Origin of the sequence: Pseudomonas sp. IT-P218 (genome assembly GCF_949767605.1) — a bacterium.
In the GTDB taxonomy this organism is placed as follows: Bacteria; Pseudomonadota; Gammaproteobacteria; order Pseudomonadales; family Pseudomonadaceae; genus Aquipseudomonas; species Aquipseudomonas putida_AE.
The window spans coordinates 1-111,750 of the sequence record NZ_CATKQQ010000055.1; the positions used below are offsets into that span (position 1 = coordinate 1).

Here is a 111,750-nt window from a genome sequence, read left to right on the forward strand (position 1 = left end):
CCCGGCTCCTACAAATCCCTGGCCCGGTAAGCCCCCGGCGTCAGCCCGGTCCACTTCTTGAATGCCCGGTGAAACGCCGAGGGCTCGGAAAACCCCAATTGCTCGGCGATCTGTTGCAAGGGCAAGTCGTTGCGGCCCAGGTGATAAATGGCAATGTCGCGGCGTAGCTGGTCCTTGAGTTCCTGAAAACTGGTGTTTTCTTCACGCAGATGCCGACGTAGCGTTTGCGGGCTGATATGCAGGTGCTCAGCCACGGCCTCCAGGTCCGGCCAGGGGGAGCGGTCGCGACTGAGCAGGCGTCGCAACTGGCTGCTCAGGCTATGGCCGTCGTCCGGGCGCGATAACAGATCGGCAGGCGAGCGTTCAAGGAACTGCTTGAGCGTGCGTTCGTCCTGTAGCAGTGGCATGTTCAGGTAGCGGCCGTGGAACAGCAGGCTGCTTTGATGTGCCGAAAACTCGAGCGGGCACGAGAACAGCAGCTCGTATTCGGCGCCATGTTCCGGTCGCGGGTAGCTGAACGTGGCGTGCTCCAGTCGAATACGCTGGCCGATCAACCAACTGGCGAAGCGATGCCAGATCACCAATAGACATTCGCTGAGGAAATGTTCCGGGTCCCAGAGTTGCGAATCGTCCAGACTCAGTCGAATCATTTCGTCTTCGCGGGTCAGCGTCAGGCGCGGGGCGTCCGGGAAAAGGCTATAAAACAATAATCCGCGATGCAGTGCCTTATCCAGATTGCGGCAATGGATCACGGCATGACACATCATCGCGAAGCTGCCGGGTTTGCTGATGCCTCGGCCGAAACCCAGGTACTCGTCGTCCAGCGCGAGCCATAGTGCCTGTATCAGCCGGGTGAACTGTTCTGGAGGAATGCGCGCTCGAGGCTCGTCGAGCAGCTCGGGGCTGATCCCCACTTGCTGCAGCAGTATCGAATAATCGTAGCCACGCCGTTGCGCGCCACCGAGGGCGGCACGGGCGAAATGACTGGCAATGGTGCGTTCGCGCATAGAGGCAAGTCCGTCCATAGAACGACGGATGGTAGCCGCGCTGCATGGGCATGAACAAGGCGGATATCCGCCAGATTACAGGATGTGATTCGACGACTGGGCGGAAATCCGCCACTGCGCAGTTGTCGTGTGTTGACCCGCACCAACCTGCAACCCTTGATGCCAAAAGGCTTTCAGGCTTTTCCTACAAGGTGGCACGAGCCTTGCGATAGAACCCGTAGATGCCTGCCGTCGCGCAGCTCGAAAAAACAAATCCCTCCAGTGCAGGAGGGTTCGCAATTGAGTTGGGGTGGGCAACAGTCGGATGTTGTCGCCGCGCACTCTTGAGGAACTTTGCAATGACGACTCGTCAGCCACTGTACAAATCCCTGTATTTCCAGGTGATCGTTGCAATTGTCATCGGTATTTTGCTCGGTCACTTCTATCCACAGCTCGGTGTGGCCGTAAAACCGCTGGGTGACGGGTTCATCAAGCTGATCAAGATGATCATCGCGCCGATCATCTTCTGTACCGTCGTCAGCGGTATCGCTGGCATGCAGGACATGAAGTCGGTCGGCAAGACCGGCGGTTACGCATTGCTGTACTTCGAGATCGTTTCGACCATCGCGCTGCTGGTGGGCCTGGTGGTGGTCAACATCGTCCAGCCGGGTAACGGCATGCACATCGACGTGACCACCCTGGATGCCTCCAAGGTTGCCCAGTATGTCGCTGCTGGCGCTGACCAAAGCGTCATCGGCTTCCTGCTCAATGTGATTCCGTCCACCATCGTCGGCGCATTCGCCACGGGTGACATCCTGCAAGTGCTGATGTTCTCGGTGATCTTCGGTTTCGCCCTGCATCGCCTGGGTGCCTACGGCAAGCCGCTGCTGGACTTCATCGATCGTTTCGCCCACGTGATGTTCAACATCATCAACATGATCATGAAGCTCGCGCCGATCGGTGCCTTCGGTGCCATGGCCTTCACCATTGGTGCCTACGGTGTCGGCTCGCTGGTGCAACTGGGCCAGCTGATGGCCTGCTTCTACATCACTTGCCTGCTGTTCATCCTGATCGTGCTGGGTTCGATTGCCCGCCTGCACGGCTTCAGCGTGCTGAAGATGATCCGCTACATCCGTGAAGAACTGTTGATCGTGCTGGGTACTTCCTCTTCGGAGTCGGTGCTGCCGCGCATGCTGATCAAGATGGAGCGTCTGGGGGCGCAGAAGTCCGTGGTTGGCCTGGTGATCCCGACCGGCTACTCGTTCAACCTCGACGGTACGGCGATCTACCTGACCATGGCGGCTGTGTTCATTGCCCAGGCCACCGACACCCACATGGACATCACCCACCAGATCACCTTGCTGGTGGTGTTGCTGCTGTCTTCCAAGGGCGCTGCGGGCGTTACCGGTTCGGGCTTCATCGTACTGGCGGCGACCCTGTCCGCCGTCGGCCACCTGCCGGTTGCCGGCCTGGCGCTGATCCTGGGTATCGACCGCTTCATGTCCGAAGCCCGTGCACTGACCAACCTGGTCGGTAACGCCGTTGCCACCATCGTCGTGGCGAAGTGGGTCAAGGAGCTGGACACCGACGTTCTGCAATCCGAGCTGGCGTCTGGCGGTCGCGGCATTGCCGACGAGCCTAAAGACGATGTTCTGGGCCACGTCGAAGAGGTAGCCCCGACCAACGCCAGGTAAGTCTTGTTGAATGAAAAACCCGCTTCGGCGGGTTTTTTCATGCCCGGGATTTGAGCACAACGGTCATTGCATGTGGCGCATAAGGTGATTGCTGCAAAGCGCTTGGCTGCCTAGGCTGGGGCATCATCCAGGGAGAATTCTCATGCTCGGTCCACTGGCATCACTCAAGGTACTGGATTTCTCGACACTGCTGCCGGGTCCGTTCGCTTCGCTATTGCTGGCGGACATGGGCGCCGAGGTGCTGCGCATCGAATCACCCACCCGCATGGACCTGCTGCGCGTGCTGCCGCCCCACGATCAGGGCGTTTCGGCCAGCCATGCCTACCTCAATCGCAACAAACGCAGCCTGGCCCTGGATCTCAAGCAGCCCGAAGCGCTGGAAGTGATCACGCAATTGCTGCAGGACTACGACATCGTGCTGGAGCAGTTCCGCCCCGGCGTCATGGAGCGATTGGGGCTGGGCTATGAGGCCCTGAAAGCGATCAATCCCCGGCTGATCTATGTTTCGATCACCGGTTACGGTCAGACCGGCCCCTACAAGGACCGCGCCGGCCATGACATCAACTACCTTGCCCTGGCCGGGCTTGCGAGCTACAGCGGACGCGCCGACAGTGGCCCGCTGCCGCTGGGCATGCAGGTGGCAGACATCGCCGGTGGCTCGCTGCACGGGGTCATCGGCCTGCTGGCGGCCGTGATCGCACGCCAGTACAGCGGGCAGGGCCAGCATCTGGACGTGAGCATGACCGATTGCGCGTTCAGCCTGAACGCCATGGCGGGTGCCGGGTACCTGGCTTGTGGGATCGAACCGGGTCGGGAAGACCAGGTGCTCAATGGCGGCAGCTTCTATGACTATTACCGCTCCCAGGATGGGCGCTGGTTGTCGGTGGGCAGCCTGGAACCGGGGTTCATGAAACAGTTGTGTGTGGCGCTCGGGCTGGAGGAGTGGGCGAGCCTGGGGTTATCTGCGCAGCCTGCACAGCAACGCCAGCTCAAGGAGGCGTTGAAGACTGAGTTCGAAAAGCATGACTTCGCCGAGTTGTGCGCACTGTTCGCCGAGCTCGATGCGTGTGTCGAGCCGGTCTTGAGCCTGGGTGAGGCGGTGCGGCATCCGCAGTTGCAGGCGCGGGAACTGGTGGCTGAAGTGCCGCGGGGGGATGGTTCGAGTCAGGCGCAGATGGCTTGTCCATTGAAGTTTTCAAGCGGGTTGCCGGAGCCCAGGCATATTGGCGCGGCGCTGGGGCAGCATACCGATCAGGTGTTGGGGGAGTTGGGGTTTGGTGTAGAGCGGATTGAGGAACTTCGGCGTGCCAAGGTAATTCTCTAGCGCCTGTCAGGCCGCCATCGCCAGCAGGCTGGCTCCCACAATGGATCTTCCCCTGTGGGAGCCAGCCTGCTGGCGAAGAGGTCGACCCAGACACCACAAATCTCACTACTCGATGCGCATTTCCCCACTGAACACCAAGGTGTTGCGACACCGCCGACACAAATACCGCCGCCCCTGCCGCACCAAACCATGACGCTGCGCCGAGAACGGGAAATCGCTGTCGGCGCACGGGCACTTGTAGATGTAGCGGGTGACGCTGCGGCGTTTGACGTCGTAGGTGTGGCAACGGTTGGGGGGCAATTCGTACACGCCGCGCATGATCAGTTGCCACTCTTCGCCATGGGGCTGGATGCGGTCACCGAACAGTTGATGGGCGATCAGGTGCGCGACCTCGTGGGCGACGGTCTGCTTGAGAAAATCTTCGGTGTTTTCCCGGTACAGCTGCGGATTGAAACGCAGCAGGTTCTCGTGCAGGTGCGCGACACCGGCTTTTTGCCCGCGCAGCTTGAAGCTCACCACAGGACGTTTGAAAGGTCGTTTGAAAAAGGATTCGGCTTGTTGAAAACAGTCTTCGACGCGGGTATTGAGTTGCTCGGGCATGCTTGATGGATCTCCAGAGCAGTCCAGTATGCCGCAAGCCCGGTGCCTTGCGAATCTGCGAAGCGCCGAATGGTCTTCGGCGCTCTTGTGGCGCGGGCATTAAAAGGCCGCCTTGCGGCGGCCTGTGTCGGCAGATCTGATTTTTTTGTGGTGAGTGTTAATTGGTATAGACCGGCCCCACGCCGAGTCCCCAGACAATCACGGTGAACGCCATGATGGCGACCAGCACCACCAGGCCTACGGCGAGCACCGAACTTGAAAACAGAAAGCCCTCGTCAGATGGAATGTTCATGAAGGTTGGCAGCCCCACATACAGCAGGTAGACCGTGTAGCAGATGGCCGCAGTGCCAACGACCATCCCCAGCCACAGGTGGGGGTACAGGGCCGCCAGGCCGCCGATGAACAGCGGTGTAGCGGTATAGGTTGCGAACGCGATGCAGCGTGCCAGGCTCGGATTGGCGTCATAGGTGCGGGCCATCCAGTGGATGAACGCACCCATTACCGCTACGCCGCCAAGCATCGCCAGGTACGACATGACTGTCATCCATAGTGCGCTTTCCACGGTCAGCATCACCGGGGGGCGATTGCCGATGACCCAGCCCACCTGCGTAGTCCCGATAAAGGCCGATACCGCCGGTATCGCCGCCAGGATCAGCGTGTGGGTCAGGTACATGTGGCTGATACTTTCTTCCTGATCGCCACGAATCTCTTTCCATTCTTGGTCAGGGTGGGTGAAGAGCCCCACTACGTGATGGATCATGCCAGTCACTCCTCTTGTTTTTACCGTCGCCCCCCAGTGGAGCGCCCTACGGGCCAATGTGGCCAAGTAAGTAATAGGTCTGTATGTGATTGCGACCTTATGACGCAGTATAGGAAGGTCTTAACCCCACAGGGGGTAGGGCTTAGAGCAAATTGCGCTGTAAAGCACCCGGGTAATCGCTGTTGCATCTGTAGGGCACGCGATCCGTCGGGGTACTTCGTTCCTGATGGGTTTTTGCGTAAAATGCGCGCCTTTCGTCACACCTCACGGATTTCGCGTCATGGGCACTCTTACGGTCAACCAGAACAAACTGCAAAAGCGCCTTCGCCGACAGGCCGGTGAGGCGGTCGCCGATTTCAACATGATTGAAGACGGTGACAAGGTCATGGTCTGCCTGTCCGGCGGCAAGGACAGCTACACCATGCTTGATGTGCTGATGCACTTGCAGAAGGTCGCGCCGATCAAGTTCGAGATCGTGGCCGTGAACATGGACCAGAAACAGCCGGGTTTCCCCGAGCATGTGCTGCCGGCCTACCTCAAGGAACTGGGGATCGAGTACCACATCGTCGAGAAAGACACCTACTCGGTGGTCAAGGAGCTGATCCCGGAAGGCAAGACCACCTGCTCCCTGTGCTCGCGCCTGCGTCGCGGTACGCTCTACACCTTTGCCGACGAAATTGGCGCGACCAAGATGGCTCTCGGCCATCACCGCGACGACATCGTCGAGACGTTCTTCCTGAACATGTTCTTCAACGGTTCGCTCAAGGCCATGCCGCCGAAATTGCGCGCCGATGACGGGCGCAACGTGGTGATCCGCCCGTTGGCCTACTGCAACGAGAAGGACATCCAGGCCTACTCGGACCTCAAGCAGTTCCCGATCATCCCGTGCAACCTCTGTGGCTCCCAGGAAAACCTGCAGCGCCAGGTGGTCAAGGAAATGCTGCAGGATTGGGAGCGCAAGACCCCCGGCCGTACCGAAAGCATTTTCCGCAGCCTGCAGAACGTGATCCCGTCGCAACTGGCGGACCGCAACCTGTTCGACTTCACCAGCCTCAAGATCGACGAAAGCGCCGCTTCGCGTTTCGTCAATGTGGTCAACCTCTAAACCCGATTACTGTGGGAGCCAGCCTGCTGGCGATGGCGGAGTGTCAGGCGCTTCATTGTTGTCTGACACCGCTTCATCGCCAGCAGGCTGGCTCCCACAGGTTTTGTCACCAGTTGGCAGTTCATTTTTCAATCCTCAGGAGAGGGCATGCGCGATTACAAGTGGCTGAACGAATACTGTCTGAACCGCTTCGGTTCGGCCGCTGAACTGGAAGCCCATCTGCCCCTGCCCAAGACCCCGGCGCAATTGCGCAAGATCAGCGATGACCGCTACCTCTCGACCATGGCATTGCGGGTCTTCCGCGCCGGGCTCAAGCACAGCCTGGTGGACGCCAAGTGGCCAGCCTTCGAAGAAGTGTTTTTCAGATTCGACCCGGAAAAAGTCGTGCTGATGAGCGCCGAACACCTGGAACGGCTGATGCAGGACACGCGGATCATCCGCCATCTGGGCAAGCTCAAGAGCGTGCCGCGCAATGCGCAGTTCATTCTCGACGTGGCCCATGAAAAGGGCAGCTTCGGCGCGCTGATTGCCGATTGGCCAGTGACCGATATCGTCGGGCTCTGGACCTTCCTGAAAAAACGCGGCCATCAGTTGGGCGGCCTGTCAGCGCCGCGATTCTTGCGCATGGTCGGCAAGGACACCTTTGTGCCGAGCTATGACGTGGTGGCGGCGTTGAATGCGCAGAAGATCGTCGACAAGGTGCCGACCAGCTTGCGCGACCTGGCGTTGGTGCAGGAAGTGTTCAACCAGTGGCATGAGGAAAGTGGCGGGCGGCCGATGAGCCAGATCTCGATGATGCTGGCTTACACCGTCAATCATTGAGACCGCGTGGCTCCAATCGCCAGCAGGCTGGCTCCCACATTGGATCTGTGCAGGACACAAGTCCCCTGTGGGAGCCAGCCTGCTGGCGATTGCATTCTGTCAGGCGACGGAGATCTCGCCCTCGCCAGCCAACTTGCGGTTCAACTGATACCGCCACCGCACATACAACAGTGCCGAACAGAACACCGCCAGGCTTGCGGCCATCTCCAGCACACCGAAGAACTGCCGGTTCGGGTCATAGGCGGCCAATGCGCCCTTGATGAAATACAGGTTCACCACAAAGCACATCCATGAATGCCCCCGGGCATTGCCGACAATCATCCCCGGCGCGAGCAGCAACAACGGCACCAGCTCGATCAGCAGAATCACCCACGGCCGCGCACCGTGCAGGTCAGCGACCATCAGGTAGTAAACGCAGAGCAATCCCACCAGGCCAAGGAAACACAGCAGGCTGATGACGCGCATGACCCGAACCCGTGGCTCAAGCCATTCGATAGCGGGCAGGACCTTCGGCTTCTTGGCCACCCTCAACCCTCCAGTTTCTGAGCAGTCTTGGCCAAGCGCATACCGAGTGCACGACACAACGCCACTTCGTGGGTATCCAGGCCGCTTTTGCCATCGGCACCGGCATGATGGCTGGCGCCGTACGGCGTGCCGCCGCCCTGGGTTTCCAGGAGTGCCGACTCGCTGTAGGGCAGGCCGGTGATCAGCATGCCGTGGTGCAACAACGGCAGCATCATCGACAGCAGGGTGGTTTCCTGCCCGCCATGCAGGCTTGCGGTGGAGGTGAACACACCGGCAGGCTTGCCGACCAGGGCGCCGGTCAGCCACAGGTTGCTGGTGCCGTCGAGGAAGTACTTGAGCGGCGCCGCCATGTTGCCGAAGCGGGTCGGACTGCCCAGCGCCAGGCCTGCGCAGTTCTTCAGGTCATCGAGGCTGGCGTAGAGCGCGCCTTCGTCCGGGATATCCGGGGACACGGCTTCGCATTCGGTGGAAATCGCCGGTACCGTGCGCAGTCGGGCTTCAAGGCCGGCCTGTTCGACGCCACGGGCAATCTGCCGGGCCATTTCATTGGTCGAACCGCTGCGGCTGTAATACAGCACCAGAATGTACGGCGCACTCACGGCAACAGCTCCAGGACCTGCTCTGGCGGACGGCCGATGATGGCCTTGTCGCCGACTTCGAGGATCGGTCGCTCCATCAGTTTCGGGTGGGCGGCGATGGCGGCGATCAACTGCGCCTCGCTCAGGCTGCTGTCGGCCAGGTTCAGGGTCTTGTATTCGTCTTCGCCGGTGCGCAGCAGTTGCCGCGCACTGATCCCGAGTTTGCCCAGCAGGCTCTGGATTTGCGCGGCGTCCAGCGGCGTTTCCAGGTAGCGGAACACCGTCGGGGTCAGGCCGCGGGCTTGCAGCAGTTCGAGCGCACCGCGGGATTTCGAGCAGCGCGGGTTGTGATAAAGCGTCAGATCGGTCATGAGCGGGTCGCATCTTGCGTAAGGTGGCGGCTATTCTAACTGGGCAGCGCCTAATCCTGAACCTTGGCAGGCGACGGGTCGCAGGCGCTTTCAATTTTTGACAAGGAACACGACATGACAAGGCGACTGGCAGCGGCATTGACGATTATCGGGGCGTTGATGCTGGGGGGCTGCGGTAACGACTACGGGATCGATCAGAACGGACAGAAGGTCGCCGCCGAGCGTCTGGACGGCAAATGGCTGGTGATCAATTACTGGGCGGAATGGTGCGGCCCGTGCCGCACCGAGATTCCGGAGCTGAACACCCTGGCCGAGCAGCTCAAGGACAGGAAGATCGGCGTGTTCGGGGTCAACTTCGACAACGTGCAGGGCGAAGAGCTGAAAAGTGCCAGCGAGAAACTCGGGATCAAGTTCACCGTGCTGGCGCAGGACCCTTCCGAGTTGTTCGAATTGCCGCGCAGCGAGGCGTTGCCGGTGACCTACATCATCGATAACAAGGGCAAGGTGCGGGAGCAGTTGATGGGCGAGCAGACGGCGGCGGGGGTGGTGGCCAAGCTCGAAGCATTACAGGCGAAAAATTAGGCGGGTGGCAACGACAAACCGTGTAGGAGCTGGCTTGCCAGCGAAGAGGTCCGACAGTCCAGCGAAATGGTCAAAGACGCCTTCGCCGGCAAGCCGGCTCCTACAGGTTTAGAGGGGATCAACCCTCTTCCAGCCACCAGCGCAGCGGCTTGCCTTCGGCAGGCCAGAAACGCATCTGGTCGATGGACGAGACATCCCAGCGCTGCACGCCTTCCAGTGCCTGGAGGAAGCGTTTTTCCTGCTCCATCAGGGCCGGCGCACAGAGTTTGCGGGTGCTGCCGATCTTGCCGAAGCTCAGCTTGTGGCCTTCCAGGGTGTACGGCGCGAACCAGTGGTTGCAGCCGCCGTTACCGTAGGCGCGACCGTCCTCACCCAGGGTGATGGTCAGGTGGCTGTAATCCATCAACGGACGCTCGCCGATCCACTCCAGGATGTAACTGCGGTTTTGTTCAAGTTGCACTGGTTCGGCGGCGCAGCCCACCAGGCTGGCACCGACCATCGCGGTCAGGGCGAGGCGTTTCATCACGCAGGCTCCTGGCATTTGGGGCACAGGTGCTTTTCGCCAACGGTGGTCCAGCCCAACTCGGCAATCCGCGCGGTGGCGGCAGGCTTTTCAGCCTTGTTGCCAAGCTTGGCGTCCACGGCGAACTCGAAACTCAGTTCTTTGGCGCAGCTGTCGCAATTCACCTGCCAGGTATGGATCGCCAGTTCGCCGAACACCGGGCCACTGGCCACCGCGACCCATTGGCCAGGAGGGTTGATCAGGTGGCGAACCGTTTCGACGGTCAGGCGCATGGACAAGTCCTTGGCGCCCTTGAGGGTCACGACCAGCACGTCGTTATTACGAATCGAGCCGCCGTTGCCGGTGACTTGATAACGCCCCGGCACCAGGGCGCGGCATTCGGTGAGGGTGTGTTGCGGGTTCATCAGGGTGTAGCGGAAATCGTGTTCGACCATGGGTCCTCCAAATATGCGCGATATGCTAGCACGGGCTTACGCGAAGCATGCCGCAGGCATATGACCTTCGATCAGGTTCAATCACCATCGACCTGATTCTCTGGCGACCCGGCCGCCCACGCCGCGATGTTCTGCAAGGTGGTCGCGGCAATCGCCCCCAGGGCTTCGCGGGTCAGGAAGGCCTGGTGGGCCGTGACGATCACGTTGGGGAAGGTCAGCAACCGCGCCAGTACATCGTCCTGCAACGGCAGGTCGGAACGGTCCTCGAAGAACAGTTGGGCTTCCTCTTCATACACATCCAGTCCCAAATAACCCAGTTGGCCGCTCTTCAAGGCATCGATCAGCGCCGGGGTGTCCACCAGGCCGCCGCGGCCGGTGTTGATCAACATGGCGCCTGGCTGCATGTGCGCCAGGGTCTGGCGGTTGATCAAATGCTTGCTCTGGGCATTGAGCGGACAGTGCAGGCTGATGATCTGCGACTCGGCCAGCAACTGCGGCAAGTCCAGGTAGCGGGCGCCAAGGGCTTCGACCTGGGGATTGGGGAACGGGTCGTAGGCCAGCAACTGGCAGCCGAACCCGTGCATGATTTTCGCGAAAGTCGCGCCGATCTGCCCGGTGCCGACCACGCCGACGGTCTTGCCCACCAGGTCGAACCCCGTCAGCCCGTGCAGGCTGAAATCGCCTTCGCGGGTGCGGTTGTAGGCGCGGTGCAGGCGGCGGTTGAGTGCCAGGATCAGGGCGACGGCATGCTCGGCCACGGCGTGGGGCGAATAGGCCGGGACGCGCACGATCGCCAGCCCCAGGCGCTTCGCCGCCGCGAGGTCGACATGGTTGTAGCCGGCCGAGCGCAGGGCGATCAGGCGTGTGCCGCCTGCGGCCAGGCGTTCGAGCACCGGGGCGCCGAGGTCATCATTGATGAAGGCGCAGACCACCTCGTGATGCTCTGCCAGCGCCACGGTGTCGAGGCTCAGGCGTGCCGGCTGAAAGTGCAGCTCGATACCGGGCGGCAGGTGGGCGGCAAGAAAGCTGTCGCGGTCGTAGGTCTGGCTGCTGAAAAGTATCGTGCGCATGTGGTCCTCCTGGAATGTGCATCAGGCGTTGATGCGCGCCTGGGCCGCCAGGCGATTGATCGCCCGGTCGAGGTCTTCAAGTGCGCCAAAGGCCTTCGGGTCTTTCTGCTTGAGCAGGGTTTCACTGCGTTGGCAGGCGGCGCGCAGTTGCGGTACGCCGCAATAACGGGTCGCGCCGTGCAGGCGATGAACCCGCTCGATCAGGGCGTTGTGGTCGTTGCTTTGCTGGGCCTGGCGGATGGCTTCACGGTCGGCTTCCAGCGACGCCAGCAGCATTGCCAGCATGTCGGCGGCCAGATCGGCCTTGCCGGCAGCCAGGCGCAAGCCTTCTTCGTGATCGAGCACCTGCAACTCGTAGGTGCTGCCGTGGCTGTCGCCTGCGCGGTCCGGTGTGTGGTTGCGCAGTGCCAGCCCGCTCCATTTGAGGACCACCTGCGCCAATTGCCGCTCGCTGATCGGCTTGGTCAGGTAATCGTCCATGCCGCTTTGCAGCAAGGCGCGTTTTTCGTTGGCCATGGCATGCGCCGTGAGGGCTACGATCGGCAGCGGCGTGCAATGCCGCTCGCTTTCCCATTGGCGGATCGCCTCGGTACTTTGGCGCCCATCCATGCCGGGCATTTGCACGTCCATCAGCACCAGGTCGAACGTCTCGTTCTGCACCGCCTTGATCGCCGCATAACCGCTTTCCACGGCGAGCACCTTGGCGCCCATGTCTTCGAGCAGGGTTTGCACCAGCAGCAGATTGGCCGGGTTGTCGTCGACGCACAGCACCTTCGGCGCGCGGCTGGACACCGGCTCGCTGGCTTCGCTGCGCAACTGCCGCGGGTTGACCAGGTCGGACAGCGCACGCCGCAGCTTGCGGGTGCAAGCCGGTTTGGCCTGGAGCTGGCTGTGGGGGTTCGGCACCGACAGGTGGAACAGCGTCTGTTCGGTGGTGGGACACAACACCAGCACTTTGCAGCCCAGGTGCTCGAGGTCCCAGATGTGCTGGTTGAGGCGTTCCGGTGGCATGTCGTTGCTGGTGATTCCGAGCACCGCGAGTTCGATCGCCTGATCGGTCTGATGCGCGCCGGTGACGCCGTTCGCCAGGCTTTCCAGGGTAGTGAACGGGGTGACGTCCAGGCCGCAGTCTTCCAGTTGATGCTGCAACGCCTGGCGCGCCAGCTCATGGTTTTCCAGCACGGCGATCCGCCGACCGAGCAGCGGCGCGCTCGGCAGGTCTTCGGCATCGTCGCGGGCCTTGGGCAGGTTCAGGCTGATCCAGAACTCCGATCCCTCGCCCGGGGTGCTATCGACACCAATCTCGCCCCCCATTTGTTCGATCAGGCGCTTGGAGATCACCAGCCCCAGGCCGGTGCCGCCGGGTTGCCGCGACAGCGAGTTATCGGCCTGGCTGAAGGCCTGGAACAACGCGCGCACATCCTGGCTCGACAGGCCGATGCCGGTGTCCTGGATGCTGATGCGCAGTTGCACGCTGTCTTCGTGTTCTTCCTCGAGCATGGCCCGGGCGACGATGGTGCCCTCGCGGGTGAACTTGATCGCGTTGCTGACCAGGTTGGTCAGGATCTGCTTGAGCCGCAACGGATCGCCCACCAGCGACAGGGGCGTGTCGCGATACACCAGGCTGATCAGCTCCAGCTGTTTGGCGTGGGCTGCGGGGGCGAGAATGGTCAATGTGTCCTGCAGCAGGTCGCGCAGATTGAACGGAATATGGTCGAGCACTAGCTTGCCGGCCTCGATCTTCGAAAAGTCGAGGATCTCGTTGATGATGCCCAGCAGGCTGTCGGCAGACTTTTCGATGGTGCCCAGGTAATCGAGCTGGCGCGGGGTCAGTTCACTTTTCTGCAGCAGATGGGTGAAGCCAAGGATGCCGTTGAGCGGCGTGCGAATTTCATGGCTCATGTTGGCCAGGAACTCGGACTTGATCCGGCTCGCCTCCAGGGCTTCCATGCGCGCCAGGTCGAGTTCGATGTTCTGGATCTCGATGGTCTCGAGGTTCTGGCGCACGTCCTCGGTGGCCTGGTCGATGCTGTGTTGCAGTTCTTCCTGGGCATTCTGCAGGGTGCCGGCCATGCGATTGATGCCGGAGGCCAATTCATCCAGCTCCTGGCTGCCCAGGGGCGGCAGGCGGGTTTCCAGGTGACCGTCCTTGAGTTGGGCCACGGCCTGTTTGATCTGGGTCAGCGGCCGATTGATCGTGCGGCCCATGCGCAAGGCCAGTAGCGCCGCGCCCCCGAGGCCGGCGCCGATCATCAGCAGGCTGGCGAACAGGCTGCGGTAGCCACGCAACAGCATGCCATTGTGGGACAGCTCGAGTTCGACCCAGCCCAGCAGGCGGTCGGCTTCATCGGGAATCACGTCGCCGGCCAGGTTGCGGTGTTTGCCGAACACCGGCAGCAGGTAACGCGTGGCTTCACTGCCACTGCGGCGCAGCATTTGCGAACCTTCGCCCATGGGCGCCTGGGTCAGCATGATCGGCCCGGCGTGGGCCAGCGGCGTGCGGTCCGGGGCCAGGAAGGTCACGGCGCGCACGTCCGGCTGTTCCAGGGACTGGGTGGCGATACGTTCCAGCAGTTCGTTGTTGTTGTGGCCCATGGCGGGCGCCACCAGCGGCGCCAGTTGCTCGGCGATCATTTCGCCGCGCTGCAGGAGTTGGGTCTGCAGGTCCGATTGCTGCATCCAGGTGAAATAGCCGCCCAGGACCAATGCCATCAGGCTGGTCGGCAGCAGCGTCAGCAACAGCACGCGGCCTTTGATTCCCAGTTTCGTCAGCACGCCTCTCTCCTGCAACCGGCTATTTATAGGGCAGCGCATGCGTCCGGCACGCGCCACTTGCGCAGTGTAGCGATTTGCACGCGGGCGATCCTCGGTAATTGATGTCGTCACTCGTCGGTTGTTCGTGGGCTTTTGCGTCTTGCGCAAGCCCTCGGGTTGCCCCGGGCGAGGCAATCTTGAATAATTAACAACTGAGAATTATTTGCAGATAATAATGACGACCATCAGCGCTGGCCATCCCCGTATCCTCGCCATCGAAGACGATCTCGTACTCGGTGCCTATGTCCATGAACATCTGGGCCGTAGCGGCTTTCAGGTAACCTGGTGCCAGAATGGCCAGGAAGGCCTGGACATGGCCCGCGAGCAAGCCTTCGATGTGGTGTTGATGGACATCCTGTTGCCGGGGCTGGACGGGCTGGCGGCGCTGACGCAACTGCGCCGCAGCCATTCCACCCCGGTGTTGCTGATGTCGGCACTCGGCGCCGAGGCCGATCGCATCAGCGGCTTTCAACTGGGGGCCGATGATTACCTGCCCAAACCCTTCAGCATGGCCGAGTTGCGCGTACGTATCGAAGCCATCCTGCGCCGGGTAGCGCTCGATCGCCGGCCGACGCCGGTGGCGCTGGTGGCCGAGGTGGACAGCCTGCGTTTCGACGACGAGCGCTGCGACGTATTTTATCGGCAGCAGCCTGCCGGCCTGACCCGCAGTGAATATCGCCTGCTGGAAACCCTGAGCCGCAGCGCCGATGAAGTATTGAGCAAGGCCTTCCTTTATCAGCAGGTCCTGCAACGAGGTTATGCCGCCCACGATCGCAGCCTGGACATGCACATCAGCCAGATTCGCCGCAAACTCAAGGCCATCGGCTATACCGAGCGGGAAGTGCGCACGGTCTGGGGCAAGGGCTACATCCTGAGTGCCGGCGATGAAATGTAACTTGCCGGGCCGGCATTCGCTGTTCTGGAAACTGGCCTGCCTGTTGGTGGCGTTCTGCCTGCTGATGATCTGGTTGAGCTGGTCCTGGGGCCGCTACATGGAGCAGCGCAACCAGTTCCTCTCGGACGAGGCCCGAGGCACCTTGACGCGTTATGCCGCCGAGGCGGAACAGGCGTGGCAACAGCGCCGGACCGAGGGGGTCGATGACTGGCTGCAGACCATGCATCAAAGGGAAAAGAGCTGGGTTGGCGTCATCGGCGGTGACCTGCAGTCCTTGAGCAGCTTTGCGCTGACGGACGATGAAATTGAACACCTGACGTTTCTGCGCGGCCTGGATTGGCCTATTCACAAGAAAGGCCGGCCGTGGATGCGGGTGCCGTTTCCCGGCGACCCTTCCGTCGGCAGCCTGGTGATCGAACTGCCCCAACGCTTTGTGCCGGGACGCTATCGGGTGTTCTGGCGGGTGATCACCAACGGCGTCATTCCCGGGTTGTTCACCTTGCTGTTGTGCGTCGGCCTGTACCGCTTGCTGGTGGTGCCGCTCAATCACCTGCGCGAACAAGCCAACGCCTGGCGTGCCGATCAGCTCAACGTGCGACTGTCGCGCCGCACCACCAATCGCGCCGACGAACTGGGAGAACTGGGCAGGGCGTTCGATCACATGTCCGAACGTCTGCAAAGCACCGTGGCGCTGCAGCAACAACTATTACGCGACCTGTCCCATGAATTGCGCACGCCGTTGAGCCGCCTGCGGGTGGCCAGTGAAAGCGAGCAGGGCCTGGAGCAGTTGCGCGAGCGCATCGGCCGCGAGGTCGACGGCATGCAACGGCTGGTGGAAGACACGCTGCAATTGGCCTGGCTCGACACGGAACGCACGCGATTGCCCGACGAAGCGATTCAGGTCCAGGCCTTGTGGGAAATGCTCACGGAAAACGCCTGCTACGAAAGTTGCTGGCCGGATGGGCAATTGCAATGTTCGGTGGACGCCTCCTGCTGGGTGCGCGGCCACCTCAATACCCTGGCCCAGGCCCTGGAGAACATGCTGCGTAATGCGATTCGACATTCGCCCAAGGGTGGCATTGTCCATCTGGGCGGGCAACGCGATGGTGATTTCTGGCACCTATGGCTGGAGGATCAGGGCGGCGGCGTGGCGGAAAACGATCTTGAGCGAATCTTCTTGCCCTTCACCCGCCTCGACGGCTCGCGGCCGGGGGACGGTGGATTTGGCCTGGGCTTGAGTATTGCCCGGAATGCAGTGCGGCGTCAGGGCGGAAAGCTCTGGGCGCAGAACACCGGGAGCGGCTTGCGGATTAATATGCGGTTGGTGGCGGATGATGGAGCTGTCAGTGATGACTCCTACGCGAGCAGGCTCTCCCTTCCTACAACGCTCTGATTTTGCGGGAGCGTTCCCGAGTTTCTGTACGACATTTCCCAAAGGGTATCACCGGTCATTTCAAGCATCCCTGGCGGTTTAAGCTCACGCTTTTACTCGTGTACAAGGATCCAGGCATGACCGTACCCTTCGCTCCCGCAAGCAAAACCGACGATCGTTTCAACGAAGTGCTTGCGCTGATTCAAAGTGCCAGGCGCCAGGCTATGCAGGCGGTGAATACCCAGCTGATCGAGTTGTACTGGCAGGTGGGTGCCTATATCAGCCGCAAGCTGGAGAATGCCGAATGGGGTGATTCCGTGGTCGGTCAACTGGCTGTGCATCTGGCTCAGACTCAGCCCGGTTTGCGTGGCTTCACTCGCTCGAATTTGTTCCGCATGCGCCAGTTTTATGAGATTTACTGCGCAGAAGAAAAAGTCGCACCACTGGCGCGACAATTGTCCTGGTCCCACAACGTGATCATCTTCGGCCAGAGCAAACGCCCGGAAGAGCGCGAGTTTTACCTGCGAATGGCCGTTCAGGAAAAATGGTCAAAGCGCGAGCTGGAGCGTCAGTTCAAGACAGCGCTGTTTGAACGCAGCGTGACCCAGCCGGCCAAAGTTTCCGCGGTTCTGAAACAAACCCACCCCTGCGCGTTAGAGATATTCCGCGACGCCTACATGGTCGAATTTCTCGACTTGCCCGGCGCCCACGCCGAAACCGATCTGCATCGGGGCTTGCTGGGGCGCCTCAAGCAGTTCTTGAGTGAGCTTGGCCGCGATTTCTGCTTTGTCGGCTCCGAATACACCGCAAGGAGAGGACGGAGAAGCGGCTTCAAGTTTTGCGTTGTAAGCCACCCTTATTCCCACAAGCCATAAGCACCGCACTTTGCGTGATATGGCCTTGGATGGTTTGCCGGTATGATAGGCGCCCCCGCAGTCTGGATTGCGAATACGCCATGACCTTGCAGTACCCAACCATCGCCGATTGCGTCGGCAACACTCCGCTGGTCCGTTTGCAGCGCCTGCCCGGCGCCACCAGCAATACCCTTTTGCTCAAGCTCGAAGGGAATAACCCGGCGGGTTCGGTCAAGGACCGTCCGGCGCTGTCGATGATCACCCGCGCCGAGTTGCGCGGGCAGATCCATGCCGGCGATACGCTGATCGAAGCGACTTCCGGTAATACCGGGATTGCGCTGGCCATGGCCGCCGCGATCAAGGGTTACAAGATGATCCTGATCATGCCGGACAACTCCAGCGCCGAACGCAAGGCGGCGATGACTGCCTATGGCGCCGAGCTTATCCTGGTCAGCCAGGAGGAGGGCATGGAAGGTGCCCGCGACCTCGCCCAGCGCATGGAGGCCGAAGGCCGTGGCAAGGTGCTGGATCAGTTCGCCAACGGTGACAACCCCGAGGCGCACTACACCACCACCGGTCCGGAAATCTGGCGCCAGACCCAGGGCACCATCACCCATTTCGTCAGCTCCATGGGCACCACCGGCACGATCATGGGCGTCTCGCGCTACTTGAAAGAGCAGAGCGACAGCGTGCAGATCATCGGCCTGCAACCGATGGAAGGCTCAGCCATTCCCGGCATCCGCCGTTGGCCGCAGGAATACCTGCCGAAAATTTATCAAGCCGAGCGCGTCGACCGTATCGTCGACATGGCGCAAAGCGAAGCCGAAGACGTCACCCGGCGCCTGGCCCGCGAAGAAGGCATCTTCTGTGGCGTGTCCTCGGGCGGGGCGGTGGCAGCGATGCTGCGCCTGTCCAAAGAAGTTGAAAACGCGGTGATCGTCGCGATCATCTGCGACCGTGGCGACCGTTATCTGTCGACCGGCATTTTCGACGCGCCCAACTGATGGCCAAGCACGAGAGAGGCCTGCGCTTCCAGCCCACCGGCGGCAGCAAGGCCCCGCAAGTCCCGACCGGCAAAAAGCAGCGCCTGAGCATCGAGCGCCTGGCCAATGACGGTCGTGGTATCGCGTTTTTCGAAGGGCGTACCTGGTTCGTCATCGGCGCACTGGCCGGTGAAGAGATCGAGGCGCGGGTGCTCGGCGCCCACGGCAAAGTGGTCGAAGCGCGTACCGAGCGGGTGTTCAAGGCCAGCGAACTGCGTCGGCCCGCACCCTGTGCCCACGCCGGTCGCTGCGGCGGCTGCAGCGTGCAGCATCTGCCCCATAACGAACAACTCGCCCTGAAACAGCGCATGCTCGCCGAGCAATTGTCCAAGGTCGCAGGCGTCGAGCCCGAAGAGTGGGCCGCGCCATTGAGCGGTCCGGAATTCGCCTACCGCCGTCGCGCCCGGGTGGCGGTGCGTTGGGACATGAAGGCGAAAAAACTCGAAGTCGGTTTCCGTGCCGCTGGCAGCCAGGACATTGTCGGCATCGATGATTGCCCGGTGCTGGTACAGCCCTTGCAACCGATCATGGCCCGCTTGCCGGAAATGCTGCGGCGCTTGAGTAAACCTCAAGCACTGGGTCACGTGGAATTGTTCAGCGGTTCATCGTTGGCGGTATTGCTGCGCCACATGGCGCCGTTGTCCGAAAGCGACATGACCATCCTCAAGGATTTCTGCGCGTTCCATCACGCCCAGTTGTGGTTGCACGGTGACGGCGAGCCGCATCCGGTCGAGGCCGAGCAGTCCCTGGGCTATCGTCTTGAACAGTGGGACCTGAATCTGGCGTACCGACCGGGGGATTTCATCCAGGTCAATGCCGGGGTCAACGAAGCGATGGTCGCCCAGGCGCTGGAATGGCTGAAACCGCAAGCCGATGAACGCGTTCTCGATCTATTCTGTGGGTTGGGTAACTTTGCCTTGCCGTTGGCCAAAGCCGTTCGCGAAGTCGTGGCGGTGGAGGGGGTGCAGGTGATGGTCGATCGCGCCGCCGCGAATGCGATCAGCAACAATCTGCATAACGCGAAATTTTTTCAGGCCGATTTATCCCAGCCTTTGACCGATGCCGAATGGGCCGGCGAAGGCTTTTGTGCGGTACTCTTGGACCCACCGCGTGACGGCGCTTTCGAGGTCGTGCGCAAGCTCAAGTCCCTGGGGGCCGAGCGGTTGGTGTATGTGTCGTGCAACCCTGCGACCCTGGCGCGCGACACGGTCGAATTGATCAAGCAGGGCTACCGGTTAAAACGTGCCGGGATTCTCGATATGTTTCCTCAGACGGCACATGTCGAGGCCATGGCGTTATTTGAAGCGAGCTAGGACGCTCGTCTGGTCCGACTGGCCCGCCCGTGCAGCCGCGTACCAGCCCGATGTGGGCTCATGGGCAACGAAGGTCAGCGATTTGACGCATTGAATCTGCGTCGTAGGGAAGGTAAGCAAGATGGTACAGGTGAGAGCACACCAGCCGATCAACACCGACGGCAGTATCAATCTCGAGGCTTGGCTCGATCACGCGGTCAGTGTCGATCTGGCACTGGATCGCGAAGCCTTGAAAGAAGCCTGCGAGTTCGCTCGCGAGGCCGAACAACAAGCCAATGCGGCTAAGAATCTGTGGACCGAAGGCAACTCGAGTTTCCGCACGGGCCTGGAGATCGCCGAGATCCTCGCCGACCTCAAGCTCGATCAGGATTCGCTGGTGGCCGCGGTCTTGTACCGGGGCGTACGCGAAGGCCAGATCCCGTTGCCCACGGTCAGCCAGCGCTTCGGCCCGGTGGTCGCCAAACTGATCGACGGCGTGCAGCGCATGGCGGCGATCAGTGACAGCTTGAGCCCGCGCAAATCCATGGTGATGGGCACCCAGGGCCAGGTGGAAAACCTGCGCAAGATGCTCGTGGCCATGGTCGACGACGTGCGCGTGGCCCTGATCAAGCTGGCCGAGCGCACCTGCGCGATCCGTGCGGTGAAGACCGCCGACGACGAGAAGCGCAACCGCGTGGCTCGCGAGGTGTTCGACATCTACGCGCCACTGGCCCACCGCCTGGGTATCGGCCACATCAAGTGGGAGCTGGAGGACTTGTCCTTCCGTTACCTCGAGCCTGACCAATACAAGCAGATCGCCAAGTTGCTGCACGAGCGGCGTCTGGATCGCGAGCGCTTCATCAGCGACGTGATGAGTCAGCTGAAGAACGAATTGCAGGCCACCGGCGTCGATGCCGACATCAGCGGTCGGGCCAAGCACATCTATTCGATCTGGCGCAAAATGCAGCGCAAGGGCCTGGAGTTCAGCCAGATCTACGACGTGCGCGCCGTGCGGGTACTCGTGCCGGAAATGCGCGACTGCTACACCGCGCTCGGCATTGTCCACACCCTGTGGCGGCACATCCCGAAAGAGTTCGACGACTACATCGCCAACCCGAAAGAGAACGGCTATCGCTCATTGCATACCGCGGTGATCGGGCCCGAGGGCAAGGTGCTGGAGGTGCAGATCCGCACCCACGCCATGCATGAAGAGGCCGAGCTTGGCGTTTGCGCGCACTGGCGCTACAAGGGCACCGACGTCAAGTCCGGCTCCAATCACTACGAAGAGAAAATCTCCTGGCTGCGTCAGGTGCTCGAGTGGCACGAAGAGCTGGGCGACATTGGCGGGTTGGCCGAACAGCTGCGGGTCGATATCGAACCCGACCGGGTCTACATCTTTACCCCGGACGGTCACGCCATCGACTTGCCCAAGGGCGCGACGCCACTGGACTTCGCCTACCGCGTCCACACCGAGATCGGTCACAACTGCCGCGGCGCCAAGATCAACGGGCGCATCGTGCCGCTCAACTACAGCCTGCAAACCGGTGAACAGGTCGAGATCATCACCAGCAAGCACGGCACGCCGAGCCGCGACTGGCTGAACCCGAACCTGGGTTACATCACCACCTCGCGGGCGCGGGCGAAGATCGTTCACTGGTTCAAGCTGCAGGCGCGCGACCAGAACGTCGCCGCCGGTAAAACCCTGCTCGAGCGCGAACTCAATCGCCTCGGCCTGCCGCAGGTGGACTTCGACAAGCTGGCCGACAAGGCCAACATGAAGACCGCCGAGGACATGTTCGCTGCCCTCGGTGCCGGCGATTTGCGCCTGGCGCAACTGGTCAACCTGGCGCAGCAACTGGTCGAGCCGGAACGCGGCAACGAACAGCTGGAACTGATTCCACGCAAGGCTACCGGCTACAAGCCAGGCAAGCGTGGCGACATTCAGATCCAGGGCGTGGGCAACCTGATGACCCAGATGGCCGGTTGCTGCCAGCCGCTGCCGGGGGATGCAATCGTCGGCTACATCACCCAGGGCCGCGGCGTGAGCATCCACCGTCAGGATTGTGCCTCGGTGCTGCAGTTAGGCGGGCGCGAGCCGGAGCGGATCATTCAGGTCAGCTGGGGGCCGGTGCCGGTGCTCACCTATCCGGTGGACATCGTCATCCGTGCCTACGACCGTTCCGGATTGCTGCGTGACGTCTCGCAGGTGCTGCTCAACGAGCGGATCAACGTGCTGGCGGTCAATACCCGCTCGAACAAGGAGGACAACACCGCGCTGATGTCCCTGACCATCGAGATTCCGGGGCTGGACGCGCTTGGGCGGTTGCTTGGGCGGATTTCCCAGCTGCCGAACATCATCGAAACCCGGCGTAACCGAACCCCTTGAGATCAGCGCCAATCCAATGTGGGAGCGGGCTTGCTCGCGAAAGCGATTTGCCATACGCATCAATTTTGAATGTGCCGGCCTCTTCGCGAGCAAGCCCGCTCCCACAGGGGAGCTTTATCATGAGAGGGATTGATGTACAGCCTTGAAGATTTATTGCACCTGATGAACCGCCTGCGCGACCCGCAGTACGGTTGCCCGTGGGACATCAGGCAAACCTACGCCACCATCGTCCCGCACACCCTCGAGGAAGCCTATGAAGTCGCCGACGCCATCGAGCGCGGTGACTTCGATCACCTGCAGGGTGAGTTGGGCGACCTGCTGTTCCAGGTGGTTTATTACAGCCAGCTGGCCCGGGAGGAAGGACGCTTCGAGTTCGCTGGCGTGGTCGATGGCATCACGCGCAAGTTGATTCGCCGTCATCCACACGTATTCCCCACGGGTGATCTGTACGCGCCTATGGATGTCCCGCGCCTGAGTGAGGAACAGGTCAAGCAGCGCTGGGAAGAGATCAAGGCCGAGGAGCGCGCAGAGAGCTCCAGCGCACCGCAACAGCTGTCCTTGCTCGATGATGTCCCGGCAGCATTGCCGGCGTTGTCCCGCTCGGCAAAATTGCAGAAGCGAGCAGGGCAGGTCGGTTTCGACTGGCCCGATGCATTGCCGGTGCTTGATAAAGTCCGTGAAGAACTCGATGAAGTCCTCGAGGCCATGTCGGAAAACGATCCAGAGGCCGTGGCCGACGAGATCGGCGACCTGCTGTTTTCCGTGGTCAATCTGGCCAGGCATCTCAAGGTCGACCCGGAAACCGCGCTGCGTGGCGCCAACGGCAAGTTCGAACGACGCTTCCGTTTTATCGAACAGGCATTGCGCGACACCCACCGTCCCATGGAAGATTGCACCCTCGAAGAGTTGGACGCCCTGTGGGGTGAAGCCAAACGCCAGGAAAAGAATGTGCCCAGCTGCGGTTGAGCAGTTGCCTAAGTGAGTAATAAGCACCATGAGCATTTCCCTTCGCGACCAGTTGCTCAAAGCAGGGCTGGTCAACCAGAAGCAGGCCAAGCAGGTCAGCAAAGACAAACAGAAGCAGCAGCGCCTGGCCCACAAAGGCCAGATCGAACTGGACGACTCCCAGCAGCGTGCGGCTCAGGAAGCGATGGCCGAGAAGGTCAAGCGCGATCAGGAGCTCAACCGTCAGCAGCAGGAAAAGGCCGAGGCGAAAGCCCGCGTAGCACAGGTCAAGCAATTGATCGAAGCCACGCGCCTGCCGAAACTGACGACCGAGGACTACTACAACTTCGTCGACGACAAGAAGGTCAAGCGTCTCTCGGTCAACAGCCTGATGCGCAACAAGCTGAGCAACGGTTCGCTGGCCATCGTGCATCACGCCGGCGGTTATGAAGTGATCCCCCGGGAAGCGGCCCTGAAGATCCAGGAGCGCGATCCGCAACGTATCGTGCAGCTGAATGTGCAGACCGAAGAAGTCGCCGCCGAGGACGATCCGTACGCGGCCTATCAGATCCCTGACGATCTGATGTGGTAAGCGATGTAGGAGCGAGCTTGCTCGCGATGGTCGTTAACGATAACGCGTGTTTACTGGCTAAACGCGGCGCTCTTTAGTCCATCGCGAGCAAGCTCGCTCCTACAATTGCTCAGGCGGAGCGTAGTTCTCGTTGCTGCTCCAGGGTTTCCAGTTCGGCCTTGTAACTGTGGGCGTCAGTTTCGGAGTGGAACATCCCGACCAGCAGGTCTTGTTGGTACACATCCCAGATCCGCACACCGGCGGCTACGCCTTCGTGGGACATACGTGAATCGTCGCGTTCAGTTACTTTTACAGTCATCTGCTAGCTCCAATCTCTGTTATCTGCAGCAAGGCATGTGCAGGACTCTGTTATAGAGTTTGGTAGCTTGCTAAGTAAACGACTGAGTTTGGAAAGGGTTTCTTGCAAAAACGGCAACAGTCCTGCAGCCCACGGAAACCGCGACATTCAGTCGCAGGGCCTTAAGTTTCATGACAAAAGCTTCATCTCCATGCCCAAGCCTTGTGGGCAAAACGCTGACCCGCTCCCACATGGAGCGCAGAGTTGCTCCAATTACCTAAGGCAAAAAAAACGCCCCGAACCAGTCGGGGCGTTTTCATGTGCGGCTCAGCAGCGGGGAATTACTTGCCTTCCCAGCGCTTCAGTACCAGCGTGGCGTTGGTGCCGCCGAAACCGAAGCTGTTGCTCATCACGGTGTTGATGGTGGCGTTTTCGCGGGTCTTGGTCAGCACCGGCAGGTCAGCCACTTCAGGGTCCAGCTCGTCGATGTTGGCGGAGCCGGCAATGAAGTTGCCTTCCATCATCAGCATGCAGTAGATCGCTTCGTGAACGCCGGCGGCGCCCAGGGAGTGACCCGACAGGCTCTTGGTGGAGCTGATGGCCGGAGCCTTGTCGCCGAACACTTCACGCACACCTTTCATTTCCGCGACGTCGCCGACCGGAGTCGAAGTGCCGTGGGTGTTCAGGTAGTCGATCGGGGTGTCGACGGTGGACAGCGCCTGCTGCATGCAGCGGATCGCGCCTTCGCCGCTTGGGGCAACCATGTCGTAGCCGTCGGAGGTCGCGCCGTAGCCAACGATTTCCGCGTAGATTTTTGCGCCGCGGGCCAGGGCGTGTTCCAGCTCTTCAACCACGACCATGCCGCCACCGCCAGCGATGACAAAACCGTCACGGTCGGCGTCGTAGGCGCGGGAGGCTTGTTCCGGGGTGTCGTTGCGCTTGCTGGACAGGGCGCCCATGGCGTCGAACAGGAACGACTGGCTCCAGTGTTCTTCTTCACCGCCGCCGGCGAAAACGATGTCCTGCTTGCCCATCTGGATCTGTTCCATGGCGGTACCGATGCAGTGAGCACTGGTGGCGCAGGCAGACGCGATGGAGTAGTTCAGGCCCTTGATCTTGAACGGCGTGGCCAGGCAGGCGGATACGGTGCTGCTCATGGTCCGCGTTACGCGGTATGGGCCGACGCGCTTGACGCCTTTCTCGCGCAGGATGTCCAGCGCTTCCATCTGGTTCAGGGTCGATGCGCCACCGGAACCGGCGATCAGGCCGGTACGCGGGTTGGACACCTGCTCTTCGGTCAGGCCGGAGTCAGTGATGGCGTCTTTCATGGCCAGGTAGGCATAAGCTGCCGCGTGGCCGACGAAGCGATAGATCTTGCGATCGATCAGTTCTTCAAGGTTGAGGTCAATGGAGCCGGAAACCTGGCTACGCAGACCCATTTCGGCATATTCCGGGTTGAACCGGATGCCAGGGCGGCTTGCACGCAGGTTAGCGGAGACGGTCTCTTTGTCATTGCCCAGGCACGAAACAATGCCCAGACCAGTGATAACGACGCGGCGCATGCGGATAACCCTTAGAAGTTGTCAGTGGAGGTGAACACGCCGACCCGGAGGCCTTCGGCGGTATAGATTTCGCGACCGTCGACAGTCACCGAACCGTCGGCGATGGCCAGGTTCAGCTTGCCTTTGAGGACACGCTTGATATGAATGTTATAGGTGACTTTCTTGGCGGTCGGCAGGACCTGGCCGAAGAATTTCACTTCGCCCGATCCCAGGGCGCGACCACGGCCCGGCAGGCCTTGCCAGCCCAGGAAGAAGCCGACCAGTTGCCACATGGCGTCGAGGCCCAGGCAGCCCGGCATCACCGGATCGCCTTCGAAGTGGCAGGCGAAGAACCACAGGTCCGGAGTGATATCCAGCTCGGCGACCAATTCACCTTTGCCGTACTTGCCACCTTCTTCGCTGATCAGGGTGATGCGATCGACCATCAGCATGTTCGGGGCGGGCAGTTGCGCGTTACCTGGGCCGAACAGCTCACCGCGACTGCAGCGCAGCAGGTCTTCCCGGGTAAAGGCGTTTTGTTTGGTCATGCGAGCTCCTCAATAGTCCCATGCGGCAGGTGGGGCAAATCTTCCCGGCCGATCGAAGCATTCATGCCTCGAACCGGCAGCCTACTCATAGACTATTGCGTTGTAGTGAAAGTCACAGTACCAAGGACATGAATGTACACTTGTGCACTGAAATTTTTAATCAAGCCCAATTTCGGACTTGTACGGGTGCCTAAGACTGCCGCACTTTCGCCTTTCACGCCAGTCGCAGATGCTCGAAAGGCCTGTACTACTGCACCCATCGCTGCAGAATTTGCTGAAGATCAGTTCGTTTGAAGGGCTTGGCCAGGTAATCGTTCATTCCTGCCGACAAGCAGGCTTCACGATCTCCCTGCAAGGCGTTGGCGGTCAGGGCAATGATCGGCAAGTCGGTGCAGCCGGGCAGTTCACGGATCTGGCGGGTGGCCTCATAGCCGTCGATGATCGGCAATCGGCAGTCCATCAATATGGCTTCGAAAATCAGGCTCTCGGCACTGCGCACCGCCTGTGCGCCATCGGCGGCGACGCTGACAGTAAAGCCCAGGCTGCGCAACATGGCTTCGATCACCGTCTGGTTGACCGGATTGTCCTCGACCAGCAGCACATTGCGCCCTTCGCCGTCGCCCTTGTGGGTCGATACGCGCGGTACCCGCGCCGGCAAGGCCTGTTGAGACAACGCCAGCGGAATTTCCAGGGTGAACATCGAACCACGGCCTTGTTCGCTCTGGGCGCGCAAGGTGCCGCCCATGCGTTCGGCGAGTGTTCGCGCAATCGGCAGGCCAAGGCCAGTGCCACCGTAGCGTCTTGAAATGGAACTGTCGGCTTGCTGAAACGCGTCGAACATCAATTCCAGGCTCTCGGGGGGAATGCCAATGCCGCTGTCGCGTACCGTGCAGGTGAACCACAGCAGTTCGTGATCCAGGGACTGCCACTGCGGCTCGATGGAGACCCGGCCCTGCTCGGTAAACTTCAGTGCATTGCCGACCAGATTGACCAGTATTTGCCGGATGCGCGTCGGATCGCCCTGAACCTGCAGCGCGCGCATGTCCACCGGAATCTGCAACTGCAGGTCGAGCCCGCGTTGCACGGCGCTGTGCTGGAATGACTGGGCGCAACTGGCGATCAGGTCCGCGAGGTTGAAGGGAATATGTTCCAGTTCCAGTTCCGAACGTTCGATACGGGAAAAATCCAGGATGTCATTGATGACTTTAAGCAGGTGCTCGGTGGATTCCGAAGCCAGCGCGGCGTATTCGAACTGCTCTTCGGTCATCTCGGTGGTTTCCAGCAACTGCAGCATGCCCAGCACACCATTCATCGGCGTGCGCAGTTCGTGGCTCATCATGGCGAGGAAATCCGACTTGGCGTTGTTGGCTTTTTCCGCTTCCTCGCGGGTCTGGATCAGCTGCGCCATGGCCTGATGTTGTTCGTGACTGGCTTGCTCAAGGCCCCTGGCAAGGTTGTTGATGTGTTGCGACAGGGCGCCGAGTTCAGTGTCGTCGACGATAGGCAGCGGCGTTTTATAGTCGCCGGCCTGGATCGCCTTGACTGCATTGCCGATATCGCGCAGCGGTTGCGACAGGCTCGAGGCCAGGCGTCGGGCGACCAGGAAGGTAAACAGCAAGGCGAACAGCGCCAGGATGCCGGCCTTGAGCAGGATCTCCTGCTGGCGCTGGCTGAATGCATCATTGGACAGGCCGACGATCACCCGGCCCAGGTAATCCTCGGCGGGAGTCGTTGGGGCCGCTTTGCGGTCCTGGAAAAAATCATTGTGCAGGGCGATCCGTTGCAGCCGCACGGGGGCCTGGAACACTTCGACCTGATGCGGCTGCTGGTAGCTGGCCGAGGGTTGTTCGACGTACACCAGAATCCGGTTGGCGCTGTCCTGCACCTCCAGGAACCGCACGTTGGGCGTGGCCAGTGTGGCCTTGAGCAGGCTTTCGAGGACCTCGTTATTGCCCGAAATCACCCCGTATTCGGTGGCCGGTGCCAATTGGTTGGCAATCAACTGGCCGGTATGGTTGAGCTCCTGGCGCAGGTCCTGGATCCGCACGAAGGTGAAGAAGCTGATCAACAGCAACGTCAGCAGCAGGGCAGGGCCGAGGCTGATGATCTGGGTGCGGGTACTGATGTCCCAGCGGCGACGGAAGGTCATGGATGGCGTTCTCCTTCTGCCAGCAGCATTGCGACAGACGCATCGTTGACCTGTTCAAGATCCAGGGAACGAGACACCTGCGCATTGCTCGCGACTTTGAAGCGCTGTGGGTACTGCGAGCGGGGCCACGTGGCGGGCGGCTGGTCGAGCAGTTCATCGAGAGTCGCCAGCCAGTCGCCGTGATCGCTGTAGGTACTGGCCAGGCTCCCGGCCTTGACGAACCCTGCATTCGGGCCGATCAAGGCCCGTTGTCGAGCATAGCTGCTGAGCAACAGGTTCTTCGCGGTTTTCGAGTTGTACAGGCCAGGGTCGTCCAGACCCAGTAATGCATCGCTGTTGTCCAGCAACGCCTGCAAAGGGCGACTGTCCTCGGTGTTGTCCCAGCGCTCGGTGACTACCTCAAGCCCGAGGGGGTGGGCGGCCTGGCGCAGTTCCCGCAACAGGAACTCGCTATGGCCGTCGTACAGCACGCCAATCCGTTTGGCCTGGGGCAGCAGCACGCGGGTGAGGCGCAATTGCCGGTCCAGTGGCGGATCACTCCAAAGCAGGCTGAGGTGCGCGGGCAGGGCGTGCCCCAGATGTTGCCGTGCCTGCACGCGGCTGATGCACAGCACCAGTGTCGCCGGGCCTCGGCTGTCCTGCAGGCGCCAGTCGAGGCTGGGCAGGTCGAGCAGGATCAAGCGGGTGTCCGCTGGCAGCTTGCCCGGTGGCGGCAGGCTGGCCAGCGGCTGGAAGCGCACGCTGTCGGCCGGACGCAATTGCCTTAGGGCCTGGGCAAAAGAGTGCATGCCGGGGCTGTCGTCGACACCGATCAGGAGAATGTCCGCGGCGTGGGCCGACAGGCTGTTGAGCCAGCCACCGAATATCAGGCAGACCATGGCCAGCAGATGGCCAAGGGGTGGCGTCTTCCGTGACGGACGATGGGGCATGTTAAAACGCCAGCTCTGCGCTGAAATACATCATCTGACGCTCTTTATAGTTATTGTTGATAATTGCCGCATTCTTGTTAACGAATGATGGCGCGCATGTTAACCGAGCCCGATGAGTTTTCCAGTCGCGATGTAGGCATTTTCTTCGGTTTTGCCGGACTTCTTCCCCTGCACGTCGGTAATTGAAGCAGGGACTGGTCGACACGGGGGCGCGCCGTATAATGCCGGCATCGCCACTGGTATTGGATTAATGGATTGCATATGACTGAACAGCGCCCGATCGCGGTCTTGGGAGGCGGAAGTTTTGGTACCGCCGTGGCTAACCTGCTGGCAGAAAATGGTCATCAAGTCCTGCAATGGATGCGGGACCCCGAACAGGCCGAGGCCATCCGGGTCAATCGCGAGAACCCGCGTTACCTCAAAGGCATCAAGATTCTGCCCGGCGTGACACCGGTCAACGATCTGCTGGCCACCCTGGAGGCCTGCGAACTGAGTTTCGTTGCACTCCCTTCCAGCGCATTGCGCTCGGTGCTGGCCCCGCACGCCGATCGCTTGAGCGGCAAGATGCTGGTGAGCCTGACCAAGGGCATCGAAGCCCACACGTTCAAGCTGATGAGCCAGATTCTCGAAGAAATCGCGCCACTGGCACGCATTGGTGTGTTGTCCGGTCCGAACCTGGCCCGTGAAATCGCCGAGCACGCGTTGACCGCCACGGTGGTTGCCAGTGAAGACGAAGAGCTCTGCCAGGAGGTCCAGGAGGTGTTGCACGGCCGCACCTTTCGTGTGTATGCCAGCGCCGACCGTTTTGGCGTGGAACTGGGCGGGGCGTTGAAAAACGTCTACGCGATCATCGCCGGCATGGCGGTGGCGATGGGCATGGGCGAAAACACCAAGAGCATGCTGATTACCCGGGCGCTGGCGGAAATGACGCGCTTCGCGGTGAATCAGGGCGCCAACCCGATGACGTTCCTTGGCCTCGCGGGCGTGGGCGACCTGATCGTGACCTGCTCGTCGCCAAAAAGCCGCAACTATCAGGTCGGGTTCGCCCTCGGCCAGGGCTTGAGCCTCGACGAGGCGGTCAATCGCCTGGGCGAAGTCGCCGAAGGCGTGAATACGCTCAAGGTGCTCAAGGCCAAGTCCCAGGAGGTTGGCGTGTACATGCCGTTGGTCGCCGGGCTGCACGCCATTCTGTTCGAAGGGCGCACGCTGGAGCAGGTGATCGGGCTGCTGATGCGCGGCGAGCCAAAGACCGATGTCGACTTTATCTCTACCAGCGGCTTCAACTGAAAAACTACTTCACAGGAACGGAGCGAGACATGAGTGATCAAAAAGTAGAAGCCAGATACGAGTCCATTCTGCTTCGAGTGCTGTGGATGGTGGTGTTCCTGCTGGTGTGGCAGGTGGCGCAGTTCATGCTTGGCGCTGTGGTGCTGGTGCAGTTGATCTATCGTTTGATTTATGGCGCCCCGAGCGCCAGCCTGATGAACTTCGGCGACAGTCTGAGCCAGTTCCTGGCACAGATCGGTCGTTTCGGCAGTTTTCATAGCGACCAGAAACCCTGGCCGTTCGCCGATTGGCCGACGCCGCGTACGCCGGAAGGTGAAGCGCCCCACGCCGTGGCGCCTGCGCCACATCCGGCCCGGGATGAGGAACCCAAACTATGAAACTCTGGGTATTGCGTCATGGGGAAGCCGTGCCACACGGTTCCAAGCCCCACGATTCGGAGCGGGAATTGACGGAGCACGGACGTGAGGAAGTGCTGCGCACCGCTGCAAATTTGATCGGCCAGCCGCTGACCGCCATCTACGCCAGTCCGTACCTGCGAGCGCAGCAAACCGCGCAACTGGTGCGAGACGCGTTGGGTTTCGAACCGGAAATCCGCACTGTTGAATGGCTGACACCTGACACGGAACCGGACAAAGTGGCCGAACAGATGGTCGCGGTCAGCGACGTGCTGCTGGTCAGTCACAACCCCTTGGTGGGGAATCTGCTGAGTTACCTGCAACATGGTGCCGGGCACCCGCCGGAGAGAGTCGGCACTGCCGGCCTGGCGGAACTCAAGGGCGATGAACTGTTGGTCGGCTCCATGAAGCTCAACGGTATCAAGCACCCGTAAAAGCAATGGATCGCAGCCTTTTGCAGGAGCTGCCGCAGGCTGCGATCTTTTGCTCTTGATTCTCTAAAAAAGTTAACCAAGCACTTGCTTGGTTGACTACGCTTGCTCCAGACCAAAATAAAGGAGCGAGTCCCATGCCTGCTGCTTCTCGTTTGCCCCTGGACATCTTCTACGAGCGCGAGGCCCGTCATCCCCGCCAGCGCTTTCTTGTCCAGCCAGTGGGCGGTGGGCAGGTCGAGACCCTGACCTGGGAGGACGTCGGTCACCAGGCTCGTTGCGCGGCCCATTGGCTGCGGTCGCGGGAACTGCCTCAAGGCAGTCACATCGCCCTCATCTCTAAAAATTGCGCACACTGGATCATTGCCGATCTGGCGATCTGGATGGCCGGGCATGTCTCGGTGCCGTTGTACCCCAACCTCACCGCCGAATCGTTGGCCCAGGTGCTCGAACACTCTGAAGCGACGCTGGCCTTCATCGGCAAGCTCGACGACTGGCCTGGCATGTCGCGGGGCGTCAATCCCGATCTGCCGACCATCAGCCTGCCACTGCACCCGCCTGGCACCTTCGATTTCAGCTGGACCGACCTGCAACGCAGCTCGCCGATCCAGGACGATCCCAAGCCCGCCGCTAATCAACTGGCGACCATCATCTACACGTCCGGTACCACCGGCATGCCCAAGGGCGTGATGCACAGCTTCGGCAATCTGGGGTTCGCCACCACGCGCGGCACGCAACTGTTCGGCCTGAATGAGTCGGATCGATTGTTGTCGTATTTGCCGTTGTGCCACGTTGCCGAACGGATGTTCGTTGAATTGGCTTCGATCTATACGGGGCAAAGCGTTTTTTTTGCCGAAAGTCTCGATACCTTCCTGACTGATCTTCGGCGTGCCCGGCCAACGGCGCTGTTTGGCGTGCCGCGCATCTGGACCAAATTCCAGATGGGCGTGTACAGCAAGATTCCGGCAAAGCGCCTGGATTTCCTGCTCGGCCTGCCGATTATCGGCAAGCGGGTCGGGCACAAAGTCCTCGCCGGGTTGGGGCTCGATGCCTTGCGCGTAGCCCTGTCCGGTGCCGCCCCGGTGCCGCTGAGCTTGCTGCTGTGGTACCGCAAACTCGGACTGGACGTGCTGGAGGTCTACGGCATGACGGAAAGCTGCGGTTACTCGCATATTTGCCTGCCGGGACAGAACAAACCGGGCTGGATCGGCAAGCCTTGCCCGGGCGTCGAGGTGCGCATCGACGAATCGGGTGAGGTCATGGTGCGCAGCGGCGCGACCATGCTCGGCTATTTCAAGGAGCCGCAGAAAACCGCCGACACCCTCACCGAGGACGGCTTCCTGCGCACCGGCGACAAGGGCGAGGAAGACGCCGAAGGCAACCTGCGCCTGACCGGGCGCCTGAAGGAGATCTTCAAGACCAGCAAAGGCAAGTACGTGGCCCCGGCCCCCATCGAAAACCGCCTGGCGGTGCATTCGCGCATCGAGCAGGTGTGCGTGGTCGGTGATGGCTTGAGTGCGCCGCTGGGCCTGTGCGTGCTCTCGGCCGTCGGGCAACAGGAGGCGCGGGCCGGATTGCATTCAAGCCTGGAAAGACTGCTGGAAGAGGTCAACAACGCCCTCGACAAGCACGAACGCTTGCGCCGACTGGTAGTGGTCAAGGACAGCTGGGCGGTGGAAAACGGCTTTCTCACGCCGACCCTGAAGATCAAGCGCAACGTGATCGAAGCCGCTTACGGCGCCCGCTTCGAAGAATGGAGCGAGCACAGCGAAGCGGTGCTGTGGCAGGATTGAGTCACGAACAAAATCAACAAGGAAAATCTGCTATGAGTCTGTGGCGTACCGCTCCGAACATCGAACAGTTGAATGCCATCCAGAAAAACACTATCGGCGAAGTGCTGGACATTCGTTTCGAAGCCTTCGATGAAGAGTCCCTGACGGCGAGCATGGTCGTCGATCATCGCACCCACCAGCCTTATGGCTTGCTGCATGGCGGCGCTTCCGTCGTGCTGGCTGAATCCGTCGGTTCCATGGCCAGCTACCTGTGCATCGATACCAGCAAATTCTATTGTGTGGGCCTGGAAATCAACGCCAACCATTTGCGCGGTCTGCGCAGCGGGCGGGTGACGGCGGTGGCCAAGGCGATTCACATCGGGCGAACGACCCATGTCTGGGATATCCGTCTGACCAGTGATGAAGGCAAAGCCAGTTGCGTGTCGCGGCTGACCATGGCGGTGGTGCCTTTGGGCGAGAATCCGCCAGCGCGTTGATCGCCAGCCATGGCTTTGACCGGACTGTCATCATTCCTGTCAGTTACGGTCATTGCTGCGGGACGTGGTCTTGCGGACAATCGACCTCTGTTTTCGTTGATGGATCGACCCGTATGTCGCAACAGATATTTTTCGCCCACGCCAACGGGTTTCCTTCGGGTACCTATGGCAAATTGTTCGCGGCACTGGCGCCCGAATATCAGGTGACGCATCTGGAGCAGCACGCCCACGACCCGCGTTTCCCGGCGGACGACAACTGGTACAACCTGGTGGATGAACTGATCCACCACCTGCAGCAACAGCCGGAGCCGGTGTGGGGCGTCGGTCATTCCTTCGGCGGCGTACTGCATCTGCACGCGGCGTTGCGTTGCCCGGAGTTGTATCGCGGTGTGGTGATGCTCGATTCGCCGGTGCTGACCCGCACCGATCAATGGGTCATCCGCGCGGCCAAGCGTTTCGGTTTCATCGACCGCCTGACCCCTGCCGGTCGCACCCTGGGACGTCGTGAAGAATTCGCCGACCTCGACAGCGCCCGCCGTTATTTCGCCGGCAAGACCCTGTTTCGCAGCTTCGACCCGGAATGCTTCGACGCTTATCTGCAACACGGTTTGCACAAGGTTGGCGACAAGCTGCGCCTGCGTTTCGACCCGGCCACGGAAATCTGCATCTACCGTGGCGTGCCGCACACCAGTCCTGGCAGCACCCGGCAGCTGAAAGTGCCACTGGCGGTGGTGCGCGGGCGTAACAGTCGTGTGGTGATGCGCCATCATGCCAGTTCGGTCGGGCGCATGCCCCAGGGCGAATCACTGTGCATGCCTGGCGGTCACATGTTTCCCCTGGAACGCCCGCAGGACACGGCCACGCTGCTGAAAAACCTGTTCAGCCGCTGGGACGGTCGCCAACAGCAGGATTGCGCATGAGCCATGTCGTCGAAGAAGTCCGCCTGAGCCTGCCGCATATCGAGCTGGCGGCGCACTTGTTTGGTCCCGAAGACGGTTTGCCGGTGATTGCCCTGCATGGCTGGCTGGACAACGCCAACAGCTTCGCCCGCCTGGCACCGAAGCTCAAAGGCCTGCGCATCATCGCCCTGGACATGGCCGGTCACGGGCACTCGGGGCACCGCCCGCCGGGCGCCGGTTACGCCATGTGGGACTATGCCCACGATGTGTTGCAAGTGGCAGAGCAGCTTGGGCTGAAGCGGTTTGCGTTGCTTGGGCATTCGATGGGCGCCATCGCATCGTTGATCATTGCCGGCTCGTTTCCGGAGCGTGTCACCCACCTGGCGTTGATTGACGGCGTCATTCCTCCCACGGACAAAGGCGAAAACGCTGCCGAACGCATGGGCATGGCCCTGCAGGCGCAGCTGGACCTGCGGGAAAAGCGCAAGCCGGTCTACAGCACCCTCGACCGCGCCATCGAAGCACGCATGAAAGGCCTGGTGGCGGTCAGTCGCGAAGCCGCCGAGCTGCTGGCCCAGCGTGGCCTGATGCCGGTGCCGGGCGGCTACACCTGGCGCACCGACAATCGCCTCACGCTGCCGTCGCCACTGCGCCTGACCACCGAGCAGGCCATGGCCTTCGTCCAGCGGATCGCCTGCCCGGCGAAACTGGTGGTCGCCGCGGACGGCATGCTCGCCAAGCACCACGAGTTGCTGGAGCGTCTACCCTTTAGCCGTGAACAGCTGCCAGGCGGCCATCATTTGCACCTGAATGATGAAGCCGGCGCGGATCTTGTCGCAGACTGTTTCAATCGGTTCTTCGTCATTCCTTGACTTGCGCCGGGCAACTGTCGAGGCTGGGCGGGTTGAAAAGGGAGACAACCATGATAGACCTCTACACCGCTGCGCCCCCGATTGGCCACAAGGTCGTGCTGATCCGATGAGTCTATCCATGCGCTCATTCAGTTTGCTGATGCTCTGTTGTTTCAGTCCTCTATCGTTAGCCGCCGATCTGCCCGGCAGTCAGGACCTGCCGATCGTGCCGCGCATGACCGATGCGCAGATCGTCGACTATCGCCCTGCGGCAGAGCTGGAGCGGATCTACCCCCTCGGCTCGATTCGCAAGATCAGCGGCCAGTTGCGCTTTGACGGCCAGGTCAGTGCCCGTGGGAATGTCACGTCGGTGACCTACGAGTTGCCGGCGGAGCATTCGTCGACCGAGGCCTTCACCGCAGCGCGCGAAGCGCTGCAGCAGCAGGACGCGCAGTTGCTGTTCTGGTGCCAGGCTCGCGATTGCGGCGAAAGCAGCCTGTGGGCCAACGAAGTGTTCAGCAACGCCAAGCTCTATGGCGCCGATAATGAGCAGGCGTACCTGCTGTTACGCCTGGCCGCTCCTCGGGACAATACCCTGGTGGCGCTTTACAGCATCACCCGGGGTAATCGCAAAGCTTATCTGCACGTCGAACAATTCGACGCCGTCGCCCCGCTGGGGGATTTGCTGCCGACCTCCGCGACCTTGCTGCGCGAGCTCAAGAGCACCGGCGAACTCGACTTCCCCAAGCTCACTGAAACACCCGATGACACCTGGCTGCGTTTGATCTCCCGGGGACTGAACCTGGACACCACCTTGCGAGTCAGTGTCTCCGGCCCCAATGCCGAAGCCTGGCGTCAGTCGCTGATCGAGCAGGGCGTACGTGCGGCACGGATGGAAACCGGTGCTGTCGCCGGTTCCGGCCTGCATATCAAACTGCTGCGCTAGGCGTTATACGGCGAACACGCGGGGCGTGTTCGCCTACTCTTTTTGCTGACATGATTTTTTCGAGACTGTGATGATCAATAACGATCGGCTGTTGGTGCAGATCCTGCTCCTGGTGCTGTTTGGCGCGAGCTTCTGGGTGATGGCGCCGTTCTGGTCGGCCCTGTTCTGGGGCGCAGTACTGGCCTTTGCCAGTTGGCCACTGATGCGCCTGCTGACCCGCTGGCTCAATGGCCGCGAATCCCTGGCGGCAGCCTTGCTGACCGTGGGCTGGATGGTGCTGGTGGCGGCACCCCTGGTGTGGCTCGGGTTCAACCTGGCGGACCATGTGCGCGACGCCACGGCGTTCATCAAGGATGTGCAGGTCGACGGCCTGCCTGAAGCGCCGACCTGGCTGGGCAGCATTCCCCTGGTGGGCGAGCGGCTGGTGGTGATCTGGAACAGCATCGATCAGCAGGGCGCGGCGATGATGGTGTCGCTCAAGCCTTATCTGGGGCAGGTCGGCAACTGGTTGCTGGCGCGTAGCGCGCAGATTGGCAGCGGCATTCTCGAACTGACCCTGAGCATTGTCTTCGTGTTTTTTTTCTACCGCGACGGCCCGCGGTTGGCGGCCTTTGTCCATGGTTTGCTGGAGCGCCTGATCGGCCACCGTGCCGGGTATTACATCGAGCTGGTGGCGGGCACGGTGCAACGGGTGGTGAACGGTGTGATCGGCACCGCCGCGGCCCAGGCCGTGCTGGCGCTGATCGGCTTCCTGATTGCCGGCGTTCCCGGGGCGTTGGTGCTCGGTATCGTGACCTTCATGCTCAGCCTGATTCCCATGGGGCCGCCGCTGGTATGGATTCCGGCCACTGCCTGGCTGGTTTGGAAGGGCGACTACGGAATGGCGGTGTTCCTCGGCATCTGGGGCATGTTCATCATCAGTGGCGTGGACAACGTGCTCAAGCCTTACCTGATCAGCCGGGGCGGGAATCTACCGCTGGTGATCGTGTTGCTTGGGGTGTTTGGCGGCTTGATCGCGTTTGGATTCATTGGCCTGTTTATCGGCCCGACCTTGCTGGCCGTGGCTTATAGCCTGTTGACCGATTGGAGCAAGAGCCAGGCGCGGGTCGATGACCGTCGCTGAGCAGTGGACTGTATCGAACTCGACACAATTGCCGCAGAGACTAGTCTTGCCTGAGCGTTCTCGACGATTTACCGATCATCGGGTCCCGCAGGGCCGTTGCTTCCGCTACAATGCGCGCCGATTTCGACTTGCCTGAGAGCCCACTCATGTCCGCCTGCCAGACTCCCATCATCGTCGCCCTGGATTTCCCTACCCGTGACGCCGCACTGAAGCTGGCCGATCAGTTGGACCCGAAACTGTGCCGGGTCAAAGTCGGTAAGGAACTGTTTACCAGCTGTGCTTCGGAAATCGTCGGCACCCTGCGTGACAAGGGTTTCGAAGTGTTCCTCGACCTCAAGTTCCATGACATCCCCAACACCACCGCGATGGCCGTGAAAGCGGCAGCGGAGATGGGCGTGTGGATGGTCAACGTGCATTGCTCCGGTGGCCTGCGCATGATGGCGGCTTGCCGTGAAGTGCTGGACAAGCGCAGCGGCCCGCAGCCATTGCTGATCGGCGTGACCGTGCTGACCAGCATGGAGCGTGAGGACCTGGCAGGGATCGGTCTGGACATCGAGCCGCAAGAGCAGGTGTTGCGCCTGGCCGCACTGGCGGAAAAAGCCGGGATGGATGGGCTGGTGTGCTCGGCCCTGGAAGCCCAGGCGCTGAAAGCGGCGCACCCGTCGCTGCAACTGGTGACCCCGGGGATTCGTCCGGCGGGCAGCGCCCAGGACGATCAACGCCGCATCTTGACCCCACGCCAGGCGCTGGTTGCCGGTTCCGATTACCTGGTGATCGGCCGTCCGATCAGCCAGGCGGCGGATCCGGCCAAGGCGTTGGCTTCGGTAGTGTCCGAACTCGCCTAAATGCCAAACCTGTAGGAGCCGGCTTGCTGGCGATGCAGGCGCCGCGGTTTATCTGAATGACCGCGGCGCCCGCATCGCCAGCAAGCCGGCTCCTACAGAACAGCTTCAGATTTTCAGGACCAACTTCCCAAAATTCTCCCCGCTGAACAATTTCATCAGCGTCTCCGGGAACGTCTCCAGTCCCTCCACAATATCTTCCTTGCTCTTGAGCTGCCCCTTGGCCATCCAGCCGGCCATTTCCTGTCCGGCGGCGGCGAACTGCGCGGCGTAGTCCATCACCACAAAACCTTCCATGCGCGCACGGTTGACCAGCAACGACAGGTAGTTGGCCGGGCCCTTGACCGCTTCCTTGTTGTTGTACTGGCTGATGGCGCCACAGATCACCACCCGGGCTTTCATGTTCAGGCGGCTCAACACCGCGTCGAGGATATCGCCGCCCACGTTATCGAAATACACATCGACGCCTTTCGGGCATTCGCGCTTGAGGCCGGCAACGACATCCTCATTCTTGTAGTCGATGACGCCGTCAAACCCCAGTTCGTCGATGAGGAACCGGCACTTGTCCGCGCCGCCGGCGATGCCGACGACCCGACAGCCCTTGATCTTGGCAATCTGCCCGGCAATGCTGCCCACCGCCCCCGCAGCGCCCGACAGTACGACCGTATCGCCGGCCTTGGGCGCACCCACGTCGAGCAACGCGAAATACGCGGTCATGCCGGTCATGCCCAGCGCGGACAGGTAGCGCGGCAGCGGCGCCAGTTGCGGATCAACCTTGTAGAACCCGCGCGGCTCGCCGAGGAAATAATCCTGCACGCCGAGGGCGCCGTTGACGTAGTCACCGACTGCGAACCCGGGGTTGTTCGAGGCCACGACCCTGCCCACTCCCAACGCGCGCATCACTTCGCCAAGACCGACCGGCGGGATGTAGGACTTGCCTTCGTTCATCCAGCCGCGCATGGCCGGGTCCAGGGACAGGTATTCGTTCTTGACCAGGATCTGGCCTGCAGCCGGTTCGCCGACCGGTACTTCCTGATAGGTGAAGGTTTCCCGGGTCGCGGCCCCCACCGGGCGTTTGGCGAGGAGAAATTGGCGATTGGTCTGGGACGTCATGGCAGGCACTCAGGATGAATGAAACCTTGTTGATAGACCCTCAGGGTCGATGTCGCAAGTTCGGCTGATGCGGCGAATACGCTCTGATCCAGTGCAGTGATAGTTGGTACGGTAGTTCCATCACTGCGATGCATGGGGACTCAACCGGCCTTCTGATAGTGCTGCCTGGCGGCGGGGGCTCTGGCTATGCTGGAAAAACGCGACCCCCGCAAACTTCTCTTCGAGGACAGAACAATGAGCATGACGTTTTCCGGCCAGGTGGCCGTAGTGACAGGCGCGGCAGCCGGCATCGGCCGGGCCACGGCCCAGGCGTTTGCCGCCGAAGGCCTGAAGGTGGTGGTGGCCGACATGGACACCGCGGGCGGTGAGGGCACGGTAGCGCTGATCCGCACGGCAGGCGGCGAAGCGACGTTCGTGCGTTGCAACGTGACGCTGGAAAGCGATGTAAAAAATCTGATGGATGAAGTGGTCAATACCTACGGCCGTCTCGACTATGCCTTCAACAACGCCGGCATCGAGATCGAGAAGGGCAAACTGGCCGAGGGTACGGTCGACGAGTTCGACGCGATCATGGGCGTCAACGTCAAAGGCGTGTGGTTGTGCATGAAGTATCAACTGCCTTTGTTGCTGGCCCAGGGCGGCGGTGCAATCGTCAACACGGCTTCTGTGGCCGGTCTCGGGGCTGCACCGAAGATGAGCATCTACGCGGCGTCCAAGCACGCGGTCATCGGCCTGACCAAATCGGCCGCGATTGAATACGCCAAGAAAAAAATCCGCGTCAATGCCGTGTGCCCGGCGGTGATCGACACCGACATGTTCCGCCGCGCTTACGAAGCAGACCCGAAGAAAGGCGAGTTCGCCAATGCCATGCACCCGGTGGGTCGCATCGGCAAGGTCGAGGAAATCGCCAGCGCGGTGCTGTACCTGTGCAGCGATGGCGCGGCGTTCACCACGGGGCACTCATTGGCCGTGGATGGCGGGGTTACGGCGTTTTGATTGCGGATCGACCTCCAGTGTTCTGAAAACGACGGGGGCGTAGCTTTTTGCCATTATTGCGACGCCAGAGACTTGTGTTGCCAAAGGCCCGTTGCGACTCTGCCGCTATTGATAATGGCGGGGGACTGAGTGCAATGATTTCGGCCGTGCAAGGACGTTTTGCCAACCTCGGTATGGCAAAAAAACTGGGTGTCGGGTTTGTGCTGGTGCTGTTGCTGACGGCCCTGGTGGCGGCCATCGGTGTATGGTCGCTGCACACCATCAGCCAACGCTTCGACGGGCTCAAGCAGATGTCTTCGCTCAACAGCGGCTTGCTCAAGGTGCGGCTGCTGGAGCAGGAATATGCCTTGCACGGCAGCCCGAAAACCGTCGACGCCCTGCACGCAGGCGTTGACGGCCTGATCGACCTGGCAAAGCAGCTCAAGGCGGCGTCGGCGGCCAACGTACCGGTGATGAATGACGTCGAGCAGTCCCTGGGGGCCTACCGCAAGGCGTTTGACGAATTTGTCTCGCTCAGCCAGGCCAAGGACCTGGCGCTGGAAATGGCCAGTTGGTCGGTGTCCAGCGTGGCCAACAACCTCGACGTCCTGCAGGCCGGGCTCGCCGACGACGGCGCTTATACGCTGAAGGAATCCGAAGGCAAGGACGGCGCGCAATTCATCGAGCAAGCCAGCCAGGTCAGCCAGGTTTCGCGGTTGATGCTGCAAGCCATGAACGAAGCGCGCGTGCGCCTGGACCAGAGCCGCAAGGGCGACGACAGCGCCTCACAGGGCAAGATCGAGCAGGCCAGTCAGGCGCTGACCCAGGCCGAACAACTCAAGAACACGGTCAAGGATGAGGGCTACCAGACCGTCCTCAATGAAGTGACCGGCCATATCGCCAGTTTCAGCGACAAGCTCGCCGAGTACACCGGCCTGCTGGAACAGGAAAAAACCGTCTACCAGCAATTGTATCAACGCGCTGCCCAAGTGGTTGAGCGGGTGGATCAGGCCTATGTCGCCGAAGACCAGTCGATGCAGACGCAGCTGAAGAACAACTCGCTGCTGATCCTCGGTTCTTCCGTGCTGGCCTTGCTGGTCGGCCTGATTGCGGCGTGGGTGATCACCCGCTTGATCGTCGCGCCGCTGCGCACCGTGATTGGTGTGGCGCAGCAGATCGCTGCCGGGGACCTGAGTGCCAAGGTTGAAGTGACCCGCCGAGACGAGATTGGCCAGTTGATGCAAGCCATGCAGCAGATGGGCGAAGGGCTGAGCCAGATCGTCAGCGGTTTGCAGGCGGGCATCGAGCAGTTGGCCACGTCAGCGCAATCCTTGTCCGCCGTGACCGAACAGACCAACCTCGAAGTCAGCAGCCAGAAGGAAGAAACCGAGCAGGTGGCGACGGCCATGAACCAGATGACCGCCACCGTGCATGACGTGGCGCGTAATGCGGAGGAGGCCGCCCAGGCGGCGCAAACGGCGGACGGCAAGGTTGAAAGTGGGCAACGGGTGGTGCGCCAGAGCATGTCGCGAATCGAACAACTGGCGGATTCCGCCACTTCGGCCAGTTCAAGCATCGAAAGCCTGAGCGCGGAAATCCAGAATATCGGCACGGTGCTCGGCGTGATCAAGAGCGTGGCGGAACAGACCAACCTGTTAGCCCTCAACGCGGCCATCGAAGCGGCCCGGGCCGGCGAACAGGGCAGGGGGTTTGCGGTGGTGGCCGATGAAGTGCGGGCCCTGGCCAAGCGGACCCAGCAATCAACCGAAGAGATCGAGCGACTGGTCAGCGCCTTGCGCTCGGCGGCGCAGGCGTCGGTGCAGCAGATACAGAGCAGCGGCGAGTTGGTGAAACTGGCCGTCAGTGATGCACTGCAGACCGAGAGTGCGCTGGGGAGTATTGCGGCGGCCGTGTCCTTGATTCAGCAGATGAACCAGCAGATCGCGGCGGCTGCCGAAGAGCAGAGCTCGGTGGCCGAGGAAATCAATCGCAGCGTCACGAGTATTCGTGCGAGTGCGGACCAGTCTTCGCTGGCGATGCAGGGCAATGCGGCGTCGAGTATCGAGCTGGCGCAGTTGGGGGTTGAGTTGAAGGGGATGGTGGGGCATTTCAGGCTCTGATGCAGGCCTGACTGCCACTAAAAGATCGCAGCCTGCGGCAGCTCCTACAGGGATCGCATTCCACTGTAGGAGCTGCCGCAGGCTGCGATCTTTTGATCTTGTTTCTACGTTCGCTCGGTGATCAGTCGTAGATCACTTTCTTCTTCCAGTCCGCATCCGCCTCGACGTCCTTGAGGCCTTCGGTCAATTGGTTGACATCGCCCTCCACCGGAGCGATGCGGTCCATGACCTGGTCGTTGGCGCGGGCCAGGAGTTTTTCCAGGTATTGCAATTGTTCGGCGTAGACCTGGGGGTCCTGCTGCTTGCGCAGGTACTGCACGCCACGCTCGAACGCCAACCGCGCCTGGCCGGGCTGGTTCTGCTGCAGGGAGTGCTGGCCGAGGTTGTTGAAAAACTCGATGTGCAGCAGCACAAGGATATGGCGCACTTCACGGATCCAGCCCTTGGCTTCGTTGGGGGGAAGGAAACCATCCTGTGCCGCGCGGGTGATCTGGCCATGCAGGGCTTCGAGCAGGAAACGCACGTCCTTGGCCTTGGCTTCAGTCTGGATCGGTGCCGGCGGGTTGTTGACCGGAATCGATTGGCCCTGGGCAACCAGGGCCTCCAGTTCGGTTATCCGTGCCTTGAGGTTGGCGCTGGTCTTTTCCAGGTTCAACAGGCGTTGGCAAACATTCAGCTCCAGGCGGGTCAGCAGCAGCTTGAGCGCTGGCGTCATCAACTGGCCGGGAAACGTCTCGGTGATCTCACCACAGCGACGCAAACGGTCATTGAGTTCCACCTTGGTACGGGCCCTTTCCAGCTTATTGTTTTCCACCACATGGTTGATGTAGCCAATGGCGATCAAGAGTGCAATCCCGGCTACGACGAGCAGGGTGATCATGAGTGGTGTCACCGGTAAGACCTCTTCTATAGGGTTTGCATGCGAGTGTAGTGGCTTGGTCTCCAGCTGCCTGGAGCCGCTCGACTGCTTGACTCGGCGTGGCCAAGGTTTTATCGGCCGCAGCCCGCTTATATAAATGCTGGCACCTCAGGAGCATATTGCCATCACTCATGGCGTCGACTATAACGTCTTGGCGAGTGTCAGAATATAGGCGCCAGACCCCGGGCGACGGAAAACCGCAAGGGGCCTTAAAAGCAGTCCGAAGTCATTGATTTAAATAAATTTATAACAGGGGGTTGACGACCTCTCAATCCATCCATAGAATGCGCGCCACTTGCAGCGTAAAGCACACAGCGAAACGAAGCAGGCAGTGAATGTTGTAGTGTGTCCCCTTCGTCTAGTGGCCTAGGACACCGCCCTTTCACGGCGGTAACAGGGGTTCGAGTCCCCTAGGGGACGCCATTGCGGGAATAGCTCAGTTGGTAGAGCACGACCTTGCCAAGGTCGGGGTCGCGAGTTCGAGTCTCGTTTCCCGCTCCATTTTTAAACGGTCTTGCTTTCGGGCAGGGCTGAGTGAAACCAGAACCAAGTCTTCGGATGCGGATCTGGGCACCGAAACACACACCATGTGTTCCGGGCAGCGTGTCCCCTTCGTCTAGTGGCCTAGGACACCGCCCTTTCACGGCGGTAACAGGGGTTCGAGTCCCCTAGGGGACGCCATTTGCGGGAATAGCTCAGTTGGTAGAGCACGACCTTGCCAAGGTCGGGGTCGCGAGTTCGAGTCTCGTTTCCCGCTCCATATTTGACGAAAACGCCGCTCACCGAGTGGCGTTTTTGTTTGTAACAGATGTTTGAGTCCCCCCAGGGGATGCTTTTTGCGGGAATAGCTCAGTTGGTAGAGCACGACCTTGCCAAGGTCGGGGTCGCGAGTTCGAGTCTCGTTTCCCGCTCCATATTTAACAAAAACGCCGCTCATTGAGCGGCGTTTTTGTTTGTGCGCGATTTATGTCCATCGCAGAAAAAAGGCCCGCCAGTCAGACTGAGCGGGCCTTTATAGGCGCGTCGCAGGTTCAGTCCACGTGGTAGTGGACGGACAACGTGCCTTTCTTTTGCGAAAGGGACGAGATCGTGACCGTGCCCAGGTCTTTCAGGCTACGTACATGGGTGCCGCCACAGCCATAGGCCGGCAGTTCACCGAAACTGATTTCCCGGGCGCCTTCGCGCAGCGATGTCAGGCGCGGCAGATCATGGGCGATCCACTGTTCGAGGCCGTCCTGAACGGTCTGCGGGTCAACGTCCTGGGCCGAGTCTGCCGGTTTGAATTGCACACGTCCTTCGCCGGGCCAGTGATGCGCCTTGATCGGCATCCAGCCCATGGCCTGGACGAAGTGGCCAATCAGGTGGCCGGCCGAATGCATGCGGGTATTGAACTGGCGACGTTGCTCGTCGATGCGGATCTGGGTCATGCCGGGGTTGACCGGCTGATCGACGAAATGGACGATCCGGTCAGGATCCTGGACTACGCGCAGTACCCGGCTGTCGCCGATCCACCCCGTATCGCAAGGTTGTCCGCCGCCCTGAGGGTGAAACAAGGTTGCGCGCAGCACCACGGCGAATTCGTTCTCGTGAGGTGCGCAGTCCAGGACTTCCACATTGGCCTTGAGGTCATCACTGTGGAAAAAGAGGCGAAGCGTCATATTCCAAGCTCGTAATCAAATTTCTATTTTTTATTATATGAAGCGTGGATTAGCGTGATAATCCGTTCAAACATCAAAGGACTGTTGCGTTGTGAGCATAAATCTTCCACTGCCATTGCTGGGTGAAATGGCGATTTTCGTCAAGGTCGTCGAAACCGGCAGCTTCTCCGAAGCCGCTCGGCAATTGGGCTCTTCGCCCTCGGCGGTGAGTCGCAGCATCTCGCGACTGGAGAAGGCCCTGGCCACCCGTTTGCTGCAACGGACTACACGAAAGCTGCGTTTGAGCGATGGTGGCGAGGAGGTCTTCAAGCGGTGCCAGGAGATGGTCAACGCGGCCCGGTCCGTGATGGAAATCAGTGGTCAGTTCACTGATGAGCCCGAGGGAGTGGTGCGCATCAGCGTCCCTAAAGCGGTAGGCCGAATCGTGATTCACCCGCATATGCCGGAGTTTTTGCGCCGTTATCCCAAGGTGGATGTGGAGTTGTTGCTTGAGGATCGTCAGGTGGATCTGATCGACGATCACGTCGACCTGGCGATTCGCATCACCGACCGGCCACCAGCGGGATTGGTGGGGCGACAGCTGCTGAGCATCGACCATCTGCTCTGCGCCACACCCGAGTATCTGGCCGAGCACGGGACGCCGACTCACCCCCATGACCTGCTCAACCACAGTTGCCTTTACCTGGGCGAAACCCCGAGCGATGCGCGGTGGAAGTTCAAGAAAGGCAGCAAAACCGTAACCGTCGGAGTGCGCGGACGGTATGCCGCCAATCACACCGGTGTACGTTTTGGCGCGGTGTTGCAGCACATCGGCATTGGCAGCCTGCCGTATTTCACCGCGCGTCGTGCCTTGGAGAAGGGGTTGATGGTGCAGGTGCTGCCGGACTGGACGTTCCTGGCGTCCTACCACGGAGGCGCCTGGTTGCTGTATTCGCCAACCCGATACCTGCCGCCCAAGCTACGGGTATTGATTGATTACCTGGTTGAGTGTCTGGAGAAGGAGCCGACGTTGGGCAAGCCAGGCAAGTCGAGCACGCTGAGTACGCCGGTTTCGGAGTATGAGTTGCCCGAGAGTGAAGGGTTGTTCTGAGGCAAAAGCAAAGATCGCAGCCTGCGGCAGCTCCTACAGGTGGTACGCAATTCCCCTGTAGGAGCTGCCGCAGGCTGCGATCTTTTGTATCAGTGCTTGCTGTCCTGATTCGACAACGCCAGCAGCTGTTTCTCCTGGTTCCAGTCGAAAGGTTCGTCATTCTGTTCGGCTTCGAAACGACGCTCTTCCAGTGCCTGGTACAGGTCGATTTCTTCATCGGACAAGTAGTGCAGGCAGTCACCGGCGAAATACCACAGCAGATCCCGTGGGATCAGGTGGGCGATTTGCGGATAACGGGAAATGACTTGAGTCAGGATGTCCTGGCCCAGGTATTGGCTTTCGATCGGATCGATCGGCAGCGACGCCAGCAGTTCGTCGAAGCGCTCCAGGAACAAGGCATGGCTTTCTTCGGGAACCTGTTCGGCCTCACCTACGGCGACCAGGATGCTGCGCAAGTGGTCGAGCAAAACGAGATGATCGGCAACGATGTTGGACACGAGATAAGTCCTCAAGAGCAAAACGGGCGCGGGAGTATAAAGCTCCCGCGCGCATTTTCCCATGATCGAGAGCTGGATGGATCAGCGCACGCTACCCTCGGTCAGGGCTATTTCCTCTTTATCGAAAGCATCGACATCGATCACTTTGCGTCGCGATGCTTCGGCCTCACGCAGTGTCTGGGCTTCCACCGGTTGCAACACGCCGGCTTCCAGTGCGGCCTCGATGACATTTTCCCCGGCGACCGGTTTGACCTGACCGCTCTTGAGCGCCACGTGCAGTTTCTTGCGCAAGGGTTGCGCAGCGTCCAACAGATTGCAGGTGTGCTGCAGGACGCCAACAGGGTCTTCGACCGATTGCGGGCGGTAGCAACCCAACAGCACTTCTTCCAGGGCCGGATCGCCCTTGGCGCGGCCAATCACCGCCGCCACTTCGGCGCCGAGTTTGTCCGACGGCCCTTTGTGGCGACGGCCGAACGGGAACACGATCACTCGCAACAGACAGCCCAGCACCTTGTTCGGAAAGTTGTTGAGCAGTTCATCCATGGCCCGCTCGCCGTGCCCGAGACTTTCCTCCATGGCCCAGGTAAACAGCGGCTTCATATACTCAGGCGAGTCGAGGTCGTTGTAGCGCTTGAGCGCGGCGCTGGCCAGGTACATGTTGCTCAGCACATCGCCCAGCCGTGCCGACAGGCGTTCGCGCCGTTTCAGTTCGCCGCCGAGCAGCATCATGCTGAGGTCGGCGAGCAGGGCGAAGGCGGCAGCCTGACGGTTCAGCGCGCGGAAATAACCCTGGCTGAGCTTGTCGCCCGGCATGTGCTCCAGGTGCCCGAAACCCAGGTTCAACACCAGCGTGCTGGCGGCGTTGCCCACGGCAAAGCCGATGTGCTTGAGCAGCAGGCCATCGAACTCGGTGAGTGCCTGGTCCTTGTCCTCCCGTGTGGCCAGGGCCATTTCCTTGAGTACGAAGGGGTGGCAGCGAATCGCGCCCTGGCCGAAGATCATCAGGTTGCGCGAAAGAATGTTCGCGCCTTCCACGGTGATGAAGATCGGCGCGCCGTTCCATTTGCGCCCCAGGTAATTGTTCGGCCCCATGATGATCGCCTTGCCGCCATGCACATCCATCGCCTGGCTGATGCACTCGCGGCCGCGCTCGGTGAGGTGGTACTTGAGGATCGCCGACAGCACCGACGGTTTTTCGCCGAGGTCCACCGCGTTGGCGGTCAGCATCCGTGCGGCGTCCATCATCCAGGCATTGCCGCCGATGCGCGCCATGGCTTCCTGGATGCCTTCGAAAGCGGCAATCGGCACGTTGAACTGCTCGCGAATCTGCGCGTACTGGCCGGTCACCAGGCTGGTGAACTTGGCCATGCCGGTGCCCACCGCCGGCAGGGAGATCGAACGCCCGACGGACAGGCAATTCATCAGCATCATCCAGCCCTTGCCGAGCATTTCCTGGCCGCCGATCAGGAACTCCAGCGGCACGAACACATCCTTGCCGGAGTTCGGGCCGTTCATGAACGCCGCCCCCAGGGGCAGGTGACGACGGCCGATGTCCACGCCGGGCAGGTCGGTTGGAATCAGCGCCAGACTGATACCCAGGTCCTCCTCTTCGCCCAGCAGGTGGTCCGGGTCATAGGCCTTGAACGCCAGGCCGAGCAGGGTAGCGACCGGGCCCAGGGTGATGTAGCGTTTTTCCCAGTTCAGGCGCAGGCCGAGGGTTTCCTTGCCTTCCCATTCGCCTTTGCAGATCACCCCGGTGTCGGGCATGGCGCCGGCGTCCGAACCGGCGAGGGGACCGGTCAGGGCAAAGCAGGGGATTTCGTCGCCGCGCGCCAGGCGTGGCAGGTAATGGTTGCGCTGTTCGTCGGTGCCGTAATGCAGCAACAGCTCGGCCGGGCCGAGGGAGTTGGGGACCATCACGGTGGAGGCGAGATCGCCGCTGTGACTGGCCAGTTTCATCGCCACTTGCGAATGGGCGTAGGCCGAGAAACCCTTGCCGCCAAACTCCTTGGGGATGATCAGGGCAAAGAAACCCTGGTCCTTGATGTAAGCCCAGGCCTCGGCCGGCAAGTCCATGGTTTGACCGAGCTGCCAGTCACTGACCATGGCGCAGAGTTCTTCGGTCGGGCCGTCGATGAAGGCCTGTTCTTCTTCGTTCAGTTGCACCTTGGGATAGGACAACAGTTTGTTCCAGTCCGGACGACCGCTGAACAGTTCGCCGTCCCACCACACGGTGCCAGCTTCGATGGCATCGCGTTCGGTTTCCGACATCGGCGGCAGGGTTTTCTGGAACCAGTTGAACATCGGTGCGCTGAAGAACTTGCGGCGCAGGTCAGGCAAAAGCAGGGGCGCCGCCACGGCGGCGGTCAGCACCCAGAAAATCAACAGCAGCCAACCCGGCGCGCGACTGAACGCGCCCATTGCCAGCAGATAGACAGCCACGATGCCCAGGGCAGGCAGCGGCGCGATGCGACGGTGGGCTAAATAAGCTATCCCGACAACCAGAACCAGTATCCACAACAGCAGCATATTTAATCCTCCGTGAACCCAGGGCGTACCAACCCACAGAGCTTAGACGGCATCCGTAAAACCGGGTGGTCAGAGCGAGGGGATGGAAATCGTGGGAAACCCTGGATGATTGTGTAGGCCTTAGGCGCGACAGACCGTGAAAAATCGTTCATTGAGCGGGCGACAAAGCGCCCATGTTTGGCCGAAACGTCGTTATCTCTGTGCTGAACCTCTCGATAGACTCGAGACTTCTCAAGGAGATTGCCCGCATGCACGAGTACCTGAGCCCCGGCCGCTTCATCGATAGTGACCACCCCTGTGTGGTGGAGTTCGCCGAAAAACACCGCGGTGCCAGTCGCGACCCGCTCGAGCAGGCGGTCCATCTCTATTACGCGGTGCGAGAGGCAGTGCGCTACAACCCCTATACCTTCAGCCGTGATCCGCAGACCTTGTGCGGCAGTCATGCGCTGGCGGCCGGGGAAAGTTATTGCGTGCCGAAAGCCACACTGCTGGCCGGTGCAGCGCGGCATTGCGGCATACCCGCGCGGATCGGTTTGGCGGACGTGCGCAATCATCTGTCGACGCCGCGCTTGCTCGAATTGCTCAAGAGCGACGTGTTCGCCATGCACGGCTACACCGAGCTTTATCTGAATGGTCGTTGGGTCAAGGCCACCCCTGCGTTCAACCAGGCCTTGTGTGACCTGTTCAATGTGGCGCCACTGGAATTCGACGGGATCAACGACAGCGTTTTCCATCCCTTCAATCGCGACGGCGAGAAGTTGATGGAGTACATGATCGATCACGGCCAGTTCAGCGACGTGCCGGAAAAGTTCTTCTTCGAACACCTCGAAAAGTGTTATCCGCACCTGTTCGACGAGCAACTGCCGGCGCTGCTGGGGGACATGCAGAGCGATTTGAGTCGCGCCTGATCCGGCGTATGCTGCCTGCGCATTCATCCATAAAGAGGCGGTCATGCTGAAGATCTGGGGTCGGAAGAATTCATCGAATGTCAGGAAACCATTGTGGGCCGCCGAGGAACTGGGCCTGGCCTATGAGGCCATCGACGCCGGCGGTGCCTTTGGTGTGGTCGATACGCCCGAGTACCGCGCCATGAACCCCAATGGCCGCGTGCCGGTGATTGAAGACGATGGCTTCGTGCTGTGGGAATCAAACGCCATCGTGCGTTACCTGATGGCCAGGCATGCAGCGAATACGTCGTGGTATCCGGCGGACCTGCAAGCGCGGGCCAGCGCCGAGAAGTGGATGGACTGGACCACGTCCAGTATTGCCGGACCATTCCGCACGGTGTTCTGGGGCGTCGTGCGCACCCCAGCCGAGCAACAGGACTGGCCCGCAATCAAGGCGGCGATCAAGGAATGCGAGACGCTGCTGGCGATGGCCGACCAGGCGCTGGCGACCCAGCCCTACCTGTCCGGTGACGAGATCGGCATGGGCGACATTCCCCTGGGCAGTTTCATTTATGCCTGGTTCGAGATGCCGATCGAACGTTCGCCCAAGCCCCATCTGGAGGCCTGGTACGCACGATTGCAAGAGCGTCCGGCGTATCGCAAGGCGGTCATGACCGCGTTGACTTAATACTCACTATCGACACACTTGACTGTACTTGTGCGGCGGCGACAAGCACCATTGCGTCCATGCGCCGCGGTTGTTTTGCTTGCCGCCCGCCCATATCTGTCCCTTTCTTCCCCTTCTTGGTGCGTAATCCGATATGAGTTCCGCTCTGTCCATCCGGCAGCTAACCAAAACCTACGGCAACGGTTTCCAGGCCTTGAGTGGTATCGATCTGGATGTCGCCGAAGGTGACTTCTTCGCCTTGCTCGGCCCCAACGGCGCCGGCAAATCCACGACCATCGGCATTCTGTCGACCCTGGTGAACAAGACCAGCGGCACGGTGAATATCTTCGGTCACGACCTGGACAAGAACCCGGCGGCGCTCAAGCGCTCCATTGGCGTCGTGCCCCAGGAATTCAACTTCAACCAGTTCGAAAAGACCTTCGACATTGTCGTGACCCAGGCCGGTTACTACGGCATCCCGGCGAAAGTCGCCAAGGAACGCGCCGAGCAGTACCTGACCCAGCTTGGTCTGTGGGACAAGCGCGATGTGCCGTCGCGTTCGCTGTCCGGCGGCATGAAGCGTCGCCTGATGATTGCCCGTGCACTGGTCCACGAACCGCGCCTGTTGATCCTCGACGAACCGACTGCTGGCGTGGACATTGAACTGCGTCGCTCGATGTGGACCTTCCTCACCGAGCTGAACAAGAAAGGCATCACCATCATCCTCACCACGCACTACCTGGAGGAGGCTGAGCAGCTGTGCCGCAACATCGGCATCATCGACCACGGCGTTATCGTCGAAAACACCAGCATGAAGCAGTTGCTCGGCCAACTGCATGTCGAGACCTTCCTGCTGGATTTGAAGAGCAGCGTGAGCGCACCGCCGCAGCTGCTTGGTTATCCGTCACGCTTGCTCGATGCCCACACCCTGGAAGTCCAGGTGGACAAGTCCATGGGCATCACCGCGCTGTTCACTCAGCTGGCGCAGCAGAACATCGAAGTGCTGAGCCTGCGCAACAAAACCAATCGCCTCGAGGAGTTGTTCGTGTCCCTGGTGGAGAAAAATCTGTCGAAGGTGGCGGTATGAGTTCCGAGCTGCAACCCAACCTCGTTGCCCTCAACACCATCGTTTACCGTGAGGTCCGGCGCTTTACCCGGATCTGGCCGCAGACGCTGCTACCGCCAGCGATCACCATGGTTCTGTACTTCGTGATCTTCGGCAATCTGATCGGTCGGCAGATCGGCGACATGGGTGGCTTCACCTACATGGAGTACATCGTGCCGGGCCTGATCATGATGTCGGTGATCACCAACTCCTACGGCAACGTGGTGTCGAGTTTCTTCGGCAGCAAGTTCCAGCGTTCCATCGAAGAACTGATGGTGTCGCCGGTGTCACCGCACACCATCCTGATCGGCTACACCCTCGGTGGCGTGCTGCGCGGCCTGATGGTCGGGATCATCGTGACGCTGCTGTCGCTGTTCTTCACTGATTTGCAGGTGCATCACCTGGGCGTGACCGTTCTGGTGGTGGTGCTGACGGCGACGATCTTCTCGCTGCTGGGCTTCATCAACGCCGTATTCGCGCGCAACTTCGATGACATCTCGATCATCCCGACCTTTGTGCTGACGCCGTTGACCTACCTGGGCGGGGTGTTCTACTCGATTTCGTTGCTGCCGCCGTTCTGGCAGACCGTATCCTTGGCCAACCCGGTATTGCACATGGTCAATGCGTTCCGTTACGGCATTCTTGGCGTTTCGGATATTCGGATCAGTATCGCGATCACGTTCATGTTGGTGGCGACTGTGATTCTGTACCTGGGATGTGCGCGGTTGCTGGTGAGTGGGCGCGGAATGCGTACCTGATCATTGTCTCGCGGATGTACCCGATCTACTGTAGGAGCTGGCTTGCCAGCGATGGCGGCTTGACTGAGTACATATCCATTGCTGCGGTAACGGCCACTTATGGTTTCGCCCTTACGGCGAGTCACTTGGAAAAACGGAACGCCGCCCGGCCCCAAGTAACCAAGGGCTCTTGCCCCTGACGTTCGGTGCCTCGCTGTGGCTCGACATGTCCTCCTTCCGGTCCTGCTCCGTGGGCCCGCCGCCATCGGCCATCCATGGCCGAGACTGTGTAAAAACGTTTTTCAGCGCGACAGGTACTCAAAACCGGACTGGAAATCGCGCTTCTATGCGAAATCCACATCTGCTGACGGGCCAATAAATTTCAGATTGAACGTAGACGCGCACAGTTAAATTTTGGCGAAGCGTTTTTACACACTCTGGGCCGAGGGCGGCTAAACCGGCATCCATGCCGGTTTGCCCACTGCGCAGAACCTCCACTCGGCCTCTCGACGGGGCAAGAAAATCAAGATCAAAAGCCAAAGCAAAAGCGAGGCGAGCTAACGCTCGACCTTGTTGTTTGGTGGTACGCGTTGCATTCCAAATCAAAACGGCGCCTTATGGCGCCGTTTTGCATTGTCACAGCCGACTTTGCTTGCGCCGACGCCACTGTCGCGCCACCCACCAGCGCCAATACATCATCACCAGGCAATAGGCCAACGCCCCCAGCACCAACCCGGTCACCACCGACCCCAGCAAAAACGGTTGCCACAAGGTCGAGAGCTCGCCGCTGATCCATTCCCAGGTCAGCTCGTCCGGCAGATGGCGCGGCGGAACGTCCATCAGCCAGGCACCGGTCTGGTAGGTGCAGAAGAACACGGCCGGCATGGTGATCGGGTTGGTCAGCCAGACCAGGCTGACCGCAATCGGCATGTTGCCGCGCACGATGATCGCAAGAATCGCCGCCACCAGCATCTGCAATGGAATCGGCAGGAATGCCGCGAACAGGCCGACCGCCATGGCCCGGGCCACGGAATGGCGATTGAGGTGCCAGAGGTTCGGGTCATGCAGCAGGGTGCCGAGAAAGCGTAAGGACTTGTGTTCCCTGATGCTGGTCGGGTCTGGCATGTAACGTTTGAATAATCGCCGGGGCATAAGGCTTCTCGGTCGGTCAGGTCGGCAAGTATGTCTGGATTCCATGAGGCGCCCATTCAGACTTTGTGACAATTGTTAACGACGGACGTGCCCTGCGCGGGCTATGCCTAGGGACGGGACTCTCAAGGACGGGCTTATGCGCACAGGGATGATGGCGCTGGCGTTGGGTCTGTTGGCCTTGCGTTTTTTACCGGTGTTACCGCCGGTCTGGTTGTGGTTGTTGATGCCGGTGGCAGGTTTGATTTTGCTGCCGTTCAGGACGTATCCGGCGGCGTTTTTCCTGTTCGGCCTGAGTTGGGCTTGCGCCCATGCGCAATGGGCCCTGGACGATCGGCTGGCGCCGACCCTCGACGGGGAAACGCGCTGGCTTGAAGGGCGGGTGACCGGGTTGCCGCAGAACGCCGAAGGGGTGGTGCGTTTCGAACTGACCGACAGCCGGTCACGCCGCAGCGACCTGCCGCGACATTTGCGCCTGGCCTGGTACGACGGCCCGCCGGTCAACAGCGGCGAACAGTGGCGGCTGGCGGTCAAGCTGAAGCGACCTGGGGGTTTGCTCAATCCCCACGCGTTCGACTATGAGGCCTGGCTACTGGCGCAACGCATCGGTGCGACCGGGACCGTCAAGGCCGGGGAGCGACTTGCGCCGGCCCAGTGGGCCTTGCGCGACGGTGTGCGGCAGCGGCTGCAGGCTGTGGACGCCCAGGGGCGAACGGGCGTGCTGACAGCGTTGGTGCTGGGCGACGGCGCGGGCCTCAGTCGCGAAGACTGGCAGGTGTTGCAAGACACCGGCACCGTGCATCTGCTGGTGATTTCCGGGCAACACGTCGGCTTGTTGGCTGGGATGGTTTATCTGTTGATCGCCGGGCTTGCCCGTTTTGGCTTGTGGCCAGGCCGTCTGCCTTGGTTGCCCTGGGCCTGCGGCCTGGCTTTTGCGGCCGCCCTTGGCTATGGGCTGCTGGCCGGCTTCGAAGTGCCGGTTCGCCGAGCTTGTCTGATGATTGGCCTGGTACTGCTGTGGCGCCTGCGCTTTCGTCACCTGGGTGCGTGGTGGCCGCTGTTGCTGGCACTCAATGGCGTCTTGCTGATGGACCCGTTGGCGAGTCTGCAGCCGGGCTTCTGGCTGTCCTTCGCGGCGGTGGCGGTGTTGATCTTCACCTTCGGTGGTCGCTTGGGCCCTTGGCCATGGTGGCAAACCTGGACCCGTGCCCAGTGGCTGATCGCAATCGGCCTTGGCCCGTTCTTGCTGGTCCTGGGATTGCCGATCAGCCTCAGCGGCCCACTGGTCAATCTGCTGGCGGTGCCCTGGATCAGCCTGGTGGTGCTGCCTCCGGCATTGCTCGGGACTTTGTTATTGCCGGTGCCCCATGTCGGCGAGTGGTTACTGTGGCTGGCGGGCGGTTTGATCGATTGGCTGTTCACCGCGCTGGCACTGGTCGCCGGCAAGGTGCCCGCGTGGCTGCCCGCGGCCATCCCGTTGTGGGTCTGGGGCCTCGGCACTCTGGGTGCCTTTCTGTTGTTGCTGCCGCGAGGCGTGCCCCTGCGTCCGCTAGGGTGGCCTTTGCTGCTGCTCCTGGTTTTTCCACCGCGGCCGCTGCTGCCCGAAGGCATTGCCGAGGTTTGGCAACTGGATGTGGGCCAAGGGTTGGCGATCATGGTGCGTACTCGCCATCACACGCTGCTGTATGACGCTGGCCCGCGTTTTCGAGATCTCGACCAGGGCGCGCGGGTGGTACTGCCAGCGTTACGCAAACTGGGGGTGAAGGAGCTTGACCTGATGTTGATCAGCCATGCCCATGCCGATCACGCCGGTGGCGCCCGGGCCGTTGCCAATGGGTTGCCGGTGAAACGGGTGGTCAGTGGCGAACCTGCCGACCTGCCTGCCGGGTTGCAGGCCGAGGGCTGTGAGAGCGGCCGGCAATGGACGTGGGACGGGGTCGAGTTCCGGCTTTGGCATTGGCCACAGGCCAGGGACAGCAATCAGAATTCCTGCGTCTTGCAGATAACAGCCAATGGCGAGCGCTTGCTGCTCAGCGGCGACATCGACAGCAGCGCCGAGCGCGCGTTGCTCGACAGCCCATTGGCCGTGCCCACCGACTGGTTGCAGGCCCCGCACCACGGCAGCCGCAGTTCGTCGTCGATGGCGCTGCTCAATGTCTTGCAGCCCAAGGCGGTGCTGATCTCCCGTGGCCAGGGCAACTCGTTCGGTCATCCGCATGCGGTGGTGATTGCCCGCTATCGAAATCGCGGCACGGCGATCTACGACAGCGCGCAGCAAGGCGCCGTTCATCTGCAACTGGGGCGTTTCGAGCCGCCACGCGCGATGCGTCAAGAACGGCGCTTCTGGCGCGATCCACCACCCCCGGGCAAATAACCGGGCGTTAGCAAAGGCCGACCGGATGCGACATCACAGTCTTCGGTGCGCCCACCCCCTATGTTAGAGTGGCGCACTTTTTCGAGGGGACTGTCACTGTGTGGGAATTGGTCAAATCCGGCGGCTGGATGATGCTGCCGATCATCCTGAGTTCCATCGCGGCAATGGCGATCGTTGCCGAACGTCTGTGGACCCTGCGAGCCAGTCGCGTGACCCCGGAGCATTTGCTCGGGCAGGTCTGGGTCTGGATCAAGGACAAGCAACTGAACAAGGAAAAGCTCAAGGAACTGCGCGCCAATTCGCCCCTGGGTGAAATCCTGGCCGCGGGCCTGGCCAACTCCCGGCATGGTCGCGAGATCATGAAGGAATGTATCGAAGAGGCTGCCGCGCGGGTCATCCACGAGCTGGAACGCTACATCAATGCCCTCGGCACCATCGCCGCCATGGCCCCGTTGCTGGGGCTTTTGGGTACGGTGCTGGGCATGATCGACATTTTTAGTGCGTTCATGGGCACGGGCATGACCACCAACGCCGCAGTGCTCGCCGGGGGTATCTCCAAGGCGCTGATCACCACGGCTGCCGGCTTGATGGTCGGTATCCCGTCGGTATTCTTCCACCGTTTCCTGCAACGCCGGATCGATGAGCTGGTGGTGGGCATGGAGCAGGAAGCGATCAAGCTGGTCGAAGTGGTGCAGGGTGATCGTGACGTGGATCTGGCGGGGGTCAAAGCGTGAAATTCCGCCGCAAGCAACGGGAGAATGTGGACATCAACCTCGCGTCGCTGATCGACGTGGTGTTTATCCTGCTGCTGTTTTTTGTCGTGACCACGACCTTCACCCGTGAAACCCAGTTGCGCGTCGATCTGCCCGAAGCGGTCAGCGGCGCGCCTTCCGACGACCAGACCCGGCAGCTGGATATCGCGATCAGCGCCGACGGAGTGTTTTCGGTGAACAACCAGGTATTGCCGAAAAGCGACCTGGCGACGCTGATGGATGCCCTGCAGAAACAATCCAATGGCGACACCAGCCGGCCGCTGTCCATCAGCGCCGACGGAAAATCCCAGCATCAGTCGGTCATCACCGCCATGGACGCCGCCGGCAAGCTTGGCTTCAGCCATTTGCGCATGACCACAGTCGAGGCGGCGCCGCCCGCGCCCTGATGGCCATGTCCGATCGCCTGCTCGCCGCGTGGTACCGAGGCCATCCGGCCCTTAAACTGCTGCAGCCGCTGGAGTGGTTGTACCGGCGCGTGGTCAACAACAAGCGCCAGCGCTTTCTGGCGGGCGAGGGTGAGATCTATCAGCCACCGGTACCGCTGATCGTGGTGGGCAACATCACCGTCGGCGGCACCGGCAAGACCCCGCTGATCCTGTGGATGATCCAGCACTGTCAACGCAGCGGCTTGCGGGTCGGCGTGGTCAGCCGCGGTTACGGCGCTAAGCCTGCGCAATTGCCATGGCGGGTCGAGGCGGATCAAGGGGCCGAGATCGCTGGCGATGAGCCGCTGTTGATCGTGCAGCGTACCGGCGTGCCCTTGATGATCGATCCAGATCGCAGCGCGGCGGTCAAAGCCTTGCTGGCCAGTGAACCGCTGGACCTGATCCTGTCCGATGACGGCATGCAGCATTACCGCCTGGCCCGGGACCTGGAGCTGGTGCTGATCGATGCCGCCCGTGGCCTGGGCAACCGCCGTTGCCTGCCGGCCGGGCCATTGCGTGAACCGGTCGAGCGTCTGCAAAGTGTCGACGCGGTGCTCTACAACGGCGCCACGGCTGACAGCGGCGACGGCTTTGCCTTCCAGTTGCAACCGACCGCACTGGTCAACCTGCAAAGCGGCGAACGGCGCCCGCTCGATCACTTTCCCGCGGGCCAGGCGCTGCATGCCGTGGCCGGGATCGGTAACCCGCAGCGTTTCTTCAAGACCCTCGAGACGTTACACTGGCAGCCAATCCCGCACGCGTTCGCCGACCACGCCGAATACAGCGTGCAGGCCTTGAATTTCAATCCGCCATTGCCATTGGTGATGACCGAAAAGGACGCGGTGAAGTGCCGTGCCTTCGCCGCCGCCGACTGGTGGTACCTGGCGGTCGACGCTGTGCCGTCGCCAGCCTTCACGGCCTGGTTCGATACACAGTTGATGCGCCTGTTGCCGGCTCGTCTTTTGCCTTAACTCCGTTTCTATCCAGGGAATGTTCATGGACACCAAATTGCTCGACATCCTCGCTTGCCCGGTCTGCAAAGGTCCGCTCAAGCTCAGCGCCGACAAGACCGAGCTGATCAGCAAGGGCGCTGGCCTTGCATACCCGATTCGCGACGGCATCCCGGTCATGCTCGAAAGCGAAGCCCGCACCCTGACCACCGACGAGCGTCTGGATAAATGACTACAGCCTTTACCGTTGTTATTCCTGCGCGCTATGCCTCGACCCGTCTGCCGGGCAAACCGCTGCTGTTGATCGCCGGCAAGCCGATGATCCAGCACGTGTGGGAACAGGCGTGCAAAAGCAGCGCCGAGCGTGTGGTAGTGGCCACGGACGACGTACGCATCGCCCAGGCCTGCGAAGGGTTCGGTGCGCAAGTGGTGATGACTCGCGTGGATCACAACTCCGGCACCGATCGCCTGGCCGAAGTCGCAGCGAAGCTGGGCCTGGCGCCTGACGCGATCGTGGTCAACGTCCAGGGTGACGAGCCGCTGATCCCGCCAAGTGTCATCGATCAGGTGGCCGTCAACCTGGCGGCCCACCCAGAAGCGCGCATGGCCACCCTGGCCGAGCCGATCGAAGACGTCGAGAGTCTGTTCAATACCAACGTGGTCAAGGTCGTCAGCGACCTCAATGGCCTGGCACTGACCTTCAGTCGCGCGACCTTGCCATGGGCCCGGGACACCTTCGCCAAGAGCCTCGAGCAGTTGCCGGAAGGTGTGCCGTATCGCCGCCACATCGGCATCTATGCCTACCGCGCCGGTTTCCTGCATGACTTCGTTAGCTGGGGCCCGTGCTGGCTGGAAAACACCGAATGCCTGGAACAGCTGCGTGCCTTGTGGCACGGGGTGCGGATTCACGTCGCCGATGCGCTGGTCGCGCCGCCGGCCGGTGTCGATACCGTTGAAGACCTTGAGCGCGTTCGTCGCCTGCTGGAGGCCTGATGCGGGTTCTGTTTGTCTGCCTGGGCAATATCTGCCGTTCACCCACGGCCGAAGGTGTACTGCGGCATAAACTGCGCGAAGCGGGGCTGGCCGATCAAGTCGAAGTGGCCTCCGCCGGTACCGGCGACTGGCACGTGGGCAGTGCACCGGACAAACGCAGCCAGGCGGCGGCGAAAAAGCGCGGTTATGATTTGTCCGCCCAGCGCGCCCAGCAGGTCACCCGCGCCGATTTCGCCGAGTACGACCTGATCCTCGCGATGGACAACAGCAACCTGCGCAACCTCATGGACCTGCAACCGGCCAAGGGCAGGGCGGAGCTGGACCTGTTCCTGCGTCGCTACCCGTCGGAGATCGATGAAGTCCCGGACCCGTACAACGACAGTGAGCATGGGTTTGAAATTGTGTTGGACCTGATCGAGCGCGCCAGTGACCTGCTGGTGATCGAACTGAAGGAACGGTTATGAGTTTGCAGGTGCGATCAGGGGTTTCACTCAAGCCGTTCAACAGCTTTGGCGTGGATGTCCAGGCCCGTCTGTTTGCCGAGGCCCACAGCGACGCTGATGTGCGTGAGGCCCTGGCTTATGCACGGGAGCACCATGTGCCCTTGCTGGTGATCGGCGGTGGCAGCAACTTGCTGCTGACGGCCGATGTTGAATCACTGGTACTGCGCATGGCCAGCCGCGGAATCCGCGTGATCAGCGACGATGGCAGCAAAGTCGTGATCGAGGCCGAGGCGGGCGAGCCCTGGCATCCGTTCGTGCAACACACCCTGGTGCAGGGCTTGTCGGGCCTGGAAAACCTCAGCCTGATTCCCGGCACGGTTGGCGCCGCGCCCATGCAGAACATCGGCGCCTATGGCGTGGAGATCAAGGATGTGTTCGCCGGCCTGACCGCTCTTGATCGCCAGAGTGGCGAGTTGCGCGACTTCAGCCTGCAAGAATGCAACTTCGCTTACCGCGACAGTGTGTTCAAGCAGGAACCTGGGCGCTGGTTGATCCTGCGCGTGCGTTTCATCCTCGATCGCGCTGCACAGCTGCACCTGGAATATGGTCCGGTGCGTCAGCGCCTGACCGAGCAGGGCATCGATCATCCGACCGCCACGGACGTCAGCCAGGCCATCTGCAGCATTCGCAACGAGAAACTCCCGGACCCGGCGGTGCTCGGCAATGCCGGCAGCTTTTTCAAGAATCCCCTGGTGCCAGCGGCGCTGGTCGCCCGGCTCAAGGGCGAATACCCGGACCTGGTGGCCTACGCGCAACCCGACGGGCAGATGAAGCTGGCGGCGGGCTGGCTGATCGAGCGGGCAGGGTGGAAAGGTTTCCGCGAGGCCGATGCCGGCGTGCACAAGATGCAGGCACTGGTGCTGGTCAATTACGGCAGCGCGACGGGACTGCAACTGCTGGACCTGGCACAGCGTATCCAGAAAGACATCTCAGAGCGTTTTCATGTCGACCTGGAAATGGAGCCCAACCGTTATTGAAGCTAAGCTTTCATGACGGATTGCCAAAGCCCTGTACAACTCACGTTGTGCAGGGCTTTTTTGTTAATGCAGGCTTAACCTGGTCTGCTGACGATGCAAGCATTTGCTCCACCAAAGGCCCGGTGCAGACGTGTCCGTTCGCACAAGAGAGCCCATTAGCCTGAGTCGATCTGCGTTACCCACCCAAGATCCATCGGCAGATTGCTCGACCCCATAACCCAAGCACTATGCGGGCGTGCCCATGATTACCCTGAAACTCAACGGTCAAGACCATCCGCTCGACGTCACCGAGGATATGCCCTTGCTCTGGGCGATCCGCGACGTGGCCGGTTACAACGGCACTAAATTCGGCTGTGGCATGGGCCTTTGCGGCGCCTGCACGATTCATATCGAAGGTGCCCCGGCGCGCAGCTGCATCACGCCGATCGGCTCGGTCGTCGGCCAGAACGTCACCACCATCGACAACCTGCATGCCGACCCGGTGGGCAAAGTCGTGCAGCAAGCCTGGCTCGATTCGGCCGTGGCCCAATGCGGTTACTGCCAAGGCGGGCAGATCATGTCCGCCACCGCGCTGCTCAAGACCAACCCGAACCCGAGCGACGAACAGATCGAAGAGGCAATGGTCGGCAACATCTGCCGCTGCGGCACCTACAACCGCATCACGACCGCCATCCGCCAGGCATCCACTCACCTGAAGGAGGCCAAGGCATGAGCCGGTTACCCGATGATTTCGCCCTGAGCAACCTCAGTCGGCGTGGTTTTCTCAAGGGTGTGGGCGCCGCCAGTGCACTGGTGGTCGCCGCGAGCTGGGGCTGGCAGGACGCATTTGCCGAAGAAGCGCAGAAAAAGTTCGGTGCCGACGGCATGCCCCACGGCTGGGTCGACGATCCCAAGGTTTATGTGAGCATCGGCACTGATGGCACGGTGACGGTGGTGTGCAACCGTTCGGAAATGGGCCAGGGCGTACGGACCAGCCTGACCATGGTGGTGGCCGATGAACTGGAAGCCGATTGGGCGCGGGTCAAGGTGCAGCAGGCGCCGGGCGATGAAGTGCGCTTCGGCAACCAGGACACCGATGGTTCGCGCAGCATGCGTCACTGGTACGAGCCGATGCGCCGCTGCGGTGCCGCCGCGCGGACCATGCTCGAACAGGCCGCCGCCGACCAGTGGAAAGTGCCGGTGGGCGAATGCCATGCCCAGCTGCATAAAGTCATCCACAAGCCTTCCGGGCGTGAACTGGAGTATGGCGCCCTGGCCACAGCTGCCAGCGCCCTGGCCGTGCCGGCACGGGACAGCCTGCGACTCAAGCAGCCGTCGGAGTTTCGCTATATCGGCAAGGAAGGCACCAAGGCCATCGATGGCGACGACATCGTCAACGGTCGCGCGGTATACGGCGCCGATGTGCATTTCGATGGCATGCTGTTCGCCACCATTGCCCGGCCGGCGGTGTACGGCGGCAAGGTCAAAAGCTTCGATGGCAGTGCGGCGATGAAAGTGCCGGGGGTGGTCAAGGTCATCAAGATCGAGAGCCGTCCCTTGCCCTCGGAGTTTCAACCCCTGGGCGGCATCGCGGTGGTGGCCAGCAACACTTGGGCAGCGATCAAGGGGCGCGATGCGCTGAAGATCGAATGGGACGATGGCCCCAACGCCAGCTATGACTCGATTGCCTACCGCAAGGAGCTGGAGGCCGCCTCGCTCAAACCCGGAAAAGTGGTGCGCAACACCGGCAATATCGACGAGGCTATGAGCGGCGCCGACAGCACGCTGGAAGCCTCCTACTACTTGCCGCACCTGTCACAATCGCCAATGGAGCCGATGGTCGCCATCGCTCGCTACAAGGACGGAGTGTGCGAAGCCTGGGGGCCAAGCCAGGCGCCACAGGTCACCCGCGAGCGGATCGGTGAACGCCTGGGCGTGCCCTTCGATAACGTTACGTTCAACGTGACGCTGCTGGGCGGTGGCTTCGGGCGCAAATCCAAACCCGACTTCATCATCGAAGCGGCGATCCTGGCCAAGGAATTCCCCGGCAAAGCGGTGCGGGTGCAATGGACCCGCGAAGACGATATCCACAATTCGTACTTTCACACGGTATCGGCCGAATACCTCAAGGCCAGCCTGAACAAGGATGGGCTGCCTTCCGGCTGGCTGCACCGTACGGTGGCGCCGAGTATCACCGCGTTGTTCGCCCCGGGCATGAACCACGAGGCGGCCTTCGAATTGGGCATGGGCTTCACCAACATGGCCTACGCGATTCCCAACATTCGCCTGGAAAACCCCGAGGCCACCGTGCATACGCGGGTGGGCTGGTATCGCTCGGTGTCGAACATCCCCCACGGCTTTGCGATCCAGAGCTTCATCGATGAACTGGCGCACAAGGCCGGGGAGGACCCGCTCAAGTACCAGGTCAGGCTGCTCGGCCCGGACCGTCAGATCGATCCGCGTACCTTGAGTGAAGAGTGGAACTACGGTGAATCGCCCGAGCGTTATCCGATCGACACCGCGCGATTGCGCACGGTGCTGGAAACCGCCGCCAAGGCCGCCGGCTGGGGCCGCGAGTTGCCCAAAGGCCGGGGCCTGGGCCTGGCGGTGCATTACAGCTTTGTGACCTATGTGGCGGCGGTGATTGAAGTCGAGGTCAAGGACGATGGCACCTTGATCGTGCACAAGGCCGACATCGCCGTGGATTGCGGTCCGCAGATCAACCCCGAACGGATTCGCGCGCAGTTCGAGGGGGCCTGTGTCATGGGCCTGGGCAACGCGGTACTGGGCGAAATCAGCTTCAAGGACGGCAAGGTCCAGCAGGACAACTTCCACATGTACGAAGTGGCGCGCATGTCGTTGGCGCCCAGGGAAGTCGCGGTGCACCTGGTCACGCCGCCGGGCGAGGTGCCGTTGGGCGGTGTCGGCGAACCGGGTGTACCGCCGATTGCGCCGGCCCTGTGCAACGCGATCTTCGCCGCCACCGGCAAGCGTATCCGCGACCTGCCGATCCGTTATCAATTGCAGGGCTGGCAGAAGGTCCAGGCGTGATGGACAGTGCCGATCTGAATGTCCTGCGCAGCGTGCTGGCGTGGCGCCGCGCCGGCCAGAGGGTGATCCTGTACAGCGTCGTGCAGACCTGGGGCACCGCGCCCCGGGCGCCTGGCGCCATGCTGGCGCTGCGTGAGGACGGCGTGGTGATCGGCTCGGTGTCCGGTGGTTGTGTCGAGGACGACCTGATCGCACGGTTGCATGACGGTCGCATTACGGCCGACGGGCCGCCGGTGCAACTGATCACCTACGGGGTGAGCCGTGAGGAGGCGGCTCGGTTCGGTTTACCCTGCGGCGGCACCTTGCGCTTGACCGAGGAGCGCGTCGGCGATCCTGCGTGGGTCGCCGAGCTGCTGGCGCGCTGCCAAGCCCATGAAATCGTCGCACGTTCGCTGGATATCGCCACCGGAGAGGTGATTTTGCAGCCGGCCGACAAGACCGATGTGCTGGCTTTCGATGGCCAGACCCTGCGGGCCATCTATGGTCCGCGCTGGCGCTTGCTATTGATCGGCGCCGGGCAGTTGTCCCGCTATGTCGCCGAGATGGCGCGGCTGCTGGATTTCGACGTATTGATTTGCGATCCGCGCAGCGAGTTCGTCTACGGCTGGGAGGAACAGCACGGTCGATTCGTCTCGGGCATGCCCGATGAGGCGGTGGTGAACATCCAGACAGACGAGCGCACGGCCATCGTCGCCCTGACTCACGACCCCCGCCTGGATGATATGGCCCTGCTCACGGCCCTGGACTCCCGGGCCTTTTATGTCGGCGCGCTGGGCTCGCGCATCAACAGCCAGCGGCGCCGGGACAACCTGGCTCAGCTCGGCTTGTCGCAACAGGCCATCGAGCGGCTGCATGGTCCGGTCGGCTTGCACATCGGCAGCCACAGCCCGGCGGAAATCGCCTTGTCGCTGATGGCCGAGATTGTCGCAATCAAGAATGGCGTCGAGCTCAAGCAGAAAAAACCGCTGCGGGAGGGTGTATGAGTGAATCCATCGGGGTGATCGTGTTGGCGGCGGGGCAGGGCAGTCGCTTTCGACAGGTCGCCGGTGACGAAAAGGACAAGCTGCTGGCTGATTGCACGGGGCGTGATGGGACGGTTCGATCGGTGATCGAACAGGTTCTGGTCAATCTGCCTGCCACCTTGGAAAAACGCATGCTGGTGACCACGGCGGATCGCCCGCAAGTGAGCCGCATGGCCAAGGCCTATGGTTGTGAGATCGTCCTGATCGAATCGACCGGTATGGGCGACAGCATTGCGGCCGGGGTGACGGCGTGTGCGCAGCTTGAGGGTTGGCTGATGGTGCTGGGGGATATGCCGTTCATCCTGCCTTCAAGTATCGAACAGGTGGTGGCGAACATCGCCGATGACTGCATCAGCGTGCCGGTGCAGGAGGGTGAGTACGGGCATCCGGTGGGCTTCGGGCGCAGCTTTGGTCCGGGTTTGATGGCATTGGCGGGTGATCGTGGCGCCAAGGCGCTTTTTGCCCAGGGGCGGGTGGTTGAAGTGACGGTGGATGATCCCGGCGTGTTGTGGGATGTGGATGTACCCGAAAAGTTGGCGTTTGGGCCCTAAAAGATCGCAGCCTGCGGCAGCTCCTACATAGACGGTGCCTATCCTGTAGGAGCTGCCGAAGGCTGCGATCTTTTGATCTTCTGGAACATAAAAAAGCCCCGCCTGGCATCACCAGGCGGGGCTTTTCATTAGCCGAGGAAATCAGACGAGAGGTTTAGGCTCGTGCTCTTTTTCCTGGGCTTGCTCGTGTTGCACAACCGCTTCCTGAACGGAGCGAGGCGCTTCGGCGATTACCGATTCAGCCTGCTCGGCAGCGACTTCGGCAGCCGGGGCAGGAGCTGCCTCGACCACTTCGGCAGCAACCGGCGCTGGCTCGTCAGCGACAACCGGAGCAGCAGCGGCCGCCAATTCGGCTTCGCGCTGCAGACGCTCTTCTTCACGCTTGCGGCGTCGCACTTCACGTGGGTCGTTCGGCGCACGGCCACTTGGCGTCAGGGCGCTGACAGGGGGCGTTTCGACCACTGGAGCGGCAACTTCGGCAACTTCGGCAACAACCGGCGCTTCAACCACTGGAGCAGGCTCGGCAGCCGCGACAACCGGCTCGGAGACTACCGGTTCAGCCACTTCGGCTTCAGCAGCTGGTGCCGGAGCAGGCGTTTCGACTACAGCTGGCTCGGCAACCCAGTTGAACGCGGTTTGCTCTTCGCGAACTTCACGAACGGCTTCGGTCACGGTTTCAGTGACGGTCTCGACAACCGGTTCTGCAGCTACGGCTGGCTCAGCGGCAGCTTCAACCACTGGCTGTGCTTCTGGCGCTGCTGCCACTTCGATTTCCGGCGAGGCGGTGACTTCGACCGGCGTCGTCGCTTCCACGACTGGTGCTTCGACCTGAGCCGATTCCAGGGTGGCGGCAGTGGCGCGTTCGGCTTGCTCGTTGGCCTGTGCTTCGGCCGGAGCGCTGATCACGCTGCTGGCAACGGCGGCGGTAACCGCCAGGCCGGCGGCCAGGTCAGCAGTGCTTGGCGCTTCATTGCTTTCGCCGGCTTCGGACTCATCCGAACCCTCGATCACGTTGCCGTTGGCATCACGCTGACGCTCGCGACGGTTGCTGCGACGACGCTGGCCACGGGAGCGGCGGCGTGGACGGTCGCCTTCGGCGCCCTCCTGACCGTCTTCCTGCAGTTGCTCTTCGTTGCCGGTCAGCTCTTCTTCAACAACGGCTGGCGCTTGTTCGGCACGAGGTTGACGTTCTTCACGCGGTGGGCGTGGAGCGCGTTCTTCCCGTGGCGGGCGGGCCGGGCGTTCTTCAGTGGCAGCAGCCGGAGTAGCAGCGGCAGCGGCAGCGGCTGGAGCGACGGCGTCCAGAGGCTCACGCAGTTCACGCACACGCTCTTCACGCTCGCCACGTGGCTTGCGATCTTCGCGTGGGGCGCGGGGAGCACGTTCTTCACGTGGCGCACGCGGTGCGCGTTCTTCGCGGGCTACGGCCGGGGTATCTTCGCGGGTTTCGCGAGGCTCACGGACTTCGCGAGGCTGACGCTCTTCGCGCGGTTCGCGTGGTGCACGCTCTTCACGAGGTGCGCGCTCTTCACGTGGCTTGCGCTCTTCATCGCGGCGACCGTTACGGTTGCGGCTCTGCTGGCGGCCGTTGCGACGCTCTTCGTTGCTACGGGCCGGACGCTCGGTGGCAGCCGGTTTCTCGACCACGGCCGGAGCGACAGGCTCTTCCTTGGTGGCGAACAGGCTGACCAGCGACTTCACCAGGCCTTTGAACAGGCTTGGCTCGGGTACGGCGACAGGTGCGGCAACCGGAGCGGCGACGACTTCGGTCGGAACCGGAGCATTGGCGCGGGCTGGAGCTGTCTTGACCGCGGCTTCCTGGCGAACCAGGGTGCGGGTCGCGGCAGCGGGTTGCACTTCTTCCACTTCGGCAGCGGCAGCGGCGATTTCGTAGCTGGACTGGTTGATCGCGGCTTCCGGGCTGTCATCGCGCAGGCGCTGCACTTCGAAGTGCGGCGTTTCGAGGTGATCGTTCGGCAGGATGACGATGCGGGCACGGGTGCGCAGTTCGATCTTGGTGATCGAGTTGCGTTTTTCGTTGAGCAGGAACGCGGCCACCGGAATCGGCACTTGTGCACGAACTTCGGCGGTACGGTCTTTCAGGGCTTCTTCTTCGATCAGGCGCAGGATCGCCAGGGACAGCGATTCAACGTCACGGATGATGCCGGTGCCGTTGCAACGCGGGCAAACGATGCCGCTGCTTTCACCCAGGGATGGACGCAGGCGCTGACGGGACATTTCCAGCAGGCCGAAGCGCGAGATGCGACCGACTTGCACGCGAGCGCGGTCGGCTTCCAGGCATTCGCGGACTTTTTCTTCCACGGCGCGCTGGTTCTTGGCCGGGGTCATGTCGATGAAGTCGATGACGATCAGGCCGCCGATGTCGCGCAGGCGCAACTGACGGGCGATTTCTTCGGCGGCTTCAAGGTTGGTCTGCAGGGCGGTTTCTTCGATATCGCTGCCTTTGGTGGCGCGGGCCGAGTTGATGTCGATGGACACCAGGGCTTCGGTCGGGTCGATAACGATGGAACCACCGGAAGGCAGTTCGACCACGCGCTGGAAGGCGGTTTCGATCTGGCTTTCGATCTGGAAGCGGTTGAACAGCGGAACGCTGTCTTCGTACAGCTTGATCTTGCTGGCGTACTGCGGCATCACCTGGCGGATGAAGGTCAGGGCTTCGTCCTGGGCTTCAACGCTGTCGATCAGCACTTCGCCGATGTCCTGGCGCAGGTAATCGCGGATCGCGCGGATGATCACGTTGCTTTCCTGGTAGATCAGGAAAGGCGCGGAACGATCCAGCGAAGCTTCTTTGATGGCGGTCCAGAGTTGCAGCAGGTAGTCGAGGTCCCACTGCATTTCTTCGCTGCTGCGGCCCAGGCCGGCAGTGCGCACGATCAGGCCCATGTCGGCCGGTGCAACCAGGCCGTTCAGCGCTTCACGCAGTTCGTTGCGCTCTTCACCTTCAATGCGACGGGAGATACCGCCGGCACGCGGGTTGTTCGGCATCAGCACCAGGTAACGACCGGCCAGGCTGATGAAGGTGGTCAGGGCCGCGCCCTTGTTGCCACGTTCTTCTTTTTCGACCTGAACGATGACTTCCTGGCCTTCGCTCAGGACGTCCTTGATGTTGACGCGGCCTTCAGGGGCTTTCTTGAAGTATTCGCGGGAGATTTCTTTGAGGGGCAGGAAGCCGTGGCGCTCAGAGCCGAAATCGACAAAGGCAGCCTCAAGGCTTGGTTCGATGCGAGTAATCCGGCCTTTATAGATGTTGGCCTTCTTCTGCTCGCGTGCACCGGATTCGATGTCCAGGTCGTAGAGGCGTTGGCCATCTACCAGTGCAACACGCAACTCTTCGGGTTGAGTTGCGTTAATCAGCATTCTTTTCATGTAGTACCGTCGGTTTCCGGGCTGCCGGAAACGGCGTTCGGCACACACGACTTCTCATGGTCGGTGTCAGGTGCGTCGGGAGTGGTTGGCCATTCCCGTGTCCAGCGAAGTCCGGCCAATGTGGGCCTTCATCGCGACGTACGCGTCCTGCTTGCTGTGGCTACTTAAGCACTCAGTCAGGAGGAGGAATCAACCGGCGGCTGTGGACGAGATGAAGCGTCTTGATAAAGCCTATTGCTACACAGGCCAGCGGTTGTGCATCTCCACCCTACACGTATCCCTGATAATTCGGGTGCTGCCGCGCGCAGAATCCGCAGCGGGTTGGCATTTACCGTGAGCTCCGAAAGGGGAGGGTCACGCATCATGGCTAATTTAGGCGTTGTTTCCGTAGCATTCGCTCGGGGTCATTCGCAGCTGACTGCACTTTGTGAACTGGCCGTGAATATTCACTCGCAGGACGAGTCAAAACTCTGTTCTGCGGCTTGATTCAGGCCTCATGTCACCTGCGCTTGTTACACCTGCAAACTCCACCGTTACGTAGCGAAAGCCCCGTAGGACGGCCTCGCGTCCTGGTGAATTGCGTTGGTCAGGGCCGGTTTTTGACCGTTGGTCCGCTGTCCAGGCCGCTTTTGGCGGCGTTCGCGACTATAGCAGCAATGATTAAGTGCTTCAATTCCATAAAAAATTGTTATCATCCGCGGCATGACGACGACTACCCCCCCGACTCCAGGCGTACAACTGCTTGAGGTCTCGCCGGAATATGCCGGCCAACGTATTGACAACTTTCTTCTCGCTCGGCTCAAAGGCGTGCCCAAGACCTTGATTTACCGCATTTTGCGCAAAGGCGAAGTGCGAGTGAACAAGGGCCGGATCAAGCCCGAATACAAGCTGCAGGCGGGCGATATCGTGCGCGTGCCGCCGGTTCGCGTGCCTGAACGCGACGAGCCGGTGCCGCTGGCCCAGGGGCTGCTGCAGCGCCTGGAAGCCTCGATTGTCTTCGAAGACAAGGCCCTGATCGTGATCAACAAGCCCGCCGGCATTGCGGTTCACGGCGGCAGCGGCCTGACGTTCGGGGTGATCGAAGCCTTTCGTCAGTTGCGCCCCGATTGCAAGGAGCTCGAGCTGGTTCACCGTCTCGACCGTGATACCTCCGGCTTGCTGATGATCGCCAAGAAGCGCAGCATGTTGCGCCACTTGCACACCGCGTTGCGCGGTGATGGTGTCGACAAGCGCTACATGGCGCTGGTGCGCGGTAACTGGGCGAGCTCGATCAAGCAAATCCGTGCGCCGCTTGGCAAAAGCAACCTGCGCTCTGGCGAGCGCATGGTCGAGGTCGACGAGGAGGAGGGCAAGGAGTCCGTGACCGTGTTCAAGGTCCTGCGCCGCTTCGGCGACTTCGCCACCCTGATCGAAGCCAAGCCGATTACCGGCCGCACTCACCAGATCCGTGTTCACACCCTGCACGCCGGGCATTGCATCGCTGGCGACAGCAAATATGGTGAGGAAGGTTTCAGCAAGGAAATCCGCGATCTGGGCGGCAAGCGCCTGTTCCTGCATGCCTACATGCTGACCGTGCCGTTGCCCGATGGCGGCGAGTTGAAGTTGCAGGCCCCGGTCGACGAGATGTGGGCCAAGACTGTGGAGCGTTTGAGTGCGCCCATCTGATTACAAGCTGCTGATTTTCGATTGGGACGGCACCTTGGCCGATTCCATTGGTCGGATTGTCGAGGCAATGCATGTGGCATCGCAGCGGTCCGGGTTTGCGCAGTGCGATGACTTTGCCGTCAAGGGCATCATCGGCCTGGGGCTGCCGGAGGCTATCCGTACCCTGTATCCCGAGATCGGCGAGGCCGAGTTGATTGCCTTCCGTCAGCACTACGCCGACCACTACATCGCCTCGGAGGCGGAGCCTTCGCCCTTGTTCGAGGGCGTGGTCGAGTCGCTCGAGGCGTTCCGTGCCCAGGGTTATCACCTGGCCGTGGCCACGGGCAAGGCCCGTCGCGGGCTGGATCGGGTGCTGAAGTCCCATGGGTGGGAAGATTACTTCGACATCACCCGTGCCGCCGACGAGACGGCCAGCAAGCCCCATCCGTTGATGCTGGAGCAGATACTTGCCCATTGCGAGGTGCGTGCGGACCAGGCGCTGATGGTGGGTGATTCGTCCTTCGACTTGCAGATGGCACGCAATGCCGGCATGGATTCGGTGGCGGTCAGCTACGGCGCGCAATCGATCGAAGCGCTGAAGCTGTTCGAACCGCGACTGACCATCGATCGTTTTTCACAATTGCACGACTGGCTGGGCCAGCGGGCTTAATACGTTATTGCTGGGGTAGATGGCATGGCCGACGAATGGAAAGCGCCCGCCAAGGCGAGTGCAGAGAGCGGTGACGAAAAAAGCTGGAAGCTGCTGGAAAAGACCCTGCTGGCCGGTGTGCAGGAGCAGCGTCGCTCCCGGCGCTGGGGGATTTTCTTCAAGTTGCTGACCTTCGTGTACCTGTTTGTCGCGCTGGCGCTGTTTACGCCGCTGATGGACATGGAGAAGGCCGCTACCCGCAGTGGCAATTACACCGCGTTGATCGACATCACCGGCATGATCGCCGACAAGGAACCGGCCAGCGCCGATAATATTGTCGGCAGCCTGCGGGCCGCTTTCGAAGACGAAAAGGTCAAGGGCGTCATCCTGCGTATCAACAGCCCTGGCGGCAGTCCGGTGCAGTCGGGCTACGTCTATGACGAGATCCGCCGTCTGCGTGGCCTGCATCCGGATACGAAGCTCTACGCAGTGATTTCCGACCTGGGTGCTTCCGGTGCGTATTACATTGCCAGTGCGGCGGACCAGATCTATGCCGACAAGGCGAGCCTGGTGGGTTCCATTGGGGTTACGGCGGCTGGTTATGGCTTCGTCGGCACCATGGAGAAGCTGGGTGTGGAGCGTCGCACCTACACCTCGGGCGAGCACAAGTCATTCCTCGATCCGTTCCAGCCGCAGAAGCCTGAAGAAACGGCGTTCTGGCAGGGCGTGTTGGATACCACTCACAAACAGTTCATCAACAGCGTCAAGCAGGGTCGTGGCGACCGCCTGAAAGACAAAGAGCATCCGGAGCTGTATTCCGGGCTGGTCTGGTCGGGTGAGCAGGCGCTGCCGCTGGGATTGATCGATGGCCTGGGCAGTGCCAGTTCGGTGGCTCGCGATGTGGTCGGCGAAAAAGAACTGGTGGACTTCACCGTTCAGGAATCGCCATTCGACCGCTTCTCGAAAAAGCTCGGTGCCAGCGTGGCTGAGCATTTGGCGATGTGGATGGGGTTTAACGGTCCGTCGCTGCGCTAAGCCGATTTAAACATCAAAAGATCGCAGCCTGCGGCAGCTCCTACAAGGTTATGTGTACACCTGTAGGAGCTGCCGAAGGCTGCGATCTTTTGCTTTCAAGGGACTTTCACACCCTCTGCCAGCAGCATATCCACCAGGCGAATCAGCGGCAGGCCTACCAGGCTGGTAGCATCAGGCCCTTCAGTGCTTTGAAACAGGCTCACCCCCAAACCCTCGGCCTTGAAGCTGCCAGCGCAATCGTAGGGTTGTTCGGCGCGCAGATAGCGTTCGATGCGTTCGCTGTCGAGTGTTCGCATGTGTACCGTGAACGGCACGCAGTCGACCTGACAGTGGCCGGTCTGGCTGTTCAGCAGGGCGAGCCCGGTCAGAAACGTCACGCTGGCGCCGCTGGAGGCCAGGAGCTGCTCGCGGGCTTTTTCGAAGGTGTGGGGCTTGCCGATAATTTGCTCGCCCAGCACCGCGACCTGGTCGGAGCCGATAATCAGATGAGCGGTATGGCTGGCGGCCAGTGCCCGCGCTTTCTGTTCGGCGAGGCGTTTGACCAGCTCGATGGCGGATTCGCCAGGGCGGTGGCTTTCGTCGATATCCGGCGAGCTGCAGCTGAATGGCAGCTGCAGGCGGGCCAGCAAATCCCGGCGATAGACCGAGCTGGAAGCGAGTAATAAAGGCAGCATGGGCAACTCCAAATGACTGGCGCGAATTCTAGCGAGGCTTCCAAGTGACGGACAGGGCTGAATTTCCTTTGACATGGGCGGGTGCATCCCTATAATGCTGCGCCTATGTTGAATGACCCGATTCCACCTCACGTTGACCCGCGCAAATTGGCTGATCGTGGCACCACCCTCCAGGGTGAAATGCTGCTGGCCGATTTGAAGAGACTCTGCGACCCGCTTTCCGACAATGTCGGTACGGTGCAGGCTAAATTCGTTTTTGAACGAGATGAACGTAAATCTGTGGTCATCCACAGCTTTATCGACACCGAAGTCAAAATGGTTTGCCAGCGTTGTCTTGAGCTGGTCACCCTGCCGATCCATAGCGAATGCAGTTACGCTGTGGTGAAGGAGGGTGCGAATACCCAGTCGTTACCGAAAGGTTATGACGTGCTGGAACTGGGCGAAGATCCATTGGATCTGCAGTCACTGATCGAGGAGGAGCTTCTGCTCGCCTTGCCCATTGTGCCTGCTCATCATCCGGAAGAATGCCAGCAGCCGGCGGGAGCAGATGAGCCCGAACCGAGCGAGGACGAGGTAACGCGGTCCAACCCGTTCAGTGTATTGGCGCAGTTAAAGCGTGACCCAAACGTTTAGGAGTTAATCAATTATGGCTGTTCAGCAGAACAAAAAATCCCGCTCTGCCCGTGACATGCGCCGTTCGCACGACGCTCTCGAGGCTAGCACCCTGTCTGTAGAAAAAACCACTGGTGAAGTTCACCTGCGTCACCACGTATCGCCAGAAGGCGTATACCGTGGTCGTAAAGTGATCGACAAGGGCGCTGACGAGTAATCACTTGTCCGCTCAAGTCATCGCGATTGACGCAATGGGCGGGGACTTCGGTCCCCGCAGCATTGTCCAGGCCAGCCTTGCTTGCCTGTCTGCCACGCCCTCGCTGCACCTGACCCTCGTCGGTCAACCCTCCCTCCTTGAAGAGCTGATCGCTGACCAACCGGCTGTGGATCGCGCGCGCCTGTCGATTGCTGCAGCGTCCGAAGTCATCGCCATGGACGAAAAGCCGACCCAGGCCCTGCGTGGCAAGCCCGACTCGTCGATGCGCGTGGCCCTTGAATTGCTGCGCGACGGCAAGGTCCAGGCCTGTGTCAGTGCCGGCAATACCGGGGCGCTGATGGCGTTGTCGCGCTTTGTGCTCAAGACCTTGCCGGGCATCGATCGGCCGGCCATGGTGGCGGCGATCCCGACGCAGAAAGGTTACTGCCAATTGCTCGACCTGGGCGCCAATGTCGATTGCAGCGCCGAGCATCTGTTGCAGTTCGCGGTGATGGGTTCCGTCGCGGCGGAGACTCTGGGCATCGTGCGCCCGCGCGTGGCCCTGCTGAACATCGGCACCGAAGACATCAAGGGCAATCAGCAGGTCAAGTTGGCTGCAACCCTGTTGCAAAGTGCCCGTGGCATCAACTACATCGGTTTTGTCGAGGGTGACGGGTTGTACCGTGGTGAAGCGGACGTCGTGGTCTGTGATGGTTTTGTCGGCAACATCCTGCTCAAGTCCAGCGAGGGCCTGGCCACGATGATTGCCGGGCGCATCGAGGCGTTGTTCAAGAAAAGCCTGCCATCGCGCATGGTCGGAGCCTTGGCCTTGCCACTGATGAAGCGCCTGCAGGCCGACCTGGCACCCGCACGGCATAACGGCGCGAGCTTCCTCGGGTTGCAGGGTATCGTGGTTAAAAGCCACGGATCTGCGGGGGTGCAGGGCTTCCAGAGTGCGATTTCCCGCGCCTTGATCGAGATCCAGGAAAACCTGCCGGAACGCATCCACGGTCGTCTGGAGGATTTGTTGCTTTAGGCGTTTTCGTCGGACAATGCTTAAATGTGACCGCTTGGGCTATTTGGCCATCCAACTGTCAGTTTCTTGCGTCCCCCGAGTGGGGCGCCAATTCTCCGACGACCAGATCATTAGGGGCTTGTTACATGTCTGCTTCCCTCGCATTCGTCTTTCCGGGACAGGGTTCGCAGTCCCTCGGCATGCTGGCCGAGTTGGGCGCGCAACACCCGGTCGTCCTCGACACCTTCAAAGAAGCTTCCGATGCCCTCGGTTATGACCTGTGGGCCCTGACCCAACAAGGGCCGGAAGAGCAACTCAACCAGACCGATAAAACCCAACCGGCGATCCTCACCGCTTCGATCGCCCTGTGGCGTCTGTGGCTGGCTGAAGGCGGCGCGCGTCCGGCTTATGTCGCCGGTCACAGCCTGGGCGAATACAGCGCCCTGGTGGCGGCTGGCAGCCTGAGCCTGGCGGACGCGGTGAAGCTCGTCGAGCGCCGTGGCCAGCTGATGCAGGAAGCCGTTCCGGCCGGGCAGGGCGGCATGGCTGCGATCCTCGGCCTGGAAGACGCCGACGTACTGGCTGCCTGTGCCGAAGCGGCGCAGGGCGAAGTGGTCAGCGCGGTCAACTTCAACTCCCCGGGTCAAGTGGTCATTGCCGGTGCGAAGGCTGCGGTCGAGCGTGCCATCGAAGGTTGCAAGGCCCGTGGCGCCAAGCGTGCCATGCCGTTGCCGGTCAGCGTGCCGTCGCACTGCGAACTGATGCGTCCGGCGGCCGAGCGTTTCGCCGAGTCGATCGCGGCGATCGATTGGCAGGCCCCGCAGATCCCGGTGGTACAGAACGTCAGCGCCCAGGTGCCGGCGGATCTGGAAACCCTCAAGCGTGATCTGCTCGAGCAACTGTACAAGCCAGTACGCTGGGTAGAATCCGTGCAGACCCTGGCCGCCAAAGGCGCGACCAATCTTGTCGAATGCGGCCCGGGCAAAGTACTGGCCGGTCTGAACAAGCGCTGCGCCGAAGGCGTATCGACTTCCAATCTCAACACCCCAGACGCTTTCGCTGCCGCCCGTGCAGCGCTGGCCTGAATCAGGAGAAGCTTGCATGAGTCTGCAAGGTAAAGTTGCACTGGTCACCGGTGCGAGCCGCGGTATCGGCCAGGCCATCGCCCTGGAACTGGGTCGTCAGGGCGCCATCGTTGTCGGCACCGCGACCTCCGCCTCGGGTGCCGAGCGCATTGCCGCCACCCTGAAGGAAAACGGCATTCAGGGCACTGGCCTTGAGCTCAATGTCACCAGCGACGAGTCCGTGGCGGCTGTCCTGGCGAGCATCCAGGCGCAGTTCGGTGCGCCGGCGATCCTGGTCAACAATGCCGGCATCACCCGCGATAACCTGATGATGCGGATGAAAGACGACGAGTGGCATAGCGTGGTCGATACCAACCTGAACAGTCTGTTCCGCCTGTCCAAGGGCGTTTTGCGCGGTATGACCAAGGCCCGTTGGGGACGAATTATCAGTATTGGCTCGGTTGTGGGTGCCATGGGCAACGCAGGCCAAGTAAACTACGCTGCCGCCAAGGCCGGCCTGGAAGGTTTCAGCCGCTCTCTGGCGCGTGAAGTCGGTTCGCGTTCGATTACGGTAAACTCGGTGACCCCAGGGTTCATCGATACCGATATGACCCGCGAACTGCCCGAGGCACAGCGTGAAGCCTTGCAGACGCAGATTCCGCTGGGTCGTCTGGGGCAAGCTCAAGAGATCGCGTCTGTGGTCGCTTTTCTTGCGTCGGACGGTGCGGCTTACGTTACTGGGGCTACAATCCCGGTGAACGGCGGGATGTACATGAGTTAAATGTGACGGATCGTTTCAAAAAAATGTCATACGAGCTGTCTAAAATCCGTTATAAAGCTGCAATCTATTTATAGGCAGCGGGTCGCCGGGTTTGAGGAGTGAAGCTTTCAGTTGAAAAGCTGAAAAGTCTTTCTATACACTTACCCACTGGCCAGCTGCCTGAATTTGTCCATTAGGAGTGAAAACAAGGTATGAGCACCATCGAAGAGCGCGTCAAGAAAATCGTTGCCGAGCAACTGGGCGTTAAAGAAGAAGAAGTGGTCAACACTGCTTCCTTCGTTGAAGACCTGGGTGCTGACTCCCTTGACACCGTTGAGCTGGTGATGGCTCTGGAAGAGGAATTCGAGACCGAAATCCCTGACGAAGAAGCTGAGAAGATCACTACTGTACAAGCTGCAATCGACTACGTTACTGCCCACCAGGCGTAATAGTTTGTAATCGTTGCTCGCTGTCATGGAAAAACCGCACTGCCATCATGGCGTGCGGTTTTTTCTTTAGGCCTGATGCAAAGTCGTCATTTGAAAAAAGGAGAGTGCTGTGTCGCGTAGACGCGTCGTAGTCACCGGTATGGGTATGTTGTCGCCACTGGGCACTGATGTGCCGAGCAGCTGGCAGGGCATTCTGGCTGGCCGCAGTGGCATTGGTCTGATCGAACACACCGACCTTTCTGCCTATTCCACTCGTTTTGGCGGCTCGGTAAAGGGCTTCAATGTCGAGGAATACCTGTCGCTCAAGGAAGCGCGCAAGCTCGACCTGTTCATTCAGTACGGTCTGGCCGCAGGTTTCCAGGCAGTGCGCAATGCCGGCCTTGAAGTCACCGACGCCAACCGTGAGCGCATCGGCGTGGCCATGGGTTCGGGTATCGGTGGGCTGACCAACATCGAAGAAACCAGCCGCACCTTGCATGAGACCGGCCCGCGACGAATTTCTCCGTTCTTCGTGCCTGGCTCGATCATCAACATGATTTCCGGTTTCCTGTCCATCCACCTGGGGGCACAGGGGCCTAACTATGCCATCGCCACGGCGTGTACCACCGGTACGCACTGCATCGGCATGGCTGCGCGCAACATCATGTACGACGAAGCCGACGTGATGATCGCCGGTGGCGCCGAAATGGCCGCCTGCGGCCTGGGCATGGGCGGTTTTGGCGCCTCCCGCGCACTGTCGACCCGCAACGACGAGCCGACCCGCGCCAGCCGTCCATGGGACAAGGGCCGTGATGGCTTCGTACTGTCCAATGGCGCCGGTGCGCTGGTCCTGGAAGAGCTGGAACACGCCAAGGCCCGCGGCGCGACCATCTATGCCGAACTGATCGGTTTCGGCACCAGTGGCGACGCCTACCATATGACTTCGCCACCCGCCGATGGTGCCGGGGCTGCGCGCTGCATCACCAATGCGCTGCGTGACGCCAGGATCAATGGCGATCAGGTGCAGTACATCAATGCCCACGGCACCTCGACGCCGGCTGGCGACCTCGCGGAAGTCAATGCGATCAAGTCGGTGTTCGGCGAGCACGCCTACAAGATGGCCGTCAGTTCGACCAAGTCGATGACCGGGCATTTGCTGGGCGCGGCGGGCGCGGTGGAGGCGATCTTCAGCGTGCTGGCGATCAACAGCCAGGTGGCGCCACCGACCATCAACCTCGACGAGCCGGACGAAGGCTGCGACCTCGATTTCGTGCCGCACACCGCGCGCAACATGGATATCGATGTGGTCCTGTCCAACTCCTTCGGTTTTGGCGGTACCAACGGCTCGCTGGTGTTCCGCCGGTTCGCAGGTTGATGGACAGCTGGGTCGACGGTCAGCCGGCTGACGCATTGTCGCTGAAGGATCGCGGCCTGGCCTACGGCGACGGTCTGTTCGAGACCATCGCCGTGCATGATGGCTTTCCGGTCCTGCTGGATCGTCATCTGGTGCGGCTGGCCAGGGGCTGCCGGCGGTTGGCGATCAATCTTGATCAGGGTGTCGTGGTCGCGGAATTGTTGACCTATGCCGAGCAGCTGAACGAAGGCGTAATCAAGCTGATCGTTACCCGCGGCGACAGCCTGCGCGGTTACGCTTTCGATCCTTCGGCCCAGGCCCGTCGTATCCTGTCGGGTAATCCTCCTGCGGCTTACCCGCACGCCCATGCAGAGCAGGGCATACGCCTGTTCCCGTGCACCACACGCCTTTCCTTGCAACCTCTTCTCGCAGGGCTCAAGCACCTGAATCGTCTTGAGCAGGTGATGGCGCGCGCCGAATGGCAGGATACCGAACATGCCGAAGGCTTGATGCTCGATCAGGCCGGTCGCGTGATCGAGGGCGTTTTCAGCAACCTGTTCCTGGTGCGTGACGGCGTGTTGATCACCGCGGATTTGAGCTGCTGCGGCGTAGAAGGTGTGATGCGTGCCGAGTTGTTGTCTCAGGCCGAATCGTTGGGCATCCCCATACAAATCACCGATATCACGCTTGAGCAGCTGCAAGACGCTGACGAAGTCTTTGTCTGCAACAGCGTGTATGGCGTTTGGCCGGTGCGCGCCTATGCAGCACTGAGCTGGCCGGTTGGGCCGCTCACCCGTAAACTCCAAACCATTGCCCGCGCGCTACTGGATGCTTGATACGTGAGACGTAAACTCTTGCTGCTGCTGGAAACCGGACTGGTTCTGGCGGGGCTGACGTTAGGTGCTTCTGCCTGGAAAATTCATTCGGCGCTGGTGCAGCCGCTGAATATCACACAGGAAGAACTGCTTGAGGTGCCCAAGGGCACCACCCCGAACCGCACTTTCCTGCGCATGGAAGCCGATGGCGTCATCAAGGACTCCTTCTGGCTGCGCGTCTATTGGCGCTTCAACTTGCCGAAACAGCCGTTGCACAGCGGCGAGTACCGCATGACGCCGGGTATGACCGTCGAAGGCCTGATCGATCTGTGGAAGCGCGGGGAAATGGTGCAGTACAGCCTGACCCTGGTCGAAGGCTGGAATTTCCACCAGGTCCGTGCGGCCCTGGCCAAGGAAGAAAAACTCGAGCAAACCCTGAACGGCTTGAGCGACAGTCAGGTCATGGACAAACTCGGCCACAACGGGATTTTTCCTGAAGGGCGATTCTTTCCCGACACTTACCGCTTCGTGCGCGGTATGTCCGACACCGAGCTGCTGAAAACCGCTTACGACCGCCTCGACGAAGTGCTGGCCAAGGAGTGGAACCAGCGGGCGGCCGACCTGCCTTACTCCGGCCCGTATGAAGCCCTGATCATGGCCTCGCTGGTGGAGAAGGAAACCGGCGTGCCGCAGGAACGCGGGCAGATTGCCGGGGTGTTCGTGCGTCGCATGGCGATCGGCATGCTGTTGCAAACCGACCCGACGGTGATCTACGGCCTGGGTGACCGCTACAACGGCAAGCTGACCCGCGCCCATCTGAAGGAAGCGACCCCTTACAACACCTACATGATCGCCGGACTGCCGCCGACCCCGATTGCCATGGTCGGCCGCGAAGCCATCCATGCGGCGCTCAATCCGGTGGAGGGCAGCAGCCTTTACTTCGTGGCTCGCGGCGATGGCAGCCATGTGTTCTCCGATGACCTGGACGCGCACAACAACGCCGTGCGAGAGTTCCAGCTCAAACGTCGCGCCGATTACCGTTCCAGCCCGGCGCCGGCGACCGCGCCAGAAACGCCCGAAGCGCCGGATACCCAGGTGCCGCCAGCCGAGACGGCGCAACCTGAGGCTACTGAGGCTACTGAGGTTCCCGAGGCCCAGCCCCCTGTCCCGGCGGCTTCACCCGACCCGGCGCCCGAGGCTGCACCTCCCGTGCAAGAGCCTGCGCCTGAACCTGCAGTTGCTCCGCAGGCGCCCCCGGAGCCTGAACCACAACCGAATGCAACAACACCGCAAAGCCCGCAATGAATCTGACTAAGGACTGCCTGTGACTGGCTTGTTTATTACGCTGGAAGGCCCGGAAGGCGCCGGCAAGAGCACCAATCGCGAATACCTGGCCGAACGCCTGCGTGCGGCCGGTATCGAGGTGGTGCTGACCCGCGAACCGGGTGGCACGCCACTGGCCGAACGCATCCGCGAAGTATTGTTGGCGCCGATCGAAGAAGTCATGAACCCGGACACCGAGCTGTTGCTGGTGTTCGCCGCGCGCGCCCAGCACCTGGCCGAAGTCATTCGCCCGGCGCTGGCCCGTGGTGCCGTGGTGTTGTGTGATCGCTTCACCGATTCGACCTACGCCTACCAGGGCGGTGGTCGTGGCCTGTCCCTGGAGCGTATCGAGACCCTGGAAAGCTTTGTTCAGGGCGACCTGCGTCCCGACCTGACCTTGATTTTCGACTTGCCGGTGGAGGTGGGCCTGGCGCGCGCCAGTGCCCGCGGACGCCTGGATCGTTTCGAGCTGGAAGGCCGGACCTTTTTCGATGCCGTGCGCGGTGCTTTCCTCAAGCGCGCGGCGGCGCAGCCTGCGCGTTACGTGCTGATCGACGCCGCGCAGCCATTGGCGCAGGTTCAGCAATCCCTGGATGCCTTGCTGCCACGCCTGCTGGAGTTGAGCCGTGGCTGACGCCTATCCGTGGCAGGACAGTCTCTGGCAGCAACTGGCCGGTCGTGCGCAACACGCCCACGCTTATTTGCTGCATGGCCCGGCCGGGATCGGCAAGCGGGCGCTGGCCGAACGCTTGATGGCCAACCTGCTGTGCCAGCGCCCGACCGCCCAGGGCGCTTGTGGCGAATGCAAGTCGTGCCTGTTGCTCAAGGCCGGCAGTCATCCCGATAACTACATCCTGGAGCCGGAAGAGGCCGACAAGGCGATCAAGGTCGACCAGGTGCGCGACCTGGTGAGTTTCGTGGTGCAGACCGCACAGCTGGGTGGACGCAAGGTGGTGCTGATCGAGCCGGTCGAGTCGATGAACATCAACGCCGCCAACGCCTTGCTCAAAAGCCTCGAAGAGCCGTCCGGCGACACCGTGTTGCTGTTGGTCAGCCATCAACCCAGTCGTCTGTTGGCGACGATCAAGAGCCGCTGTGTGCAGCAGGCCTGTCCGCTGCCGGGCGAGGCCATGAGCCTGGACTGGCTGGCCAGGGCCTTGCCCGATTGTTCACAGGAAGAACGCGTCGAATTGCTGACCCTGGCCGCCGGTTCACCGCTGGCCGCCGTCAACCTGCAGGCCCAGGGCGTGCGCGAGCAGCGCGCGCAAGTGGTCGATGGGGTGAAGAAATTGCTCAAGCAGCAACAGTCGCCGACGCAGCTGGCCGAGGGCTGGAATGCGATTCCGTTGTTGCTGCTGTTCGACTGGTTCTGTGACTGGTCGAGCCTGATCCTGCGTTATCAGCTGACCCAGGATGAAGAAGGCCTGGGGCTGATGGACATGCGCAAGGTGATTCAGTACCTGGCGCAAAAAACCGCGCAGGACAAAGTCCTGAATATCCAGGACTGGATCCTCGCCCAACGGCAGAAAGTGTTGAGCAAAGCCAACCTCAACCGGGTGCTGTTGCTGGAGGCGTTGCTGGTGCAATGGGCGACTTTGCCTACCCAGAGGTAACCGTCTGCGCCTAGACTCCAGGTATCAGACAAACCGACTGTCCCACTCATACGATGTAAGTTGCAGCCCTTTATGCTCGTAGATTCCCATTGTCACCTTGATCGCCTTGACCTCGCCGCCCATGACGGCTCGCTGGATGCCGCCCTCGAGGCGGCCCGCCAGCGCGGGGTAGGGCACTTCCTGTGCATCGGTGTCAGCGCCGACAACGCGGCCGATGTCAAAGCCCTGGCCGAGCGTTACGACGACGTCGATTGTTCAGTCGGCGTGCATCCGCTGGACGTGCAGCCGGGTGCGGCGCCTGCGCTGGACTGGCTGTTGCACGAGCTCAATCATCCGCGCGTCGTGGCGATCGGTGAAACCGGCCTGGATTATCACTACGAACCGGAAGCGGCAGAGTTGCAGCAGCAATCCTTCAGGTTGCACCTGCAAGCGGCCCAGCAGACCGGCAAGCCGGTGATCATCCATACCCGCGGCGCGCGCGCCGATACCTTGGACCTGCTGCGTGAAGCGGCGTTGCCCCAGGCGGGCGTGCTGCACTGTTTCACCGAGGACTGGGACATGGCGAAAGCCGCGCTGGACATGGGTTACTATATTTCCCTGTCCGGGATTGTCACGTTCCGCAATGCCGACGCGCTGCGCGACGTGGCCAGCAAGGTGCCGGCCGACCGTTTGCTGGTGGAAACCGACTCACCGTACCTGGCGCCGATCCCGTACCGTGGCAAGCCGAACCTGCCGCAGTACGTTCGTGAAGTAGCGGAATTTCTGGCAATGTTGCGGGGTGAGGCTTACGAGCGATTTGCCGAGCAGACCACCGAAAACTTCAAGCGGTTGTTCCCGCTGGCGCATGTGAAAGGTTAAATCGCAGGCAAAAAAAACCCGGGTTCTGGGGGGTGAATCCGGGTTAAGACCATTAGGAGTAAAACAATGGCACGCGGTCCGTTGGTACCAATATCGGCGTGACACTTGGGGGAGATGCCCCGCCGACAGTTCAAGTATTGATCAGTATTTCGCACCGTCCAGTTTGTAGGCTGCGGTTTTTAAACAAATTTGGAATACGCACGCTTCAGAAGAGTTCTCATCAAGCGGCTGTCTTGCGCGAAATCATCAAGAAACACAGATATGGTCGGATGATCCGTGCATTTTGGCGCAATTTAGGCATAATACGCGGCTTCGAATTTTGACCCCTACAGACCTTTTCTTATGCATAAAGAACCTCGTAAGGTCCGTGAGTTTCGTCGCCGCGAGCAAGAAATTCTCGATACCGCGCTCAAGCTGTTCCTCGACCAGGGTGAAGACAGTGTCACCGTCGAGATGATCGCTGATGCTGTCGGTATCGGCAAAGGCACGATCTACAAGCACTTCAAGTCCAAGGCTGAGATCTATCTGCGCCTGATGCTCGACTATGAGCGCGATTTGAACGAGCTGTTGCATTCGGCCGATGTCGACAAGGACAAGGAAGCCCTGTCCCGCGCCTATTTCGAATTCCGCATGCGTGACCCCCAGCGTTACCGCTTGTTTGACCGCCTGGAAGAGAAGGTCGTCAAGGGCAACCAGGTACCGGAGATGGTCGAGGAACTGCACAAGATCCGCGCCTCTAACTTCGAACGCCTGACCTTGCTCATCAAGGGCCGGATCAGCGAAGGCAAGCTTGAAGACGTGCCGCCTTACTTCCATTACTGCGCGTCCTGGGCGCTGGTACACGGTGCCGTGGCGCTGTATCACTCGCCGTTCTGGAGCAACGTGCTGGAAGACCAGGAAGGCTTCTTCCAGTTCCTGATGGACATCGGCGTGCGCATGGGCAACAAGCGCAAGCGCGACAACGACACCCCGAGCAGCTGAGCCATTCAGCCGCCTTATTGCCCATGATTTCTCAACATGGCGCAGTACCGCAGGAATATACTCAGGCATAGGGCTTGCTAAAACTTGATTTGTGAGTCAAGTTTTACCAGCCCGTATATTCTTCGCCGGAGTCATCATGATCGTCGACCGTCAAGGCAGGCGCTTTCGCAATTTAAGAGTCAGCCTGACCTCAGCCTGCAATTACGCTTGTACCTACTGCGTGCCCAACGGCAAGCGGCTGGTGGCTGCGCAGGATGAATTGTCGGCCGAAGCCATGGCGCGTGGAGTGGCCTACCTGATCGAAGCGGCGGGCATCGAGCGCTTGCGCATTACCGGTGGCGAACCGCTGGTCAGCCCGAAACTCGAAGCCTTCATGGCCGCAGTCGGGCAGATGGGGCTGCAGGACATCAGCCTGACCACCAACGGGCAGCTGCTGGCGAAGAAGCTGCCGATCCTGATCGACGCCGGCATCCGACGCATCAACGTTTCCCTCGATACCCTGGACGCCTCTGCGTTTCGCAGCATTGCCCGTGGCGGCGACCTGGCGACGGTGCTCGGCGGCATGGACCAGGCCCGTGCAGCGGGCATGAAGGTCAAGGTCAACATGGTGCCGCTGCGCGGCCAGAACCTCGACCAGGTGATGCCACTGCTCGACTATTGCCTGGAGCGTGGCTATGAACTGCGCTTTATCGAGTTGATGCGCATGGGCCACCTGGCTAGCGACTCCAATGCCTTCCTGCAGCAGTTTGTCAGCCTGCAACAGCTGCTGAGCCTGATCGGCGAGCGTTATGAGTATCTCCAGGCCGATGCGCCTGTCGATGCTACCGCCGTGCGCTACGAGATTCCGGGGCAGGGCTATTTTGGCGTGATTGCCAACGAAAGCGTTCCGTTCTGCCGCACCTGCTCGCGGTTGCGCCTGTCCTCCACTGGCTGGCTGCATGGCTGCCTGTCGTCGAGCAATCGCCACTATGTCGGCGACCTGCTGGACAAGCCGCGCCATCAGGCTTTGCCGGCCTTGCAGCGACTGTTGGTCAAGGCGTTGGGCGACAAGCAGGAAGTGGCGTTTTCCGGTGGTGCCACGGTCATGAAGATTATTGGCGGCTGAGCTGGCGCAAAAGCTGCATCCCACGGCCATTCGCCGGTTTTCCGTCACCGGCCTCTGGAGGATAGGATGCGTAGCCTGGTTTTGCTGCTGGCCATTTTGGCGCTCGGTGGCTGCATGAATGTCAGCGACATGGCCGAAGGGACGCGCTACCACATGAGCGACGCCGGCCTGCTGGACCACAGCGACAGCCGCCGGGTGAACAACCTGCGCATTCAGCCGGACTCCTTCGTCTACATTGCCCAGGGCGCCTTTGTGCCGCCTGGCAGCGCCGTCTACCCACGCCCCAACGTGATCGCCGAAGTCGCCTTCGATGGTTTCGTCGAGTATTTCCCGATGGTCCGCCGCGCCCGCACACCGCAAGGTCTTGATCAGGCCATGGGCGAAGCCCGTGCCGTGGGCGCCCATTACCTGCTCTATACGCGTTTCGCCAACTCCGATGACCGCATCGGCAACTCGGATGAGTGGCTGGACCAGGAAGCGCTGGATCGCCTCGGTATCGACACCGGAGTGATTCAGATCATGTTGATCGAGACCAGCACCCAGTATTTGATTGATACTGCACGTATCCAGGGTCGTGGTGGTCTGCTGACCTTCCACGACGAAAAACCCGAAGACCTGATGGGCCCGCCGCTGCAACAGTACGCGCGCAGCCTGCTGGGGCTCAGCGACCAGTAATTTCAAGGAGAACGCCATGAGTGGCCCGCAAAAAGCCAACGACCTGCTGGGGCAAATCCCCAAGACCCAAGGCTTGCCACCGGTCCACCTGTGGAACCCCGACTTCTGCGGCGACATCGACATGCGCATCGCCCGCGACGGTACCTGGTATTACCTGGGCACGCCGATCGGGCGCAAGCCGATGGTCAAGCTGTTCTCCACCATCATTCGCCGCGACGGTGATGATTACTTCCTGATCACGCCGGTGGAGAAGGTTGGCATCAAGGTCGATGACGCGCCCTTTGTGGCGATTGCCGTGGAGGTGGAAGGTAAGGGCGAGAAGCAGGTCCTGCGCTTCACCACCAACGTCGATGAGACTGCCGAGGCCGGCACCGAGCATCCGATTCGCGTGGTCATCGATCCCGACACACAAGAACCTGCGCCTTATGTGCATGTGCGCACCAACCTCGAAGCGCTAATCCATCGCAATGTGTTTTACCAACTGGTGGAGCTGGCGGTGAGCCGTGAGATCGAGGGTCAGCGCTGGTTGGGGGTGTGGAGTGGCGGTGAATTCTTCCCCATCGGTCTAGAACCTTAATCGGTTAAAAATGTGGGAGCGGGCTTGCTCGCGAAGGCGGTGTGCCTGACACATGGATGTTAGATGTACAGACGCTTTCGCGAGCAAGCCCGCTCCCACATTTTGTTCTATGCACTCTCTGAAAAATCAGTTTGACAGCCAATCATATGATGATTAGCGTGGACACCCATCGCGAACGGCTTTGAGGTGTCCATGTCCAGCAGTTTTCATGCGTCGACCGTCGATTGGCTGGGCTGTTGGATCGCTGCCGGGCAGGTCAAGCCTGGTGAGGCGCTCAAGGTCGAAGCCGACCTCGGCGAACAACTGGGTGTCAGCCGCACCGTTATCCGCGAAGCCATCAAGACCCTGGTCGCCAAGGGCATGCTCGAGGTCGGGCCGAAGGTCGGTACGCGAGTGTTGCCGGTACGGCGCTGGAACCTCTTCGATCCGCAAGTCGTCGGCTGGCTGTCCCGCAGCGGTTTGCCGGAAAACTTCGTCGATGACTTGCTCGACCTGCGCCGCACCATCGAGCCGATGGCCGTGCGTTGGGCCTGCGAACGCGCAACCGCACAACAGCTCGACGCCATTTCATTGGCCTACAACGCGTTGGAGCGAGCAGTGGACAGCGGCGTCGACTACAACCGCGCCGACCAGCTCTTCCACGAGTGCATCCTCGCCGCCAGCCACAATCAATTCATCGAACAAATGGTCCCGGCCCTGGGAGCGCTGCTGGCCGTGTGTTTCGAAGTGTCCGCCGCCGACCCCGACGAACTGCGCCGCACCTTGCCGATTCATAAAGATATGGCCGACGCCATCGCCGCCCGGGATACCGCGCGGGGCGTCTGGGCCTGCATGACCCTGATCGATAACGCTGACCTGGCGATCAAACGCTTCTACCCACAAGTGATGGCCGACAGGGTAGGAGCGAGCGTGCTCGCGATGGAGTATCAGTCGACGTCGATGTAGCTGACACTCCATCGTTGGACGCTTCTACACAAATAAAAACAAGAACAATGCAGGAGGATTCATGGAGTGCACCGCAGTGACCGAACACCGCGCCCAGCTCGGCGAAGGCCCGTTCTGGGATGCGCCGACCCAGGCGCTGTACTGGGTGGACATCGCCGGCAAACAGGCGCTGCGCTTGATCGGCGCCAACGTGCAGATCTGGCAGATGCCGGAGCACGTGTCGGCGTTCATCCCCTGTGCGAGCGGCGATGCGCTGGTGACCTTGAGCAGCGGGGTGTATCGGCTGGATCTGGATTCACCTGGACTAGCGCCTCGACTGACCTTGTTCTGCGTCGCCGATCCGCACCCCGGCAACCGCCCCAACGAGGCCCGCTGCGATGCCCAGGGCCGGCTCTGGCTCGGCACCATGCAAAACAACATTGGCGAGCAGGGCGAAGACCTGCCTGTCGAACGGCGTTCCGGTGGCCTGTTCCGCATTGATCGCGACGCACGGGTGACGCCGCTGCTGCGTGGCTTGGGCATTCCCAACACGTTGCTGTGGAGCGATGACGCTACCACCGTTTATTTCGGCGACAGCCTCGACGGCACGTTGTACCGGCATTTCATTCGTACCGACGGCCACCTCGAACCGCCACAGGCCTGGTTCGGCCCCCACACCCGCGGCGGCCCGGACGGCTCGGCGATGGATGCCGAAGGTTTTATCTGGAATGCCCGATGGGATGGCAGTTGCCTGCTCAGGCTGACGCCGGACGGGCAGGTCGATCGGGTGATCGAACTGCCCGTCAGCCGTCCGACCAGTTGCGTATTTGGCGATCCCGACCTGAAAACTTTGTACATCACCAGTGCCGCGAGTCCGCTTGGGCATCCGCTGGATGGGGCGGTGCTGGCGATCCGCGTCGACGTTGCAGGAAAGCTCTGTAGCCGATTCGCCGGTTAAATCCCTAAATATGGGATGTAAATATATATATTGAGATTATCGGCGAGCCGGGTTTATAGTCGGCTCCATCAGTTACACGCACTCACACTTAAAAAAACAAAACAGGTGAAGTGATGCAGCGATATTCCCCCGCACTCCCGCGTGGAGTCCGCGTTTCAGAGTACCTCAGGGCTGAAACGTTTTCGCGCCTGCCTGTTTCTTCCACTCGCCTTTTGACCGGACATCTACCGATGCCCGGTTTTCGTCGTGCTTTCGAACAGGAGTCCTGATCCATGGCTGAACCTCTTTCGCTGCCACCAGTGCCCGAACCCCCAAAGGGCGAGCGCCTGAAAAATAAAGTCGTGCTGTTGACCGGCGCCGCCCAGGGCATCGGCGAGGCGATCGTGGCGACCTTCGCGTCCCAGCAAGCCAAGCTGGTCATCAGCGATATCCAGGGTGAAAAAGTCGAAAATGTCGCGGCGCAGTGGCGGGGCAAAGGGGCTGACGTGGTGGCGATCAAGGCCGACGTTTCGCAGCCGCAAGACCTGCAGGCGATGGCCAGGCTGGCGGTCGAGCTGCACGGGCGAATCGACGTGCTGGTCAATTGCGCCGGGGTCAACGTGTTCCGCGATCCGCTGGAAATGACCGAGGAAGACTGGCGTCGCTGCTTCGCCATCGACCTCGATGGCGCCTGGTACGGCTGCAAGGCAGTGTTGCCGCAGATGATCGAGCAGGGCATCGGCAGCATCATCAACATCGCTTCCACCCATTCCACCCACATCATTCCGGGCTGCTTCCCCTACCCGGTGGCCAAGCACGGCTTGCTCGGCCTGACTCGCGCCCTGGGGATCGAATACGCACCCAAGGGCATTCGCGTCAACGCCATCGCACCGGGCTACATCGAAACCCAATTGAACGTCGACTACTGGAACGGCTTTGCCGACCCCCATGCCGAACGTCAGCGCGCCTTCGACCTGCATCCGCCACGCCGCATCGGCCAGCCGATCGAGGTGGCCATGACCGCGGTGTTCCTGGCCAGTGATGAAGCGCCGTTCATCAACGCTTCGTGCATCACCATCGATGGCGGGCGCTCAGTGATGTACCACGACTGAGTCGTCCGGTTTTCCGGTGTAAAGCTACGCCTGAAATCCAATCATCATACGATATGACTATTGGCAGTACGCTCAACAAAAACAACAAGGAGTCAGCTTATGAATCGTCGTCATGCCATCCGTACCCTGTGCTGTGCCGCCCTGGCGGTCAGCGCGGTCAGTCTCAGCAGCACGCTGCTGGCGGCCGAAGAAGTGAAAATCGGTTTCCTCGTCAAGCAAGCGGAAGAGCCCTGGTTCCAGACCGAATGGGCATTCGCCGAAAAGGCCGGCAAGGATAAGGGCTTCACCTTGATCAAGATCGCCGTGCCGGATGGCGAGAAAACCCTGTCGGCCATCGACAGCCTGGCGGCCAACGGCGCCAAGGGTTTCGTGATCTGCCCGCCGGACGTGTCCCTGGGCCCGGCGATCATGGCCAAGGCCAAACTCAACGGCTTGAAAGTGATCGCCGTGGATGACCGCTTCGTCGATGCCAGCGGCAAGTTCATGGAAGACGTGCCGTACCTGGGCATGGCGGCGTTCGAAGTCGGCGAGAAGCAGGGCAGCGCCATGGCCACCGAAGCGAAAAAACGCGGCTGGGAATGGAAAGACACCTATGCCGTGATCAACACCTACAACGAACTCGACACCGGCAAAAAACGCACCGACGGTTCGGTCAAGGCCTTGCAGGATGCGGGCATGCCCAAGGACCACATCCTCTTCTCCGCCCTGAAAACCCTCGACGTACCGGGCAGCATGGACGCCACTAACTCGGCGCTGGTGAAACTGCCGGGCGCGGCGAAGAACCTGATCATCGGCGGCATGAACGACAACACTGTGCTCGGCGGCGTGCGTGCCACCGAAGCCGCCGGTTTTGCCGCGGCGAACGTGATCGGCATCGGCATCAACGGCACCGACGCCATTGGCGAACTGAAGAAACCCGACAGCGGCTTCTACGGTTCGATGCTGCCCAGCCCGCACATCGAGGGCTACAACACCGCCAGCATGATGTACGAGTGGGTTACCAGCGGCAAAGAACCGGCGAAGTACACCGCCATGGACGACGTGACGCTGATCACGCGCGACAACTTCAAGCAGGAACTGGAAAAGATCGGCCTGTGGAATTGAGGGCCGGTTGATTTCATTGGCGGCCCCGGCAACGGGGTTGCCTGATCTGTGTGATGAGGTGGTTATGCACGCGCAAACACAAGTACAGCAGCACGGCAGTTCTTTCAGTGGCAGTGGCAGCTTGCGCTTCAACGGGATCGGCAAGACCTTTCCCGGGGTGAAGGCGCTGGACAACATCAACTTCGTCGCCCATCCGGGGCAGGTTCATGCCTTGATGGGCGAGAACGGTGCCGGCAAGTCGACCTTGCTGAAAATCCTCGGCGGCGCCTACATCCCGAGTAGCGGCGAGCTGCAGATCGGCGGCCAGACCATGGCCTTCAAGTCCACCGCCGACAGCATTGCCAGCGGCGTCGCGGTGATTCACCAGGAGCTGCACCTGGTGCCGGAAATGACCGTGGCGGAAAACCTGTTTCTCGGTCATCTGCCCGCCAGTTTCGGCCTGATCAATCGCGGCACCCTGCGCCAGCAAGCCCTGGCCTGTCTCAAGGGGCTGGCCGACGAAATCGACCCGCAGGAGAAAGTCGGGCGCCTGTCCCTCGGCCAGCGGCAGTTGGTCGAGATCGCCAAGGCCTTGTCCCGTGGCGCCCATGTCATCGCCTTCGACGAACCCACCAGCAGCCTGTCGGCGCGGGAGATCGACCGCTTGATGGCGATCATCGCGCGCCTGCGCGACGAGGGCAAAGTGGTGCTCTACGTCTCCCATCGCATGGAGGAAGTGTTCCGCATCTGCAACGCGGTAACGGTGTTCAAGGATGGCCGCTACGTGCGCACCTTCGAAGACATGAGCCAACTGACCCACGATCAACTGGTCACCTGCATGGTCGGTCGCGACATCCAGGACATCTACGATTACCGCCCGCGCCCGCGCGGCGCGGTGGCGTTGAGGGTCGACGGCCTGCTCGGGCCGGGCCTGCGTGAACCGGTCAGTTTCGACGCGCACAAAGGCGAGATTCTCGGCTTGTTCGGCCTGGTCGGCGCGGGGCGCACGGAGTTGTTTCGCCTGCTCAGCGGCCTCGAACGCAACAGTGCCGGGCGCCTTGAACTGCGCGGCCATGAATTGAAACTGCGCTCACCCCGGGACGCGATTGCGGCCGGGATCCTGCTCTGTCCCGAGGACCGCAAGAAAGAGGGCATCCTGCCCCTGGCGAGCGTTGCCGAGAACATCAATATCAGCGCCCGCGGTGCGCATTCCACCTTCGGTTGCCTGTTGCGCGGCCTGTGGGAGAAGAACAACGCCGACAAGCAGATCAAGGCGCTCAAGGTCAAAACACCGCACGCCGGCCAGCAGATCAAGTTTCTCTCCGGCGGCAACCAGCAGAAGGCCATTCTCGGTCGCTGGCTGTCGATGCCGATGAAAGTCCTGCTGCTCGACGAGCCTACCCGCGGCATCGACATCGGCGCCAAGGCGGAGATCTACCAGATCATCCATGACCTGGCTGCCAGTGGCATTGCGGTGATCGTGGTGTCCAGCGACCTGATGGAAGTGATGGGCATTTCCGACCGCATCCTGGTGCTGTGCGAAGGCGCGCTGCGCGGCGAACTGAGCCGCGAACAGGCCAATGAATCCAACCTGCTGCAACTGGCTTTGCCGCGCCAACGCGCTGACGGCGTGGCGAACTGAGAGGTGACTATGATGACAAGCCAAAACGACGCACTGCCAACCCCGCGCAAGCCCCTGGACCTGCGGCGCTTTCTCGATGACTGGGTGATGCTGCTGGCGGCCGTGGGGATCTTCGTGCTCTGCACCTTGATGATCGACAACTTCCTCTCGCCCTTGAACATGCGCGGCCTGGGCCTGGCGATTTCCACCACCGGGATCGCGGCGTGCACCATGTTGTATTGCCTGGCGTCCGGGCACTTCGACCTGTCGGTGGGTTCGGTGATCGCCTGCGCCGGGGTGGTTGCCGCCGTGGTGATGCGTGACACCGACAGCCTCTTTCTCGGCGTCAGTGCAGCACTGGCGATGGGACTGATCGTCGGGCTGATCAATGGCATCGTGATCGCCAAGCTGCGGGTCAATGCGCTGATCACCACGCTGGCGACCATGCAGATCGTCCGCGGCCTGGCCTACATCTTCGCCAATGGCAAAGCGGTGGGCGTGTCCCAGGAGTCGTTCTTCGTGTTCGGTAACGGTCAGTTGTTTGGCGTGCCGGTGCCGATCCTGATCACCATCGTCTGCTTCCTGTTCTTCGGCTGGTTGCTCAACTACACCACCTACGGGCGCAACACCATGGCCATCGGCGGTAACCAGGAAGCGGCGCTGCTGGCGGGCGTGAATGTCGACCGGACCAAGATCATCATCTTCGCCGTGCACGGCCTGATCGGTGCGCTGGCCGGGGTGATCCTGGCGTCGCGCATGACCTCGGGCCAGCCGATGATCGGGCAGGGTTTCGAGTTGACGGTGATCTCGGCTTGCGTGCTGGGTGGCGTGTCCCTCAGTGGCGGGATCGGCATGATCCGGCATGTGATTGCCGGGGTGTTGATCCTGGCGATCATCGAGAACGCGATGAACCTGAAGAACATCGATACCTTCTACCAGTATGTGATTCGGGGTTCGATCCTGTTGCTGGCGGTAGTAATTGATCGCCTGAAACAGCGCTGACACCCCTTACAACCTGTTGGGACCGGCTTCGGACGGCGTTGCAGCCAGCACCAATGCTGAATGCGCCGGCCTCATCGCCAGCAGGCTGGCTCCCACATTGAACTGTGGGAGCCAGCCTGCTGGCGATTGACCGCGCAGCGGTCACGGCTTTTTTGCTATCCCTTCTGTCACCTCCCATAAATATTCCTTGCCCGTCATAACATGTATCGGTTACTAATTTGTACATGATTAGACAGGTACGATTCGATAAGAAACAACGGGTGGTCGACGAACTCATCCGGCGTATTGAAAGCGGTCTCATGGAAGACGGCTTTCATCTGCCGGGCGAGCATCAGTTGGCTCAGGAATTCAAAGTCAGCCGAGGAACCTTGCGTGAAGCGTTGGCCGAGTTGAAACGGCGCAACTACATTGCGACGCAAAGCGGGGTCGGTTCCATCGTCACTTTCGACGGTGTGGCACTGGATCAGCGCAGCGGCTGGGCCCAGGCCCTGGCCGACAGCGGCGCGCTGGTCAATACCGAAGTGTTGCGGTTCGAGGCGGTGACCCGTCCTGACCTGCTATTGCGTTTCGGCACCGACCAATTCATCACCCTCGACCGTCGCCGCCGCACCAATGACGGCACGCTGGTCTCCCTCGAACGCTCATTGATGCCCGCTAGCGGAGGCCTGGAAAGCCTGCCGCGGGTTGGCCTGATCGATAATTCGCTGACCATTACCTTGGCCGCCTATGGCTACATCGGCGAACGTGGTGATCAATGGATCGGCGCCGAACCGTTGAACGCCGAAGATGCGGAGCTGCTGGGGCGTCCGGTCGGCACGGTATTCCTCAAGGCCTTGCGCACCACCTATGACCGGCAACACCGCTTCATGGAGCAGGTGGAAAGCCTGCTCGACCCTGTGCATTTTCGTCTGCACCTGCAATTTGGACCTTCGAAATGACCGCGCTCGATCGTGCGCTTGGCGCGTTCTACGGCCTGGCCCTGGGCGACGCGCTGGGCATGCCGACCCAATCCCTGAGCCGCGCCCAGATCCAGGCGCGCTTCGGCGACATCACCAATCTTGAAGATGCCGGTCCTGATCAACCGATCGCCGCCAATATGCCCAAGGGCTCGATCACCGATGACACTGAACAGGCGATCCTGGTCGGTCAGTTGTTGGTCGAGGGCAAAGGCCACATTGAACCCTCGGTCCTTGCTCAACGCCTGATCGAATGGGAAGCGGTGATGCAGGCCAAGGGCTCGCAGGACTTGCTCGGCCCTTCGACCAAGCGGGCGATCGAGATGATCCTTGCCGGCCATTCGCCTGAAGAGGCCGGGCGCTACGGCACCACCAACGGCGCGGCCATGCGTATCACACCGGTGGGGATTGCTGCCGACGTGGCCAATCCCGAGCGTTTCATCGATGCCGTGGTGCAAGCCTGCCAGGTTACCCACAACACCACGCTGGGCATTTCCAGCGCGGCGGCGGTGGCGGCGGTGGTGTCCGCCGGGATCAACGGCATGGACCTGGGCGAGGCATTGAACCTCGGCCAGCAATTTGCCCAGCAAGCCGAAGGCCATGGCCACTGGGTGGCTGGCGGTCGCATCGCTTCGCGCATCAGTTGGGCACGCAGCATCAGCGTCGACAGTGACAAGGCGTTGCTCGCCGATCTGCTGTACGACGTGATCGGCACCTCGGTGGCTTCCCAGGAGTCGGTGGTGGTGTCGTTTGCCTTGGCCCAGCAAGTGGCCATCGGCGAAATGAGTGCCTTCGACGCACTGTGCATGGCCGCCAGCCTGGGCGGAGATACCGACACCATCGCGGCGATTCTGGGGGCGATGCTCGGGGCCTGCCTGGGTCTGGCGAGTTGGCCGGTCGAGATGATCGACACGGTCAAGGCCGTCAATGAGCTGGAGCTGGAGCCCCTTGTGAAAGGACTCCTCACCCTGCGCTGAGGAACACAAATCCCCTTGCCCACAACCACAAAAATGGCAACAGGAGCATTTTTCATGAGTTCATCGAACGCCGGGCAGAACGCCGGGCAGCTGGAAACCCGCGGTATCGAGCCGGTGCCGGAGGCCGAGTGCAATGGGCATCCGCTGCAGCTGTTCTGGGTCTGGTTCGCCGCCAACATTTCCATCCTCGGCCTGCCGCTGGGTGCGACCCTCGTGGCCTTTCGCGGCCTGGCGATCTGGCAGGCAGTCATCGTCGCGATCCTCGGTGCCGCCGGTTCCTTCGCGGTGGTCGGGATCATTTCCATTGCCGGTCGTCGTGGCCGCGCACCGAGCCTGACCCTCTCACGCGCCATCTTCGGCGTGCGCGGCAATATCGGCCCGACCCTGGTCTCGCTGATGTCGCGCCTGGGCTGGGAAACCGTCAACACCACCACCGCCGCGTTCGTCTTGCTGTCGCTGTGCTCGATCCTCTTTGGTTCGCCGGTGGAAGCGAAAAGCGCGCCGCTGCTGACCCTGGTGTTCATCGCGATTTTCGTACTGTTGACCTTGTCGGTCTCCGGCCTCGGTCACGCCACGCTGCTGGTGATTCAGAAGTGGGCAACCTACGTGTTCGGCGCCCTGAACATCCTGGTCGGCGGCTTCCTTTGCGCCACCATCGACTGGAGTGCGGTGTTCAACGCCACGCCAGCGCCGATGAGCGCAATGATCATCGGTATCGGCACCATGGCCGCCGGCACCGGGATCGGCTGGGCCAACGCCGGTGCCGACATGTCCCGTTATCAGCACCGCAGCGTCAAGGCCGTGCGCCTGGTGGCGTCGGCGGCGTTCGGCGCGGGCATCCCACTGGTGCTGTTGATCACCCTCGGCGGCCTGCTGTCGGTGGGCAACAACGACCTGGCCCAGGCCACCGACCCGATCATCGCCATCCGCGACATGCTGCCGACCTGGATGGCCGTGCCGTACCTGATCACCGCTTTCGGTGGCCTGCTGCTGTCGAACAACCTGTCGGTATACTCCGCCGGCCTCACCACGCTGACCCTCGGCCTCAAGGTCAAGCGCGTCTACGCCGTGGTGGTGGACATCGTGGCGATCTTCGCCGGTTCGATCTACTTCATGCTGATCGCCGACAGTTTCTACGGCCCGTTCATCACCTTCATTTCCCTGCTGGCAGTGCCGATCACGGCGTGGGTCGGGATCTTCGTGGTCGACCTGATTCATCGTCACTACTACAGCCCCAAGGACCTGCTGGACGTCAGCCCGAGCAGCGCCTACTGGTATCGCGGCGGCGTCGAGTGGCGCGCGTTCGGTGCCTGGGCGCTGGCGATCGTGCTCGGGTTCAGTTTCACCACCATCGGCACCACGGCAGAAAACGTCTGGTTCAAGGGATTCCTGTCCGACTCGTGGCTGGGGCATAACGGCCTCGGCTGGATCGTGACCTTTGTGGTCGCCGGTGGCATTTATCTGGTACTCGGCGGGGCGAAGGACCGTCGTGCCGCAATGGTCGAGAATGCTCATGCCTAAGATGCTGCACACGGGCCAGGTGATCATCGACCTGGTCATGGCCGTGGATCAATTGCCGCAAGCGGGAGGCGACGTGTTGGCGCAGTCCGCCAGTTTCGAAGTGGGCGGCGGTTTCAATGTGATGGCGGCCGCACAACGTAACGGCCTGCCGGTGGTCTACCTCGGTCGCCACGGCAGCGGACGTTTCGGTGACCTGGCGCGTGAGGCGATGAATGCCGAAGGCATCCGGATCGGCATCGCTGACCCTGCCGAGCGCGACACCGGGCTGTGCGTGGCCATCACCGACGCTTCGGCCGAACGCAGTTTCGTCTCCTACATCGGCGCCGAAGGCGAGTTGACGGCCGAGGACCTGGCCAGTGTACCGGCCGAGACGGGCGATTATGTCTACGTCAGCGGCTACAGCCTGCTGCAGGCGGGCAAGGCACAGGCGCTGGTGGATTGGGTTTTGGCGTTGCCGGGCGCGGTCAAGGTGGTGTTCGATCCGGGGCCGCTGGTGGATTCGCCGGACATGCCGGTGATGCAGGCGCTGCTGGCGCGCATCGACGTATGGACCAGCAACAGCGTCGAAGCGCTGAAGATTACCGGCGCGCCGGACATCGCCCAGGCATTGGATCGACTGGTCGAGCATTTGCCGCGCGACGTGCTCATGGTAGTGCGTGACGGGCCCCAGGGCTGCTGGATTCATCAGCATGGCGAGCGTCGGCATGTGCCGGGTTTCAAGGTGCAGGCGGTGGACAGCAATGGCGCCGGCGATGCCCATGCAGGAGTGTTCGTGGCGGGGCTGGCGCAGGGTTTGTCGGCGTTTGATGCGGCGCGAAGGGCGAATGCGGCAGCGGCGTTGGCGGTGACCCGGTGGGGGCCGGCGACTTCGCCGGGGGCTGCTGAGGTGGATGCATTAATCTGTGAGACTTTCGGCGCCTGATCGACCGTCATCGCCAGCAGGCTGGCTCCCACAAGTTGCGATGGTGAACACATGACTGATGAACAACATCGAACCCTGTGGGAGCCAGCCTGCTGGCGATGCCGCCATCAGGTCCAAAACAGGATTCGACTTTAACCAGCCTTGCGCAACGCCTCGATCAACTCCTGCTTTCGCATCGACGATCGCCCGGGAATGTCTTTCGCCCGGGCCTCTTTCCTCAAACTATCGACGGTCTGGGTATCGCGCGAAACCTTGCTGCTGCGCGGATGGCCGTCACGGCTGACGACGGCGCGACGTGCAGATTCCTTGCGATCCGCGGACTTGGCACTGGCCGGCTTCTTGCGCGCGGAACCCCCGGCACGCTCACCACCACCGGAGTGTTTGTTCACCGTCGCCCAGGCACGCGCTTCGGCTTCGTCCCTGGACACGCCCTTGTGCTCATAGCTCTCTTCGATGTGTTCGGCCTTGCGTTTCTGCTCGGCGGTGTATTTGTCTTTGCTTCCACGAGGCATGGGATTTCTCCTGGCTTGCTGATGGGTTCAAACATCCAGCTTGCGTGCCGCCTCAACGCCGGCAGCGCTGAGCTTGATCGGCAGATTCAGCGAGTGCTCGCCGTCCTCGTTGCACTGCACGTTGCCGTGCTGGATCAGTCCACGTTCCTGCAGTTCGGCGAGGGTACTGGCGACGATCTTCTCCCCCCGGTAATTGTCCAACACCTCCTTGCCCAGGCCACTCGGGTGGGCGTGCAGCAGGCGGGTCAAGACTTCTTTTTCCAGGTTTTTATCGACGTTCATGGTTACCTCTTCGTTGCGATGGGTAGGTGGTGCGGTGAACTATTGGCTCACGCCCCCTAAAGAGCCCGAGCCACCTTCGGTGGTGGTCGAGCCGATGCCGGGGGCGGCGTTATCGGGTGTCTTGGTATCGGGCTGGTTCAGGCCACCCTGGCGGCCGGTATCGTTGCCCTGGATGCGCGGATCGGTACCGGTTGACGGCGGCAGGCTGCTGTCGACGCCCGTGCCGTTGGTGTTGATGCCGGGGGCGCTCTGGATGGCGGGGGCTCTGGGCGATTCGACCGGGTTGGTCGGGCCGGTGCCGGACGCGGTGGTGGCAGCATTGGCAAGCGGGGAGAGCAGGACAGCGAGGGCGAGAGCGGTCAACCGGGGCGTGCGCATGGTGGTGTCTCCATTGATTTAGAGTCCCTACCTGATGTTGGTCCGCCCCCGTTTCGGATTGGTGCCTGATGAACGACGAACGGTTCAGGCTTGCAGCAATGACCTGGTCGAGCTCAGCCGACGCCAGATCAGGCGACCCACGGTGATCAGCCAGTTGAGGCCGGCGACCGCCAACAGGGTGTACAGCAGCGTCGCCATTCCTTGCTCGACGATGATTTTCCCGGCAAGCAGCGGGAAGCCGAACACGCCGATGAAATACGACAGACTGAACAGCAGCAAGGATTGCGCGGTGGTGCCGTTCGGCGCCTCATTCGCGGCCAGGCCGTTGATCACCGAATAGGTCAGGCCGTAACCGACCCCGAGCATCACCGCCGCCAACACATAGCTCAAGCCATCGTCGACCACGAAACCGAACATCAGGATCGAGCCCATCATCAGGCCCGACAGCAGGCACGAGGCGCGCAGCGGATCGCGCTTGACCACGAAGCCGGCGATCAGCAGGCGGCTGCTGATCGCCGCACCCATGAAGCCGAGGAAGAACAGCGAATAGTCCAGTGAGCGCGCGGCGGCGTAGCTGGTCTGGAAACTCGACAGGCCGCCGAAAACGCAACCGCCAAGGCCGACCATGACGATCGGCAGCACCGCCCGGGACGACAGCACTTGCGCGGCGGCACGCCAGGAAATCCGCGACACGGCAGTCGAGGGCACGGCCGCTTTTTTCAGCTGGCCATCCAGTCTCCAGAACAGCAACACGCCCATCAGGCTGGCCAGCGCGGCCAGGTAAAACGCGGCAGTCACCGGATAGCCCAAGGCACTGGCGGCACGACCGAGCAAAGGACCACTGCCGATTCCGCTCATCATGCTGCCCGACAGCAGGGCAAAATATTTGGCCCGTTGCGCAGGCGTCACCAGGCTCGCGACGATGATCGGCCCGAGGGTATAGAACACCCCCCAGCCCAAGCCCAGCAGCAGCCCGAAAAACAGCAGCCATTGGCCAAAGCCCGGTGTCAGGGCAAAGCCCAGGCTGGCGACCACCAGCAACAAGCCGAACAGTGCCACCGAGCGGGCCGCACCGAGCAGGTCGCACAGGTGGCCGGAAACGATCACCGCCGAGAAGGTACTGAGCATCGCCGCCGAAATCACGCTGCCGGCATCGTGCTCGTTACCCCCGCGAGAGCCGATCAGCAATGACAGCAAAAAAGTCGAGCCGTAGGACAGGGACAGCAAGTAGCTGGCCAGGCAAAACAGGCCGAACAACTTGCTGGAGACTTGAGGTGTTGCAGTAGACATGACGCGGTTCCTTGACCCGATAGATACCCAGGGCCTCTATCTACCACGCCGGGCGCCAAGGATAGGTCCGAGGTTCGCGATGCCAGGGTTAGCGGTGGGCGGAGTAATGCCCGGGATGACATTTTCATTTCCCATGTGACGAGCGCCACGCACCGCCTTAGTATGGCGTTTTCAACTTTTGACAAGGCACGTCCATGACGATCGAAATCCGCCCGGCGACCCCCAGTGACGCACCGCAAATCCTCGCGTTCATCACTGAACTGGCCGACTACGAACGTGCCCGCCATGAAGTCATCGCCAGCGTCGCCGACATCGAACGCAGCCTGTTCAGCGAAGGGGCCACGGCCCATGGCCTGATTTGCCTGCGCGCAGGCGTGCCCATCGGTTTTGCCGTGTTCTTTTTCAGCTACTCCACGTGGCTGGGCAGCAACTGCCTGTACCTCGAAGACCTGTACATCACGCCTGAGCAGCGTGGCGGCGGGGCGGGCAAGACCCTGTTGCGCCACCTGGCGAAAATCGCCTGTGCCAACGACTGCGGGCGCTTCGAATGGAGCGTGCTGGAGTGGAATACGCCGGCCATCGACTTCTACAAATCCCTGGGTGCGCAGCCGCAGGAGGAGTGGGTTCGCTACCGCATGGATGGCAAGGTGCTGAGAGAGTTCGCAGACGGTAATTAATCACGGCGTAAACCCATCTGTAGGAGCTGGCTTGCCAGCGAAGGCGACCTGAAGAGCAGCGCAGCACCTCAGGTTGGATCACCAGCAAGCCGGCTCCAGGGCTGTGTATGTTTCAAATATCGCAGAAATCAACGTCTGCGATTTTTTTTGTCTGAAATAAGCGTATCCCAATATATGGGAGTGATAATTATATATTGAGATTTATCGGCGCCAAGGTTTATAGTCCGCTCACTCACTGCCAAAAACAGAACAGGTGAAGCGATGCAGGCGCAATTGATCGCGCTCGACTGGGGGACAACCTCATTACGTGCCTACAAACTTGCCGCGGGCGGCCAGGTGCTCGAACAGCGTTCGCTGTCGTCGGGGATCATGCAGTTGCCCAAGGCTGGGCGAATCATCAACGGCCGCGAATGCGTCGACGGGTTTGAACTGGCGTTTGACGAAGCCTGCGGTGACTGGCTCGACCAACAGCCCGACTTGCCGGTGATCGCCTGCGGCATGGTCGGCAGCGCCCAGGGCTGGCGCGAAGCGGCCTATCGCGACACGCCGGCGAACGTCGCCAACCTAGGCACCGCCCTGCAAAGCGTACGCAGCCTTCGCGGCGTCGATGTACACATCGTGCCGGGCGTGATCCAGCGTTCGCGCCTGCCGAACGTGATGCGCGGCGAGGAAACCCAGGTGCTCGGCGTGCTGCACAACCTGGCGGGCGAGGCGGGCGCCGATCTGCTGATCGGCCTGCCGGGCAGCCATTCGAAATGGGTGGAAGTGGCCGATGGCTGCATCGTGCATTTCGACACCTTCATGACCGGCGAAATCTTCGCAGTGCTCTGCGAACACAGCATTCTTGGGCGCACCCAACAGCGTGGCGGGTCATTCGATGGCGACGCGTTCGATCGCGGCGTGCAGGTGGCGTTGTCGACGGACGGCGAGATCGGTCCCTTGTCTACCCTGTTCAGCGCCCGCAGTCTCGGCCTGACCGGCGAACTCAGCGCCACGGCGCAAGCGGATTATCTGTCCGGCCTGCTCATCGGCCATGAACTATCGGCCCTGGCGTGCGTGCAGCGGCGTCGACGCAACAGCGTGCACCTGCCTTCGATCATCCTGATCGGCAATGCCCAACTGTGCAGCCGCTACAGCAGGGCGCTCGATGCCTGCGGTTTTTCCCAAGTGACGCTGGCCGAGCAGGCCACCGAACGCGGCTTGTGGCAGCTGGCCCTGGCGGCCGGCCTGGTCGCGGCCAATCCCCATCGTTAACCCTGACTGGAGTCCTGACATGCTCAAACAAGCACTGGCGCAAAACGGTCTGATCGCGATCCTGCGTGGCCTGCGTCCGCAAGAAGCAGCTGCCATCGGCGAAGTCCTGTACGCCGCCGGATTTCGCGTCATCGAAGTGCCGCTCAATTCCCCCGAGCCGTACGAAAGCATTCGCATCCTGCGCAGCAGCCTGCCCGCCGATTGCCTGATCGGCGCGGGCACGGTGCTGACGCCGGAGCAGGTTGAGCAGGTAAAAGCGGCGGGCGGCCAGGTGATCGTCATGCCCCACAGCGATCCCAAGGTGTTGCGTGCGGCGAAAGCGGCCGGCCTGTACCTGTCGCCCGGTGTCGCCACCCCGACCGAGGCCTTCGCGGCACTGGCCGAGGGCGCTGATGTGCTGAAGCTGTTCCCCGCCGAGCAGATGGGCCCGGCGGTCGTCAAGGCCTGGCTCGCGGTGTTGCCCGCCGGGACCATTCTGGCGCCGGTTGGCGGCATCACCCCGGACAACATGCAGGTGTTCATCGACGCCGGCGTCAAGGGCTTCGGCCTCGGCTCCGGGCTGTTCAAACCGGGCATGACCCCGGCGCAAGTGGCGGCCAATGCCAAGGCCTACGTCGCTGCCTGGAAAGCCCTTCGCTAAGACTTTTTTGGCGCTGCGTGCGCTGCATCTAATAAGAGCTGCATTGATAAAAAGAGAGCACAGATGAAAATCACCAAACTGACCACCTTCATCGTTCCGCCACGCTGGTGCTTCCTCAAGGTCGAGACCGACGAAGGCGTGACCGGCTGGGGCGAGCCCGTGGTCGAAGGCCGCGCCCACACCGTCGCTGCCGCCGTTGAAGAATTGTCCGACTACCTGATCGGCAAAGACCCGCGCAACATCGAGGACATCTGGACCGTGCTCTATCGCGGCGGCTTCTACCGAGGCGGCGCGATCCACATGAGCGCCCTGGCCGGTATCGACCAGGCGTTGTGGGACATCAAGGGCAAGGCCCTGGGCGTGTCGGTCAGTGACCTGCTGGGTGGTCAGGTGCGGGACAAGATCCGCGTGTATTCGTGGATCGGCGGCGACCGTCCGGCAGACACCGCGCGGGCGGCGAAGGAAGCGGTCAGCCGGGGTTTCACCGCGGTGAAAATGAACGGCACCGAAGAGCTGCAGTTCCTCGATACCTTCGACAAGGTCGACCTGGCCCTGGCCAACGTCGCCGCCGTGCGTGACGCGGTGGGGCCGAACGTCGGCATCGGCGTCGATTTCCATGGCCGGGTGCACAAGCCCATGGCCAAGGTGCTGATGAAGGAACTCGACCCGTACAAACTGATGTTCATCGAAGAGCCGGTGCTCAGCGAAAACTACGAAGCGCTGAAAGAACTGGCGCCGCTGACCAGCACGCCGATCGCCCTGGGTGAGCGGCTGTTCTCGCGCTGGGATTTCAAGCGCGTGCTCAGCGAAGGCTACGTCGACATCATCCAGCCCGATGCTTCCCACGCCGGTGGTATCACCGAAACCCGCAAGATCGCCAACATGGCCGAAGCCTACGACGTGGCGCTGGCGCTGCATTGCCCACTGGGCCCGATTGCCCTGGCGGCGTGCCTGCAACTGGACGCGGTCTGCTACAACGCATTCATCCAGGAGCAGAGCCTGGGCATCCATTACAACGAGAGCAACGACCTGCTCGACTACGTCAAAGACCCGCGGGTATTCGACTACGACAAAGGTTTCGTCAAGATCCCCAACGGCCCGGGCCTGGGCATCGAGATCAACGAGGAATACGTGATCGAACGCGCCGCCGTCGGCCACCGCTGGCGCAACCCGATCTGGCGCCATGCCGATGGCAGTTTTGCCGAGTGGTGAGTGCTCCCTGATCCACCACCTATCCCCTGTGGGAGCCAGCCTGCTGGCGATTCGGTCGGTACATCCAGCGATGATGGTGACTGACACACCGCCATCGCCAGCAGGCTGGCTCCCACAGGTTGATCTCCATGCACAGGGAGATCTGCGTTACTGGTTCGACCTCAATAAACATAAAAAGAGGCACTCCCCATGCAACCGCAAACCCTCACCGGGCAGGCGTCGTTGGCGGCGCCCAGCCGCAAGCGTTTTTTCATCATGGTGCTGCTGTTCATCACCGTGGTGATCAACTACCTGGACCGCAGCAACCTGTCGATCGCCGCACCAGCGCTGACCAGCGACCTGGGCATCGATCCGATCCACGTCGGCCTGATCTTCTCGGCCTTCGGCTGGACCTACGCCGCCATGCAGATTCCCGGTGGCTGGCTGGTGGACCGGGTGCCGCCGCGTATTCTCTACACCGCCGCACTGATGCTGTGGTCGATTGCCACGGTCATGCTCGGCTTCGCCGGCAGTTTCATCGCCTTGTTCGTGTTGCGCATGGCGGTTGGTGCTCTCGAAGCACCGGCCTATCCGATCAACAGCCGCGTGGTCACCACCTGGTTCCCGGAGCGTGAGCGCGCCACGGCCATCGGTTTCTATACCTCCGGGCAGTTCGTCGGCCTGGCTTTCCTGACGCCGGTACTGGCTTGGCTGCAACATGAATTCGGCTGGCACATGGTGTTCGTCGCCACCGGCGCAGTGGGCATTCTCTGGGCGGTGATCTGGTACGCGGTGTATCGCGAGCCACGGGATTTCAAAGGCGCCAACGAGGCCGAAATCGACTTGATCCGCGAAGGCGGCGGGCTGGTGGATATCCAGGCCGAACAAGCCAAGGTCAAGGCCAAGTTCAGCTGGACCGACCTGGGCATTGTCCTGACCAAGCGCAAGCTCTGGGGCATCTACCTCGGCCAGTTCTGCCTCAACTCGACGCTGTGGTTTTTCCTGACGTGGTTCCCGACGTACCTGGTGAAATACCGCGGCATGGACTTCATCAAGTCCGGCCTGCTGGCGTCGCTGCCGTTTCTCGCAGCGTTCGTCGGCGTGCTGTGTTCCGGGTTCTTTTCCGACTTGCTGATCCGTCGCGGCTACAGCGTAGGGTTCGCGCGCAAGTTGCCGATCATCAGTGGCCTGCTGATTTCCACCTCGATCATCGGCGCCAACTTCGTCGAATCGACGCCGCTGGTGATTGCCTTCCTCGCGCTGGCATTTTTCGGCAACGGCCTGGCGTCGATCACCTGGTCGCTGGTGTCGACCCTGGCGCCGGCCCGTTTACTGGGGCTGACCGGTGGGGTGTTCAACTTCATCGGCAACCTGTCGGCCATCGCCACGCCCATCGTCATCGGCTTCCTGGCCAGCGGTGACTCCTTTGCCCCGGCCATCACCTATATCTCGGTGCTGGCGTTGATCGGTGCACTTTCCTACATCTTGCTGGTGGGCAAGGTCGAGCGTATCAAGTTGTAGTCGTGACCTGCGGGCGACCATAATGCCGCCCGTTCACTCGCTCAACGGTAAAGGCTGGATATGCAGGAAGACGCCCCAAAAATCGCCAAGGACGCCGCACCGACTGGCACCCAGACCCTGCTTCGCGGTCTGGGTGTGGTTCAGGCCGTGGCCAGTGGCGCCCGCGATCTCAAGGAAATCGCCCGGTTGATTGGCACCACGCGCAGCACCACCCATCGCCTGGCCAGTTGCCTGGTGGACGAGCGTTATCTGCGGGTGGTGCCGCAGGTCGGTTATCTGTTGGGGCCCAAGCTGATCGAGCTGGGATTCCAGGCGCGCGAAGAATTGCCGCTGGTGACCCTGGCCGGGCCGTATCTGGATGAATTGTCGGCAGCCACTGGCGACACCATCCACCTGGCGATCCGTGAAGGCGACGAGGTGCTGTACCTGCTCAAGAATCCGGGGCGCAACGGACCGGAAATGCGCTCGCGGGTCGGCCATCGCATGCCGTTGGCGCGCACCGGGATCGGCAAGGCGTTGATGCTCGATGACTTGCCGCAGGAATGGCAGCGCCTGTACGAAGTCAGCCTGCCGGTAGGTGGGAAAAATCTGTTCTGGCCGCAGCACCCGGAGCAGTCCTGGGAGCAGTTCCAGCAGCGCATGGTCGAGTACGTGGCCGGTGGCTACGCCTTCGACCTGGAGGACAACGAACCGTCGATCCGCTGCGTGGCGGCGCCGATCCGCGATGCCAGCAAACGCATCGTCGCCGGCATCAGCATCGCCAGCACCGTGCCGTACATGCCGCTGGAAAAAATGGCCGAGCTGATTCCCCTGATCAAAGGGGTCACGGCCCGGTTGTCGGCGGAGCTTGGCCTCAAGGTTTAGACCTTGAGGGTCGCCATGTCGATGACGAAGCGGTACTTCACGTCACCGGCGATCATGCGGGCGTAGGCCTCGTTGATCTGGCGGATGTCGAGCATTTCGATGTCGCAGGTGATGTCGTGCTCGGCGCAGAAATCCAGCACTTCCTGGGTTTCGGCGATGCCGCCGATCAAGGAACCGGCGAGCACACGACGGCTCATCACCAGCTTTCCGGCATGCATGGGTGGATCCACCGGTTCGATCAAGCCCACCAGGATGTGCACGCCGTCGAAGCGCAGGGTGTCGAGGTAGGGATTGAGGTCGTGCTGCACCGGAATGGTGTCGAGCAGGAAGTCGAAATGTCCCGCCGCGGCCTTCATCTGTTCGGCATCGGTGGACACGATGACGTGGTCCGCGCCTTGGCGGCGGGCCTCTTCAGCCTTGCTCGCCGAACGGGTGAACAACGTCACTTCGGCGCCCATGGCCTTGGCGAACTTGATGCCCATGTGGCCAAGGCCGCCCATGCCCAGAATCCCCACCTTGTCGCCGGCCTTCACGCCATAGTGCTTTAGCGGCGAGTAGGTGGTGATGCCGGCACACAGGATCGGCGCGGCACTGGCCAGGTCGAGCTTTTGCGGAATACGCACCACGAAGTGCTCGCTGACCACGATGCTGTCGGAGTAACCGCCCATGGTGTTGCTGCCGTCTACGCGGTCGGGGGTGGCGTAGGTCATGGTCGGGCCTTCGAGGCAGTATTGCTCGAGGTTGGCCTGGCAGGCGTCGCAACTGCGGCAGGAGTCGACCATGCAGCCGACGCCGACCAGATCGCCTACTTTGTGTTTGGTGACATTCGCACCGATGGCGGTAACTTTGCCTACAATTTCGTGGCCAGGCATCAAGGGGTATACGGCAATGCCCCACTCGTTGCGGGCCTGATGGATGTCGGAGTGGCACACGCCGCAGTAGAGAATCTCGATGGCGACGTCGTCGGGCCGTGGGCTGCGGCGTTCGAATTTTACCGGGGCGAGGGGAGTGGTGGCCGACTGGGCGGCGTATCCGATGGCGGTGTACATGGTGAACCTCGCAAAAGCGCTGACAAGTGAGGTGGCGCATTCTGGGCGCCGGACCCCATCGCGGCCATGGCGATTCCTCCGGGTGTCATGCCTATTCCTCCGGCATCGGCTCTTGATCGATCGCACTGGCGATCAGACCTGCGATGATGCTTTCATCCCTATTTCCGTGAAGCTTTTCCAATGTTGTTGACCCGTCACCTTGATGCCAATGCCGCGCTGGTTTCGCTGATTGAGCCGTTGTCGACCCGCGACGGATTCGTCCCGACCGCGTTGCCGGGCGTGCAGGTTCTGCGCGCCAGTTGCGATGTGGCCCGTGGCCCGCAGATCTACGAGCCGAGCCTGGTGATCATCGCCCAGGGCAGCAAACTGGCGTACCTGGGGCCGCGCACCCTGGAATATGGGGCAGGGCACTATCTGATCCAGGCGCTGCCGGTGCCGTTCGAGTGTGAAACCTTTGCCGCACCGAGCGGGCCCATGCTGGGTGTGTCTGTGGCGATCGACCGGGTGATGCTCGGCGAGTTGGTGTTGGCGATGGGCTTGGCGCCGGGGCGGCATATTGCGGCACAAACACCGGAGTCCATGACCTCGGCGGTGCTCGATGACGCCATGCGCGGTTGTGTCGAACGCTTGTTGCGCTGCCTGCACGATCCGCTGGAATGCCAGATCATGGGGCAAGCGCGTTTGCGGGAATTGCTGTTCGTCGCCTTGCGCGGTCCGCAGGCGGATGTGTTGCGCGCCCTGGTCGAGCAGCAGGGACAATTCGCGCGGATCGCGGCATCCCTCAGCCATCTGCATGCGCATTACACCGAGCCGCTGAACGTCGAGACCCTGGCCAGCTGCGCCAACATGAGTGCGTCGACCTTTCATGAGCATTTCAAGCGCAGCACCTTGCTGTCGCCGGTGCAATATCTGAAGCGATTGCGTTTGCTTCGGGCGCAGCAGTTGTTGCTGGGCGAGGGGCTGGGCGTGGCGCAGGTGGCGCATCGGGTGGGGTATCAGAGCACGTCGCAGTTCAGTCGCGAGTACAAGCGCTACTTCGAGCGTAATCCGGGCGAGGAACGCGCTGCCTGAACCCGTAGGGAAACCCTGTGCGAGCCTGCTCCCACATTGGATCTAGGTTGATTCATCAATCGCAGGCAACAAAAAGGCCCCCATTTCGGGAGCCTCGATGTCCAGGCGTTCGGCTTACATGTTCGGGTAAGTCGGGCCGCCAGCGCCTTCCGGCGTCACCCAGGTGATGTTCTGTGCAGGGTCCTTGATGTCGCAGGTCTTGCAGTGAACGCAGTTCTGGGCGTTGATCTGGAAGCGCTTCTCGCCGTCTTCCTTGGTGATCACTTCGTACACGCCAGCCGGGCAGTAACGCTGTGCCGGCTCATCGTACAGTGGCAGGTTCTTGCTGATCGGGATGCTCGGATCGGTCAGCTTCAGGTGGCAAGGCTGCTCTTCTTCGTGGTTGGTACCGGAGATGAACACCGAGCTGAGTTTGTCGAAGCTGATCTTGCCGTCCGGTTTCGGATAGTCGATCTTCTTGCAGTCGGCGGCCAGTTTCAGGCACGCGTAATCCGGCTTGGTGTCGTGCAGGGTGAACGGCAGTTTGCCGCCGAAGATGTTCTGGTCCAGCCAGTTGAAACCGCCACCGACGATGGCGCCGAACTTGTGGATCGCCGGGCCGAAGTTACGGCTGGCGAACAGTTCTTCGTGCAGCCAGCTGTTCTTGAACGCGTCGACGTAAGTGGTCAGTTCTTCAGTACCGTCCTTGTCGGCGAACAGTGCGTCAGCCACCGATTCAGCGGCGAGCATGCCGGACTTCATCGCGGTGTGGCTGCCCTTGATCTTGGCGAAGTTCAGGGTGCCCAGATCGCAACCGATCAGCGCGCCGCCCTTGAAGACCATTTTCGGCAGCGAGTTCAGGCCGCCCTTGCAGATGGCGCGGGCGCCGTAGCTGATGCGCTTGCCGCCTTCCAGGTACTGCTTGAGCACCGGGTGATGCTTGAGGCGCTGGAACTCGTCGAACGGCGACAGGTAAGTGTTGCTGTAGGACAGGTCAACGATCAGGCCGACTACTACCTGGTTGTTTTCCAGGTGATAGAGGAACGAGCCACCGGTGTTCTCGGTGCCCATGATGTCCATCGGCCAACCGGCGGTGTGCACCACCAGGCCTGGCTGATGCTTGGCCGGGTCGACTTCCCAGATTTCCTTCAGGCCGATGCCGTAGTGCTGGGCATCAGCGTCAGTGTCGAGGTTGAAGCGCTTGATCAGCTGCTTGCCGATGTGGCCACGGCAGCCTTCGGCGAACAGCGTGTACTTGCCGCGCAGTTCCATGCCCGGGGTGTACAGGCCTTCTTTCGGATTGCCTTCGCGGTCAACGCCCAGGTCGCCGGTGATGATCCCGCGTACCACGCCGTTTTCGTCGATCAGGGCTTCCTGGGCGGCGAAGCCCGGGTAGATCTCCACGCCCAGGTTCTCGGCCTGCTGGGCCAGCCAGCGGCACAGGTTGCCCAGGGAGATGATGTAGTTGCCTTCGTTGTGCATGGTCTTGGGCACAAAGAAGTCTGGAATTTTCTGCGCGCTTTCAGCGTTCTTCAGCACGAAGATGTCGTCGCGGGTGACCGGCGTGTTCAGCGGCGCGCCGAGTTCTTTCCAGTTCGGGAACAGTTCGTTCAGGGCCCGAGGCTCGAACACCGCACCGGACAGGATGTGAGCACCGACTTCGGAGCCTTTTTCGACCACGCAGACGCTGATTTCCTTACCGGCTTCGGCGGCCTTCTGCTTCAATCGGCAGGCAGCGGAAAGACCAGCGGGGCCGGCACCGACGATGACCACGTCGAATTCCATGTATTCGCGTTCCACAGGTTATCTCCTACTCAAGGCTCAACAGTTTTTTTTCTAATTAGGGAGGTTGGGTGTCGCATCCGTGAATCCCTGCGTGACGCCGGGAGAGGACAATCGATTAACCACCTTTCTCTTTGGTGGCGCATTATATCTACACCACTCTCAGCGTCCAATACAAACGTTTGTTTGAAATGGCTCCAAGCCAGAGAAATCAAAGTCACCCGGCTTATGAACGGCCATTTTGGCGTATTGACCGGAATAGGTGTTCCGGTCAAGATACGGGCGGTTTTGCGCTCGCCGTAGGCTGACTGTTGGTTTCAAGAGCACCTCTAAAGACAGGGCGATGGCAGGAGAGAATGACGCTGCGCTTGCTTGATGCGCAGTTTACACGCCGCGATGTTGAATGACTCCTCAGTCACCACTGACGAACGGTCATACAGATCATGAGCGATGGTCACTTGACACCTTTGCCGGCGTTTTTGGAGGTGCCCTTGCGCCCGATGAGCATCAACCGCCAGGTTCGCCTAGGCGACTTTCTTTTCACCGGAGAGTAACGAGGAATCCATGAAGGTTCTTGTAGCTGTCAAACGCGTTGTGGATTACAACGTGAAAGTTCGCGTCAAGGCGGACAATTCCGGCGTCGATCTTGCCAACGTCAAGATGTCGATGAACCCGTTCTGCGAGATCGCCGTGGAAGAAGCCGTACGCCTGAAAGAGAAGGGTGTTGCGACTGAAATCGTCGTCGTCTCCGTCGGCCCGTCCACCGCTCAAGAGCAACTGCGCACCGCGCTGGCTCTGGGTGCCGACCGCGCCATCCTCGTCGAGTCCGCCGAAGACCTGACCTCCCTGGCCGTTGCCAAACTGTTGAAAGCTGTAGTCGACAAGGAACAGCCTCAGCTGGTGATCCTTGGCAAACAAGCGATCGACAGCGACAACAACCAGACTGGCCAGATGCTGGCTGCACTGAGCGGCTACGGTCAGGGCACCTTCGCTTCGAAAGTCGAAATCAGCGGCGACAGCGTTGCCGTGACTCGCGAAATCGACGGCGGCGCGCAGACCGTTTCCCTGAAACTGCCGGCCATCGTCACCACCGACCTGCGTTTGAACGAGCCGCGTTATGCGTCCCTGCCAAACATCATGAAAGCCAAGAAGAAGCCTCTCGAAGTGCTGACTCCGGACGCTTTGGGCGTTTCCACCGCCTCCACCAACAAGACTCTGAAAGTCGAAGCGCCTGCTGCACGCAGCGCGGGTATCAAGGTCAAGTCGGTGGCTGAACTGGTCGAGAAACTGAAAAACGAAGCGAAGGTAATCTAAATGACTATCTTGGTTATTGCTGAACACGACAACAAAGTGCTGGCCCCGGCCACGCTGAACACCGTTGCTGCCGCCGCCAAGATTGGCGGTGACATCCACGTTCTGGTTGCAGGCCAGGGCGCTGGCGCCGTGGCTGAAGCCGCTGCGCAAGTGGCTGGCGTGAGCAAAGTATTGGTCGCTGATAACGCTGCCTACGCTCACCAACTGCCGGAAAACGTCGCTCCTCTGGTCGCAGAGTTGGGCAATGGCTACAGCCACATCCTGGCTGCCGCCACTTCCAACGGCAAAAACATCCTGCCGCGCGTTGCCGCTGCACTGGACGTTGACCAGATCTCCGAGATCATCTCGGTAGAAAGCGCTGACACCTTCAAGCGCCCGATCTACGCTGGTAACGCCATCGCTACCGTTCAATCGAACGCTGCAGTGAAAGTGATCACCGTGCGTGCCACCGGTTTCGATCCGGTTGCCGCTACCGGTGGTTCGGCGGCTGTTGAAGCCGTTGGCGCTGCCCACGACGCTGGTATCTCCAGCTTCGTCGGCGAAGAGCTGGCCAAGTCCGATCGTCCGGAACTGACCGCTGCCAAGATCGTCGTTTCCGGCGGGCGCGGCATGCAGAACGGCGACAACTTCAAACACCTGTACGCTCTGGCCGACAAGCTGGGCGCTGCCGTCGGTGCTTCCCGCGCCGCGGTCGACGCAGGTTTTGTTCCGAACGACATGCAGGTCGGTCAGACCGGCAAGATCGTTGCTCCACAGCTGTACATCGCCGTCGGTATCTCCGGCGCGATCCAGCACCTGGCCGGCATGAAAGACTCCAAGGTGATCGTTGCGATCAACAAGGACGAAGAAGCGCCGATCTTCCAGGTGGCCGATTACGGCCTGGTGGCGGACCTGTTCGAAGCCATCCCTGAGCTGGAGAAGCTGGTCTAATCCGGCTGCTTCACTTATAAAGAGCCCGACCCTTTGGTCGGGCTTTTTTTTTCCTGTAGGAGCGAGCTTGCTCGCGATGGACGTTAACGATGACGCGC

At 61.2% G+C, this 111,750-nt stretch carries 108 protein-coding genes, 5 tRNA genes and 2 pseudogenes; 86 read left to right on the forward strand and 29 right to left on the reverse strand.

Going from position 1 to position 111,750, the window contains the following annotated elements:
- Positions 1-8: 8 nt before the first annotated feature.
- A complete protein-coding gene (locus ACM6I6_RS22635) occupies positions 9-1,007 on the reverse strand; it encodes an AraC family transcriptional regulator ligand-binding domain-containing protein (protein ID WP_414920740.1) in 999 nt (332 codons plus the stop codon).
- 338 nt (positions 1,008-1,345) lie between these two features.
- Between ACM6I6_RS22635 and ACM6I6_RS22640 the strand changes: the two genes are divergently transcribed.
- Complete coding sequence (locus ACM6I6_RS22640) at positions 1,346-2,680, forward strand: dicarboxylate/amino acid:cation symporter (protein ID WP_274072904.1); 1,335 nt, start codon at positions 1,346-1,348, stop codon at positions 2,678-2,680.
- 142 nt (positions 2,681-2,822) lie between these two features.
- On the forward strand, positions 2,823-4,004 hold the full coding sequence (locus ACM6I6_RS22645; RefSeq protein WP_323608131.1) for a CaiB/BaiF CoA-transferase family protein: 1,182 nt from the start codon (positions 2,823-2,825) through the stop codon (positions 4,002-4,004).
- 105 nt (positions 4,005-4,109) lie between these two features.
- Here ACM6I6_RS22645 and ACM6I6_RS22650 read toward each other — a convergent pair whose 3' ends face one another.
- Together ACM6I6_RS22650 and ACM6I6_RS22655 are read right to left on the reverse strand one after the other, a co-directional pair.
- Positions 4,110-4,604, reverse strand: coding sequence for a SprT family zinc-dependent metalloprotease (locus ACM6I6_RS22650; RefSeq protein ID WP_274072906.1), 495 nt, complete (start codon positions 4,602-4,604; stop codon positions 4,110-4,112).
- Between the two features lie 157 nt (positions 4,605-4,761).
- Positions 4,762-5,364 carry a Yip1 family protein gene (locus tag ACM6I6_RS22655; RefSeq protein ID WP_008054814.1) on the reverse strand — a complete coding sequence of 201 codons (603 nt, stop codon included), beginning with the start codon at positions 5,362-5,364 and terminating at the stop codon, positions 4,762-4,764.
- A gap of 280 nt (positions 5,365-5,644) precedes the next feature.
- Between ACM6I6_RS22655 and ttcA the strand changes: the two genes are divergently transcribed.
- Both ttcA and ACM6I6_RS22665 read left to right on the forward strand, forming a co-directional pair.
- Positions 5,645-6,469, forward strand: a complete 825-nt coding sequence (gene ttcA, locus ACM6I6_RS22660; RefSeq protein ID WP_090324525.1) for a tRNA 2-thiocytidine(32) synthetase TtcA — start codon at positions 5,645-5,647, stop codon at positions 6,467-6,469.
- 147 nt (positions 6,470-6,616) lie between these two features.
- Positions 6,617-7,291 (forward strand): DNA-3-methyladenine glycosylase I, encoded by a 675-nt coding sequence (locus ACM6I6_RS22665; RefSeq protein ID WP_323608132.1) that lies wholly within the window; start codon positions 6,617-6,619, stop codon positions 7,289-7,291.
- Between the two features lie 99 nt (positions 7,292-7,390).
- Here ACM6I6_RS22665 and ACM6I6_RS22670 read toward each other — a convergent pair whose 3' ends face one another.
- The 3 genes from ACM6I6_RS22670 to arsC are packed head-to-tail and all read right to left on the reverse strand — an operon-like array spanning position 7,391 to position 8,765.
- Entirely contained in the window at positions 7,391-7,816 is a 426-nt protein-coding gene (locus tag ACM6I6_RS22670) for a DUF2069 domain-containing protein (protein ID WP_274072908.1), read from the reverse strand.
- A 2-nt stretch (positions 7,817-7,818) separates the two neighbouring features.
- On the reverse strand, positions 7,819-8,415 hold the full coding sequence (gene wrbA / locus ACM6I6_RS22675; protein WP_273919074.1) for an NAD(P)H:quinone oxidoreductase: 597 nt from the start codon (positions 8,413-8,415) through the stop codon (positions 7,819-7,821).
- Complete coding sequence (gene arsC / locus ACM6I6_RS22680) at positions 8,412-8,765, reverse strand: arsenate reductase (glutaredoxin) (RefSeq protein WP_414920741.1); 354 nt, start codon at positions 8,763-8,765, stop codon at positions 8,412-8,414. The genes wrbA and arsC overlap by 4 nt, the downstream gene beginning before the upstream one ends.
- Positions 8,766-8,879: 114 nt before the next feature.
- On the opposite strand from arsC, the gene ACM6I6_RS22685 reads away from it, so the two are divergent.
- Complete coding sequence (locus ACM6I6_RS22685) at positions 8,880-9,347, forward strand: TlpA family protein disulfide reductase (protein ID WP_274072910.1); 468 nt, start codon at positions 8,880-8,882, stop codon at positions 9,345-9,347.
- Positions 9,348-9,465: 118 nt separating this feature from the next.
- On the opposite strand, the gene ACM6I6_RS22690 is transcribed toward ACM6I6_RS22685, so the two are convergent.
- From ACM6I6_RS22690 to ACM6I6_RS22705, 4 genes are all read right to left on the reverse strand, one after another.
- Positions 9,466-9,870, reverse strand: coding sequence for an META domain-containing protein (locus tag ACM6I6_RS22690; RefSeq protein WP_274072911.1), 405 nt, complete (start codon positions 9,868-9,870; stop codon positions 9,466-9,468).
- The gene (locus ACM6I6_RS22695) at positions 9,870-10,304 is read right to left on the reverse strand and encodes a hypothetical protein (RefSeq protein ID WP_020799714.1); all 435 of its coding nucleotides are present in this window, start codon (positions 10,302-10,304) and stop codon (positions 9,870-9,872) included. The genes ACM6I6_RS22690 and ACM6I6_RS22695 overlap by 1 nt, the downstream gene beginning before the upstream one ends.
- 77 nt (positions 10,305-10,381) lie before the next feature.
- A complete protein-coding gene (locus ACM6I6_RS22700; protein WP_414920742.1) occupies positions 10,382-11,374 on the reverse strand; it encodes a 2-hydroxyacid dehydrogenase in 993 nt (330 codons plus the stop codon).
- Between the two features lie 21 nt (positions 11,375-11,395).
- Complete coding sequence (locus ACM6I6_RS22705; RefSeq protein WP_323608136.1) at positions 11,396-14,149, reverse strand: response regulator; 2,754 nt, start codon at positions 14,147-14,149, stop codon at positions 11,396-11,398.
- A 214-nt stretch (positions 14,150-14,363) separates the two neighbouring features.
- Here ACM6I6_RS22705 and ACM6I6_RS22710 point away from each other — a divergent pair, with 214 nt between their 5' ends.
- The 8 genes and pseudogenes from ACM6I6_RS22710 to ACM6I6_RS22745 all read left to right on the forward strand — a co-directional run bounded on the left by ACM6I6_RS22710 (position 14,364) and on the right by ACM6I6_RS22745 (position 23,567).
- Positions 14,364-15,083, forward strand: coding sequence for a response regulator transcription factor (locus ACM6I6_RS22710; RefSeq protein ID WP_406592545.1), 720 nt, complete (start codon positions 14,364-14,366; stop codon positions 15,081-15,083).
- On the forward strand, positions 15,073-16,476 hold the full coding sequence (locus ACM6I6_RS22715; protein WP_406592546.1) for a histidine kinase sensor domain-containing protein: 1,404 nt from the start codon (positions 15,073-15,075) through the stop codon (positions 16,474-16,476). The genes ACM6I6_RS22710 and ACM6I6_RS22715 overlap by 11 nt, the downstream gene beginning before the upstream one ends.
- 116 nt (positions 16,477-16,592) lie before the next feature.
- Positions 16,593-17,273, forward strand: a pseudogene (locus tag ACM6I6_RS22720) (PDDEXK nuclease domain-containing protein); the annotation flags it as partial.
- Between the two features lie 137 nt (positions 17,274-17,410).
- Positions 17,411-18,313, forward strand: a complete 903-nt coding sequence (cysM, locus tag ACM6I6_RS22725) for a cysteine synthase CysM (protein ID WP_274072917.1) — start codon at positions 17,411-17,413, stop codon at positions 18,311-18,313.
- On the forward strand, positions 18,313-19,665 hold the full coding sequence (gene rlmD, locus ACM6I6_RS22730) for a 23S rRNA (uracil(1939)-C(5))-methyltransferase RlmD (RefSeq protein WP_414920743.1): 1,353 nt from the start codon (positions 18,313-18,315) through the stop codon (positions 19,663-19,665). Before cysM ends, rlmD begins: the two co-directional genes overlap by 1 nt.
- Positions 19,666-19,786: 121 nt before the next feature.
- Entirely contained in the window at positions 19,787-22,030 is a 2,244-nt protein-coding gene (gene relA / locus ACM6I6_RS22735) for a GTP diphosphokinase (protein ID WP_274072919.1), read from the forward strand.
- A gap of 132 nt (positions 22,031-22,162) precedes the next feature.
- Positions 22,163-22,996, forward strand: coding sequence for a nucleoside triphosphate pyrophosphohydrolase (mazG, locus tag ACM6I6_RS22740; RefSeq protein ID WP_274072920.1), 834 nt, complete (start codon positions 22,163-22,165; stop codon positions 22,994-22,996).
- A 28-nt stretch (positions 22,997-23,024) separates the two neighbouring features.
- Entirely contained in the window at positions 23,025-23,567 is a 543-nt protein-coding gene (locus ACM6I6_RS22745) for a DUF2058 domain-containing protein (RefSeq protein ID WP_274072921.1), read from the forward strand.
- A 109-nt stretch (positions 23,568-23,676) separates the two neighbouring features.
- On the opposite strand, the gene ACM6I6_RS22750 is transcribed toward ACM6I6_RS22745, so the two are convergent.
- The 5 genes from ACM6I6_RS22750 to ACM6I6_RS22770 all read right to left on the reverse strand — a co-directional run bounded on the left by ACM6I6_RS22750 (position 23,677) and on the right by ACM6I6_RS22770 (position 29,011).
- Complete coding sequence (locus ACM6I6_RS22750; RefSeq protein WP_274072922.1) at positions 23,677-23,865, reverse strand: hypothetical protein; 189 nt, start codon at positions 23,863-23,865, stop codon at positions 23,677-23,679.
- A 320-nt stretch (positions 23,866-24,185) separates the two neighbouring features.
- A complete protein-coding gene (fabB, locus tag ACM6I6_RS22755; protein ID WP_015096439.1) occupies positions 24,186-25,406 on the reverse strand; it encodes a beta-ketoacyl-ACP synthase I in 1,221 nt (406 codons plus the stop codon).
- 11 nt (positions 25,407-25,417) lie between these two features.
- The gene (gene fabA / locus ACM6I6_RS22760; RefSeq protein WP_003179264.1) at positions 25,418-25,933 is read right to left on the reverse strand and encodes a 3-hydroxyacyl-[acyl-carrier-protein] dehydratase FabA; all 516 of its coding nucleotides are present in this window, start codon (positions 25,931-25,933) and stop codon (positions 25,418-25,420) included.
- Between the two features lie 247 nt (positions 25,934-26,180).
- The gene (locus tag ACM6I6_RS22765) at positions 26,181-28,082 is read right to left on the reverse strand and encodes an ATP-binding protein (RefSeq protein ID WP_274072923.1); all 1,902 of its coding nucleotides are present in this window, start codon (positions 28,080-28,082) and stop codon (positions 26,181-26,183) included.
- Positions 28,079-29,011 (reverse strand): ABC transporter substrate-binding protein, encoded by a 933-nt coding sequence (locus ACM6I6_RS22770; RefSeq protein WP_414920744.1) that lies wholly within the window; start codon positions 29,009-29,011, stop codon positions 28,079-28,081. The genes ACM6I6_RS22765 and ACM6I6_RS22770 overlap by 4 nt, the downstream gene beginning before the upstream one ends.
- A gap of 261 nt (positions 29,012-29,272) precedes the next feature.
- On the opposite strand from ACM6I6_RS22770, the gene ACM6I6_RS22775 reads away from it, so the two are divergent.
- The 10 genes from ACM6I6_RS22775 to pyrF all read left to right on the forward strand — a co-directional run bounded on the left by ACM6I6_RS22775 (position 29,273) and on the right by pyrF (position 38,057).
- Positions 29,273-30,298 carry an NAD(P)H-dependent glycerol-3-phosphate dehydrogenase gene (locus ACM6I6_RS22775; RefSeq protein ID WP_274072925.1) on the forward strand — a complete coding sequence of 342 codons (1,026 nt, stop codon included), beginning with the start codon at positions 29,273-29,275 and terminating at the stop codon, positions 30,296-30,298.
- Between the two features lie 29 nt (positions 30,299-30,327).
- Positions 30,328-30,675 carry a DUF4389 domain-containing protein gene (locus tag ACM6I6_RS22780; RefSeq protein WP_274072926.1) on the forward strand — a complete coding sequence of 116 codons (348 nt, stop codon included), beginning with the start codon at positions 30,328-30,330 and terminating at the stop codon, positions 30,673-30,675.
- The gene (gene sixA, locus ACM6I6_RS22785) at positions 30,672-31,127 is read left to right on the forward strand and encodes a phosphohistidine phosphatase SixA (RefSeq protein ID WP_274072927.1); all 456 of its coding nucleotides are present in this window, start codon (positions 30,672-30,674) and stop codon (positions 31,125-31,127) included. The genes ACM6I6_RS22780 and sixA overlap by 4 nt, the downstream gene beginning before the upstream one ends.
- A gap of 134 nt (positions 31,128-31,261) precedes the next feature.
- Positions 31,262-32,917, forward strand: coding sequence for an AMP-binding protein (locus ACM6I6_RS22790; RefSeq protein ID WP_414920745.1), 1,656 nt, complete (start codon positions 31,262-31,264; stop codon positions 32,915-32,917).
- A 32-nt stretch (positions 32,918-32,949) separates the two neighbouring features.
- A complete protein-coding gene (locus tag ACM6I6_RS22795) occupies positions 32,950-33,393 on the forward strand; it encodes a hotdog fold thioesterase (RefSeq protein WP_274072929.1) in 444 nt (147 codons plus the stop codon).
- Positions 33,394-33,506: 113 nt separating this feature from the next.
- Positions 33,507-34,313 carry an alpha/beta fold hydrolase gene (locus ACM6I6_RS22800; protein WP_414920746.1) on the forward strand — a complete coding sequence of 269 codons (807 nt, stop codon included), beginning with the start codon at positions 33,507-33,509 and terminating at the stop codon, positions 34,311-34,313.
- Positions 34,310-35,164, forward strand: coding sequence for an alpha/beta hydrolase (locus tag ACM6I6_RS22805; protein WP_274072931.1), 855 nt, complete (start codon positions 34,310-34,312; stop codon positions 35,162-35,164). Before ACM6I6_RS22800 ends, ACM6I6_RS22805 begins: the two co-directional genes overlap by 4 nt.
- Before the next feature lie 118 nt (positions 35,165-35,282).
- Positions 35,283-36,089 carry a DUF4892 domain-containing protein gene (locus ACM6I6_RS22810; RefSeq protein WP_414920747.1) on the forward strand — a complete coding sequence of 269 codons (807 nt, stop codon included), beginning with the start codon at positions 35,283-35,285 and terminating at the stop codon, positions 36,087-36,089.
- A 70-nt stretch (positions 36,090-36,159) separates the two neighbouring features.
- Positions 36,160-37,212, forward strand: a complete 1,053-nt coding sequence (locus tag ACM6I6_RS22815) for an AI-2E family transporter (protein ID WP_274072933.1) — start codon at positions 36,160-36,162, stop codon at positions 37,210-37,212.
- A gap of 146 nt (positions 37,213-37,358) precedes the next feature.
- Entirely contained in the window at positions 37,359-38,057 is a 699-nt protein-coding gene (gene pyrF, locus ACM6I6_RS22820) for an orotidine-5'-phosphate decarboxylase (RefSeq protein ID WP_414920748.1), read from the forward strand.
- 105 nt (positions 38,058-38,162) lie between these two features.
- Here the strand turns inward: pyrF and ACM6I6_RS22825 are convergent, their stop codons facing one another.
- On the reverse strand, positions 38,163-39,167 hold the full coding sequence (locus tag ACM6I6_RS22825) for an NADP-dependent oxidoreductase (protein ID WP_274072935.1): 1,005 nt from the start codon (positions 39,165-39,167) through the stop codon (positions 38,163-38,165).
- Positions 39,168-39,401: 234 nt separating this feature from the next.
- On the opposite strand from ACM6I6_RS22825, the gene ACM6I6_RS22830 reads away from it, so the two are divergent.
- From ACM6I6_RS22830 to ACM6I6_RS22840, 3 genes and pseudogenes are all read left to right on the forward strand, one after another.
- A complete protein-coding gene (locus ACM6I6_RS22830; RefSeq protein ID WP_008062892.1) occupies positions 39,402-40,163 on the forward strand; it encodes an SDR family oxidoreductase in 762 nt (253 codons plus the stop codon).
- Between the two features lie 1,013 nt (positions 40,164-41,176).
- Positions 41,177-41,404: pseudogene (locus ACM6I6_RS22835) on the forward strand (HAMP domain-containing protein); the annotation flags it as partial.
- Positions 41,399-42,262, forward strand: a complete 864-nt coding sequence (locus tag ACM6I6_RS22840) for a methyl-accepting chemotaxis protein (protein WP_414920824.1) — start codon at positions 41,399-41,401, stop codon at positions 42,260-42,262. The pseudogene ACM6I6_RS22835 and the gene ACM6I6_RS22840, both read left to right, overlap by 6 nt.
- 121 nt (positions 42,263-42,383) lie before the next feature.
- Here the strand turns inward: ACM6I6_RS22840 and ACM6I6_RS22845 are convergent, their stop codons facing one another.
- Positions 42,384-43,142 (reverse strand): hypothetical protein, encoded by a 759-nt coding sequence (locus ACM6I6_RS22845; protein WP_274072937.1) that lies wholly within the window; start codon positions 43,140-43,142, stop codon positions 42,384-42,386.
- A 386-nt stretch (positions 43,143-43,528) separates the two neighbouring features.
- On the opposite strand from ACM6I6_RS22845, the gene ACM6I6_RS22850 reads away from it, so the two are divergent.
- The 5 genes from ACM6I6_RS22850 to ACM6I6_RS22870 all read left to right on the forward strand — a co-directional run bounded on the left by ACM6I6_RS22850 (position 43,529) and on the right by ACM6I6_RS22870 (position 44,095).
- A tRNA-Glu gene (locus ACM6I6_RS22850) sits at positions 43,529-43,604 on the forward strand.
- 2 nt (positions 43,605-43,606) lie between these two features.
- Positions 43,607-43,682: transfer RNA gene (locus ACM6I6_RS22855), tRNA-Gly, on the forward strand.
- 104 nt (positions 43,683-43,786) lie between these two features.
- Positions 43,787-43,862, forward strand: a tRNA-Glu gene (locus ACM6I6_RS22860).
- 3 nt (positions 43,863-43,865) lie between these two features.
- Positions 43,866-43,941, forward strand: a tRNA-Gly gene (locus ACM6I6_RS22865).
- 78 nt (positions 43,942-44,019) lie between these two features.
- Positions 44,020-44,095: transfer RNA gene (locus ACM6I6_RS22870), tRNA-Gly, on the forward strand.
- A 117-nt stretch (positions 44,096-44,212) separates the two neighbouring features.
- On the opposite strand, the gene ACM6I6_RS22875 is transcribed toward ACM6I6_RS22870, so the two are convergent.
- Positions 44,213-44,839: an alanyl-tRNA editing protein gene (locus tag ACM6I6_RS22875; RefSeq protein ID WP_323628851.1), complete on the reverse strand. Its 627-nt coding sequence runs from the start codon at positions 44,837-44,839 to the stop codon at positions 44,213-44,215.
- A gap of 91 nt (positions 44,840-44,930) precedes the next feature.
- Here ACM6I6_RS22875 and ACM6I6_RS22880 point away from each other — a divergent pair, with 91 nt between their 5' ends.
- On the forward strand, positions 44,931-45,929 hold the full coding sequence (locus ACM6I6_RS22880; protein WP_274072939.1) for a LysR family transcriptional regulator: 999 nt from the start codon (positions 44,931-44,933) through the stop codon (positions 45,927-45,929).
- Positions 45,930-46,018: 89 nt separating this feature from the next.
- On the opposite strand, the gene ACM6I6_RS22885 is transcribed toward ACM6I6_RS22880, so the two are convergent.
- Together ACM6I6_RS22885 and ACM6I6_RS22890 are read right to left on the reverse strand one after the other, a co-directional pair.
- Positions 46,019-46,426, reverse strand: coding sequence for a PA2817 family protein (locus tag ACM6I6_RS22885; protein ID WP_007991629.1), 408 nt, complete (start codon positions 46,424-46,426; stop codon positions 46,019-46,021).
- A gap of 81 nt (positions 46,427-46,507) precedes the next feature.
- The gene (locus ACM6I6_RS22890) at positions 46,508-48,955 is read right to left on the reverse strand and encodes an acyl-CoA dehydrogenase (RefSeq protein ID WP_406591479.1); all 2,448 of its coding nucleotides are present in this window, start codon (positions 48,953-48,955) and stop codon (positions 46,508-46,510) included.
- 248 nt (positions 48,956-49,203) lie between these two features.
- On the opposite strand from ACM6I6_RS22890, the gene ACM6I6_RS22895 reads away from it, so the two are divergent.
- The 4 genes from ACM6I6_RS22895 to ACM6I6_RS22910 all read left to right on the forward strand — a co-directional run bounded on the left by ACM6I6_RS22895 (position 49,204) and on the right by ACM6I6_RS22910 (position 52,372).
- Complete coding sequence (locus tag ACM6I6_RS22895) at positions 49,204-49,863, forward strand: transglutaminase-like domain-containing protein (RefSeq protein ID WP_414920749.1); 660 nt, start codon at positions 49,204-49,206, stop codon at positions 49,861-49,863.
- Positions 49,864-49,906: 43 nt separating this feature from the next.
- On the forward strand, positions 49,907-50,530 hold the full coding sequence (locus tag ACM6I6_RS22900) for a glutathione S-transferase (RefSeq protein WP_323609462.1): 624 nt from the start codon (positions 49,907-49,909) through the stop codon (positions 50,528-50,530).
- Positions 50,531-50,663: 133 nt separating this feature from the next.
- A complete protein-coding gene (locus ACM6I6_RS22905; RefSeq protein ID WP_323628857.1) occupies positions 50,664-51,596 on the forward strand; it encodes an ABC transporter ATP-binding protein in 933 nt (310 codons plus the stop codon).
- A complete protein-coding gene (locus ACM6I6_RS22910) occupies positions 51,593-52,372 on the forward strand; it encodes an ABC transporter permease (protein ID WP_274072944.1) in 780 nt (259 codons plus the stop codon). Before ACM6I6_RS22905 ends, ACM6I6_RS22910 begins: the two co-directional genes overlap by 4 nt.
- A 615-nt stretch (positions 52,373-52,987) precedes the next feature.
- Here ACM6I6_RS22910 and ACM6I6_RS22915 read toward each other — a convergent pair.
- Entirely contained in the window at positions 52,988-53,503 is a 516-nt protein-coding gene (locus tag ACM6I6_RS22915; RefSeq protein WP_274072945.1) for a DUF2062 domain-containing protein, read from the reverse strand.
- A 136-nt stretch (positions 53,504-53,639) separates the two neighbouring features.
- On the opposite strand from ACM6I6_RS22915, the gene ACM6I6_RS22920 reads away from it, so the two are divergent.
- The 12 genes from ACM6I6_RS22920 (at position 53,640) to ACM6I6_RS22975 (ending at position 65,098) form a co-directional block, all read left to right on the forward strand.
- Positions 53,640-55,874 (forward strand): DNA internalization-related competence protein ComEC/Rec2, encoded by a 2,235-nt coding sequence (locus tag ACM6I6_RS22920; RefSeq protein WP_414920750.1) that lies wholly within the window; start codon positions 53,640-53,642, stop codon positions 55,872-55,874.
- Between the two features lie 98 nt (positions 55,875-55,972).
- Entirely contained in the window at positions 55,973-56,608 is a 636-nt protein-coding gene (locus tag ACM6I6_RS22925; RefSeq protein ID WP_008066570.1) for a MotA/TolQ/ExbB proton channel family protein, read from the forward strand.
- Positions 56,605-57,033: an ExbD/TolR family protein gene (locus ACM6I6_RS22930; protein WP_046817688.1), complete on the forward strand. Its 429-nt coding sequence runs from the start codon at positions 56,605-56,607 to the stop codon at positions 57,031-57,033. The genes ACM6I6_RS22925 and ACM6I6_RS22930 overlap by 4 nt, the downstream gene beginning before the upstream one ends.
- Positions 57,033-58,043, forward strand: a complete 1,011-nt coding sequence (lpxK, locus tag ACM6I6_RS22935) for a tetraacyldisaccharide 4'-kinase (protein ID WP_323608673.1) — start codon at positions 57,033-57,035, stop codon at positions 58,041-58,043. The genes ACM6I6_RS22930 and lpxK overlap by 1 nt, the downstream gene beginning before the upstream one ends.
- Before the next feature lie 25 nt (positions 58,044-58,068).
- Complete coding sequence (locus ACM6I6_RS22940) at positions 58,069-58,254, forward strand: Trm112 family protein (protein WP_003179363.1); 186 nt, start codon at positions 58,069-58,071, stop codon at positions 58,252-58,254.
- A complete protein-coding gene (gene kdsB, locus ACM6I6_RS22945) occupies positions 58,251-59,015 on the forward strand; it encodes a 3-deoxy-manno-octulosonate cytidylyltransferase (protein WP_274072948.1) in 765 nt (254 codons plus the stop codon). Before ACM6I6_RS22940 ends, kdsB begins: the two co-directional genes overlap by 4 nt.
- Positions 59,015-59,479 carry a low molecular weight protein-tyrosine-phosphatase gene (locus ACM6I6_RS22950; protein WP_274072949.1) on the forward strand — a complete coding sequence of 155 codons (465 nt, stop codon included), beginning with the start codon at positions 59,015-59,017 and terminating at the stop codon, positions 59,477-59,479. Before kdsB ends, ACM6I6_RS22950 begins: the two co-directional genes overlap by 1 nt.
- Positions 59,476-60,495 (forward strand): UDP-N-acetylmuramate dehydrogenase, encoded by a 1,020-nt coding sequence (gene murB / locus ACM6I6_RS22955; protein ID WP_414920751.1) that lies wholly within the window; start codon positions 59,476-59,478, stop codon positions 60,493-60,495. The genes ACM6I6_RS22950 and murB overlap by 4 nt, the downstream gene beginning before the upstream one ends.
- Positions 60,496-60,736: 241 nt before the next feature.
- Positions 60,737-61,207 carry a (2Fe-2S)-binding protein gene (locus ACM6I6_RS22960; RefSeq protein ID WP_414920752.1) on the forward strand — a complete coding sequence of 157 codons (471 nt, stop codon included), beginning with the start codon at positions 60,737-60,739 and terminating at the stop codon, positions 61,205-61,207.
- Positions 61,204-63,525 carry a molybdopterin cofactor-binding domain-containing protein gene (locus ACM6I6_RS22965; RefSeq protein ID WP_414920753.1) on the forward strand — a complete coding sequence of 774 codons (2,322 nt, stop codon included), beginning with the start codon at positions 61,204-61,206 and terminating at the stop codon, positions 63,523-63,525. The genes ACM6I6_RS22960 and ACM6I6_RS22965 overlap by 4 nt, the downstream gene beginning before the upstream one ends.
- Positions 63,525-64,508, forward strand: coding sequence for an XdhC family protein (locus ACM6I6_RS22970; RefSeq protein ID WP_414920754.1), 984 nt, complete (start codon positions 63,525-63,527; stop codon positions 64,506-64,508). The genes ACM6I6_RS22965 and ACM6I6_RS22970 overlap by 1 nt, the downstream gene beginning before the upstream one ends.
- Positions 64,505-65,098, forward strand: a complete 594-nt coding sequence (locus ACM6I6_RS22975) for a nucleotidyltransferase family protein (RefSeq protein WP_414920755.1) — start codon at positions 64,505-64,507, stop codon at positions 65,096-65,098. The genes ACM6I6_RS22970 and ACM6I6_RS22975 overlap by 4 nt, the downstream gene beginning before the upstream one ends.
- Before the next feature lie 141 nt (positions 65,099-65,239).
- Here the strand turns inward: ACM6I6_RS22975 and rne are convergent, their stop codons facing one another.
- Positions 65,240-68,485, reverse strand: coding sequence for a ribonuclease E (gene rne, locus ACM6I6_RS22980; RefSeq protein ID WP_414920756.1), 3,246 nt, complete (start codon positions 68,483-68,485; stop codon positions 65,240-65,242).
- 702 nt (positions 68,486-69,187) lie between these two features.
- Between rne and rluC the strand changes: the two genes are divergently transcribed.
- Genes rluC through ACM6I6_RS22995 form a run of 3 tightly spaced genes read left to right on the forward strand, consistent with a single transcriptional unit; the run spans position 69,188 to position 71,813 of the window.
- Positions 69,188-70,150 carry a 23S rRNA pseudouridine(955/2504/2580) synthase RluC gene (gene rluC / locus ACM6I6_RS22985; protein WP_274072956.1) on the forward strand — a complete coding sequence of 321 codons (963 nt, stop codon included), beginning with the start codon at positions 69,188-69,190 and terminating at the stop codon, positions 70,148-70,150.
- Entirely contained in the window at positions 70,137-70,799 is a 663-nt protein-coding gene (locus ACM6I6_RS22990; protein WP_323628412.1) for an HAD-IA family hydrolase, read from the forward strand. Before rluC ends, ACM6I6_RS22990 begins: the two co-directional genes overlap by 14 nt.
- 24 nt (positions 70,800-70,823) lie before the next feature.
- Positions 70,824-71,813, forward strand: coding sequence for a S49 family peptidase (locus tag ACM6I6_RS22995; RefSeq protein WP_274072958.1), 990 nt, complete (start codon positions 70,824-70,826; stop codon positions 71,811-71,813).
- Positions 71,814-71,908: 95 nt separating this feature from the next.
- On the opposite strand, the gene ACM6I6_RS23000 is transcribed toward ACM6I6_RS22995, so the two are convergent.
- Positions 71,909-72,487 carry a Maf family protein gene (locus tag ACM6I6_RS23000; protein WP_414920757.1) on the reverse strand — a complete coding sequence of 193 codons (579 nt, stop codon included), beginning with the start codon at positions 72,485-72,487 and terminating at the stop codon, positions 71,909-71,911.
- A gap of 105 nt (positions 72,488-72,592) precedes the next feature.
- On the opposite strand from ACM6I6_RS23000, the gene ACM6I6_RS23005 reads away from it, so the two are divergent.
- From ACM6I6_RS23005 to ACM6I6_RS23130, 26 genes are all read left to right on the forward strand, one after another.
- A complete protein-coding gene (locus ACM6I6_RS23005) occupies positions 72,593-73,120 on the forward strand; it encodes a YceD family protein (RefSeq protein ID WP_008066540.1) in 528 nt (175 codons plus the stop codon).
- A gap of 13 nt (positions 73,121-73,133) precedes the next feature.
- Positions 73,134-73,316, forward strand: coding sequence for a 50S ribosomal protein L32 (rpmF, locus tag ACM6I6_RS23010; protein WP_003179396.1), 183 nt, complete (start codon positions 73,134-73,136; stop codon positions 73,314-73,316).
- A gap of 4 nt (positions 73,317-73,320) precedes the next feature.
- Positions 73,321-74,331 (forward strand): phosphate acyltransferase PlsX, encoded by a 1,011-nt coding sequence (plsX, locus tag ACM6I6_RS23015; RefSeq protein WP_414920758.1) that lies wholly within the window; start codon positions 73,321-73,323, stop codon positions 74,329-74,331.
- Positions 74,332-74,456: 125 nt separating this feature from the next.
- A complete protein-coding gene (gene fabD, locus ACM6I6_RS23020; protein WP_033043587.1) occupies positions 74,457-75,395 on the forward strand; it encodes an ACP S-malonyltransferase in 939 nt (312 codons plus the stop codon).
- A 16-nt stretch (positions 75,396-75,411) separates the two neighbouring features.
- A complete protein-coding gene (fabG, locus tag ACM6I6_RS23025; RefSeq protein ID WP_274072961.1) occupies positions 75,412-76,155 on the forward strand; it encodes a 3-oxoacyl-ACP reductase FabG in 744 nt (247 codons plus the stop codon).
- Positions 76,156-76,346: 191 nt separating this feature from the next.
- Positions 76,347-76,583 (forward strand): acyl carrier protein, encoded by a 237-nt coding sequence (acpP, locus tag ACM6I6_RS23030; protein ID WP_007987170.1) that lies wholly within the window; start codon positions 76,347-76,349, stop codon positions 76,581-76,583.
- A 109-nt stretch (positions 76,584-76,692) separates the two neighbouring features.
- On the forward strand, positions 76,693-77,937 hold the full coding sequence (gene fabF / locus ACM6I6_RS23035; protein WP_077185643.1) for a beta-ketoacyl-ACP synthase II: 1,245 nt from the start codon (positions 76,693-76,695) through the stop codon (positions 77,935-77,937).
- Positions 77,937-78,752 (forward strand): aminodeoxychorismate lyase, encoded by an 816-nt coding sequence (gene pabC / locus ACM6I6_RS23040; protein WP_414920759.1) that lies wholly within the window; start codon positions 77,937-77,939, stop codon positions 78,750-78,752. The genes fabF and pabC overlap by 1 nt, the downstream gene beginning before the upstream one ends.
- A 3-nt stretch (positions 78,753-78,755) precedes the next feature.
- Positions 78,756-80,036 carry an endolytic transglycosylase MltG gene (gene mltG / locus ACM6I6_RS23045; protein WP_406591466.1) on the forward strand — a complete coding sequence of 427 codons (1,281 nt, stop codon included), beginning with the start codon at positions 78,756-78,758 and terminating at the stop codon, positions 80,034-80,036.
- 19 nt (positions 80,037-80,055) lie between these two features.
- Complete coding sequence (gene tmk / locus ACM6I6_RS23050) at positions 80,056-80,688, forward strand: dTMP kinase (protein WP_274072964.1); 633 nt, start codon at positions 80,056-80,058, stop codon at positions 80,686-80,688.
- A complete protein-coding gene (locus ACM6I6_RS23055; RefSeq protein ID WP_414920760.1) occupies positions 80,681-81,667 on the forward strand; it encodes a DNA polymerase III subunit delta' in 987 nt (328 codons plus the stop codon). The genes tmk and ACM6I6_RS23055 overlap by 8 nt, the downstream gene beginning before the upstream one ends.
- A gap of 72 nt (positions 81,668-81,739) precedes the next feature.
- A complete protein-coding gene (locus ACM6I6_RS23060) occupies positions 81,740-82,525 on the forward strand; it encodes a TatD family hydrolase (protein WP_274072966.1) in 786 nt (261 codons plus the stop codon).
- A gap of 342 nt (positions 82,526-82,867) precedes the next feature.
- Positions 82,868-83,506: a TetR/AcrR family transcriptional regulator gene (locus ACM6I6_RS23065; protein ID WP_274072967.1), complete on the forward strand. Its 639-nt coding sequence runs from the start codon at positions 82,868-82,870 to the stop codon at positions 83,504-83,506.
- A gap of 136 nt (positions 83,507-83,642) precedes the next feature.
- Positions 83,643-84,611, forward strand: coding sequence for a GTP 3',8-cyclase MoaA (locus ACM6I6_RS23070; protein WP_274072968.1), 969 nt, complete (start codon positions 83,643-83,645; stop codon positions 84,609-84,611).
- A 66-nt stretch (positions 84,612-84,677) separates the two neighbouring features.
- Positions 84,678-85,286 carry a DUF4823 domain-containing protein gene (locus ACM6I6_RS23075; protein WP_274072969.1) on the forward strand — a complete coding sequence of 203 codons (609 nt, stop codon included), beginning with the start codon at positions 84,678-84,680 and terminating at the stop codon, positions 85,284-85,286.
- Positions 85,287-85,302: 16 nt separating this feature from the next.
- Positions 85,303-85,863, forward strand: a complete 561-nt coding sequence (locus ACM6I6_RS23080) for a DUF1285 domain-containing protein (protein ID WP_274072970.1) — start codon at positions 85,303-85,305, stop codon at positions 85,861-85,863.
- Positions 85,864-86,055: 192 nt separating this feature from the next.
- Positions 86,056-86,808 carry a FadR/GntR family transcriptional regulator gene (locus ACM6I6_RS23085; protein WP_414920761.1) on the forward strand — a complete coding sequence of 251 codons (753 nt, stop codon included), beginning with the start codon at positions 86,056-86,058 and terminating at the stop codon, positions 86,806-86,808.
- Positions 86,809-86,869: 61 nt separating this feature from the next.
- Entirely contained in the window at positions 86,870-87,745 is an 876-nt protein-coding gene (locus tag ACM6I6_RS23090) for an SMP-30/gluconolactonase/LRE family protein (protein ID WP_414920762.1), read from the forward strand.
- 272 nt (positions 87,746-88,017) lie between these two features.
- Positions 88,018-88,836, forward strand: a complete 819-nt coding sequence (locus ACM6I6_RS23095) for an SDR family oxidoreductase (protein WP_274072973.1) — start codon at positions 88,018-88,020, stop codon at positions 88,834-88,836.
- A gap of 99 nt (positions 88,837-88,935) precedes the next feature.
- Positions 88,936-89,940 (forward strand): substrate-binding domain-containing protein, encoded by a 1,005-nt coding sequence (locus ACM6I6_RS23100; RefSeq protein ID WP_274072974.1) that lies wholly within the window; start codon positions 88,936-88,938, stop codon positions 89,938-89,940.
- A 64-nt stretch (positions 89,941-90,004) separates the two neighbouring features.
- Positions 90,005-91,561 carry an L-arabinose ABC transporter ATP-binding protein AraG gene (gene araG, locus ACM6I6_RS23105; protein WP_414920763.1) on the forward strand — a complete coding sequence of 519 codons (1,557 nt, stop codon included), beginning with the start codon at positions 90,005-90,007 and terminating at the stop codon, positions 91,559-91,561.
- A gap of 12 nt (positions 91,562-91,573) precedes the next feature.
- Positions 91,574-92,542 carry an L-arabinose ABC transporter permease AraH gene (araH, locus tag ACM6I6_RS23110; protein WP_274072976.1) on the forward strand — a complete coding sequence of 323 codons (969 nt, stop codon included), beginning with the start codon at positions 91,574-91,576 and terminating at the stop codon, positions 92,540-92,542.
- A gap of 224 nt (positions 92,543-92,766) precedes the next feature.
- Positions 92,767-93,480: a GntR family transcriptional regulator gene (locus ACM6I6_RS23115; RefSeq protein WP_274072977.1), complete on the forward strand. Its 714-nt coding sequence runs from the start codon at positions 92,767-92,769 to the stop codon at positions 93,478-93,480.
- Positions 93,477-94,475 (forward strand): ADP-ribosylglycohydrolase family protein, encoded by a 999-nt coding sequence (locus ACM6I6_RS23120; RefSeq protein ID WP_406591462.1) that lies wholly within the window; start codon positions 93,477-93,479, stop codon positions 94,473-94,475. Before ACM6I6_RS23115 ends, ACM6I6_RS23120 begins: the two co-directional genes overlap by 4 nt.
- A 54-nt stretch (positions 94,476-94,529) precedes the next feature.
- Positions 94,530-95,996 carry a purine-cytosine permease family protein gene (locus tag ACM6I6_RS23125; RefSeq protein WP_274072980.1) on the forward strand — a complete coding sequence of 489 codons (1,467 nt, stop codon included), beginning with the start codon at positions 94,530-94,532 and terminating at the stop codon, positions 95,994-95,996.
- The gene (locus tag ACM6I6_RS23130) at positions 95,989-96,918 is read left to right on the forward strand and encodes a PfkB family carbohydrate kinase (RefSeq protein WP_414920764.1); all 930 of its coding nucleotides are present in this window, start codon (positions 95,989-95,991) and stop codon (positions 96,916-96,918) included. The genes ACM6I6_RS23125 and ACM6I6_RS23130 overlap by 8 nt, the downstream gene beginning before the upstream one ends.
- A gap of 131 nt (positions 96,919-97,049) precedes the next feature.
- On the opposite strand, the gene ACM6I6_RS23135 is transcribed toward ACM6I6_RS23130, so the two are convergent.
- The 4 genes from ACM6I6_RS23135 to ACM6I6_RS23150 all read right to left on the reverse strand — a co-directional run bounded on the left by ACM6I6_RS23135 (position 97,050) and on the right by ACM6I6_RS23150 (position 99,380).
- Positions 97,050-97,430, reverse strand: a complete 381-nt coding sequence (locus tag ACM6I6_RS23135) for a Rho termination factor N-terminal domain-containing protein (RefSeq protein ID WP_414920765.1) — start codon at positions 97,428-97,430, stop codon at positions 97,050-97,052.
- Between the two features lie 27 nt (positions 97,431-97,457).
- Complete coding sequence (locus ACM6I6_RS23140) at positions 97,458-97,712, reverse strand: hypothetical protein (protein ID WP_274072983.1); 255 nt, start codon at positions 97,710-97,712, stop codon at positions 97,458-97,460.
- 39 nt (positions 97,713-97,751) lie between these two features.
- Complete coding sequence (locus ACM6I6_RS23145; protein ID WP_414920766.1) at positions 97,752-98,090, reverse strand: hypothetical protein; 339 nt, start codon at positions 98,088-98,090, stop codon at positions 97,752-97,754.
- A gap of 84 nt (positions 98,091-98,174) precedes the next feature.
- Positions 98,175-99,380, reverse strand: a complete 1,206-nt coding sequence (locus ACM6I6_RS23150; RefSeq protein ID WP_414920767.1) for an MFS transporter — start codon at positions 99,378-99,380, stop codon at positions 98,175-98,177.
- A 194-nt stretch (positions 99,381-99,574) separates the two neighbouring features.
- Here ACM6I6_RS23150 and ACM6I6_RS23155 point away from each other — a divergent pair, with 194 nt between their 5' ends.
- The 6 genes from ACM6I6_RS23155 (at position 99,575) to ACM6I6_RS23180 (ending at position 105,527) form a co-directional block, all read left to right on the forward strand.
- Positions 99,575-100,057 carry a GNAT family N-acetyltransferase gene (locus tag ACM6I6_RS23155; protein WP_274072986.1) on the forward strand — a complete coding sequence of 161 codons (483 nt, stop codon included), beginning with the start codon at positions 99,575-99,577 and terminating at the stop codon, positions 100,055-100,057.
- A 261-nt stretch (positions 100,058-100,318) separates the two neighbouring features.
- Positions 100,319-101,311: a 2-dehydro-3-deoxygalactonokinase gene (locus tag ACM6I6_RS23160; RefSeq protein ID WP_414920768.1), complete on the forward strand. Its 993-nt coding sequence runs from the start codon at positions 100,319-100,321 to the stop codon at positions 101,309-101,311.
- Positions 101,312-101,330: 19 nt separating this feature from the next.
- The gene (locus ACM6I6_RS23165) at positions 101,331-101,951 is read left to right on the forward strand and encodes a 2-dehydro-3-deoxy-6-phosphogalactonate aldolase (protein ID WP_274072988.1); all 621 of its coding nucleotides are present in this window, start codon (positions 101,331-101,333) and stop codon (positions 101,949-101,951) included.
- A gap of 63 nt (positions 101,952-102,014) precedes the next feature.
- On the forward strand, positions 102,015-103,163 hold the full coding sequence (gene dgoD, locus ACM6I6_RS23170; RefSeq protein WP_046815968.1) for a galactonate dehydratase: 1,149 nt from the start codon (positions 102,015-102,017) through the stop codon (positions 103,161-103,163).
- 189 nt (positions 103,164-103,352) lie between these two features.
- The gene (locus tag ACM6I6_RS23175) at positions 103,353-104,663 is read left to right on the forward strand and encodes an MFS transporter (protein WP_414920769.1); all 1,311 of its coding nucleotides are present in this window, start codon (positions 103,353-103,355) and stop codon (positions 104,661-104,663) included.
- 60 nt (positions 104,664-104,723) lie between these two features.
- Positions 104,724-105,527 carry an IclR family transcriptional regulator gene (locus tag ACM6I6_RS23180; RefSeq protein WP_414920770.1) on the forward strand — a complete coding sequence of 268 codons (804 nt, stop codon included), beginning with the start codon at positions 104,724-104,726 and terminating at the stop codon, positions 105,525-105,527.
- Here the strand turns inward: ACM6I6_RS23180 and ACM6I6_RS23185 are convergent.
- Complete coding sequence (locus ACM6I6_RS23185; RefSeq protein ID WP_414920771.1) at positions 105,524-106,576, reverse strand: NAD(P)-dependent alcohol dehydrogenase; 1,053 nt, start codon at positions 106,574-106,576, stop codon at positions 105,524-105,526. The genes ACM6I6_RS23180 and ACM6I6_RS23185 overlap by 4 nt on opposite strands.
- Positions 106,577-106,756: 180 nt before the next feature.
- Here ACM6I6_RS23185 and ACM6I6_RS23190 point away from each other — a divergent pair, with 180 nt between their 5' ends.
- Positions 106,757-107,647 (forward strand): AraC family transcriptional regulator N-terminal domain-containing protein, encoded by an 891-nt coding sequence (locus tag ACM6I6_RS23190; RefSeq protein ID WP_408598216.1) that lies wholly within the window; start codon positions 106,757-106,759, stop codon positions 107,645-107,647.
- Between the two features lie 114 nt (positions 107,648-107,761).
- Here the strand turns inward: ACM6I6_RS23190 and ACM6I6_RS23195 are convergent, their stop codons facing one another.
- The gene (locus ACM6I6_RS23195) at positions 107,762-109,426 is read right to left on the reverse strand and encodes an electron transfer flavoprotein-ubiquinone oxidoreductase (RefSeq protein WP_274072993.1); all 1,665 of its coding nucleotides are present in this window, start codon (positions 109,424-109,426) and stop codon (positions 107,762-107,764) included.
- Positions 109,427-109,972: 546 nt separating this feature from the next.
- On the opposite strand from ACM6I6_RS23195, the gene ACM6I6_RS23200 reads away from it, so the two are divergent.
- The gene (locus tag ACM6I6_RS23200; protein ID WP_015093946.1) at positions 109,973-110,722 is read left to right on the forward strand and encodes an electron transfer flavoprotein subunit beta/FixA family protein; all 750 of its coding nucleotides are present in this window, start codon (positions 109,973-109,975) and stop codon (positions 110,720-110,722) included.
- Complete coding sequence (locus ACM6I6_RS23205; RefSeq protein ID WP_274072994.1) at positions 110,723-111,652, forward strand: electron transfer flavoprotein subunit alpha/FixB family protein; 930 nt, start codon at positions 110,723-110,725, stop codon at positions 111,650-111,652. It abuts the gene before it with no gap.
- Positions 111,653-111,750: the final 98 nt, after the last annotated feature.

Coding starts and splice junctions, on each gene's coding strand:
- ACM6I6_RS22635 (WP_414920740.1), bottom strand. CDS start 1,007: ATGCGCGAACGCACCATTGCCAGTCATTTCGCCCGTGCCGCCCTCGGT.
- ACM6I6_RS22640 (WP_274072904.1), top strand. CDS start 1,346: ATGACGACTCGTCAGCCACTGTACAAATCCCTGTATTTCCAGGTGATC.
- ACM6I6_RS22645 (WP_323608131.1), top strand. CDS start 2,823: ATGCTCGGTCCACTGGCATCACTCAAGGTACTGGATTTCTCGACACTG.
- ACM6I6_RS22650 (WP_274072906.1), bottom strand. CDS start 4,604: ATGCCCGAGCAACTCAATACCCGCGTCGAAGACTGTTTTCAACAAGCC.
- ACM6I6_RS22655 (WP_008054814.1), bottom strand. CDS start 5,364: ATGATCCATCACGTAGTGGGGCTCTTCACCCACCCTGACCAAGAATGG.
- ttcA (WP_090324525.1), top strand. CDS start 5,645: ATGGGCACTCTTACGGTCAACCAGAACAAACTGCAAAAGCGCCTTCGC.
- ACM6I6_RS22665 (WP_323608132.1), top strand. CDS start 6,617: ATGCGCGATTACAAGTGGCTGAACGAATACTGTCTGAACCGCTTCGGT.
- arsC (WP_414920741.1), bottom strand. CDS start 8,765: ATGACCGATCTGACGCTTTATCACAACCCGCGCTGCTCGAAATCCCGC.
- ACM6I6_RS22685 (WP_274072910.1), top strand. CDS start 8,880: ATGACAAGGCGACTGGCAGCGGCATTGACGATTATCGGGGCGTTGATG.
- ACM6I6_RS22690 (WP_274072911.1), bottom strand. CDS start 9,870: ATGAAACGCCTCGCCCTGACCGCGATGGTCGGTGCCAGCCTGGTGGGC.
- ACM6I6_RS22695 (WP_020799714.1), bottom strand. CDS start 10,304: ATGGTCGAACACGATTTCCGCTACACCCTGATGAACCCGCAACACACC.
- ACM6I6_RS22700 (WP_414920742.1), bottom strand. CDS start 11,374: ATGCGCACGATACTTTTCAGCAGCCAGACCTACGACCGCGACAGCTTT.
- ACM6I6_RS22710 (WP_406592545.1), top strand. CDS start 14,364: ATGACGACCATCAGCGCTGGCCATCCCCGTATCCTCGCCATCGAAGAC.
- ACM6I6_RS22715 (WP_406592546.1), top strand. CDS start 15,073: ATGAAATGTAACTTGCCGGGCCGGCATTCGCTGTTCTGGAAACTGGCC.
- cysM (WP_274072917.1), top strand. CDS start 17,411: ATGACCTTGCAGTACCCAACCATCGCCGATTGCGTCGGCAACACTCCG.
- rlmD (WP_414920743.1), top strand. CDS start 18,313: ATGGCCAAGCACGAGAGAGGCCTGCGCTTCCAGCCCACCGGCGGCAGC.
- relA (WP_274072919.1), top strand. CDS start 19,787: ATGGTACAGGTGAGAGCACACCAGCCGATCAACACCGACGGCAGTATC.
- mazG (WP_274072920.1), top strand. CDS start 22,163: ATGTACAGCCTTGAAGATTTATTGCACCTGATGAACCGCCTGCGCGAC.
- ACM6I6_RS22745 (WP_274072921.1), top strand. CDS start 23,025: ATGAGCATTTCCCTTCGCGACCAGTTGCTCAAAGCAGGGCTGGTCAAC.
- ACM6I6_RS22750 (WP_274072922.1), bottom strand. CDS start 23,865: ATGACTGTAAAAGTAACTGAACGCGACGATTCACGTATGTCCCACGAA.
- fabB (WP_015096439.1), bottom strand. CDS start 25,406: ATGCGCCGCGTCGTTATCACTGGTCTGGGCATTGTTTCGTGCCTGGGC.
- fabA (WP_003179264.1), bottom strand. CDS start 25,933: ATGACCAAACAAAACGCCTTTACCCGGGAAGACCTGCTGCGCTGCAGT.
- ACM6I6_RS22765 (WP_274072923.1), bottom strand. CDS start 28,082: ATGACCTTCCGTCGCCGCTGGGACATCAGTACCCGCACCCAGATCATC.
- ACM6I6_RS22770 (WP_414920744.1), bottom strand. CDS start 29,011: ATGCCCCATCGTCCGTCACGGAAGACGCCACCCCTTGGCCATCTGCTG.
- ACM6I6_RS22775 (WP_274072925.1), top strand. CDS start 29,273: ATGACTGAACAGCGCCCGATCGCGGTCTTGGGAGGCGGAAGTTTTGGT.
- ACM6I6_RS22780 (WP_274072926.1), top strand. CDS start 30,328: ATGAGTGATCAAAAAGTAGAAGCCAGATACGAGTCCATTCTGCTTCGA.
- sixA (WP_274072927.1), top strand. CDS start 30,672: ATGAAACTCTGGGTATTGCGTCATGGGGAAGCCGTGCCACACGGTTCC.
- ACM6I6_RS22790 (WP_414920745.1), top strand. CDS start 31,262: ATGCCTGCTGCTTCTCGTTTGCCCCTGGACATCTTCTACGAGCGCGAG.
- ACM6I6_RS22795 (WP_274072929.1), top strand. CDS start 32,950: ATGAGTCTGTGGCGTACCGCTCCGAACATCGAACAGTTGAATGCCATC.
- ACM6I6_RS22800 (WP_414920746.1), top strand. CDS start 33,507: ATGTCGCAACAGATATTTTTCGCCCACGCCAACGGGTTTCCTTCGGGT.
- ACM6I6_RS22805 (WP_274072931.1), top strand. CDS start 34,310: ATGAGCCATGTCGTCGAAGAAGTCCGCCTGAGCCTGCCGCATATCGAG.
- ACM6I6_RS22810 (WP_414920747.1), top strand. CDS start 35,283: ATGCGCTCATTCAGTTTGCTGATGCTCTGTTGTTTCAGTCCTCTATCG.
- ACM6I6_RS22815 (WP_274072933.1), top strand. CDS start 36,160: ATGATCAATAACGATCGGCTGTTGGTGCAGATCCTGCTCCTGGTGCTG.
- pyrF (WP_414920748.1), top strand. CDS start 37,359: ATGTCCGCCTGCCAGACTCCCATCATCGTCGCCCTGGATTTCCCTACC.
- ACM6I6_RS22825 (WP_274072935.1), bottom strand. CDS start 39,167: ATGACGTCCCAGACCAATCGCCAATTTCTCCTCGCCAAACGCCCGGTG.
- ACM6I6_RS22830 (WP_008062892.1), top strand. CDS start 39,402: ATGAGCATGACGTTTTCCGGCCAGGTGGCCGTAGTGACAGGCGCGGCA.
- ACM6I6_RS22840 (WP_414920824.1), top strand. CDS start 41,399: ATGGGCGAAGGGCTGAGCCAGATCGTCAGCGGTTTGCAGGCGGGCATC.
- ACM6I6_RS22845 (WP_274072937.1), bottom strand. CDS start 43,142: ATGATCACCCTGCTCGTCGTAGCCGGGATTGCACTCTTGATCGCCATT.
- ACM6I6_RS22875 (WP_323628851.1), bottom strand. CDS start 44,839: ATGACGCTTCGCCTCTTTTTCCACAGTGATGACCTCAAGGCCAATGTG.
- ACM6I6_RS22890 (WP_406591479.1), bottom strand. CDS start 48,955: ATGCTGCTGTTGTGGATACTGGTTCTGGTTGTCGGGATAGCTTATTTA.
- ACM6I6_RS22895 (WP_414920749.1), top strand. CDS start 49,204: ATGCACGAGTACCTGAGCCCCGGCCGCTTCATCGATAGTGACCACCCC.
- ACM6I6_RS22900 (WP_323609462.1), top strand. CDS start 49,907: ATGCTGAAGATCTGGGGTCGGAAGAATTCATCGAATGTCAGGAAACCA.
- ACM6I6_RS22905 (WP_323628857.1), top strand. CDS start 50,664: ATGAGTTCCGCTCTGTCCATCCGGCAGCTAACCAAAACCTACGGCAAC.
- ACM6I6_RS22910 (WP_274072944.1), top strand. CDS start 51,593: ATGAGTTCCGAGCTGCAACCCAACCTCGTTGCCCTCAACACCATCGTT.
- ACM6I6_RS22915 (WP_274072945.1), bottom strand. CDS start 53,503: ATGCCCCGGCGATTATTCAAACGTTACATGCCAGACCCGACCAGCATC.
- ACM6I6_RS22920 (WP_414920750.1), top strand. CDS start 53,640: ATGCGCACAGGGATGATGGCGCTGGCGTTGGGTCTGTTGGCCTTGCGT.
- lpxK (WP_323608673.1), top strand. CDS start 57,033: ATGGCCATGTCCGATCGCCTGCTCGCCGCGTGGTACCGAGGCCATCCG.
- ACM6I6_RS22940 (WP_003179363.1), top strand. CDS start 58,069: ATGGACACCAAATTGCTCGACATCCTCGCTTGCCCGGTCTGCAAAGGT.
- kdsB (WP_274072948.1), top strand. CDS start 58,251: ATGACTACAGCCTTTACCGTTGTTATTCCTGCGCGCTATGCCTCGACC.
- ACM6I6_RS22950 (WP_274072949.1), top strand. CDS start 59,015: ATGCGGGTTCTGTTTGTCTGCCTGGGCAATATCTGCCGTTCACCCACG.
- murB (WP_414920751.1), top strand. CDS start 59,476: ATGAGTTTGCAGGTGCGATCAGGGGTTTCACTCAAGCCGTTCAACAGC.
- ACM6I6_RS22960 (WP_414920752.1), top strand. CDS start 60,737: ATGATTACCCTGAAACTCAACGGTCAAGACCATCCGCTCGACGTCACC.
- ACM6I6_RS22965 (WP_414920753.1), top strand. CDS start 61,204: ATGAGCCGGTTACCCGATGATTTCGCCCTGAGCAACCTCAGTCGGCGT.
- ACM6I6_RS22970 (WP_414920754.1), top strand. CDS start 63,525: ATGGACAGTGCCGATCTGAATGTCCTGCGCAGCGTGCTGGCGTGGCGC.
- ACM6I6_RS22975 (WP_414920755.1), top strand. CDS start 64,505: ATGAGTGAATCCATCGGGGTGATCGTGTTGGCGGCGGGGCAGGGCAGT.
- rne (WP_414920756.1), bottom strand. CDS start 68,485: ATGAAAAGAATGCTGATTAACGCAACTCAACCCGAAGAGTTGCGTGTT.
- rluC (WP_274072956.1), top strand. CDS start 69,188: ATGACGACGACTACCCCCCCGACTCCAGGCGTACAACTGCTTGAGGTC.
- ACM6I6_RS22995 (WP_274072958.1), top strand. CDS start 70,824: ATGGCCGACGAATGGAAAGCGCCCGCCAAGGCGAGTGCAGAGAGCGGT.
- ACM6I6_RS23000 (WP_414920757.1), bottom strand. CDS start 72,487: ATGCTGCCTTTATTACTCGCTTCCAGCTCGGTCTATCGCCGGGATTTG.
- ACM6I6_RS23005 (WP_008066540.1), top strand. CDS start 72,593: ATGTTGAATGACCCGATTCCACCTCACGTTGACCCGCGCAAATTGGCT.
- rpmF (WP_003179396.1), top strand. CDS start 73,134: ATGGCTGTTCAGCAGAACAAAAAATCCCGCTCTGCCCGTGACATGCGC.
- fabD (WP_033043587.1), top strand. CDS start 74,457: ATGTCTGCTTCCCTCGCATTCGTCTTTCCGGGACAGGGTTCGCAGTCC.
- fabG (WP_274072961.1), top strand. CDS start 75,412: ATGAGTCTGCAAGGTAAAGTTGCACTGGTCACCGGTGCGAGCCGCGGT.
- acpP (WP_007987170.1), top strand. CDS start 76,347: ATGAGCACCATCGAAGAGCGCGTCAAGAAAATCGTTGCCGAGCAACTG.
- pabC (WP_414920759.1), top strand. CDS start 77,937: ATGGACAGCTGGGTCGACGGTCAGCCGGCTGACGCATTGTCGCTGAAG.
- ACM6I6_RS23060 (WP_274072966.1), top strand. CDS start 81,740: ATGCTCGTAGATTCCCATTGTCACCTTGATCGCCTTGACCTCGCCGCC.
- ACM6I6_RS23065 (WP_274072967.1), top strand. CDS start 82,868: ATGCATAAAGAACCTCGTAAGGTCCGTGAGTTTCGTCGCCGCGAGCAA.
- ACM6I6_RS23070 (WP_274072968.1), top strand. CDS start 83,643: ATGATCGTCGACCGTCAAGGCAGGCGCTTTCGCAATTTAAGAGTCAGC.
- ACM6I6_RS23075 (WP_274072969.1), top strand. CDS start 84,678: ATGCGTAGCCTGGTTTTGCTGCTGGCCATTTTGGCGCTCGGTGGCTGC.
- ACM6I6_RS23080 (WP_274072970.1), top strand. CDS start 85,303: ATGAGTGGCCCGCAAAAAGCCAACGACCTGCTGGGGCAAATCCCCAAG.
- ACM6I6_RS23085 (WP_414920761.1), top strand. CDS start 86,056: ATGTCCAGCAGTTTTCATGCGTCGACCGTCGATTGGCTGGGCTGTTGG.
- ACM6I6_RS23090 (WP_414920762.1), top strand. CDS start 86,870: ATGGAGTGCACCGCAGTGACCGAACACCGCGCCCAGCTCGGCGAAGGC.
- ACM6I6_RS23095 (WP_274072973.1), top strand. CDS start 88,018: ATGGCTGAACCTCTTTCGCTGCCACCAGTGCCCGAACCCCCAAAGGGC.
- ACM6I6_RS23100 (WP_274072974.1), top strand. CDS start 88,936: ATGAATCGTCGTCATGCCATCCGTACCCTGTGCTGTGCCGCCCTGGCG.
- araG (WP_414920763.1), top strand. CDS start 90,005: ATGCACGCGCAAACACAAGTACAGCAGCACGGCAGTTCTTTCAGTGGC.
- araH (WP_274072976.1), top strand. CDS start 91,574: ATGACAAGCCAAAACGACGCACTGCCAACCCCGCGCAAGCCCCTGGAC.
- ACM6I6_RS23115 (WP_274072977.1), top strand. CDS start 92,767: ATGATTAGACAGGTACGATTCGATAAGAAACAACGGGTGGTCGACGAA.
- ACM6I6_RS23120 (WP_406591462.1), top strand. CDS start 93,477: ATGACCGCGCTCGATCGTGCGCTTGGCGCGTTCTACGGCCTGGCCCTG.
- ACM6I6_RS23125 (WP_274072980.1), top strand. CDS start 94,530: ATGAGTTCATCGAACGCCGGGCAGAACGCCGGGCAGCTGGAAACCCGC.
- ACM6I6_RS23130 (WP_414920764.1), top strand. CDS start 95,989: ATGCCTAAGATGCTGCACACGGGCCAGGTGATCATCGACCTGGTCATG.
- ACM6I6_RS23135 (WP_414920765.1), bottom strand. CDS start 97,430: ATGCCTCGTGGAAGCAAAGACAAATACACCGCCGAGCAGAAACGCAAG.
- ACM6I6_RS23140 (WP_274072983.1), bottom strand. CDS start 97,712: ATGAACGTCGATAAAAACCTGGAAAAAGAAGTCTTGACCCGCCTGCTG.
- ACM6I6_RS23145 (WP_414920766.1), bottom strand. CDS start 98,090: ATGCGCACGCCCCGGTTGACCGCTCTCGCCCTCGCTGTCCTGCTCTCC.
- ACM6I6_RS23150 (WP_414920767.1), bottom strand. CDS start 99,380: ATGTCTACTGCAACACCTCAAGTCTCCAGCAAGTTGTTCGGCCTGTTT.
- ACM6I6_RS23155 (WP_274072986.1), top strand. CDS start 99,575: ATGACGATCGAAATCCGCCCGGCGACCCCCAGTGACGCACCGCAAATC.
- ACM6I6_RS23160 (WP_414920768.1), top strand. CDS start 100,319: ATGCAGGCGCAATTGATCGCGCTCGACTGGGGGACAACCTCATTACGT.
- ACM6I6_RS23165 (WP_274072988.1), top strand. CDS start 101,331: ATGCTCAAACAAGCACTGGCGCAAAACGGTCTGATCGCGATCCTGCGT.
- dgoD (WP_046815968.1), top strand. CDS start 102,015: ATGAAAATCACCAAACTGACCACCTTCATCGTTCCGCCACGCTGGTGC.
- ACM6I6_RS23175 (WP_414920769.1), top strand. CDS start 103,353: ATGCAACCGCAAACCCTCACCGGGCAGGCGTCGTTGGCGGCGCCCAGC.
- ACM6I6_RS23180 (WP_414920770.1), top strand. CDS start 104,724: ATGCAGGAAGACGCCCCAAAAATCGCCAAGGACGCCGCACCGACTGGC.
- ACM6I6_RS23185 (WP_414920771.1), bottom strand. CDS start 106,576: ATGTACACCGCCATCGGATACGCCGCCCAGTCGGCCACCACTCCCCTC.
- ACM6I6_RS23190 (WP_408598216.1), top strand. CDS start 106,757: ATGTTGTTGACCCGTCACCTTGATGCCAATGCCGCGCTGGTTTCGCTG.
- ACM6I6_RS23200 (WP_015093946.1), top strand. CDS start 109,973: ATGAAGGTTCTTGTAGCTGTCAAACGCGTTGTGGATTACAACGTGAAA.
- ACM6I6_RS23205 (WP_274072994.1), top strand. CDS start 110,723: ATGACTATCTTGGTTATTGCTGAACACGACAACAAAGTGCTGGCCCCG.